General features: G+C 54.8%; 102 protein-coding genes and 1 pseudogene (1 of these 103 running past the window's edge). 31 read left to right on the top strand and 72 right to left on the bottom strand.

The window, feature by feature from the left end; all coding sequences use genetic code 11:
- Nucleotides 1-66 precede the first annotated feature (66 nt).
- From JXO50_04285 to JXO50_04145, 29 genes are all read right to left on the bottom strand, one after another.
- A complete protein-coding gene (locus tag JXO50_04285) occupies nt 67-672 on the bottom strand; it encodes an ATP-binding cassette domain-containing protein (GenBank protein MBN2332308.1) in 606 nt (201 codons plus the stop codon).
- A gap of 2 nt (nt 673-674) precedes the next feature.
- The gene (locus tag JXO50_04280; protein MBN2332307.1) at nt 675-1,499 is read right to left on the bottom strand and encodes a M48 family metallopeptidase; all 825 of its coding nucleotides are present in this window, start codon (nt 1,497-1,499) and stop codon (nt 675-677) included.
- The gene (locus tag JXO50_04275; protein ID MBN2332306.1) at nt 1,500-1,949 is read right to left on the bottom strand and encodes a heavy metal-binding domain-containing protein; all 450 of its coding nucleotides are present in this window, start codon (nt 1,947-1,949) and stop codon (nt 1,500-1,502) included.
- A 12-nt stretch (nt 1,950-1,961) separates the two neighbouring features.
- Nucleotides 1,962-2,276 carry a YbjQ family protein gene (locus JXO50_04270; GenBank protein MBN2332305.1) on the bottom strand — a complete coding sequence of 105 codons (315 nt, stop codon included), beginning with the start codon at nt 2,274-2,276 and terminating at the stop codon, nt 1,962-1,964.
- Nucleotides 2,277-2,585: 309 nt separating this feature from the next.
- The gene (locus tag JXO50_04265) at nt 2,586-3,398 is read right to left on the bottom strand and encodes a mechanosensitive ion channel (GenBank protein MBN2332304.1); all 813 of its coding nucleotides are present in this window, start codon (nt 3,396-3,398) and stop codon (nt 2,586-2,588) included.
- Nucleotides 3,399-3,600: 202 nt separating this feature from the next.
- Complete coding sequence (locus tag JXO50_04260) at nt 3,601-4,170, bottom strand: LemA family protein (GenBank protein MBN2332303.1); 570 nt, start codon at nt 4,168-4,170, stop codon at nt 3,601-3,603.
- Nucleotides 4,171-4,273: 103 nt separating this feature from the next.
- Complete coding sequence (locus JXO50_04255) at nt 4,274-5,059, bottom strand: TPM domain-containing protein (GenBank protein ID MBN2332302.1); 786 nt, start codon at nt 5,057-5,059, stop codon at nt 4,274-4,276.
- Entirely contained in the window at nt 5,043-5,780 is a 738-nt protein-coding gene (locus JXO50_04250; GenBank protein ID MBN2332301.1) for a hypothetical protein, read from the bottom strand. The genes JXO50_04255 and JXO50_04250 overlap by 17 nt, the downstream gene beginning before the upstream one ends.
- 117 nt (nt 5,781-5,897) lie before the next feature.
- Nucleotides 5,898-6,485, bottom strand: coding sequence for a peptidyl-prolyl cis-trans isomerase (locus JXO50_04245; GenBank protein ID MBN2332300.1), 588 nt, complete (start codon nt 6,483-6,485; stop codon nt 5,898-5,900).
- Nucleotides 6,486-6,648: 163 nt separating this feature from the next.
- On the bottom strand, nt 6,649-8,382 hold the full coding sequence (locus JXO50_04240; GenBank protein MBN2332299.1) for a YgiQ family radical SAM protein: 1,734 nt from the start codon (nt 8,380-8,382) through the stop codon (nt 6,649-6,651).
- 22 nt (nt 8,383-8,404) lie between these two features.
- The gene (locus JXO50_04235) at nt 8,405-8,695 is read right to left on the bottom strand and encodes a Dabb family protein (protein MBN2332298.1); all 291 of its coding nucleotides are present in this window, start codon (nt 8,693-8,695) and stop codon (nt 8,405-8,407) included.
- Nucleotides 8,692-9,582 carry a 4Fe-4S ferredoxin gene (locus JXO50_04230; GenBank protein MBN2332297.1) on the bottom strand — a complete coding sequence of 297 codons (891 nt, stop codon included), beginning with the start codon at nt 9,580-9,582 and terminating at the stop codon, nt 8,692-8,694. The genes JXO50_04235 and JXO50_04230 overlap by 4 nt, the downstream gene beginning before the upstream one ends.
- The gene (locus tag JXO50_04225; GenBank protein MBN2332296.1) at nt 9,579-9,965 is read right to left on the bottom strand and encodes a hypothetical protein; all 387 of its coding nucleotides are present in this window, start codon (nt 9,963-9,965) and stop codon (nt 9,579-9,581) included. Before JXO50_04225 ends, JXO50_04230 begins: the two co-directional genes overlap by 4 nt.
- A 250-nt stretch (nt 9,966-10,215) precedes the next feature.
- Nucleotides 10,216-10,542, bottom strand: coding sequence for a cupin domain-containing protein (locus tag JXO50_04220; protein ID MBN2332295.1), 327 nt, complete (start codon nt 10,540-10,542; stop codon nt 10,216-10,218).
- The gene (galE, locus tag JXO50_04215) at nt 10,535-11,545 is read right to left on the bottom strand and encodes a UDP-glucose 4-epimerase GalE (GenBank protein MBN2332294.1); all 1,011 of its coding nucleotides are present in this window, start codon (nt 11,543-11,545) and stop codon (nt 10,535-10,537) included. Before galE ends, JXO50_04220 begins: the two co-directional genes overlap by 8 nt.
- Nucleotides 11,546-11,567: 22 nt before the next feature.
- Nucleotides 11,568-12,758 carry a TraB/GumN family protein gene (locus tag JXO50_04210; protein ID MBN2332293.1) on the bottom strand — a complete coding sequence of 397 codons (1,191 nt, stop codon included), beginning with the start codon at nt 12,756-12,758 and terminating at the stop codon, nt 11,568-11,570.
- A 109-nt stretch (nt 12,759-12,867) separates the two neighbouring features.
- Nucleotides 12,868-14,103 (bottom strand): GGDEF domain-containing protein, encoded by a 1,236-nt coding sequence (locus tag JXO50_04205; GenBank protein ID MBN2332292.1) that lies wholly within the window; start codon nt 14,101-14,103, stop codon nt 12,868-12,870.
- Nucleotides 14,090-14,707 carry a DUF2238 domain-containing protein gene (locus tag JXO50_04200; GenBank protein MBN2332291.1) on the bottom strand — a complete coding sequence of 206 codons (618 nt, stop codon included), beginning with the start codon at nt 14,705-14,707 and terminating at the stop codon, nt 14,090-14,092. The genes JXO50_04205 and JXO50_04200 overlap by 14 nt, the downstream gene beginning before the upstream one ends.
- 115 nt (nt 14,708-14,822) lie before the next feature.
- The gene (locus tag JXO50_04195) at nt 14,823-15,113 is read right to left on the bottom strand and encodes a DUF2288 domain-containing protein (GenBank protein ID MBN2332290.1); all 291 of its coding nucleotides are present in this window, start codon (nt 15,111-15,113) and stop codon (nt 14,823-14,825) included.
- A gap of 114 nt (nt 15,114-15,227) precedes the next feature.
- Nucleotides 15,228-15,503: a TMEM165/GDT1 family protein gene (locus JXO50_04190; GenBank protein MBN2332289.1), complete on the bottom strand. Its 276-nt coding sequence runs from the start codon at nt 15,501-15,503 to the stop codon at nt 15,228-15,230.
- A 17-nt stretch (nt 15,504-15,520) separates the two neighbouring features.
- Nucleotides 15,521-16,309, bottom strand: coding sequence for a TIGR00266 family protein (locus JXO50_04185; protein MBN2332288.1), 789 nt, complete (start codon nt 16,307-16,309; stop codon nt 15,521-15,523).
- 69 nt (nt 16,310-16,378) lie between these two features.
- Nucleotides 16,379-16,738: a PilZ domain-containing protein gene (locus JXO50_04180; protein ID MBN2332287.1), complete on the bottom strand. Its 360-nt coding sequence runs from the start codon at nt 16,736-16,738 to the stop codon at nt 16,379-16,381.
- A 30-nt stretch (nt 16,739-16,768) separates the two neighbouring features.
- Complete coding sequence (locus tag JXO50_04175) at nt 16,769-17,158, bottom strand: hypothetical protein (protein ID MBN2332286.1); 390 nt, start codon at nt 17,156-17,158, stop codon at nt 16,769-16,771.
- Between the two features lie 61 nt (nt 17,159-17,219).
- Nucleotides 17,220-19,376 carry an HD domain-containing protein gene (locus tag JXO50_04170; protein MBN2332285.1) on the bottom strand — a complete coding sequence of 719 codons (2,157 nt, stop codon included), beginning with the start codon at nt 19,374-19,376 and terminating at the stop codon, nt 17,220-17,222.
- 69 nt (nt 19,377-19,445) lie between these two features.
- A complete protein-coding gene (locus JXO50_04165) occupies nt 19,446-19,985 on the bottom strand; it encodes a prepilin-type N-terminal cleavage/methylation domain-containing protein (protein MBN2332284.1) in 540 nt (179 codons plus the stop codon).
- A 277-nt stretch (nt 19,986-20,262) separates the two neighbouring features.
- Nucleotides 20,263-20,679, bottom strand: coding sequence for a YjbQ family protein (locus JXO50_04160; protein MBN2332283.1), 417 nt, complete (start codon nt 20,677-20,679; stop codon nt 20,263-20,265).
- Between the two features lie 12 nt (nt 20,680-20,691).
- A complete protein-coding gene (gene trmH / locus JXO50_04155; GenBank protein MBN2332282.1) occupies nt 20,692-21,378 on the bottom strand; it encodes a tRNA (guanosine(18)-2'-O)-methyltransferase TrmH in 687 nt (228 codons plus the stop codon).
- Nucleotides 21,375-21,749 (bottom strand): DUF2628 domain-containing protein, encoded by a 375-nt coding sequence (locus JXO50_04150; protein MBN2332281.1) that lies wholly within the window; start codon nt 21,747-21,749, stop codon nt 21,375-21,377. The genes trmH and JXO50_04150 overlap by 4 nt, the downstream gene beginning before the upstream one ends.
- A 22-nt stretch (nt 21,750-21,771) precedes the next feature.
- Nucleotides 21,772-22,584 (bottom strand): hypothetical protein, encoded by an 813-nt coding sequence (locus JXO50_04145; protein ID MBN2332280.1) that lies wholly within the window; start codon nt 22,582-22,584, stop codon nt 21,772-21,774.
- Between the two features lie 244 nt (nt 22,585-22,828).
- Between JXO50_04145 and JXO50_04140 the strand changes: the two genes are divergently transcribed.
- From JXO50_04140 to JXO50_04015, 26 genes are all read left to right on the top strand, one after another.
- Nucleotides 22,829-24,145 (top strand): TIGR04283 family arsenosugar biosynthesis glycosyltransferase, encoded by a 1,317-nt coding sequence (locus tag JXO50_04140; protein MBN2332279.1) that lies wholly within the window; start codon nt 22,829-22,831, stop codon nt 24,143-24,145.
- A gap of 140 nt (nt 24,146-24,285) precedes the next feature.
- On the top strand, nt 24,286-24,798 hold the full coding sequence (locus JXO50_04135; GenBank protein ID MBN2332278.1) for a ferritin: 513 nt from the start codon (nt 24,286-24,288) through the stop codon (nt 24,796-24,798).
- Between the two features lie 27 nt (nt 24,799-24,825).
- Nucleotides 24,826-26,529: a 2-oxoacid:acceptor oxidoreductase subunit alpha gene (locus JXO50_04130; protein ID MBN2332277.1), complete on the top strand. Its 1,704-nt coding sequence runs from the start codon at nt 24,826-24,828 to the stop codon at nt 26,527-26,529.
- The gene (locus tag JXO50_04125; GenBank protein ID MBN2332276.1) at nt 26,529-27,383 is read left to right on the top strand and encodes a 2-oxoacid:ferredoxin oxidoreductase subunit beta; all 855 of its coding nucleotides are present in this window, start codon (nt 26,529-26,531) and stop codon (nt 27,381-27,383) included. Before JXO50_04130 ends, JXO50_04125 begins: the two co-directional genes overlap by 1 nt.
- Before the next feature lie 22 nt (nt 27,384-27,405).
- Nucleotides 27,406-27,588, top strand: coding sequence for a hypothetical protein (locus JXO50_04120; protein ID MBN2332275.1), 183 nt, complete (start codon nt 27,406-27,408; stop codon nt 27,586-27,588).
- A gap of 112 nt (nt 27,589-27,700) precedes the next feature.
- Complete coding sequence (locus JXO50_04115) at nt 27,701-27,862, top strand: glutaredoxin family protein (protein ID MBN2332274.1); 162 nt, start codon at nt 27,701-27,703, stop codon at nt 27,860-27,862.
- Nucleotides 27,863-28,099: 237 nt separating this feature from the next.
- Nucleotides 28,100-30,169 (top strand): thioredoxin domain-containing protein, encoded by a 2,070-nt coding sequence (locus tag JXO50_04110; GenBank protein MBN2332273.1) that lies wholly within the window; start codon nt 28,100-28,102, stop codon nt 30,167-30,169.
- Between the two features lie 196 nt (nt 30,170-30,365).
- Entirely contained in the window at nt 30,366-30,563 is a 198-nt protein-coding gene (locus JXO50_04105; GenBank protein ID MBN2332272.1) for a heavy-metal-associated domain-containing protein, read from the top strand.
- A gap of 19 nt (nt 30,564-30,582) precedes the next feature.
- Nucleotides 30,583-32,793: a copper-translocating P-type ATPase gene (locus JXO50_04100; GenBank protein ID MBN2332271.1), complete on the top strand. Its 2,211-nt coding sequence runs from the start codon at nt 30,583-30,585 to the stop codon at nt 32,791-32,793.
- Between the two features lie 12 nt (nt 32,794-32,805).
- Entirely contained in the window at nt 32,806-33,627 is an 822-nt protein-coding gene (locus JXO50_04095; protein ID MBN2332270.1) for a DUF3786 domain-containing protein, read from the top strand.
- Between the two features lie 45 nt (nt 33,628-33,672).
- On the top strand, nt 33,673-34,101 hold the full coding sequence (locus JXO50_04090) for a DUF4079 family protein (GenBank protein ID MBN2332269.1): 429 nt from the start codon (nt 33,673-33,675) through the stop codon (nt 34,099-34,101).
- Nucleotides 34,102-34,105: 4 nt separating this feature from the next.
- On the top strand, nt 34,106-35,023 hold the full coding sequence (locus tag JXO50_04085; protein MBN2332268.1) for a hypothetical protein: 918 nt from the start codon (nt 34,106-34,108) through the stop codon (nt 35,021-35,023).
- Between the two features lie 18 nt (nt 35,024-35,041).
- Nucleotides 35,042-36,520: a SagB/ThcOx family dehydrogenase gene (locus tag JXO50_04080; protein MBN2332267.1), complete on the top strand. Its 1,479-nt coding sequence runs from the start codon at nt 35,042-35,044 to the stop codon at nt 36,518-36,520.
- Nucleotides 36,521-36,681: 161 nt separating this feature from the next.
- On the top strand, nt 36,682-37,752 hold the full coding sequence (locus JXO50_04075; protein MBN2332266.1) for an alanine--glyoxylate aminotransferase family protein: 1,071 nt from the start codon (nt 36,682-36,684) through the stop codon (nt 37,750-37,752).
- 56 nt (nt 37,753-37,808) lie between these two features.
- On the top strand, nt 37,809-38,714 hold the full coding sequence (locus JXO50_04070) for a dihydrodipicolinate synthase family protein (protein MBN2332265.1): 906 nt from the start codon (nt 37,809-37,811) through the stop codon (nt 38,712-38,714).
- A 108-nt stretch (nt 38,715-38,822) separates the two neighbouring features.
- Nucleotides 38,823-40,313: a cytochrome c3 family protein gene (locus tag JXO50_04065; GenBank protein ID MBN2332264.1), complete on the top strand. Its 1,491-nt coding sequence runs from the start codon at nt 38,823-38,825 to the stop codon at nt 40,311-40,313.
- Nucleotides 40,314-40,568: 255 nt separating this feature from the next.
- Nucleotides 40,569-41,057 carry a ferritin family protein gene (locus JXO50_04060; GenBank protein ID MBN2332263.1) on the top strand — a complete coding sequence of 163 codons (489 nt, stop codon included), beginning with the start codon at nt 40,569-40,571 and terminating at the stop codon, nt 41,055-41,057.
- A gap of 38 nt (nt 41,058-41,095) precedes the next feature.
- On the top strand, nt 41,096-41,572 hold the full coding sequence (locus tag JXO50_04055; GenBank protein ID MBN2332262.1) for an FprA family A-type flavoprotein: 477 nt from the start codon (nt 41,096-41,098) through the stop codon (nt 41,570-41,572).
- A 6-nt stretch (nt 41,573-41,578) separates the two neighbouring features.
- Entirely contained in the window at nt 41,579-41,854 is a 276-nt protein-coding gene (locus tag JXO50_04050; GenBank protein ID MBN2332261.1) for a hypothetical protein, read from the top strand.
- A 223-nt stretch (nt 41,855-42,077) separates the two neighbouring features.
- Nucleotides 42,078-42,239 carry a rubredoxin gene (locus JXO50_04045; protein ID MBN2332260.1) on the top strand — a complete coding sequence of 54 codons (162 nt, stop codon included), beginning with the start codon at nt 42,078-42,080 and terminating at the stop codon, nt 42,237-42,239.
- 28 nt (nt 42,240-42,267) lie between these two features.
- Nucleotides 42,268-42,699: an NAD(P)H-dependent oxidoreductase gene (locus JXO50_04040; protein MBN2332259.1), complete on the top strand. Its 432-nt coding sequence runs from the start codon at nt 42,268-42,270 to the stop codon at nt 42,697-42,699.
- Between the two features lie 135 nt (nt 42,700-42,834).
- The gene (locus JXO50_04035) at nt 42,835-43,236 is read left to right on the top strand and encodes a YjbQ family protein (GenBank protein MBN2332258.1); all 402 of its coding nucleotides are present in this window, start codon (nt 42,835-42,837) and stop codon (nt 43,234-43,236) included.
- 15 nt (nt 43,237-43,251) lie between these two features.
- Entirely contained in the window at nt 43,252-44,544 is a 1,293-nt protein-coding gene (locus JXO50_04030) for an MFS transporter (protein MBN2332257.1), read from the top strand.
- Between the two features lie 719 nt (nt 44,545-45,263).
- Nucleotides 45,264-50,456, top strand: coding sequence for an autotransporter outer membrane beta-barrel domain-containing protein (locus JXO50_04025; GenBank protein MBN2332256.1), 5,193 nt, complete (start codon nt 45,264-45,266; stop codon nt 50,454-50,456).
- Nucleotides 50,457-50,597: 141 nt separating this feature from the next.
- A complete protein-coding gene (locus tag JXO50_04020; GenBank protein MBN2332255.1) occupies nt 50,598-51,716 on the top strand; it encodes a TIGR03032 family protein in 1,119 nt (372 codons plus the stop codon).
- 44 nt (nt 51,717-51,760) lie between these two features.
- Nucleotides 51,761-53,344: a phenylacetate--CoA ligase family protein gene (locus tag JXO50_04015; GenBank protein MBN2332254.1), complete on the top strand. Its 1,584-nt coding sequence runs from the start codon at nt 51,761-51,763 to the stop codon at nt 53,342-53,344.
- Between the two features lie 157 nt (nt 53,345-53,501).
- Here JXO50_04015 and JXO50_04010 read toward each other — a convergent pair whose 3' ends face one another.
- Complete coding sequence (locus tag JXO50_04010; GenBank protein ID MBN2332253.1) at nt 53,502-53,744, bottom strand: hypothetical protein; 243 nt, start codon at nt 53,742-53,744, stop codon at nt 53,502-53,504.
- A 168-nt stretch (nt 53,745-53,912) separates the two neighbouring features.
- Here JXO50_04010 and JXO50_04005 point away from each other — a divergent pair.
- Nucleotides 53,913-54,845, top strand: a pseudogene (locus tag JXO50_04005) (3-keto-5-aminohexanoate cleavage protein).
- Nucleotides 54,846-54,879: 34 nt separating this feature from the next.
- Here JXO50_04005 and JXO50_04000 read toward each other — a convergent pair.
- The 4 genes from JXO50_04000 to JXO50_03985 form a co-directional block, all read right to left on the bottom strand.
- Entirely contained in the window at nt 54,880-55,434 is a 555-nt protein-coding gene (locus JXO50_04000; protein ID MBN2332252.1) for an ATP-binding protein, read from the bottom strand.
- A gap of 54 nt (nt 55,435-55,488) precedes the next feature.
- Entirely contained in the window at nt 55,489-56,955 is a 1,467-nt protein-coding gene (locus JXO50_03995) for a glutamine synthetase (GenBank protein ID MBN2332251.1), read from the bottom strand.
- A 67-nt stretch (nt 56,956-57,022) separates the two neighbouring features.
- Nucleotides 57,023-58,402, bottom strand: coding sequence for a phenylacetate--CoA ligase family protein (locus JXO50_03990; GenBank protein ID MBN2332250.1), 1,380 nt, complete (start codon nt 58,400-58,402; stop codon nt 57,023-57,025).
- Entirely contained in the window at nt 58,392-59,774 is a 1,383-nt protein-coding gene (locus JXO50_03985) for a phenylacetate--CoA ligase family protein (protein ID MBN2332249.1), read from the bottom strand. Before JXO50_03985 ends, JXO50_03990 begins: the two co-directional genes overlap by 11 nt.
- Before the next feature lie 244 nt (nt 59,775-60,018).
- Between JXO50_03985 and JXO50_03980 the strand changes: the two genes are divergently transcribed.
- A complete protein-coding gene (locus tag JXO50_03980) occupies nt 60,019-60,912 on the top strand; it encodes a radical SAM protein (GenBank protein MBN2332248.1) in 894 nt (297 codons plus the stop codon).
- A 39-nt stretch (nt 60,913-60,951) separates the two neighbouring features.
- Nucleotides 60,952-61,911: a D-2-hydroxyacid dehydrogenase gene (locus JXO50_03975; protein MBN2332247.1), complete on the top strand. Its 960-nt coding sequence runs from the start codon at nt 60,952-60,954 to the stop codon at nt 61,909-61,911.
- Here JXO50_03975 and JXO50_03970 read toward each other — a convergent pair.
- The 3 genes from JXO50_03970 to JXO50_03960 all read right to left on the bottom strand — a co-directional run bounded on the left by JXO50_03970 (nt 61,893) and on the right by JXO50_03960 (nt 63,705).
- Entirely contained in the window at nt 61,893-62,144 is a 252-nt protein-coding gene (locus JXO50_03970) for a hypothetical protein (protein ID MBN2332246.1), read from the bottom strand. The genes JXO50_03975 and JXO50_03970 overlap by 19 nt on opposite strands.
- Nucleotides 62,145-62,233: 89 nt before the next feature.
- Nucleotides 62,234-63,058, bottom strand: coding sequence for an alpha/beta hydrolase (locus JXO50_03965; GenBank protein MBN2332245.1), 825 nt, complete (start codon nt 63,056-63,058; stop codon nt 62,234-62,236).
- Nucleotides 63,059-63,177: 119 nt separating this feature from the next.
- Nucleotides 63,178-63,705 (bottom strand): SEC-C domain-containing protein, encoded by a 528-nt coding sequence (locus tag JXO50_03960; protein MBN2332244.1) that lies wholly within the window; start codon nt 63,703-63,705, stop codon nt 63,178-63,180.
- Nucleotides 63,706-63,993: 288 nt separating this feature from the next.
- Between JXO50_03960 and secB the strand changes: the two genes are divergently transcribed.
- The gene (secB, locus tag JXO50_03955) at nt 63,994-64,461 is read left to right on the top strand and encodes a protein-export chaperone SecB (GenBank protein ID MBN2332243.1); all 468 of its coding nucleotides are present in this window, start codon (nt 63,994-63,996) and stop codon (nt 64,459-64,461) included.
- A gap of 24 nt (nt 64,462-64,485) precedes the next feature.
- On the opposite strand, the gene JXO50_03950 is transcribed toward secB, so the two are convergent.
- The 35 genes from JXO50_03950 to JXO50_03780 form a co-directional block, all read right to left on the bottom strand.
- Nucleotides 64,486-65,418: a HipA domain-containing protein gene (locus JXO50_03950; protein ID MBN2332242.1), complete on the bottom strand. Its 933-nt coding sequence runs from the start codon at nt 65,416-65,418 to the stop codon at nt 64,486-64,488.
- On the bottom strand, nt 65,415-65,726 hold the full coding sequence (locus JXO50_03945) for a HipA N-terminal domain-containing protein (protein MBN2332241.1): 312 nt from the start codon (nt 65,724-65,726) through the stop codon (nt 65,415-65,417). The genes JXO50_03950 and JXO50_03945 overlap by 4 nt, the downstream gene beginning before the upstream one ends.
- A complete protein-coding gene (locus tag JXO50_03940) occupies nt 65,713-65,952 on the bottom strand; it encodes a helix-turn-helix transcriptional regulator (GenBank protein MBN2332240.1) in 240 nt (79 codons plus the stop codon). Before JXO50_03940 ends, JXO50_03945 begins: the two co-directional genes overlap by 14 nt.
- A 192-nt stretch (nt 65,953-66,144) precedes the next feature.
- Entirely contained in the window at nt 66,145-67,026 is an 882-nt protein-coding gene (locus tag JXO50_03935; GenBank protein ID MBN2332239.1) for a phosphate ABC transporter ATP-binding protein, read from the bottom strand.
- Nucleotides 67,027-67,102: 76 nt separating this feature from the next.
- Nucleotides 67,103-68,167 carry a substrate-binding domain-containing protein gene (locus JXO50_03930; GenBank protein MBN2332238.1) on the bottom strand — a complete coding sequence of 355 codons (1,065 nt, stop codon included), beginning with the start codon at nt 68,165-68,167 and terminating at the stop codon, nt 67,103-67,105.
- Nucleotides 68,168-68,252: 85 nt separating this feature from the next.
- Nucleotides 68,253-69,527, bottom strand: coding sequence for a phosphate ABC transporter permease PstA (gene pstA / locus JXO50_03925; protein ID MBN2332237.1), 1,275 nt, complete (start codon nt 69,525-69,527; stop codon nt 68,253-68,255).
- Nucleotides 69,520-70,905, bottom strand: a complete 1,386-nt coding sequence (pstC, locus tag JXO50_03920; protein ID MBN2332236.1) for a phosphate ABC transporter permease subunit PstC — start codon at nt 70,903-70,905, stop codon at nt 69,520-69,522. Before pstC ends, pstA begins: the two co-directional genes overlap by 8 nt.
- 213 nt (nt 70,906-71,118) lie before the next feature.
- Nucleotides 71,119-71,802 (bottom strand): phosphate signaling complex protein PhoU, encoded by a 684-nt coding sequence (gene phoU / locus JXO50_03915; protein MBN2332235.1) that lies wholly within the window; start codon nt 71,800-71,802, stop codon nt 71,119-71,121.
- A 37-nt stretch (nt 71,803-71,839) separates the two neighbouring features.
- A complete protein-coding gene (locus tag JXO50_03910) occupies nt 71,840-73,639 on the bottom strand; it encodes a HAMP domain-containing protein (GenBank protein ID MBN2332234.1) in 1,800 nt (599 codons plus the stop codon).
- Between the two features lie 11 nt (nt 73,640-73,650).
- The gene (locus JXO50_03905; GenBank protein MBN2332233.1) at nt 73,651-74,349 is read right to left on the bottom strand and encodes a response regulator; all 699 of its coding nucleotides are present in this window, start codon (nt 74,347-74,349) and stop codon (nt 73,651-73,653) included.
- A gap of 160 nt (nt 74,350-74,509) precedes the next feature.
- Nucleotides 74,510-75,811 (bottom strand): TRAP transporter large permease, encoded by a 1,302-nt coding sequence (locus tag JXO50_03900; GenBank protein ID MBN2332232.1) that lies wholly within the window; start codon nt 75,809-75,811, stop codon nt 74,510-74,512.
- On the bottom strand, nt 75,808-76,284 hold the full coding sequence (locus JXO50_03895) for a TRAP transporter small permease (protein MBN2332231.1): 477 nt from the start codon (nt 76,282-76,284) through the stop codon (nt 75,808-75,810). The genes JXO50_03900 and JXO50_03895 overlap by 4 nt, the downstream gene beginning before the upstream one ends.
- Before the next feature lie 131 nt (nt 76,285-76,415).
- A complete protein-coding gene (locus JXO50_03890; GenBank protein MBN2332230.1) occupies nt 76,416-77,438 on the bottom strand; it encodes a TRAP transporter substrate-binding protein in 1,023 nt (340 codons plus the stop codon).
- Between the two features lie 199 nt (nt 77,439-77,637).
- Nucleotides 77,638-78,078, bottom strand: a complete 441-nt coding sequence (locus JXO50_03885; protein ID MBN2332229.1) for an arsenate reductase ArsC — start codon at nt 78,076-78,078, stop codon at nt 77,638-77,640.
- A 414-nt stretch (nt 78,079-78,492) separates the two neighbouring features.
- Nucleotides 78,493-79,776 carry a cytochrome C gene (locus JXO50_03880; GenBank protein ID MBN2332228.1) on the bottom strand — a complete coding sequence of 428 codons (1,284 nt, stop codon included), beginning with the start codon at nt 79,774-79,776 and terminating at the stop codon, nt 78,493-78,495.
- Between the two features lie 109 nt (nt 79,777-79,885).
- Complete coding sequence (locus tag JXO50_03875; protein ID MBN2332227.1) at nt 79,886-80,911, bottom strand: hypothetical protein; 1,026 nt, start codon at nt 80,909-80,911, stop codon at nt 79,886-79,888.
- A gap of 210 nt (nt 80,912-81,121) precedes the next feature.
- Entirely contained in the window at nt 81,122-82,078 is a 957-nt protein-coding gene (locus JXO50_03870) for a serine acetyltransferase (GenBank protein MBN2332226.1), read from the bottom strand.
- Between the two features lie 44 nt (nt 82,079-82,122).
- Nucleotides 82,123-83,304 (bottom strand): cysteine desulfurase NifS, encoded by a 1,182-nt coding sequence (nifS, locus tag JXO50_03865; GenBank protein ID MBN2332225.1) that lies wholly within the window; start codon nt 83,302-83,304, stop codon nt 82,123-82,125.
- On the bottom strand, nt 83,301-84,125 hold the full coding sequence (gene nifU, locus JXO50_03860; protein ID MBN2332224.1) for a Fe-S cluster assembly protein NifU: 825 nt from the start codon (nt 84,123-84,125) through the stop codon (nt 83,301-83,303). Before nifU ends, nifS begins: the two co-directional genes overlap by 4 nt.
- A gap of 88 nt (nt 84,126-84,213) precedes the next feature.
- The gene (gene cysK / locus JXO50_03855) at nt 84,214-85,140 is read right to left on the bottom strand and encodes a cysteine synthase A (protein MBN2332223.1); all 927 of its coding nucleotides are present in this window, start codon (nt 85,138-85,140) and stop codon (nt 84,214-84,216) included.
- Nucleotides 85,141-85,362: 222 nt separating this feature from the next.
- Nucleotides 85,363-86,040, bottom strand: a complete 678-nt coding sequence (locus JXO50_03850) for an MgtC/SapB family protein (GenBank protein MBN2332222.1) — start codon at nt 86,038-86,040, stop codon at nt 85,363-85,365.
- Nucleotides 86,041-86,101: 61 nt separating this feature from the next.
- Nucleotides 86,102-89,341 (bottom strand): cache domain-containing protein, encoded by a 3,240-nt coding sequence (locus tag JXO50_03845; protein MBN2332221.1) that lies wholly within the window; start codon nt 89,339-89,341, stop codon nt 86,102-86,104.
- 136 nt (nt 89,342-89,477) lie between these two features.
- On the bottom strand, nt 89,478-90,227 hold the full coding sequence (locus JXO50_03840) for a 4Fe-4S binding protein (GenBank protein ID MBN2332220.1): 750 nt from the start codon (nt 90,225-90,227) through the stop codon (nt 89,478-89,480).
- 24 nt (nt 90,228-90,251) lie between these two features.
- Nucleotides 90,252-90,989 carry a phosphohydrolase gene (locus tag JXO50_03835; protein MBN2332219.1) on the bottom strand — a complete coding sequence of 246 codons (738 nt, stop codon included), beginning with the start codon at nt 90,987-90,989 and terminating at the stop codon, nt 90,252-90,254.
- Between the two features lie 124 nt (nt 90,990-91,113).
- Complete coding sequence (gene hcp / locus JXO50_03830) at nt 91,114-92,778, bottom strand: hydroxylamine reductase (protein MBN2332218.1); 1,665 nt, start codon at nt 92,776-92,778, stop codon at nt 91,114-91,116.
- Nucleotides 92,779-93,047: 269 nt separating this feature from the next.
- Nucleotides 93,048-93,671: a molecular chaperone TorD family protein gene (locus JXO50_03825; protein MBN2332217.1), complete on the bottom strand. Its 624-nt coding sequence runs from the start codon at nt 93,669-93,671 to the stop codon at nt 93,048-93,050.
- A gap of 70 nt (nt 93,672-93,741) precedes the next feature.
- Complete coding sequence (locus JXO50_03820; GenBank protein ID MBN2332216.1) at nt 93,742-94,656, bottom strand: 4Fe-4S dicluster domain-containing protein; 915 nt, start codon at nt 94,654-94,656, stop codon at nt 93,742-93,744.
- Between the two features lie 49 nt (nt 94,657-94,705).
- Nucleotides 94,706-97,765 carry a molybdopterin-dependent oxidoreductase gene (locus tag JXO50_03815; GenBank protein MBN2332215.1) on the bottom strand — a complete coding sequence of 1,020 codons (3,060 nt, stop codon included), beginning with the start codon at nt 97,763-97,765 and terminating at the stop codon, nt 94,706-94,708.
- Nucleotides 97,766-97,936: 171 nt separating this feature from the next.
- Nucleotides 97,937-98,482 carry a hypothetical protein gene (locus JXO50_03810; GenBank protein ID MBN2332214.1) on the bottom strand — a complete coding sequence of 182 codons (546 nt, stop codon included), beginning with the start codon at nt 98,480-98,482 and terminating at the stop codon, nt 97,937-97,939.
- 81 nt (nt 98,483-98,563) lie between these two features.
- Nucleotides 98,564-98,851, bottom strand: coding sequence for a photosystem P840 reaction-center cytochrome c-551 (locus tag JXO50_03805; protein ID MBN2332213.1), 288 nt, complete (start codon nt 98,849-98,851; stop codon nt 98,564-98,566).
- Between the two features lie 57 nt (nt 98,852-98,908).
- Nucleotides 98,909-100,525, bottom strand: a complete 1,617-nt coding sequence (locus JXO50_03800) for a cytochrome C (protein MBN2332212.1) — start codon at nt 100,523-100,525, stop codon at nt 98,909-98,911.
- A 52-nt stretch (nt 100,526-100,577) separates the two neighbouring features.
- Nucleotides 100,578-101,006 carry a hypothetical protein gene (locus JXO50_03795; protein ID MBN2332211.1) on the bottom strand — a complete coding sequence of 143 codons (429 nt, stop codon included), beginning with the start codon at nt 101,004-101,006 and terminating at the stop codon, nt 100,578-100,580.
- A complete protein-coding gene (locus tag JXO50_03790) occupies nt 100,999-101,715 on the bottom strand; it encodes a cytochrome b N-terminal domain-containing protein (GenBank protein ID MBN2332210.1) in 717 nt (238 codons plus the stop codon). Before JXO50_03790 ends, JXO50_03795 begins: the two co-directional genes overlap by 8 nt.
- Nucleotides 101,715-102,110, bottom strand: coding sequence for a Rieske (2Fe-2S) protein (locus JXO50_03785; GenBank protein ID MBN2332209.1), 396 nt, complete (start codon nt 102,108-102,110; stop codon nt 101,715-101,717). The genes JXO50_03790 and JXO50_03785 overlap by 1 nt, the downstream gene beginning before the upstream one ends.
- 119 nt (nt 102,111-102,229) lie before the next feature.
- A complete protein-coding gene (locus tag JXO50_03780) occupies nt 102,230-102,541 on the bottom strand; it encodes a hypothetical protein (protein ID MBN2332208.1) in 312 nt (103 codons plus the stop codon).
- Between the two features lie 44 nt (nt 102,542-102,585).
- On the opposite strand from JXO50_03780, the gene JXO50_03775 reads away from it, so the two are divergent.
- Nucleotides 102,586-103,399: the start of a DUF3365 domain-containing protein gene (locus JXO50_03775; GenBank protein MBN2332207.1), read on the top strand. Its footprint extends 827 nt past the window's final position; the window shows 814 of its 1,641 coding nt (coding positions 1-814); the start codon lies at nt 102,586-102,588; its stop codon lies beyond the right edge, outside the window.

Below are 103,399 nucleotides of genomic sequence, written 5' to 3'. Positions count from 1 at the left end.
CTTTCACCTTTCACCTTTCACCTTTCACCTTTCACCTTTCACCTTTCACCTTTCACCTTTCACCTTTCACCTTTCACCTTTCACTCTGGTTAATTCCCCGGCCTCCAAACGGTAATGCATGGTGGTTATACGGCTGATCTGTCTGTGGTCATGGGCGACCCAGAAGATGGATGCTCCCGTCTGCTGCTGGTAGAGGGAGAGAAGCTTTTCCACCAGCCGGGTATTTTCGCCATCGAGATTGGCGGTAGGCTCGTCAAGCAGCAAGGCGTCAGGATTGTTGGTCAGCAGCCGCAGCAGTGCCAGCCGCTGCCTTTCACCACTGGACAGTCGGGTGATCGGCCAGCTGACGACTGATGAATTGAACCCCAGAAAGGAAAAATACTCCTCATTCACCGCAGTGAAGTGTTCGCCCACCGAATCATACCACCAGCTGCTTTCTGCCGGCAGCAGAGCTACCCTGGTACGCCATTGGGGCGCGCTGATGGACTGGCAATCGCAATCGTCGAGGGTAACGTTGCCGCCGTGGGGGTCGAGATCGGCGATAGCGCGGAGCATCAGTGTTTTACCGGCCCCGGACGGTCCCGAGATTGCCAGGCATTCTCCTGCCGGGATCTGGAAACTGAACGGTCCCAGATGATGGAACCTGAGGTTAGAAATTGTCAGGGTGGCCATGGTTATGGCCGGGAAAGAGTCCCGGGAAGTGGGGTGAGAGGGCCTTGCTGAAAACCCTGTTGAAAGCAGTAATCCTGGAGGTCATTAATCCTTTGGGAGTGCTGGGGGTGGGTGGAAAAATAATGACCAGTATAACGGGTTCTGTCTCCTAGTGCAAGTTTTTCAAAAAAGGCCAGGGCACCGCCGGTGTGACCATAGGTGGATTGCACTACCTCCAGAGCAAAAAGATCGGCTGAACTTTCCTGCCGGCGGGAAAAACGCATTTCGGTCAAGTTCAGAGCGCTGGCAAGCAATTGATTGATTTGACTGTCAGTCCCGAGCAGTAGGGTGCCGAGAGTCATGACCACCAATCCCCGGCCCATGCCACGCAAATGATCCCGATGACTGAAGTGCCCCAGCTCGTGAGCCAAGACGAAAGCCAGTTCATTTTCCGAAGTGACAGTGTCCAGCAGGCCGGCAAAGATGACAATAGTGCCGCCGGGCAGGGCAATGGCGTTGACCTTTTGTGTGCTGGCCAGCCGGATCGTACAGTGGTATGGCAGGCCTGGACAATGCTGCTGCAGCCGGTCGAGAAGTTCTTGCAGGGCTTTATTCTTTTCCGGAGCGTCATTTTCGCTGATATGCAGTTTGCGGAGCAGGTTGTTGGCCAGCGCCTGTTCAATCTTGGGTGAAAGGCGGGGAACGAGCAACTCGACAGCGAAACCAAGAACCAGATATAAGACCACCGCTATTCCCAACAGCCCTCCAGCCAGGAGCAGAAACTCCTTCCAAGGTGAGGTAGGGGAAATATTGACATTGCTGGAGAGGATTTTGGGGCGGTATTTCATTCAGGGTTTCATTGTGATGGCCGTCCCATATGCGAGAGCCTCAACGCTGCCGACCTTGCCCTTGACGGCATTTTTACCGATGGTTGAGGTTTCGATGCGGACATTGACAATCATGGACGCCCCATGAGCATTTTCCTTCATCCGCAGGATGGCTTCACGCCGGGCGCGGTCAATCAGGCTTTCATAGGATTTGACCGTACCGCCGAAGATATTCCGCAGGCCGGCCAGCAGGCGTTTGAAATAGTCGATGGAAATAACCGCGCTGCCGCTTACCAGGATTGCCCGTTCAACAAGTTGTTCATCCATCACCAGCTTTTTAGCGGTGAGTGCCGGCAGATTCAAAAACTGCTTTTCCCGCTTCCCGATCAATTGGTAGTGGCGTTTTTCCGCCCAGCTGCCAGCTCCGTAGCCCAGCCCCAGTAGAAGAAGAAAAATAATCAGGTCAGCCATATCATGCTCCAGTTATTCATAGCGAATCGCGGTCCCGTAGACATAGAGCTCTGCGGCTCCCTGGGCTACCGATGAGGTGGAAAAGCGCACATTGATGACCGCGTTGGCTCCCAGCTGTTCAGCCTCCGCCCGCATCCTCTGCAGTGCTTGATTACGTGATTCCTGGAGCAGCTCTGTATAGCCTTTCAGTTCGCCGCCGACAATATTTTTCAGACCGGCCATGAAGTCCCGGCCGATATGTTTAGCCCGGATGGTGCTGCCGGATACCAGACCGTAATGTTCGATGATCTTTTTCCCAGGGATGGCTTCTATGTTGGTGATAATCATAACTGCTCCTTGCTGGCTGCAATGTTGCAATATCATTCATCACAAAGGGTATCGGCAATTTCCTGTCATTCTTAAATGATTGTCAGCGCTCTGTTGGTGCAGGAAGAGAAAAACGCAGTCGTCAACCGCTTGGCAGGGAGAGAACAGCCTGAATAACTGCTGAGGAAAATTGCTGCGCGGCAGGTGGGTGGAGGAGTTGCCCCCAACGTGAAAGATGATGAGCCCTGTTGTTGACGGCAAGGTGGTTTCAAGGTGGAAATTGATGAAAAAAGCTCGGCTGAATTGCTTCAGCCGAGCTTGGCTTGGCGGTTATGCTTGATGCTGATACATGTGGACGTCCTGCTGCGGGTAGGGGATGGAAATACCCTCTTCATCGAAGCGTAGCTTGACTGCTTCAGTAGTATCAAAATAAACTCCCCAGTAGTCAGCGCTTTCAACCCACAGGCGGACAGTGAAATTAACACTGCTGTCGGCCAGTTCTCCCACCGCGATCATAGGTGCCGGATCTTTCAATATCCGACTGTCCTTGCTGATCAGATCTTCCAATACCCGCCGTACTTTTTTCAGATCATCATTGTAGCTGACCCCGATGTTCAGGTCCACCCGCCTGGTCGGCATCGTGGAATAGTTGGTGATGGTATTTCCCATAATAGCTGAGTTAGGGATGATAATGACCTTGTTGTCCGGAGTGGTGAGAATAGTGGTGAAAATACTGATCTCTTTTACCGCTCCAGTTTTGCCGGCACCTTCGATGAGGTCTCCGGCTTTGAAGGGGCGGAAAATAATCAGCAGAACGCCGGCGGCAAAGTTGGACAGAGACCCCTGCAGGGCCAGGCCGACGGCCAGGCCGGCGGCGCCAAGGACAGCAACAAAGGAGGTGGTCTGGACCCCAAGTTTGGAAATGGCGGCAATGACCACAAAGGCAACGATGGCCGTATAAACCAGATTGCAGGTGAACGAGATTATGGTTGGTTCCAGAGCCTTTTTGGTCATCAGCGTTTCAAGGATGTTTCTGATGATTTTTGCCGCCCAGCGGCCAATAATGAAAATCGCCAGGGCGGCGATCAGATTGAGCCCGTAGACGGTGAGCAGTTCCTGTAACGTGGTCAGGATGTTTTCCATAAGAAAGTCTCCTTGTGCTGGTCGGGATGGAAAAACTTTATGGTAGAGGTTAATCTGTGTTCCTGTTTTTGTCAAAAAACATTTTATATGCCAATAAGCTTCACGGGAAACCGGGCGGGGGGACATGGTGGTGATAAAAAAACCGGAACCGCGGCAAGGCGGCTCCGGTTCCGGTTTTTATTCCTGCTCTTTACTCTAACCTTCAGCTGTCAAATTTTACCTTCGGGATGGCTTGCTCTCCCTCCGGCAATTCATAGTAGGTTGCCTTGTCAATCCCGGCCAGGCCGGCAAAAAAGCGACCGAAGACAGTGCGGATATAGGTGTTCAATCCCTGCACAGCTTCATTGTAGCGTTTGCGCTCAACGGCAATACGGTTTTCGGTGCCTTCAAGACTGTCCTGCAGTTTGAGAAAGGACTGGTTGGCTTTTAGCTCCGGATAGCGCTCCTGGAGCAGCAGCAGTCGGGAGAGGGTGCCCTCCAGCTGGTTGGCGGCGGCTACCTTATCCTTGATCGGGCCTGCCTGAAAATACTTGGTCCGTGCCTGGGCAATGTTTTCAAACAGCTCCTTCTCATGGGTGGCATAGCCTTTAACCGTTTCCACCAGATTGGGAATAAGATCATAGCGTCGTTTCAGCTGGTTTTCCACTTGGGCCCAGCGGCCTTTGATGTTTTCATCCAGGGCAATAGCTCGGTTGTAGCCTTTGATCACCCAGCCGAAAGCCATGAAGCCGATGACAATAAGAATTGCCAGCAAAATCAGAATGGTTTTAATTTGTTTGGACATGGGACTCTCCTTGTAGCATGTGTACGATCAATGGGTTTGTTTTTCCTTCTCTTTTTGGGCAATCTGTTTGCCGAAGACTCTCTCTTTCTTGCTACCAGCTGCCGGAAGCACCGCCACCGCCGAAACCGCCGCCGCCCCCTCCGAAGCCGCCACCACCGAAACTTCCGCCGCCGCCCCAGGAGCCGCGCCGGCCGCCCATGGAGGAGAAAAGGAGCAGCATCAGAAAAAGCCGGGGGTTTCTGATGAACAGGATCCCCATCATTACGAAGAAGAACAGCGAGATGATCTTGCTGAACAGGCTTTGTTTCCGCCGGGCTGGTGCCTGTTGGCCGGGATGATGCCTAAGCTTGGGCATGCCGGTGATCGTGACCCCGGCGTCGGTGGCAATTTCCCGGGCGGTGGCCAGTACCGCGGCATAAATTCCCTTGCCGAACTCCCCCTGCCGGAAGAGGGGGACCAGGTAGGTGCGGCCGAGGGAGCCGACAAAGCTGTCGGGCAGCACCCCTTCCAGACCGTAACCGATCTCAAAGCGGTATTGATGATCTCCCGCTGACACCAGCAGCAGGACACCGTTGTCCTTCCCTTGCTGGCCAAGTTTCCATTGATCATGGGCAATAGAGAGGGAGATATCCTCCAGATTTTCACCTTCGAGGCTGGGGACGGTCAGCACCACCATCTGGGCAGTGGTTTTCTGCTCCAGCTCCCGGAGATAACCGTTGATCTGCTGTTCAATGGCTCCATCAATGAGGTTTGCCTGGTCAACAACGTAGTTTGTTGGCCTGGGAGGAACCACCAGGGCCTGGACCGTTGCCGGCAGCCAGAAACAGCAGATCAGCAGAGCCGGTAAGAGGCGGCGAAGGTTAGATCTGATGTTCATCGACCAGGGTTCCCAGCTGTTCCAGAGCGTGATAGTAATCTTCAAAGAGGGTGTTCAGCTGATCCAAAGAAAGTTTGCGCTGCTCCTTTTTTGCCTGAAAAACATTCCTGAATACCGTGGTATCAACCCCGCTTACCTCTTGAAGGGTGGCCAGCAGTTCGGAGGTTGAACGTGGTGGCATGATCCGGTGCAGGGTGACAATGCCCCGGAAAAGAGCCAGGTAGTCACCAAAGGAGCTGGTGAATCCCTGGTTCAGCATTGTCCGGTCGCCGGCGGCCGACAGATATCTTTGCCGCAGGCCGATGAGCTTGACTTTCAACTCCCTTTCACACTGACGTCGCAGGTCGTCCAGGTTGATTTCAAGGCCGGCAAACAGGCCATCTCCATGGAGGGGATGATGCAAAAGTTTCAGGTTGAGAAATTCGAGGGGAAAGACATCCAGTGAGCTGGTGATGTAGGCGGGGGTCATGATCAGCGGAGCAGCGACTCCTTTTTTGCCGTATTTTTTCCCCAACGGGGCCAACTGCTCAAGGAAATTCAGCTCCATTCGGTGGAGGACAATGACCGAGGTGATATCGGACCATTTCATGTCAAAATCGTCTTCCAGAACACTGCCGGTGAGATAGACGGAATGTATCAGGTGACCGTGGGCAGCCATCACCTGGTGGAAAAAGGGCAGGTAGCGGCTGGTAATTTCCGGTCTCAGGGTTGCTTCAGTCATCGTTATTCTCTCCTCAAACAAACGATTTCTTTTGCCGCAGACGCACACAGACAGACACGGACGATTATCCTCAGGCAGTTTTTCTGTCGGGGTGTGTCTGTGGCTCAAAAAAAAGAATCATTTTTTGGTGGCCATCAAAATCCGCACTGGGTGACGGGGGACGTCCTGGTAATGGCCATGGTTGCCCGTCGGAACGGCGGCGATGGCATCCACCACATCCATTCCCTGACTTACCCTGCCAAATACTGCATAGCCGAAATTGCCTGGCCGATGGTCAAGCATCTTGTTATCCTTCAGGTTGATGAAAAACTGTGAGGTAGCACTGTGAAGGTCCTGGGTGCGGGCCATGGAAAGGGTGCCGCGCAGGTTGCGCAACCCGTTGTCGGCTTCATTCTTGATCGGTGTTCTGGTTGGTTTTTGTACCATGTCAGCAGTAAAGCCGCCGCCTTGGATGACAAAGCCGGGAATGACCCGATGAAAGATGGTGCCGTCGAAAAAACCGGCATCAACGTAGGCGAGAAAATTGCTTACTGTCAGCGGTGCCTGCTGAGGATCAAGCTCAATGGTGATTTCACCCATGTCGGTGGTGAAGACCACCTGGGGTTTATCGGCAGCGTCGGCACGGTGGAGCGGAGGTGAAAAAAAGAAACCCAGGGCAATAACGATGAAAACTGTTAGGGGTAGAAAGATTTTGCTGTTTTTCATGGACGATCCTCTTTTGTTGCCACAGAGACCCAGAGGACTCAGAGCAAAGACAGGAAGAATATTGTTACTATGTCGCCTTACTCTCTGAGTCTCTGTGGTGCAAAGGTAATATGATGCGGATTCCTATCTTGGTTGGTCAATCTTACAGATATTGGCGAAACAATCAATGCCTTTTTTGTGCTGCCGCCGACCGGCTCTTTTGCTGTTGCTGTCGATTGCCAGTGATAATCTCTTTTTGCCCTATTTTGCCCGCCTGGTTTTTTTCCACAAAAATGTTGCTGCCGGTAAAAGGATTTTTCTCCGTATGGTACATCAGACTTGCGTAGGTTGATGGTGTTGGGGTGAATATCTGCACCTGTTCCGGCCTGATGTGCAGGTGCCTGGTGGTGAAAGTGTGGAGCTGGTGCATATGGTCAGTGGTGCAGCCCGGATAGGCGGCGATCAGGTAATAGGAGAGAAATTGTTTTTTCCCCGCCTTGCGGGTCAACCGGTCAAAATGATCTTTAAAGGTCAGCAATTGGCCAATTTCCGGTTTGCCCATCAGTGCCAGCACCTCCGGTTCTGAATGCTCCGGCGCAACCTTCAGCTGACCGGAGACATGGTGCTTGACCAGTTCTTCCAGATACAGGATGCCGGTTTGTTGGTCAGCCAGGACCAGATCGTGCCTGACCCCCGAGGCGACAAACACATGTTTGATTCCCGGCAGTTGCCGCAGTTTTTTCAGCAGCCTGATCTGGCTCTGGTGCTGTACCGGTAGGTGGCCGCAGACTGATGGGTAGAGGCACCGTTTGTCAGTACAGACGCCTTTGGTGGTCTTTTTGCCGCATTCAAAACCGTACATGTTGGCCGTCGGGCCACCCACATCGAGAATAATGCCTTTGAACCGGGGATGCTTGGTCAGCTGTTGTGCTTCCGCCACCAGCGAAGCTTCGCTGCGCCAGTGGACGGTTTGTCCCTGGTGGACGGCTATAGCACAAAAATCGCAGGCACCATAACATCCCCGATGAGTGGTGAGGGAAAACTGGATGGTCTCCAGGGCTCTGACCTTCCCCTGCTGTCGGTAAAAGGGATGGATATCCCGTTCAAAATCCAGGCTGTAGACCTGGTCCAATTCCTGCTGGGTGAGGGGCGGCGCCGGCGGATTGTGGACCAGATAGCGGTCGTCCTGGCGCTGTACGAGGCCACGGGCGGTGAGATGATCCTGGTTGCGGTAGAAGAGATGAAACATGTCGATGAATGCCTGGTGATTGTCTGTTATCTCATCATAGGCCGGCAGTTCCAGATAGGCCGGCGGCGGCATGTTGGTCCGGTAGCACAGACCCGGCAGATCCTCTGCCGGCTGCCCTGCTTGCAGTCTTTTTGCCAGCGCCACCATAGTTGCCTCCCCCATGCCGTAGGCCAGCAGATCAGCCTTGGCGTTGAAAAGGATCGATTTTCTGATCCGGTTGGACCAGAAATCATAGTGGACTAGCCGCCGCAGGCTGGCTTCTATTCCCCCCAGCACAATGGGCCTGGTATTTTTGTAATGGCGGCGGATGAGATTGGTGTAGACAATGACCGCCCGATCAGGACGGCGCGTGTTTTCACCTCCGGGAGTCAGGTCATCCTGATGTCGGCGTCTGCCGTTGGCGGTATAATTGGCCACCATGGAATCGACACTGCCGCCGGACACCCCCCAGAACAGTACCGGTTCTCCCAGCCGGCAGATATCCCGGTTGGAATCAATATCCGGCTGGGCGATGATGCCAACCCGGAATCCGGCATTCACCAGCACTTTGCCGATAACGGCGGCACCGATAAATGGGCTGTCGATATAGGTGTCACCGGTAATCAGGATGACATCGAGGGAAGACCAGCCGAGACGTTCTACCTCAGCTGAGGTGGTGGGCAAGAACATTCGATAGTGCCGCTAAGGAAAATCAGTATTCATAATCAACCGCCTGAATCTGACTGCAGGCGGCTTTCACCTTGGCAAGGACGGCCTGATGGTCGGGGTGAACCTGGTAGCGTTTCAACGCTTCCAGGTCAGCAAAGGAGGAAACCAGGGCAAAATCACAGGAGCGCTCGGATCGAACAATATCGCGGCCGAACTCAAAGCTGGAAATATCCTGGATTTTTGCCGGCAGTGCTGCCAGTCCCCGTTCAATGGCGGCAATATCAGCGTCCTGAATCTCCGGTTTAAAGGTCAGGAAGATAAGGTGTCTGATCATGGCTGACTCCTGACAAAAGGGGTTTGGCCGCTGGCGGCCGGAATTTTTGACTCGCAGGGAATCTTCACCTGGCACAGACCGCAGCTGCTGACCGGTTCCCCCAGCTGGTTTTCTGCATAGGGTGCGGTTGTTTCCTTGATATAGGCCAGGCAGCGTTCCTTGTCATGGCCGTTTTTGCTGATGGCCCCTGCCGGGCAGCGGTCAATGCAGGCGCCGCAGGTTCCCTTGGTATAATAGAGACAGTAATCGACATGGCTGGCATAGGGTCTTGTGGCCGGTTCAACCGGCAGCAGGGCAACCACCGAGCCGCAGCGCATGGCTTTGCCAACCGGAGTAATCAGACCATCGCTGAGACCGAAGGTTCCCAAACCGGCAACATGGGCGGCGTGGCGTTCCGACCAATTCGATGCCAGACCGTAGCGGGGCGACCGCTGCCACTGCCATTGGGGGGCGTGAAGCGGAGCGATGGCTGAAATGACGCTTTCCTGGAGCCAGAGAACCACCTGGCGGCGCAGCAGGTCATTAAACTGTTCGCCATAGAGGCGCGAACGGCTCCAGCGTTCAGCAGGCAGGGAGGTGGCCTGGCGGTGCTCCTCTTTGGTTGCCGCCGTCTGGGGAAGAATCCAGCAGACAACCGCCAGGTCGGCGGCCGAGACCTGTAAATCAGGAAAGGTGAGCTGGAAAATATCTTCCGGAGTCCAGTAAAAGGGGCCAATATCGGTTTTCAAGTGAGCAAACAGCTGATCATCACCCCGGGCAAAACCCACCAGCGGCGCTCCCCAAGCCGGTTCGCCGGATTCGTTGTGGAGTGAATTGTCGGACGACATGCGGACGAAGCGGATTATTTTTTCTGCCAGCCGGCTGGCTGTGATTATTTCGATGGTCATGGCAATTCCTCTGCCTGCAAAGGTCTGGCCAGGGGATGGCGGGGTGGTTCATAGCGTTCGTAATAGCCCAGCAGACGTCCCTGGTTGTCCCTGACCGCCCGCATGTAAAGCCGGTTTCTGTCGTTGTCACTGATCAGCCGCTCCTCTTCATCGCCTGCTGCAAAAGCCGCCATGGTGGCCAGAATGATGCTTCGTGAACGTTCGTTGTGACAGTTGAGCAGCGACTGGTTCAAGAGCCCGGCACCATCCCTGAAATGTACCAAGGCGGCCTTATTCATATAACGGATGATATGCCCGGTATCGACAAACAGAAAAGGGTCTTTCAGACTGTCGATCAGGGCGGCCAACAGCTCATGACTGGGTGTTTGTTGTGGTGCGGCCATCTGTGGTAATCCTGAAAAGAGATAAAAAATACAGATTAGCACATATTTCCTTTTTCTTCAAACCTGAACAAAACAATGAGATTAATGGTTGCCTGCGAGGTGTTGGTCACCAAGGAGCATCCAGGCGCACAAAGTCGGGGTTAATCCTCTCAGCTGGTTGCCATCAGTAACCGTGGAAATGTCACCATGAGAATGCGTGATCGCGTGTGGCATTGCAAGGGCAGGATGTCGTTGGGACGGGATTTTCTGCTCATTCATAGTGGATCGCCAGCCAGATAGTGGGTTGTCCGGGGTCGGTCCAGGCTACCCGGTGGCGCTGGTGGGCGGAAATGAGCAGGTAGTCTCCAGGATTAAGTTCGATTTCCCCATGTTGGTCGGCGAGCTGCAGCCGGGCTTTGCCGGCCAGCAGGAGAACCCACTCCTGATGATCCTGGTCATACCAGAAATCTTTGGGTGACGCCTGGCCATGGGATATGATGCGCTCAATACGAAAGTTTTTAGTTGTCAGGAGATTTTCAAAAAACTCAGTTTTCACTGCTCCCGGCAGATCGGCGAAAATATTCCGGCTGCTAGACATAACCATCCGGATTCTGCTGCTGCCAGCGCCAGGCATCGGCAGTCATTGTGGCAATGTCCCGCTCAGCGGTCCAGTGAAGTTTCCTCTCTGCCAGGGAAGGGTCGGCGTAGCAGGAGGCAATGTCTCCCGGTCGCCGGCCGGTGATTTGGTAGGGGATCCGTCGTCCCGATGACTGTTCAAAGGCGGCAACCATCTCCAGAACACTGTACCCCCGGCCGGTGCCAAGGTTATAGGTAGCCACGCCAGGTGTTGTGGTCATTGCTTCCAGGGCCCGGAGGTGGCCGACTGCCAGATCCACCACATGGATGTAATCACGGATACCGGTGCCGTCAGGGGTGGGATAGTCGCTGCCGAAGACTGAAAGTTTTTGCAGTTTCCCCACGGCAACCTGGGAAATATAGGGCAGCAGATTGTTGGGGATGCCATTAGGATCTTCGCCGATGCGGCCGCTTTCGTGAGCGCCCACCGGATTGAAATAGCGCAGCAGGGATATGTGCCAGGCGTCGTTCGCCCGCTGCAGATCCCGCAGGATCTCTTCGATCATCAGTTTCGTCCGCCCATAGGGGTTCGTGGCACCGACGGGGAAGTCTTCCCTGATCGGCACCGTATGGGGATCGCCATAGACGGTGGCCGAAGAGCTGAAAACCAGCTTGTTGACCCGATGTCTGGTCATCACCTCGCACAGGTTGATGGTGCCGGTGATATTGTTGTGGTAGTAGCGCAAGGGCATGGCCACCGATTCGCCCACCGCTTTCAGTCCGGCAAAATGGATGACCGCCTCAATGGGTTGGCTGGCAAAGACCGCGTCCAAGGACTTTTGGTCAAGCAGGTCAACCTGGTGGAAGTGCAGCTTTTTGCCGGTTAGCTCCTGCACCCGGAGAAGCGAGGCTTCCTTGCTGTTGCACAGGTTGTCAACCACCATGACTTGATGGCCGGCGTTCAGCAGTTCGAGGCAGGTGTGACTGCCGATGTATCCGGCGCCGCCGGTAACCAGAATGTTCATCTCATTTCTCCAGGGACTGTGGTTAAAACAGCCGGGCGGCAATCCAGCTGCCGGAAATGAAGGTTCCCAGGGAACTGCCCAGATTGGCCAGGACAACCACCAGCAGGACGCGGCAGGCGGGGTTGAACCAGAAACCTTTGACCGTGGAGATGGCGTTCGGCAGATCTTCCAGGTCGGCCACCGTTGGTTTTTTCACGTACGCCTGGACGAGACCTGAAACCCAGCCGGCGGCAATCATGGGGTTCAGGCTGGTGATGGGGGCGGCCACCACGGAAGAGAGGATGGTGAGGGGGTGTCCCAGGGCCAGGGCTGCGCCGATCCCGGCCAGCACGCCGTTAACCATCACCCAGATATAGATTGACTGTAGTGAATGTTCGCTGCCGCTTTTGAAAAAGCCGCCGATCAGCATGGCCATGACGGTCACCGGGATGGCCCATTTGATCAGCGGCAGCAGAGGTGACGTGGGCGGCATGGTCATCAGTGGCTCAAGGGAGTGCTCGGTGGTAATGTACTTTTTGATGCCGGGGACGTGACCGGCGCCGACCACCGCCACCACCACCTGGCCGGGTGCTTCCCTGATCTTTTGTGCCAGGTAGATATCCCGCTCGTCAATGAGCCGCTTCTTGACTTCGGGAAACGAGTTACTCAGTTCTTCCAGCACATGTTCCAACTGGTCCTGTTCTTTCATCTCCTCGATAAGGTCAGAGCCAATCTCCTCAGTGGCCAGCAGGCTGAAAAGCAGATGGCCGATCATTTTCATTCTGTTCCAGAGGTTGAGGTAACCCCAGACTCTTTTCAGGGTGATCTCGATGTTGCGGTCGGCAAGAACCAGTATCGCTCCGGTCTGTTTCGCCAGTTCCATGCCGGCAATCATTTCAGCTCCCGGCTGAACCCCGAGCTGTTCGCCGATTTTCCGGTAGAAAGAGGTCAAAATCAGCTGGGCGAGGAGGAAGAGTGATTTTTTTTCCCTGACTACCTTGATAATATCCATCTGCTGCCAGGCATCTCTGCGGGTTATGGCCTGTCTGCGGGATTCGCACAGCTCAATGCAGATAGCCTCCGGTTTGACCGCGCTGACGGTATCATGGACGTCCTGAACACTCTCCTTGGAGACGTGGGCAGTGCCCACCAGGTAGATGGTTTTGCCGTTGACCTCAAGCCGGTGGACGCGAGATGGCAGGGGTCGGGTATCGATGGTAGTGCTGTTGCTCATGGATGGTGTTGTCCTGTTTTTTACTCCAGGGAAAGAATTGTTGCCGCCATAATACAATATGGGATGCTTTTAGTAAAGGAGTGATAATCGTCCATGTCTGTACCGCACCTTACTTGATGATTCGGTTGCGGCCGGCTTTTTTGGCACGGTACAGTGCTTGGTCGGCCCGCTTCAAGGCCTGACCAGGGGTCGGGTGACGGTCGTCAGGTTCGCCGATCCCGATGCTGACGGTCAGGGACACCTTTTTTACTGCTTTTTCCCGTTGCCGGGGTTTGGGCGGTTTTTTCCTGGGGCGCGGACGATTGCGGACACTGAATCCGGTATCGGCAATCTCCTGCCGCAGCTGTTCGAGAAACGGCATGGCCTCATCAGCGGTGCGGCCGGGAAAAAGGATGGTAAACTCTTCGCCGCCGTAGCGAAAAGCCTTGCCGCCGCCCCCTGTTCGGGAGAGCCGGGTGGCAACCATCCGCAAGACTTGATCGCCCACGTCATGGCCGTAGCGGTCGTTGAATTTTTTGAAAAAGTCGATATCCACCATGGCCAGGGCATAACGGCTGCCCAGTTGCAGTAGGTGCTCATTGAGAGCCCGGCGGGCCGGCAGCTTGGTCAGCTCATCACGATAGGCCATGAAGTGCGATGATTCGATGACTGCAATGGTCAGTGTCAGGCCGGCGATGGCAAAGAAAAAAGTGGTTTCCGGCCCCGGTTGAACCATGGTCAGGGCAGTTATACTTATGGGTAGGACCCAGAAAAAGCCGCTTTCCATAGCTCCCCGTCGCCACCACCAGCGGCCGAAAAGAATCGTGAAGCTTAGCACAATAGTAACTGTGGCAGGTTGTGGCAACGGCAGCCGCAGCAGGAGGGGCTGGTTACTGAAAGAGAAGTGGTAGATATCCAGCAGGAGGGCGGGCCGATGGTGAACGATGCCGGCAAGCAGCAGTGGCTGGACAAGAATCAGCAGTATTCTGGTGATGCCCCGCCAGTTGAACAGTCCCCGTTCCTCCATCAGGGCAATCAAAGCCAGGTTCAGGGGCAGAAAGAGGGCGATGCTTTGGTAGACTACCTGCCCCGGCCCTGAAGAGATGCTGGAACTACCGCCGTAATGACGGAGCAGACGGTCGGCCAGCGCCAGGAGCAGAAGGGCAAAAACCACCCGGCTGCGGTTGAAACGCCAGCCAAGCAGGACGCCAACGGCCAGGACCGCCACCGGCAGCAGGGGATCGGTCAGCGGGATTCTGGTTGCCAGAAATTTGATCCGCAGGCTGCCCAAGGCGGCCACCCACAAGAGACTTCCCGGCAGGAAGAATGATCGCCAGCTGCGGAAAAGAGAATCAGCGGTAGTCATGTTTTTGCAACTGATGATCGTGGTAGCGGCTCAGGGTTAGCAGGGCGATGGCGGCGCCCACCAGGGCAAGAAACATATCCCACTGGGTATCCCATACATCTCCCTGGGTGGCGAGAAACTCTTCGGCCTGGTAGCCGCCAAGCAGGGCAACCCACCACTCAATAAACTCATAGCTGGCGCTGATGGCCAGACAGATGGCCAGCACAATGCCACTCAGCCATTTTCCGGCAACCAGCGGCGACCGGCGCAGGAGTATCTCCCTGGTCACCATTGCCGGGATAAATCCCTGGGCCAGATGGCCGAGGCGGTCAAAATGGTTGCGGCTTAGATGAAAAAGATCCTGGAACCAAAGGCCGGCCGGGACCCGGGCATAGGAATAATGGCCGCCAATCATGAGAATGATTGCATGAATCAATAACAGGAGGTAAACCAGATTGGTAAAGCGAAAATGGCCATAGGTGCACAGGAGAACCGGCAGGCCGATGAGAATGGGAAAGACCTCCAACAGCCAGACCATCCGATCATAGGGTGCCAGGCCGGAAACCAGCAGGCTGCAGACGGCGATCATTGCCAATGCCGATGGTTGTTGTAAAAGCTTTTTCATGAAGAGGTTGAGGTATCCCCATGATGTCTGGGGGGTGTCCCCGCTGGTGGCCGGGGGCGTGAATTTACAAAGGCTGGCCTCCGGGGATGTAAGGCTGAGTCATGCATGGTGCTTCCTAAGATGGGAGTTGTATGAGGACAAAAGGTTTGACAATAAGGCAGGAAAACATGGTGTTTGCCGTTTCCCAGGCGTCCATCTGTTTGGTGTCCGGCCGGATTATTTTGCCGGTTTCCAGCCAGTGACGAACCTGCTCAACCCGATCTTCGGCAATATGTACGGCAACATCAAGCAAATCCATCTGCGGGTCAATGAGAAACAGGGCGTCCCGTTCACCATGGGGTTTCAGCCAGGGCCAGCTGACCGTGCCAATTTCGTCCTGCAGTTTTTCAACTAATGAGTTTTCCATAATCAAGCTGTCAATGTGAGTTGGTGTCGTGAAGTTGTTGATAGAAGCATGCTAGCGCAGTATGGCTGCCGGGAAAAGCGTTGTTCCCCAAGGGTGTGCCCCCTGCCTGCTGTGTCAAAAAGCTTTCCGCAGAGTCCAGATGCCGATGATGATAAATCCACAGCCGGCCAGGATGGCCAGCTGTTTTTCGGCCACATGGCGGGAGATCAGGCCGCCGGCGGCGACGCCAAGGGCGGAGGTGCAGATCAAGGCCAGGGAAGCGCTGAAAAAAACGAGCCATTTGTTGACCTGCTGATCAGCAGCAAACAGCAGGGTTGCCAACTGCGTTTTATCGCCCAACTCCGCCAGAAAGACAGTGCCGAAAACGGTGAGAAAGAGGTTGCTGTCCATGCTAGTTCCTTTTTTTACTATCGGCCGTCAATGAGATTTCCCAGGCTGCCCAGTACCGATCCTTCGCCTTTCCGGCTGCCGCCAGCCGCCGGGGCATGGGCGATAATCCGATCGGCGAGACGCGAGAAGGGCAGGCTCTGGAGCAGGACGGTGCCGGTACCGCTCAGGGTGGCGAGGAACATGCCCTCGCCGCCGAAAAACATCGATTTGAGGCTGCCGGCCCGCTGGACATCATAATCGATATTGCCGGTAAAGGCAACGATGCAGCCGGTATCCACCATGATCTTCTGGTTGTCAAGTTGCTTGGTGATCACCGTGCCGCCGGCATGAATAAAAGCCATGCCGTCGCCACGCAGACGCTGGAGAATGAATCCTTCCCCGCCGAAAAAGCCGGTTCCCAGCCGTTTGGTAAACGCAATACCCACTTCGGTTCCCAGGGCGGCACACAAAAAGGCATCTTTCTGGCAGAAAAGTTCCCCGTTGATGTTTGCCATATTGATCGGAATGATTTTCCCCGGATAGGGCGCCGAAAAGGCCACCTGTTTTTTACCGCTGCCGTTGTTGGTGAAATGGGTGAGGAACACTGTTTCCCCGGTTACCGCCCGGATGCCGGCACCCATCAGTTTGCCGAAAAAACCGGCGTCAGGTTTGGAGCCGTCCCCCATTTTGGCGCTGAAGGAGATGCCGTCATCCATGTAGTTCATGGCTCCCGCTTCCGCAATGACCGTTTCGCCGGGGTCCAGCTCGATCTCCACCAGTTGGATATCATTGCCTATTATCTGGTAATCAACTTCATGGCACTTCATGATGGTAGTGTTCCTTTCATCCTCTTCATCAAGCAGGAGTGAAGAAGGTTGCCGGATGGTTGACGGCGGCTATTTTTTAAGCAAAAAGGGCAGTTCACTGGTTATCTCTTCGCTGTTGCCGGTGTTCAATTCCATCAGCCGCCGCAGGTGTCCCATGGCTTCGGCATCAATGCCGGTGAAGGTAAAGCCGAAATCGTTTTCCCGACGGTGGACCACCTGGGCTTCAGCGCGGATGGTGATGTCGGAAGGGGGAAGGTAGATGCAGACGGTTGCCAATGTGCCAATGGCCAGTGGTCCAGGAGTTGTGATCCTTAGCAGAGCCCCTTTAAGGGAGATATCCAGCAACTCACCTGGTAGTGTCTGATCATCACACAATACCTGAACTTCAGTGAGAAAAGTTACCCGTTTGAAATAACGTTTTTCATTCATAAGGATCTCCGAGGTGGATCGGACTGCACATCAGTCATGTTCCCGCAGACTGGGAGCGTCCGGCACTCTTGTCCAGATGCCCGGTTGATTTCTTATTATGAGATTGCCATGATGGGCTGTATCGTAGGTGAACGCAAAGATAAAACCATCGTTATCTTCATTTTTGTAGTGAATGATATAATCGGTTACGTGGTTTCCCTGTTCCTTCGCTTTGACTTGGGTAATGGCATACCGGTTAACTTCACCACCGCCAATGCCAAAACTGATCACATCCGTTTCCAGTGTGAGAAAACGGTCGGCGTATTTCGGGCTCTCAGTTCCCCAGGTTCCCAGCAGGTCCGGGGGCAGGTCAACCGAACCACCAAACTGGCAGCCGCAAAAGCAGAGTATCATTAGCAAGCTGGCAATTATTTTTTTCATCGCTATTTGCTCTATCCAATGGTTTGTTTTTCTAGCAGAATTTTATTACCAGTTTAGCCGCTCAAGAAGCAAGTCGATTTTGGTAGTTGCTGAAAAGCCTTTCCGGCTCTGCACTGTTTTTTGCGAAACGATCGGGAGAGGAGGCCACTATCTGCAGGAAGGCGTCGACGACCTGGGGATCAAACTGGCTTCCTGAACCATTTGAGATAATATCGACTACCTGGGCAAAATCCATCCCCGGACGATAGGGTCGATCTGAAATGCAGGAATCAAAAACATCGGCAACGGCAATAATCCGCGCTCCCAAGACGATCTCTTCTCCTGAGAGACCGCCTGGATATCCTTTGCCGTCAAAGTGTTCATGGTGCTGCTCAATAATTGTTGCCGCCTGCCGGTAAAAGGATATTGGTTCGAGAATCATCTTACCCACTTGGGGATGCCTGCAGATGATTTTATATTCCTCGTAGGTCAATCTGCCTGGTTTGTCCAGGATAGTCAGCGGAATTCCTATTTTGCCGATATCGTGGAGCAGGGCGCTGCGGTGGATGGTTTCAATGTCTGTCGGGGGCAGATTCATGGCTTTGGCAGTGGTAACTGCCAGGCGGGTGACCCGCTCCGAATGACCTGCAGTCCAGGGTGATTTGGCGTCAACGGTTTTGGCCAGAGCAGTCAGCGTTCCCCAGTTCAACTGTTGTAGATCCTCTACCAGTCGGGCATTCTCAAGGCCTACCGCCAGCTGATCAGCAAATTGCTGAACCAGAAGCTGATCATCGGGATGGTGGATCAGGTATGTCCGGTAGGTAAGAAAAATGAGTCCGGCGAACTTTTCTTTGATCATGATTGGAGTAATCAAAAGGGAGATGACGCCGCGGGCAAAAAGAGGGTTGAAATAGTCCGGGCATTTACCGGCATGGACAAAAAGTCCATGGCGATGATTGCTGAACAGCAATTTGTCTGCCATGGGAATGGTAGCCGAGGCGATGGTCCTTTTACTTTGTTTGCCATGGCGTCCAAGATACGAGCTGATGATCTCCGGCTCAGGAAAATCCTGCAGCGCCAGGCCGACATATTCACCACTCCCCAGTCGGTCAAGGTGACTGATGACAATGGCGGCGATCTTGTCGGTATCCATGGTTGAAAGAATTTCCCGGTCGATCATATCCCTGGTTTTCATGGTGATAAAATGGTTGTCCAAGCGGGTTAGCATGTCATTGAACGAGTCGGCCAGTTCCTCAAATTCATCTCCGGTGTGGATCTCCACCCGCTGGTTGAAGCTCTGGGTGGTTATTTTTTTCATGCCCTCTTTGAGCTCAGCAAGCGGCCCCAGTTTCCTGCGAATCTGGGTAGTGCTGAACAGCAGCACCACCAGCATGGTTATGGCAATAGTCTGGGGGAAGGTGTTCTGGAAACTGCTGATTGTGTCAGCAAAGCTTGCTTTGCTTTCGCTTAAAACCAGCGTCCACTGTGAACCCTGGAAATTGCCCTGCAGAAAGAGTGGTCGGGCGCAGGCCAGATAGATTTTGCCGTCTACCTGCCATTCAAAAGGCTGCATTGTTGCGTGGCGAGTTGTATTGGCCGCCAGGTGAGGGAAGGGGTGTGACTCGTTGAAAGAGGTGAAGATCAGTTGTCGATTGGTCTGGTCGAAAACAGAGAGCTGAACGTCATTTAGCCATTGCTGTCGGTTTTCCTCCCAGAGACAATCGGGGTTGAGCTCTCCAGCCAGGAAGCCGCTGTCAGAAGAATCAGAACTCAGGGGGACCAAAAGATGGATGCCAGCTGGCAGAATGGTGGACTCAGCCATGGTTAGCAGCAGGGATTTGCCGCCTTGCAAGCTCTTCATTTGCTCACTGTCGGTTGACAGACTGATTTCCGCCATGGAACCAGAGAGGAGCCTGACCGCTTTGAAATGTTGGGATTTTGGGAGATGCTTTTCGATAAACGCACGAGACAGTGTCTGGTGGTGGCCCAATTCTTGGCTGGCCAGTCTTTGTAGTTCCTGTTCCATGGTAATGAGCCGTTCGAAGATGGTCATCACCGCTATCTTGCTGGCCAGATGGAGTTGTTTTTCGCTCTGCTGGACAAGTTGTTTGGAAACCGAAAAATAGGAAATGGTCGCCATAAGGACGATGGGAATCAAGGCGCACAGGATGAACTGCGCATAGACGCGCCGGGCAACTTTACTGTGGAGGAAGATTTTCTGAAACGTGACTTGGACCATGGTCGTTGTTTGCTGCTTTCCCGCTGATCAGGGGGACGAGTTTGTTATGGTGTTCCCGACGTTTTTGTCTCAATATTCCGCAACCAGGCCGATATAGGAACCGTTATTGGCCCTGACAATGTCATCCTGGCTTATCGCGGCGGTGAATGGCGAGGCACTTGTGCCATCCTTTCCCATGCTGTAGAGGTCGTAGTCACTGTTGACCGGGACCATGAAGTGGTCCTTGCGCATTTGGCCGACAGTGGCGGTTGCCATGTTGAGATAGCAGTAGGGCTTCCCCCAGGGGTCCTCAATCCCAGCCATGCCGATATCGTCGAGATTGTCCGGATACGTGTCATTCTCGGCGACAAACTTGCAGATTTCAAATTCCATAAGCTGGATGTCGATGATCGCTTTAGCCGTATCCTGATTGTCAAGGTGGCGGCGGTAGCTGGGGACGGCAACCGAAGCCAGGACAAAGAGGATGGCAAGGGTTAGCATCAATTCCACCAGGGTAAATCCATGGCGTGCCTTTGGGGCAGGAATAACGTCTTGTAGCGTAGACCAGATGCACGGTCGCCAGGCTGTTGTGAAACGCAGCTTTCCCCGCCGGTTGTTTCCTTGAGGCATTTAACGGACCATTATGTTCCTGTTGTTATTCTCACTGGTTGGCAGCGGATAAAGTCCATTGATTGCCTATCGGCAATAAATGGAAAAACTTAATGTTTTCAACTGCCAGCAAACAGCGATAAAGTTGTCGAGCAGCCGGTGGGGATTGGGTGATGAGCAAGACGGTTAAAAGGCGGTGCTGCCAGCATATGTTGTGGTTTTGGTTTCGTTGATGGATGGCTTTCATCTGTGCTGGGTAATGGGAGGGGTGCTTTTGTCCGGGAGCGGGCTTTAATAATCAGGATCCGATAACGGTTACCACGATCTGGCGCCGCCGGGGCTTGATATCGCATTCGAGGTGGAAAATCTGCTGCCAGGTTCCCAGGATCATCCTGCCGTCGTGGATGGGAACGGTAAGTGACGGCCCGAGGATGGTTGCCTGCAGGTGAGAGTGACCGTTGCCGTCGTGCCAGGTCTCTTCATGGCCATAGCCGTTGCTGGCCGGCATGAGGCGGTCAAGGATATCCGGCAGGTCCTGTTGCAATCCTGGTTCAAACTCGATCGTCCCCACGGCGGCAGTGCTGCCGACGGTGAAAATCGTGACAATGCCGGTGGTGACCAGTGTGCTCTTGATGTAATCGTTGACCTGACTGGTCAGGTCGTGCATGTCCCGGTGACCGTTGGTGACAATGGTCAGGGTTTCCTGGTGGACCATGTCATAAGCCTTTTATGATGCTCCTGTTGTGCTCAGGGGCCGGTCAGCCAGCGACTCCATGAGGTCGCCGTTTTCATTGATTGCTGGATAGGGAAGTCCCCGTCGCTGGCAGTAGGAGGCAATTTTGGGATGATACCATTCAAACAGCAACCTGTTGTAGGTGTTTTCTGGCAGGCGGGGGATATCGTAGAACCCGGCCGCCTGGCGCTGGCGCTGTGCTTCAAAAAGAATGAGCGCCGTGGCCACCGAAACGTTCAGCGACTGCACCAGCCCGGCCATCGGGATAATGATCGTGCGGTCGCTGTGGGCAACGGCTGCCGGCGAGATGCCGTCCAATTCGGCGCCGACCACGATGGCCGTAGGTCTGGTATAGTCAATGTCCCGGAAATCAACGGACCGCTCATCAAAATGGGTTGCCAGGATCTGGAAGTTCTGGCTGCGCAGGTGGTTATAGGCATCGATGATTGAATAATGGGCGTGGACGGCCACCCATTTGCTGCAGCCGCTGGCAGCTTTCTGCGTCAGTCGGATTGAGCTGTTTTTTGCGACGGCGTGGGCGGTGAGAATGCCCACCGCATCACAGGTGCGGGCGATGGCTGCCAGGTTGTGGGGTTTATGGACATTGTCCATGACCACGGTTAAGTCCGGTTGCCGCCGCTGCAGAACCGCGGCTAGTCGCTGAAAACGTCCGTTGTTCATGGCTGATTTTTTTCCCCAGCAACCCGGGCGATAGCTTCAGGAGGCGAGGTTGCCCGGATGGTGTCGATCAGGATATAGCCCCTGGTTTCCAGATTCTTGCTCCGCCATTCGTTGCCTTTAAGCGCGGCGGCCAGGCATAAGGCCAGATAGCAGCCGGCGGCTACCAGGCTCAGCAGCGTCGAGTGGATGGTGTCGGCAATGGAGTCAATGATGAGTATCACCGCAAAAGCCATAAACAAGCCGGCCGCGGTCCGCTGCAGTTTTTTTACCATGGCCCAGATAAAGCCGAAAAAAAAGCCCGGCCAGGAAACCCCCTGTTTAACCGCTTCATAGCCGTACCACTGATGGCTGTACACTTTGAACGTTTTCATCAGGGCAAGCATTGAGAAACCGTTAATATTTGAACAGCTTTTTTACTTTATCGGTGGTTTCGCCCAGCTGCTTGTCAATCTTTTCCTGAGCGTCCTTAACCGAGCTGTCTACCTCTTTCTGAATGAGGTCGACAGCCTCTTTCTTGATCTCATCGACGCTGCCCAGGAGTTGATCAAGGTTCAAGGTGCCCACTGCTGAACCGATGCCTTTGGTCAGGCTGGCCATAATCTGCTCGGCCACCTCGGCCGGTGAAGCGCCACCTTTGCTTTTGCCGATATCCCTCAGGTGGATGTCAGGCAGCTGAGCGCTCATTTTTTTGCCCTTGAGAGCTGCTGCACTGACATTGACTGCACCGTTGTTGATAATCAAGTTTTCGATGATCAGGCCGGGTCCCTTTTTCCCCCCGTCAGTTTGTTTGGCAGTTGTTTTCTGCGCTCCGGCATACGTCTGAACATTGCGTTTGATCGTGTCAATATTGCTGCCGCTGGCGGCCAGTTCATAGGTGACCTCCGGTTTATCGACGAGAATTTCCTTGATCACAATGGGATCCTTGGTGATGGTCCCCACATCCAGGTGAATTTTGATTTTGCCAAGCCGAAAGGCGGAATCGGTGGCAAACCCCCGAGGGTTGCCGATGTTGAGGGCCAGCAGGGCTCCCTGGCCGCTGGTGGGGCTGATTTCAACTCCGTCCAGGCTGACGGTTGTCTGGGTGATCTCCGAACCGTATTTTTCAATGGCTTTTTCAATAATAGTGTCAAGGGAGCGGTAGACAAAAAAGAGGGCGACGATAATGACGACTACGATGGCCCCTAATCCGATTGCTATCTTCTTCATGATAAGCTCTCCTTTTTTAGTGGATAATGTGAGAATGCTTTTATACTGACCCAGGCACAAAAACATTTGTTCAAAGCCCGGTGGACAACAGTGACTTTCGCCGGCAAATGCGCTATGGTTTACTATGCTAATTTAACAAACATTGTCCGGGAATGCAAAGCAGGAGTGAAAAAAAGGTTTTCTCCCTGTTTCCTGCTTGAAAAACAGGGGCTTACCGGCGGAGAGTAGCAAAGAGGAGCTGCCGATGTCCGATTGCCTGATTGTTTTCACCCGATTTCCGGAGCCGGGGAAAACCAAAACCCGGATGATTCCGGCTTTGGGGCCTGAAGGTGCTGCTGATCTGCAGCGACAGATGGCACGCCAGACGATCAACCGATGTCGCGATTTTTTGGCCCACCATCCATCAGCTTTGCAGATATTCCATGCCGGGGGCAGTCAGCAGCAGATGGCTTGCTGGCTGGGTGCTGACCTCCGGTTTTTTCTCCAGTCCGGCGGCTCCCTGGGGGAGCGGATGCACCAGTCGTTTGCAGCCGCTTTTGCTGCGGGGATGGACCGGGTGGTTGTTATCGGGACCGACTGTCCACATCTTGAAACCAGCCACCTGCAGGAGGCGTTCGCTCACTTGGCAACCCATGATCTTGTCCTTGGCCCGGCGGTTGACGGTGGCTATTATCTGATCGGTTTACGGCGCTTGCGGGCTGAACTTTTTGCCGATATTCCCTGGGGAACTGCCGATGTTCTGACACGGACACTACAGATTGCCGGACAACAGCAGCTGACCGTCCATCTGCTGCCTGAATTGGCCGATATTGATCGACCGGAAGATTTGCCCCTGTGGGAACCGGCAGCCGTTCTGGCTGATGAGCCCGGTCATGTGGTTCCTCTGTCGATCATTATTCCCACGTTGAACGAAGAAGGAACCATTGCTTCTGTGCTGGCAGCCCTCCAGGATATTCCCGGCCAGGAAGTTATTGTGGTTGACGGTGGCAGCAGTGATCGGACGGTGGAACTGGTTCGGGCCCGGGGGGGCAGGGTTTTGCCGTGTTCCAAAGGTCGGGCCCGGCAGCTGAATGCCGGTGCGGCGGCCGCCCGGGGAGAGATTTTACTGTTTCTCCATGCTGATACCCGGCTGCCGCAGAGTTACTGGGGCAAAATCAAAGAGACCCTGGCTCAGCCGCAGGTGGCAGCCGGTTGTTTTTCTTTGCATATTGATGCCCCCGGCATTGGCATGCGCTTTATCGAAACATTGGTCAACCTGCGGACCAGATGGTTGCAGCTGCCCTACGGTGATCAGGCGTTTTTCATTGCGGCCGACACGTTTGCCATGGTGGGCGGTTTTCCCCAAACGCCAATCATGGAGGATGTGGAGCTTATTCGCCGCCTGCGCCGTTATGGCAGCATTATTCAGCTTCCGGCTGCCGTCGTCACCTCGGGACGCCGCTGGCAGCGGCTGGGCATTATCAGGACAACCCTGATCAACCAGCTGGTTTTTGCCGGCTATTACCTCGGCATCGATCCACACCGGCTGGCAAGGTGGTACCGCCAGGAAGAAAAAAAGTAAAACAATACTTATTTTGTATTTTATCTTGACAAAACTAATATAGTCTATATGTTTTATCTCAGAGGGGTGCTATGCGGCATGCTTCATCTGCCCTATGGCCCATTAAACAACAAAAAAAGTGTTCACAAGGAGGATGTGTCATGTTGAGCCAAAAAATGGAAAAAGCCCTGAATGACCAGATCAATGCTGAAATGTACTCTGCCTATCTCTATCTGTCCATGTCTGCCCGTTTTTCGGAGTTGAACTTTGCCGGATTTGCCCAGTGGATGAAGGTGCAGGCCGCCGAGGAGATGACGCATGCCATGAAGCTGTATGATTTTGTCATTGAGCGGGGCGGCCGGGTGATCCTGACCAAGATTGACGGTCCGGAAACTAGCTGGGAAAGTCCGCTGGCAGCCTTTGAAGCGGTCTACAAACATGAACAGTATGTTACCGGGCGGATCCATGATCTGGTTGATATTGCCATCGAAGAAAAAGATCATGCCAGCAATATCTTCCTTCAGTGGTTTGTCACCGAGCAGGTGGAAGAAGAGGCGTCAGCCGATGAAATCGTCCAGCAGCTGAAGCTGGTCGGCGACAAGGGGAATGGCCTTTTCATGCTTAACCGTGAGCTGGGTGCCCGAACGTTTGTCATGCCCGTTGCAGGGAAATAATGGACAGGTCAGGGAGGTTGCGGTGACATGATCACTATTACGATTGGCGGCGAAGCAGGTCAGGGGCTGGTAACGGTGGGGCAGCTGCTAGCCAAAAGTCTGGTGCGCAGCGGTTATTACATCGTCGTTACCCAGAGTTATATGTCCCGTGTCCGTGGCGGCCATAACACCTATAGTATCAGGATCAGCGATCGGCCCATTGAAGCCCCCCGGGAAACCATCAACCTGCTGGTGGCCCTAACTGAGGAGACCATCGCCGTGCATCGTCATGAGGTTGCCGCTGCCGGTGTGATGGTTGCCGATCAGCAGTTTGTTGCTGCTGCCGATGATTCCCGGCTGATCGGCGTGCCTTTTGCTGAATTGGCAGCCAGCAAATATGAAAATATCGCCGCCTTGGGGGTTGTAGCGTCGCTGCTCGGCCTTGATGAACAACGGGTAGGCACGGCGTTGGAAAGTTTTTTCGGCAAGCAGAAAGCTGCCGTTACAACGGCCAATCGCGAAGTGTTGGCAAAGGCATGGCGATGGGCCGGACGGCATCGGGCCCCGGATTGCCGACTGCCGCCGGTTCAGTCGCCTGCCGGCCGACTGATGATCAACGGCAATGAAGCCATTGCTTTGGGGGCATTGTCGGCCGGTCTGAAGTTCTGTGCCTATTATCCCATGACGCCGGCCACCTCCATCTGTATCAACCTCATTGCCCGGGCGGATGCCATGGGGGTGTTGGTGGAGCAGGCGGAAGATGAAATTGCTGCGGTGAATATGGCGGTTGGGGCTTCTTTTGCTGGCGCACCCGCCATGGTTGCCACTTCCGGCGGCGGTTTTGCCCTGATGGAAGAGGGCGTCAGCCTGGCGGCGATGACCGAAACGCCGTTGGTCATCGCTGTTGCCATGCGTCCCGGGCCGGCCACCGGCTTGCCCACCAGAACGGCCCAGGAGGATCTCAACCTGGTGCTCTACGCCGGCCACGGCGAATTTCCCCGGGCCGTTTTTGCCCCCGGCTCGGTGGAGGAGTGTTTTTTCCTGACCCGGCAGGCTTATGCCATGGCTGAACAATCCCAGGGGCCGATTTTTCTGCTGACTGACCAGTTTTTGGCCGATTCCTATCGGTCGGTGACTCCTTTTCCGGTTGCCGAGCTGGAATCGGTAGCACCATTGCTGGAGAGGCCGCCGGCGGGAAAAGACTATAAGCGTTATCAGTTGATGGTTTCCGGAGTGTCTCCCCGGCTGGCTCCCGGGATGACTGACTGCCTGGTGGTGGCTGACAGTGATGCCCATACGGAAGATGGCCACTTGACCGAAGATTTGACCGCCGCCCGGGAACAGGCCGATAAACGGGCGCGAAAGATGAGTGTTTTGCGGGAACAGGTGGTTGCCCCCGAGTATGCCGGCCCGTCGCAGCCGAAGGTGCTGCTGGTGTGCTGGGGGTCCAGTAAGGCGGCGGTTTTTGAAGTGGTGGAGATGATGAATCATGCCGGGGAAACATGGGCGGCGCTGGCCTTCTCCCAGGTCTGGCCATTGGTGCCGGAACAGTTTTGCCACTGGCTTCAGGAGGCCGGGGAAGTGATCAGTGTTGAAGGCAATGCCGAGGGCCAGTTTGGCCGCCTGATTCAGCAGGAAGCCGGCCTGACCATTGACCGTCACCTGGGACGCTACGATGGTTTACCCATAACTCCGGATTTTATCATTCGCCAGTTTGACAAGCTGCAGGAAGCGGCAGGAAGGGGGAGATGATGGTTGCGATCAGCGATTATGGAAACCATCTGGAGCCGGCCTGGTGCCCTGGATGCGGGAACTTTGCCATTCTGGAAGCCGTGAAACAGGCTTTGGTGGCCGGGGGCCTGAAGCTGGCCGACGTGCTTTTTGTTGCCGGGATCGGCCAAGCGGCGAAAGCCCCCCATTATCTCGGGGCCAACCTTTTCAATGGCCTGCACGGCCGGGCGCTGCCGGCGGCCACCGGCGCGAAGCTGGCCAATCCTGCTCTGAAAGTGGTTGTGGAAAGTGGTGACGGCTGTTGCTACGGTGAGGGCGGCAATCATTTCCTGGCGGCGGTTCGGCGCAATATTGATCTTACGCTGGTGGTGCACAACAACCAGATCTATGGTCTGACCAAGGGCCAGGCCAGCCCCACAACAGCGACCGGGATGGTTACCAAGGCCCAGCCGCACGGAGTCTTTGCCGAAGCCTTTAATCCGCTGCTGGTGGCTATTGCCATGCGGGCCGGCATGGTGGCCCGGGGCTTCTCCGGCCGGCTTGAACAGCTGGCCGGCCTTATCCAGCAGGGCATGGCCCACCGTGGGCTGGCGCTCATCGATGTGCTGCAGCCTTGTGTTTCTTTCAACAAGGTCAACACCTTTGCCTGGTACCAGCAGCGCTGCTATGATATTCCCCCCGAGCATGATCCCACCGACTGGCAGCTGGCCATGGCATTGGCTGATGAAGGGGGTGATAAAATTCCGCTGGGAGTATTGTATCGCAATGACCGCCTCCCCTATGAGGATCATTTCCCTGTCATCGCCAAACAACCGTTGATGGCACAGCCTGTTGACCGGCAGCAGCTTGCCGATATGGTAAATAATTTTTTCTGAACCACCTATTGAGGAGGAGCCCATGTCTGAAAAACAGTCGGAAATGTCGAAAAACTACTGGAAGTGCCAGGCCTGTGGCTATGTTCTCCAGGAGCTTGAACCGCCGGAGGAATGTCCTTCGTGCCACAAAAAATGTGAGTTTACCAATGTGACCTGCTATGCGCCGGAATGCAACTTTACCGGTGTTGACCCTCGGCTGGGGTGATGAATAACCGTGATGAAAGGATATTTTAGCTATGGCTAAGGACGTGAAGATATTTTCATTGGCAACCTGACCCCACTGTAAGACAGCGAAAGAGTTTCTTTCGCAACAGGGGGTGGCTTTTATGGAATTCGACGTTGGCAAAGATAAGGAGGCACTGGAGGAGATGGTTGCCATTTCCGGCAAACGGATGGTGCCGGTCATCGTCGTGGGCAGTGAACATCGGGTTGGCTTCGATCCCCGGGAGATCAGCGCCTTACTGTCGGCGCAAGACTGATGGTTTCATAGCAGCTCCATCTTCCTTGTTGCGCTGTATCCTGCGCCACTGGGTTGTCCTTTTATGGCCGTCGGATTCTTCAGGCTTTGCGCGCCTTGAATGTGGAGCTGTTACGGTGCCATCCGCTTTTCGAGGCGTTTGCGGTTGTTGCGAATGCACCAAGAGTGATTGCTTCCCGTAACGTTCCAGGCCTTCTCTTTTTTCATCACCTGAGAATATTTGTAAAGCGAGGGTTGTATGCCCAATCATCTGATCAATGAGAAAAGTCCCTATCTGCTGCAGCATGCCGATAATCCGGTTCACTGGTATCCGTGGGGTGATGAGGCCCTGGAGAAGGCCAGAAAGGCGGAAAAGCCGATTTTCCTTTCGGTTGGCTATTCCACCTGCCACTGGTGCCATGTCATGGCCCACGAATCATTTGTGGACCAGGAAGTTGCCGAGCTGCTAAACCGCTGGTTTATAGCCATCAAGGTTGATCGGGAGGAGCGGCCGGATATTGACCAGATCTACATGATCGCCTGCCAGGCGCTTACCGGCCGGGGCGGCTGGCCCCTGTCGGTCTTCATGACCCCGGAAGGCAGACCGTTTTTTGCCGGCACCTACTTTCCCAAACGCAACCGGACGGGGATGCCGGGATTTGTCGAACTGCTCCATTATCTTGCCCGGCTCTGGCAGGAGGAGCGGGAAAAAGTAGTGCAGACCGGTGATGAACTGACGCGCCTGCTGCAGGACCCGGTGCGTCGGGTGGGGCGGGAGGTGGCGAATGACCGTCGGCTCATGGCAAAGGCCTACGCCAATCTGCGGGAAACCTATGACCAGCGGCATGGGGGATTCGGTTTTGCGCCTAAATTCCCTACCCCCCATAATCTGACCTTTCTGCTCCGCTGGTTCCACCGCAGCGGCGACCGGCAGGCATTGAAAATGGTCGAAAAATCCCTCGAAGGAATGCGTTTCGGCGGTCTGTTTGATCAGTTCGGTTTTGGTTTTCATCGCTATTCAGTGGATGAAAAATGGTTGGTGCCCCACTTTGAAAAGATGCTCTATGACCAGGCAATGCTGGTTGCCGCCTATACGGAGACCTACCAGGTAACCGGCAATGAGCTTTATGCCCGGGTTGTGGATGAGATCGCTGCCTATCTGGAGAGGATGATGACCGCTCCAGATGGGGGTTTTTATGCGGCTGAAGACGCTGACAGCGAAGGGGAAGAGGGGCTTTTTTATGTCTGGAAACCCCGGGAGATCAAGGAAATCCTGGGGGAGAAAACGGGTGATCTGGTCTGCCGATACTTTAATATCACCGAGGAGGGCACCTTTGAGGGGGAGACCAGCATCCCCCATCTGAGGGTATCTCTGGGTGCTTTTGCCGCGGCCGAAAAGCTGCCGGCAGGTGAGGTCAAGGCCAGCCTGGAGGCTGCCCGGGCAACATTGTACCAGGCGCGTGACCAGCGGGTTCATCCTTTTAAAGATGATAAAATCATCACCTCCTGGAACGGCCTGATGATTGCGGCGCTGGCCAAATCCGCCCGCGTCTTCGACCGGCCGGATTTCATCCATTTGGCCCGCCGGGCTGCCGATTTTGTCCTGACCTCCCTGAAACGGCCGGATGGCGGTTTATGGCGCCGCTTCCGCCAGGGTGAGGCGGAATATCCCGCTTATCTGGATGATTATGCGTTCCTGATCTGGGGATTTATTGAGTTGTTCACTACCACGTTCGAGACTTCCTGGCTTGAGGAGGCTCTGAAGCTGACCGGGAAAATGAATGATCTTTTCTGGGATGATGATGCCGAGCAGTTTTTCTTTACCGGCACAGACGGAGAGCAGCTGATTGTCCGGCCAACGGAACAGGTGGATGGTGCCATTCCGGCCGGCAATTCGGTGGCCGCGTTCATCCTGCTCTACCTGGGCCGCCTGACCGGTAATCCGGAGCTGGAAGCCCAGGGGGAAAAGGCGGTGAAAACCAGTTTGACGGTGGCCGGTGCGCAGCCGGAGGTTTTTACCCATCTCCTTGGCGCCCTGGACTTCCTCCTCGGACCCACCCGCGAGCTGGTGATTGCCGGGGCGGAAGATGATCCCGCTACCCAGAAACTGCTGGCGGTCGCCCGGCGGCTGTTTCTGCCCGATACGGTTGTCCTGTTTGCTCCGACGGGGGCAAAGCGGGAGGCGCTGGCGACCTTGATTCCCTTTGTGGCCTCCCTGGAGGATGGTGGTGGGCAGGCAAAAGCCTACGTGTGTGAACAGTTTGCCTGCCGGGCGGCGATCACTGATGCCGAGGAGTTGCGGCAGATGCTCGAAAAGAGTGATCTGTAGTTTCCCGATGACAAGTATCATCCTTCTGTAATTACAGGATTTTTTTTGTGTTGAGCAGCATGATTTCCGACTCATGGCATCCGGGTATTGGTTCCCGCCCAAAACCGCTAAGAACCAACATCCGGATGCCAGGCCACATAATGGCCATGTGAGTTAATAAGTCCATCGTGTTTCAACTGGTGTGGGAGGAGCGAAAATGACAACCATTAATGTCAACGGGATGTCCTGTCAGCACTGTGTTCGGGCGGTGGGTGAAATTCTGAGCGGTTTCCCTGGGGTCAGCGAGATTACGGTTGACCTTGAGACCGGGGACGTCAGTTTTATGGAGACCGAACCGGTGGACCGCCAGCTTCTGGCTGAAAAACTGGCCGCGGCAGGGTATTCCCTTGGCTGAAATTATTGCTGTCGGCGGGATGACCTGTGCCGCCTGCGTCAGGCGGGTGGAGCTGGCATTGCAGAAAGTTCCAGGAGTGGCCGAAGCCCGGGTGAATCTTGCAACCGGTCATGCGTCACTGGTTGCCCGACCGGGTGCGGCCATTGATTTGCGGGTGGTAGGTGAGACAGTCACCAATGCCGGTTATGACTACCTGGGAGAAGTGGATGCCGAGGCCGGCTCCAATGATCCTTTGGCAGTCGCCCGGCAGGAGGACCTGCGTGATCTGCAGCGCAAGGTGGTGGCCGGTGCCGGCCTGACGCTGGTCATCTTTGCCGGTTCCATGCAGTCCTGGTTTCCCTGGCTGCGGGACCTTCCCCGCCGGCTGGTGCTGCTGGTCCTCGGCGGGCTGACCTTTGTGGTTGTTTTCTGGGTTGGCAGCCGTTTCCTGGCGGGGGCCTGGAAAGCCCTCCAGCAGAAAACCGCCGACATGAACACCCTGGTGGCCATCGGTGCGCTGGCCGCCTATGGCTATTCCCTGCTGGCGACATTTTTCCCGGTGATGTTTGCCGGTGCCGGCCTTCGGGTTCAGGTTTATTTTGACGGCGCGGCGATGATCGTTACCCTGGTTCTCCTGGGCCGCCTGCTGGAAGCCCGGGCCCGTGGTAAAACGTCCCAGGCGGTTAAAAAGCTTTTGGACCTGAGACCTCTGACCGCCCGGGTTGTCCGGGATGGCGAGCCGCTGGTGCTGCCGGTTGACCAGCTGGAGGCGGGGGATGTGGTCCAGGTGCGTCCCGGGGAGAAGGTTCCTGTGGATGGTGAGGTGGTTTCCGGCGCCTCGGCGGTGGATGAATCCCTGCTTACCGGTGAAAGCCTGCCGGTGAGCAAAACCGTCGGCAGCCAGGTGTTCGCCGGCACCATGAACCAGCTGGGCAGCTTCACCTTTTTGGTGACCTCCCTTGGTCGGGAGACGATGCTGGCCCAGATTATCCGGCTGGTGGAGGAGGCCCAGGGATCGAAGGCGCCCATCCAGCGTTTTGCCGACCGGGTGGCGGCGGTCTTTGTTCCGGTGGTGCTGGTGATTGCCCTGCTGACCTTTGCGGTCTGGAACTTTCTGGTTCCCGAGCCGCTGTTTGGCCGTGCCCTGCTCAATGCCGTTTCGGTGCTGATCATTGCCTGTCCCTGTGCCATGGGCCTGGCGACCCCGACGGCAGTCATGGTGGGGACCGGACTTGGTGCCGAGCAAGGCATTTTGTTGAAAGGCGGCGAAGTTCTGGAAAAGGTCCACCGGCTGACAGTGGTAGTCTTTGATAAGACCGGTACCTTGACCGCCGGCAAGCTGCGGGTGGCGGGGATCTATCCTGCGGCGGGCAGCAGTGCCGATGACCTTCTCACCCAGGCGGCGGCCCTGGAGCACGCCTCAGAACATCCCCTGGCTGCAGCGATTATCGCCGAAGGCAAGAAAAAACAGCTGGAGCTGCCAGAGGTTGATGGTTTTATGGCGATCCCGGGGCTGGGAGTTAAAGGCAAACTGGCCGGGCACGAGGTCTTGCTGGGCAATGAACGGTTTTTGTCCGGAGAAAACATTACCATCCCTGATGAGCTGATCCAGCGGGCGGATTTCCTGGCTACAGAGGGTCACAGCTGTGTATTCGTTGCCCGTCAGGGTCGGCTTTCAGGTTTTCTTGCCTTGGCTGATCTGCCCCGGGATGCAGCCCTGCCGGCCATCGCAGAACTCAAAACCATGGGCCTTCGGGTACTCATGCTTACCGGCGACCAGCAGCAGACGGCCGAGGCGGTGGGCAAGGCGCTGGGTATTGACGACATTCTGGCCCAGGTCCTGCCTGGTGACAAATCAGGGGCAATCAAAAGACTCCAGGATTCAGGACAGGTGGTTGCCATGGTGGGCGACGGGATTAATGACGCTCCGGCCCTGGCGGCAGCCGATATCGGTATTGCCATCGGTGCCGGCAGTGATGTGGCAGTGGAGGCCAGCGATATTACCCTGGTGGGCGATAATCTCCAGAGTGTCGTCCGGGCCATCCGTTTGTCCAAGGCGACCATGAAGGTTATCCGCCAGAATCTCTTCTGGGCTTTTTTTTACAACAGTGTCGGCATTCCCCTGGCAGCCGGCGTTCTCTATCCTCTGTTTGGCATTCTGTTGAACCCCATGTTCGCGGCGGCGGCCATGGCCCTGAGTTCAGTGTCGGTGGTCAGCAACTCCCTGCGCCTGCGGCACCAGCATTTTTGAGAGGCAACCAACATGGCTTTACAGATTCTTGAATTATTGAAAATGCTGCCGCGGACCAATTGCGGCGCCTGCGGCTACTCCACCTGCATGGCGTTTGCCACCCATGTCTTGCGTGAAGGGGAAAAACCCTCCAAATGCTGCCACTTTGAAGCGGAAAAACTGGCCCGGGTGGAGGCAATTCTCAAAGCCCAGGAGGAAGGCGGGATAACCGCTTTCCCGGGACATTTTGTCAGTGCCAGAAAACATGTGATCAGTAAAATTCAGGACTATGACCTTGAGGAGTTGGCCCCGTTTCTGGGGGCTGAGTATGGAGAACGCGACGGCCGGCCGGGCCTGGTCATCAACCTGCTGCAGCGCCGCTATGAAGTCACCCTGGACGAAGTTGTCCCCGTGGACGGTCCGCAGGAGGATGTCTGGGAGCATGTGTTGCTGTATAATTACATTGCCGGGGCATGTCGGGAGCCGCTCAAGGGAAACTGGGTGGCCATGGGGGAACTGCCGGGAGCCTTGGCGAAGCAGAAAGGTTTTGGCGAGGGTTGTGAAGAAAAAATTGCCGCCGGCTTTGGCGGCCGCCTGCCGGCGTTGAAACAAGCCCTGGGCCACCTGGGCGCCGTATCGCCGCCCATGGATACCAATGCCGAGTTTCATGCCGTGTTCTACCCCCTGCCCAGGGTACCTTTTCTGCTCTATTTCTGGGATGAAGACCGGGATGATGGCTTTCCGGCCAAGGTGAAGATTCTTTTTGATGCTACGGTCCTGTGCTACCTGGATATTGAATCGCTGGTTTTTCTCGGCGAAAAAACCGCCCAGCGGCTGCTGGCAATCAAGGCGTAACCTCTACGGCAGGCTGGTCCGCATCTCATAGGAGGAAATCCCAACATGCTCTGGTTTCATCCGGCAATGCAGGTGCCGACTATTTTCTTGTCCTTGTACGTGCTCTATCTTGGATTTCAACGCTTTCAGGCCCAGCATCTGAAGCGCCGCCGGCCGTTTGCCTGGCAGCGGCATGTCCTCCTGGGGAAGGTGGTGATCTGTCTCTGGCTGTTGGGGATGATCGGTGGTTTTCTCATGGTCCACTACACCTGGCATGCTTTTTTTATTACCGGCGATCATGCCCGCAATGCCGTGCTGATGCTTCCTTTGATGCTTATCGGTTATGCCACCGGCTGGTATATGGACAGGCACAAAAAACGGCATCCCCGACTGGCTCTGGTTCACGGGATCAACAACCTGCTCCTGGTTATGCTGGCCTGCAGCCAGATTTTTGAGGGTGGGATCGTCTGCATGCGCTATATTTTAGGGAGATGATCCCGTGCGCCGGTTTGTAACCCTCCTGCACAACCAGAATTTTATTCTCCTTTTTGCTCTGGTTGCCGGTCTGCTGGCCGGCCGTGGGGCGGAGTATACCAAGACCCTGGTGCTACCTGTCCTGGGGGTGGTCATGACCCTTTCCAGCCTGGGGGTTTCCAGTGAGGTTTTTCGCTCTCCCCGGCAGATGCTGCAGCCCATGGTTGTCGGCGTCCTGATGAATTATCTGGTGCTCGGCGGCGGTATCCTGCTGTTGAACCATCTGCTGATCAGTGATCGGGAGATATGGGCCGGCTTTGTCCTGCTGGCGGCTGTACCGCCGGCGGTGGCGGTCATTCCTTTTACCGTCATGCTTGGCGGCAATCTCACGTTCACCATGCTGGCAACGATCGGTGGATACCTGAGCGGCCTGCTGCTCACCCCGGCCATCGCGGTTGCCTTTCTCGGAACCAGTTTTATCCATCCGGGAAGATTGCTGCTGGTCATGGTTGAACTCATCCTGCTGCCCCTGGTGGGTTCCCGGCTGCTTTTGCGCACCAGGATGGCCGTCGCTCTGCAGCGCTACCGCGGCGACCTGATCAACTGGTGCTTCTTCCTGGTGGTCTATACCATCGTGGGTCTCAACCGGTCGATATTTTTCCAGCAGCCGTTCACTCTGCTGCCCATTGCCTCCATCGCCCTGCTGACCACCTTCGGCTTCGGTTGGGTCATTGAACGGGGCGCCCGGATGGCCCGGCTGCCGGAAACGACAACCGTCAGTGTTGTTCTGCTGGGAACCCTGAAAAATTATGGCACGGCTGCCGGCCTGGGGCTCATCCTCTACGGCAAGCAGGCCGCTTTGCCGGCGACCGTGGCCACCATTGCCATGATTTTGTATGCCATCCGCCTGGGGATGCGGAAAAAGCCCATGAACCATGATTGATGGATCCGAGGAGATGCCATGCCTGATCCCGTTGCTGCCTATCACCAGCTGTCCAGTTATGATCGAATGCGGATGGAGCCCCATATCATGGACTGGGATAACGAACCATCTGTCTATAAACACTATTCCGGCAGGCACGTAGTGCCCCTTCCCCCGGAAGTGGATATTGGTCCTGTTTCCCTGACCGACCTGCTTCAACGGCAGCATGCCGACCAGGAGGCAGTGCTTTCAAGGTCCTCCCTGAGCAACATCCTGCTGCTGTCGGAGATGCTTACTGCCCGGGCCAGGCATGCCCAAGGTGAAATCTGGTTTCGCAGTGTGGCATCAGCCGGCGCCCTCTATCCCAACGAATTGTACGTTGCCTGCCCCGGCATTGCCGGATTGGCGGCCGGGCTTTATCATTATGATATCAGAAAACCCGCGTTGGCCCTGATCAGATCCGGTAATCCGCTGCCGGCGTTGGCCGGGGATGAGCGGGACGGTCGGCCGGCGTTGGTATTTCTGGTCAGCGCTATCTTTTTTCGCAGCTCCTGGAAATATCGCGACCGGGCTTACCGCTATCATTTGCTTGACAGCGGCCATCTGCTGGAAAATCTGTCTTTGGCGCTGAAAGCTTTTTCCTTGTCGTATGAGGTGATGACGGACTTCAATGATGACCGGGTGAATGGGGTGCTGGGGGTTGATCCCCGGCGGGAAGTGTGCCTGGTGATGGTGCGGGTTCCCCTTGCGGTGTCATCGGAATGCGCTGCTGATGCTGAAACATTGGAATCGGCCGGATCGCTGCCCCGGTACAGCCAGGTTGCCGGTAGGGAAAAGGCATGTCAGGCAGTCCTCGACATCCATCAGGCCTCGGCAGCAGGTCCTGCCAGGCCGGCATGTCGGCCTGGAAACCGTTCGGCTTTTGGCGGGCTGGCAAAAGATTTGTGGCAATCGTTGCCCTCCCCATCTCAGCCTGCAGCCTGTCCATATCCCGATGTGCTCCTCCACCGGCGTTCGAAACGGAACTTTGTTGTCCGGGAGCCTTTGCCGCCGGAGCACCTTTCAGCCCTGCTCGGCATGCTGGCCGCTGATGATGGCGAACAAAAAGGGCCTTCGCTGATTTCCACCGCCGTGGTCTTGGGGAACGTAGCCGGTTTTGAGCCGGGGTTATATGGTGTTGCTCCTGGTGCCGGTGCGGTGGTCCCGGTGGCGGCCGGCAACTTTTCCCGCCATCTGGCTCACGCCTGTCTCGATCAGCAATGGATGGCTGCCGCCGATCTTCATCTGCTCTTTTTTGCTGATCTGGATGAGATTGTTAGTGCTGCGGGCTTCCGGGGATACCGGCAAGCCCTGGTGGCGGCCGGGCGCATGGGTCAGCGCCTCTACCTGGGGGCCTCGTCCATGGGACTTGGCTGCTGTGCGGTGGGCGCCTTCTATGACCGTGAAGCGATTGAGCTGCTTGGTTTTGACGACCGGCTCAAGCTGCTCTATGTGGTGGCGGTCGGCCGGACCAAATAATGACCGCCCCTGCCGGCTGGGAAAAAGATCCGCCAATCGCATTTGACATTCTTTCAACTTGGGATTAAAAAAGAACACAGCGTTGAATTATCTGAAATGGCGATTGCCGGAGGAGTTTTGTGATGGTGAATCTGTTGGCTGGGATTGAAGAAGTGCTGCTTATGGGACCGGGGCCTTCCTGTGTCAGCGAGGAGGTCTACGAGGCGCTTGGCAGAAAAACCCTGGGCCATCTCGACCCATATTTTATCAAAATTATGGATGCGATCAAGACGCAGCTGCAAATCCTGCTGGAGACCGAAAACCCCCTTACTATTCCTCTTTCCGGTACCGGGTCGGCAGGAATGGAATGTGTTTTCGTCAATCTGGCGGAACCGGGTGATCCGGTACTGGTCCTGAAAAACGGCGTTTTTGGTGTACGGATGGAGGAAGTGGCAACCCGCCTGGGGGCTGCCGTTGACGTGCTTGAATTCGACTGGGGAACGCCGGTTGTGCCGGCGGCGGTAGAACAAAAGCTCAAAGCCAAAGACTATAAGCTGGTGGCCGTGGTTCATGCCGAGACCTCCACCGGGGTGGCCAACCCGGTGCGGGATATCGGTGCACTGCTGGCTGGCAGTGACACCCTTTTCCTGGTCGACGCGGTCACCAGCCTGGGTGGTATGGAGGTGCCCATGGATGCCTGGGGCATCGACGCCCTCTACAGCGGCAGCCAGAAGTGTCTCTCCTGCCCGCCGGGGCTGGCGCCCATCTCCTTTTCTCCGCGTGCGGTTGACGTCCTGATGAACCGCAAAAGCAAGGTTCCCAACTGGTATCTCGACCTCAGCCTGATTGTCAATTACTGGCAGGGAAGCAGCCGTGCATACCATCATACGGCACCGATCAATATGCTCTACGGCCTCTACCAGGCCCTCTATCTGATTCTCCAGGAAGGTCCTGAAGCCGTTTACCGTCGTCACCTGGACAATCATCACCGGCTGGTGGCCGGTCTGCAGTCACTGGGCCTGGAGATGCTGGTGGCCGAATCCTGTCGGCTGCCGATGCTCAATGCGGTGAAAGTTCCCGCCGGGGTTGATGAAGCTGCTGTTCGCCGTCGGCTGCTTACTGATTATAAGATTGAGATCGGTGCCGGCTTGGGACCGCTGGCCGGCCAGATCTGGCGCATCGGTCTGATGGGGCATACTGCCAGGCCCGGGAATGTTGACCGCCTGCTCCAGGCTTTGCGGGAAATCCTCTAGCCTGATAATTCTGGGCTTTTCGCCTGTAACCCCGTTCAACCTGGCAAGGTACAGCTATGACGGTTCTTAATTTCGACGGTATTATTCCCCCCATCCCCACCCCCTTCAAGGATGGTCGGTTGGCCTGTGATCACCTGGCGGCCAATGTGGAGCGCTGGTGCCAATCGGAGATTGTCGGCCTGTTGGCTCTGGGTTCCAATGGTGAGTATGTCTACCTTTCGCCGGAGGAAAAGTTGAAGCTGGTGGCAACGGTGGCCTCTGCAGCCCCTGGAGATCGAACCATTCTTGCCGGCACCGGCTGCGAATCCACCGGCGAAACAATCCGCCTCACCAGGGCCTGCGCCGACCGGGGCGCCCATGTAGCCTTGGTGGTAACCCCCTGCTATTATGGCGGCCAGATGGTTCCGGATGTCCTGATCCGACACTACGAAACATTGGCTGACCAGTCGCCCATCCCTATTCTTTTGTACAACGTTGAAAAATTTACCCATGTCAATCTGGACCCGCCCATTGTTGCCCGCCTTTCCCGGCATCAAAATATTATCGGCATCAAGGACAGCTCCGGTAATGTTGCCCAGTTGGGTGCCTATCTGAACCAGGTGGAGGCCGGTTTCAAGGTGCTGGTGGGGACCGCCTCGGCCCTCTACCCGGCGCTTGCCCTGGGGTGTGACGGCGGGATCCTGGCCCTGGCCAATGTGGCCCCCCATGCCTGTGTTGCTATCCACCGCCTGGTCCGCCGGGGGGATCATGAAGCCGCCCGCCAACTGCAGCTCACCTTTCTGGCGCTCAACCAGGCGGTGACCGCCAGATACGGGGTTCCCGGCTTGAAAGCCGCACTGGAGATGGTCGGTTACTATGGCGGCGAGCCGCGGCCGCCGCTCCTGCCGCTGGCGGCTGCCGATTGCCGGATTCTTTACCGGATCATGGCTGATGCGGGCCTGGAGCTTGAAGTTCCCGCATAAGCTGTTGGTAGCGGACCGTGCAGAAAAGGCCTTGCATAAGAACAGTAAATGGATTATGTTTGTAATTTCAAGGAATGGCTTACACGTGTTAGAAAAGAGGAGGAGGTCATGGATCGTAGGTTAAAGTCATTTTTTCTGGTTCTGGTTCTGGTATGCATGGTTCCCGGGGTTGGCAGGTCGGCGGCAATCGTCAGTGATGCGACTCAGGAATGCCTGGAATGCCATGTAACGGCCACCCCGGGGATTGTGGCTGACTGGCAACGCAGCCGAATGGCAAAAGTAAGCCCTGCGGAAGGCCTGCAGCGGGAAAAGCTGGCCCGCCGGATTTCGGTGGACAGGGTGCCGGAAGGCCTGGCCGGGACAGTCGTCGGCTGCTACGAATGCCATTCACTGAACGGAAAAGAGCACAAGGATACCTTTGAGCATAACGGTTTTACCATCCATACGGTGGTCAGCCCCAATGACTGTGCCGTTTGTCACACCGTTGAAGTAGAACAGTACGGCAAGAACGTTATGGCCGAGGCCTATGCCAACCTGATGCACAACCCGGTCCATAAGATGCTGGTTGATGATATCAACAACCTGCAGGATTTCGACGGCACCAGAACGATCCAAAGTCCCCATGACCCCGATCTGGACGCGGAGTCATGCCTCTACTGTCACGGCACTATTGTTGAGGTTAAGGGGATGGAGGTGAGGGAAACCGATCTTGGGGAGATGGAGTTTCCCATCCTCCACGGTTGGCCGAACCAGGGGGTGGGACGCATCAACCCCGACGGCAGCAAGGGATCCTGCACCTCCTGCCATGCCCGTCACCAGTTTTCCCTGGCCGTGGCCCGCAAACCCTATACCTGTTCCGAATGCCACAAGGGGCCCGACGTGCCGGCATCCAAAGTCTATTCGGTCAGCAAGCACGGCAACCTCTTTTCATCCCTGCATGCCAAATGGGATTTTGATGCGGTTCCCTGGACGGTGGGCAAGGATTTTACCGCCCCCACCTGCGCCACCTGTCACGCCAGCCTGCTCGTTGGAGCTGAAGGGGAGGTGGTTGCCGAACGTACTCACCAGATGAATGACCGCAGCCGCTGGCGTCTATTCGGCATCTACGCGACGGCCCATCCCAAGGCCGCGGATACCTCGATCATCAAAAACAAAGCCGGCCTGCCCCTGCCGGCCGAACTGACCGGCGAGCCGGCGGCGGAGTTCCTTATTGACAGCGAAGAGCAGCAGGTGCGGGAGCTGCGGATGAAAAAAATCTGCCTCAGCTGCCATAGCACCACCTGGGTCAACAACCAGTTTGAAAGGCACGAAAAAACCGTTGCCTATACCAATGCCATGACCCTGGCCGCCACCAAGATTCTGGTTACCGCCTGGGAGAAGGGTGCCGCCAGGGGGTTGGCCGCCAACGACAGCATTTTTAATGAAGCGATTGAAAAGAAATGGGTTGAACAGTGGCTTTTTTATGCCAACTCCACCCGTTTTGCTTCGGCGATGGCCGGGGCCGACTACGGGGTTTTTGCCGACGGCCGCTGGTATCTGACAAAAAATATCCAGGAGATGGCCGATTGGCTCGACTTTAAACTGAAGCTGGTGAAATGAAACCAGGGCACAAGTCGTGCCGGATGAGGTCAGCCTGGAAGATAACGTTTGATGGAGGAGAGTATGGCAGTATGGCAGTGTGGTACATGCGGGTATGAGAAAGAAGGTCGGTGCAAACCAAAGAAATGTCCTGGATGTGGTGAGTCGGGCAGCTTTGCCAAAAAGGAAGGTGAGCCTGCCGGCGGCTGCGGCTGCGCCAGCAAGTAAAGAATATACAGAACCTAGTTCGATCTGTGGTTGAAGGGAGAATATCTCATGGTGCAATGCAGTAAAACAGTCATGGAAGCGATTGATCTGGCAATGGCCGCCGAACAGAAAGCCAGTGACTTTTATACCACCGCGGCAGCCAGGGTAAGCAGCGCCAGGGGCCGTCAGCTTTTTTTGCAGCTGAGTGAATTTGAGCAGGGGCATTTTCATTCCCTGGCGAAGCTGAAAGATTCTCTGGCCGGTAAAGGGTGCTTCATCTCCTATGGGGGAACATCGTTTACCCCCATTTCGGTGGAGGGTGATGCCCTGGAAATCAGCGGCGAGGAAAAGAAAGATATCGCCGATATCCTGACGATGGCGATCAAAAATGAAAAAAGTGCCGGGGCGGCCTATACTAAACTTGCAGCTGAAGTTGACGATCCAGCCGGGGTTGAGATGTTCAAACGACTGGCGGAAGAGGAAGCCCAGCATGCCAGAATCCTTGAAGACCAGTTTTATGATATCAGTAATAAGGGGATGTGGACCTGGGATGCCTAGCGGCCGGTATCCGCACAGCGGCAGCCGGGAGGCAGGGTATGCCTGTGGTTGAAAAGGAAAAAATTCTTTTGGTTTATGGGTCCCGCAGCGGCCATACTCAAGAATTGGCGGCAGCGGTTGCCGATGGGGTCCGAGCTGTTGTCCCTGCCGGCCTGGAAGTGCGGCGGGTGGGTGAGACGACGGTGGCGGAGCTGTCATCCTGCGGCGCGTTGCTGCTTGGTTCGCCCACCTATTTCAGGGATATGATGGCGTCCATGAAGCAGTTTTTCTTCATGGCTGAACAGGCCAAGCTGGCCGGCAAGCCGGCAGCCGCCTTTGCCACCTATGGCTGGAGCGGCGAGTGCCTGCCGATGATGGTTGCAACCATGGAGCACATCCTGGGGTTGAGGATGTTTGGCGGGACGCTGGCGGTCAAGGGAAAGCCTTCGGTCAATGATCTTGAACGGGGCCGGGCATTCGGCCGGGCATTTGCCGAGTTTGTTTTGTCTTGCCAAAACAGTGGGAAGGATGTCTAGGTTTTTATGAAAATGATCGTAAAAATTGTCATGGCAGCAGTGGTGTTTTTCGGCTTTGCCGGTGCCGGCGTTCCCGGCTCGCTATCCTGGGCTCAGGAGACGGTGCTGGAACAGAAATGCACCTCCTGCCACGCGACGGATATTATTATGCAGCAGCCCCGTTCGGCAGCCGAGTGGCAGGTGGTGGTGGCCAGGATGGCCGGTCATGCCAACGGTGAACTGACCAGGGTTGATCAGCTCATGGTACTCAAGTACCTCAACGAACATTTGCTGAAACAATAATGGTGGTTGCATAACAACTCCATTGTTTCCATTGACCTGCAACTTTGGTCGCTGCAGCGTAGTGGTCTGTACGCCGCATTCCTCAGGTTGTGCTGACCTTGAACCTGGTGCTGCTGTGGTGTAAGCTGGTTTTTGCAAGGGGTTGCCGGTTGTTGCGAGTCCATTACCTAGTGGCTGTGAAGTGTCAAGTACCTAACCCGAACAATGAGAAGGAGAATTCAACATGGAAAAATATGCTTGTGAAGTATGCGGCTACATTTACGATCCGGAAGTTGGCGACCCCGACAACGGGATTGCTCCGGGCACTGCCTTTGCCGATCTGCCCGATGACTGGGCCTGCCCCCTGTGCGGTGCCGATAAGGACAGTTTCAGCCCGGCGGACTAATTGAACTCTCTTTAAGGAGTGCTATGCTATGGCTAATGTCCTGATTGTTTACGATTCCCTTCGCGGCGGTACCAAGCGGATCGCTGATCTTATCGCCGAGATGCTGGCGGCCAGCGGCCACCAGGTTACGGCGGTCAAGTCCGCCAAGGCGTCGGTGGCCGATCTTGAGGCGGCCGATGCGGTGCTGCTTGGCGGTCCCACCTACCACAAGGATTTGATCGGGCCGATGAAAACCTTCCTCTTCAAAATTGCCGAAGCCAAACTGGCCGGCAAGCCCGGGGCCGCCTTTGCGTCCTATGGCTGGAGCGGGGAGTCCCTGGGGATTTTGGAAGATACCATGAAGAACCTGCTGCAGATGAACCTCCTGGCCCCCGGGCTGGCGGTCAAACAGACCCCGGCGGTGGCCAAGGTGAAAGCCTCGGTGGAACCGTTTGTCAAGCAGCTCGACGCGGGACTGTAACGCATGTAAAGCATTGCCGAGCAATGATTGGGCCATTGATGGCCTTTTTTTGTCTGGCTGCTTGACATTTTGCCGGGAACCGCTTATGGCTTCATGGAAGATTGACCGTCCGGCAAGGTGCTGGGGGAGGGGAGTATGCCCTTATACAGGCACACGATCAAAAGCAGCAGTCGCTGCGAACTTCTTGACATTGCCGCCGTCATTGCCGGCGACCTGAAAAAGGCCGGGGTGCAGGACGGTACCTGCATTGTTTTTGTTCCCCATACGACCGCTGCGGTGACCATCAATGAGAATGCCGACCCCAGTGTCAAGCGTGATATCCTGACCAAACTTGCCGATCTGATTCCGCGCCGCGATGATTATCACCACCTGGAGGGTAATTCCGATGCCCATCTGAAAGCCGGCCTGTTGGGATTTTCCCAAACCCTGCTGGTTGCCGATGGCCGCCTGCTGCTGGGCACCTGGCAGGATGTCTATTTCGCCGAGTTTGACGGGCCGCGAACCAGAACGTATTACGTCAAGATAATTGCAGAATGAATGTGAGGTGAAAGAGTGACGACATCCCCGGCTGCCAAGGTGCTCCGTTTCCGCTGGTTTATCTTCCTGGTTCTGGCCCTGGCCTATTTCTTCGTCTACTTTCACCGCCTCTCCCTGTCGGTGGTTGCCAATGATCTGGTGCGGGATTTCCATGCCTCGGCCAGCGTCATGGGCCTCATGGGTTCGATCTATTTTTACTGCTATGCGGTGATGCAGTTTCCCGCCGGCCTGCTGTCGGATTCCCTTGGCCCCCGGAAGACGGTGACCTTCTTCCTGCTCATTGCCGCCGCCGGCAGCCTCCTGTTCGGTCTGGCGCCAACCATCAAGGTTGCCTTTGTCGGCCGGGTGCTGGTGGGTTTCGGGGTGTCGATGGTGTTTATCCCGACGATGAAAATCCTCTCCCAGTGGTTTCGGGTGCGCGAGTTCGCCCCGATGGCCGGGATTCTCAACGCGGTGGGCGGCATCGGCGTCATGGCCGCCACCTGGCTGCTGGCCCTGATGACGGCAAAGTTCGGCTGGCGGTTTTCCTTTGAAGCCATCGGCGTGCTGACCTTCTTTCTGGTTGTCCTGGTCTGGCTGCTGGTCCGTGACCGGCCTGAGGACCGCGGCTGGCCATCCCTGGCTGAGATTGACCACCAGGGGGAGGGCAATGCACCACCACCGGCCCGGATAGGGCTGCTGGAGGGCGCCCGCCGGGTGGTCAGCGATCGCTATTTCTGGCCGGTAGCCATCTGGTTTTTCTTTGACTGCGGCATCTTTTTCGGCTTCGGAGCCCTGTGGGGCGGTCCATACCTGATCCATGTCTACGGCATGACCCGGAGTGAAGCGGGAGCCATCCTCAGCATGATTGCCTGGGGGATGATCGTCGGCAGCCCGCTGCTTGGCTATCTGTCGGAACGAGTGCTGCACAGCCGCAAGAAAGTGCTCACCGGCTGCATGGTGGTCCTCAGTGCGGTGATGATCTTTCTTTACCTGAATCCCGCCAACCTCTCACGGCCGTATCTTTACGGGGTCTTTTTTCTCTTCTCTCTCTGTTCATCGGCCATTGTGGTCATCGGCTTTACCACCACCAAAGAGCTCTTTCCGGTGGAAATCGCCGGTACCTCGGTGGGCACCGTCAATCTGTTTCCCTTCCTTGGCGGCGCGGTGTTCATGCCGGTCCTGGGGAGGGTGCTGGACGCCTATCAAAAAACAGCCGCCGGCGGCTATGCCCTGGAAGCCTATACCAAACTGCTGCTCGTCCTTTGCTGCGCTTCCCTGATTGCGCTGTTCTGTACCTTCCTGATGAAGGAAACCTGCCGTCGCTAACCGGCTCACATACGAGGGGCTCTGCCTCCCCCCGCAGCAGGCCACCATTTACGGGTGTTTTTCCCGTCTGTTGTGCCGGCCATCCTGTCACCGGCAGGCTGACGGTTCTGCTGTGTGAAAAAAAATCCCCACCCTGTGGAAAAATATTCCATTCTTATCTCTTCTCAGCAGTAAACGGTGTGTTAAGGATTGTCAATCTGAACCCATCTTGCTGTTTTCATGAGCCTTTTTTCTGCTTCCGTTGCTTTTATCGCTGTGGAACGCTATTTGCTAGTAATTAAGGGTTTTTGCCTGAATAGTGGAAAAAAATGACATAGATTTATTCGGGTGCGGCAAATTTTTCGGTCGCAGTGGCGATCGCAAACGGCAAGATAAAACAGTGTTTTCTGCTTATACCCAAGAGAGAAGGTGCCACTATGCAGGACTTGAAGGCCTGTGCTGTTCGGGAGATTTCTTCTGGTGGATGAGAAGAGGAGGTGAAAAAAACTAAAAAAAAGCACATGTTGGACGTTAAAAGTGAAGATTGTGGCAAAATAATTCTTGACTTATTATTTTTTCTTAATGTAATGGGTAGTATTCGAGGTCTGTAATATGTGGGCGATGCCGGTTTGTCGGTAGTAGAACGGCATTATTAATCTATTACAATATCTTGATTTTTGAATAGAATCACTATTGAAAGATCTGTCATTCAATTTCCTACTTAAAGGGGGAGGAAACAGATGAAGAAAAGACGCTATAGTAAGAGGATGCTCAGTGCGCTCATGGTGCCGGTGGTTGCCGGGACGATGATGGCGGGTCCGGCTTTCGCGGATGTCAACGTCGGCGAGGGGGAAACCCTTACCATCACCGGAACCGCCAATACCGAACGTGTTATCGCAACCGGCGATAGTGCGACCGTCGTCCTGGATGCCGATGCGGAACTGACGGTGGATGGCGACTATCCAGCCATCGGCCTCTTTGATAATTCAACTGTGACCCTTGGGGCGGGCTCCTCGGTCACCAATACCAACACCGCCTATGATGCCGCCGGCATCATGATGATCGATTACGGCTATACGGAAGATGCGACTAGCACCGTCACCCTTGATGACGCGGCGATCACCGCGTCGGCCACCGGTGATGATGTTGTTGCCCAGGGTATCATGATTACCGCTTATCCCTACACCGGTGGTGACAGCGTCATCAGCCTGGATAACGGTTCGGCCATCGCCGCCAGTGCCACGGCGACCCCGGCTGCTTATGTCGCCGGATATGCCACCGCCTATGGCATCAATGTTGATAACGGCACTGCGGTAACCATCAGCCTGGACAACGGCTCGACGGTATCGGCCACCGCCGGCGTCGCCACCACCGGTGATGCTTTTGCTGAAGCCGCCGGCATTTTCGCCGAAGGGGAAGATAACGGCGCGGTGACCGTCAGCCTGGACAACGGTTCAGGGGTGACCGCTACGGTCTCCGCGGATGGCGGTGAATTTGGGTTCGTTGACTATGCTGTCGGGATCTACGCCGGCAACGGGGACACCGGCAATGTGATTGTTTCCCTGGACAACGCTTCAACCGTGACCGTCAACGCCACGGCCACCGCCGACGACAGCACCAGTATTGCCACCAGGGCCAACATTGACGAAGTCTACGGCATCTACGCCTATTCTTATGACGGTGATGTCTCCGTCAGCCTGGACAACGGTTCCAGCGTGGTGGTCACCGCCACGGCCACCAACGCCACCACCGGAGACTCCGACGCCAGCGCCGACACCAATTGGGTTGCCGGCATTTATGCCAATGCCGACTATGGTGCCGCCAGCGTTACCCTGGACAACGGTTCCAGCGTGTCGGTAACCACCACCAGCACCTCCCATGACTATGCCGGCGGCGAGGCTTTCGGCATCTTCTTGGAGGCTGATGAATACAGAGATGGTGCCGTCAGCCTGAGCAACGGCGCATCAGTTGTCGCTTCGGCAACCTCAACGGTGACCGAGGCGGCCTATGACGGTGCCCGGGCGGAGGCCTATGCCACCGGCATCGATGGCTACGCAGACTATGGCGACCTGACCATCAGTCTTGATGATGCTGAGGTTACGGCGACGGCGACCGGGTCGCTGACCAGCACCGGTGACGATGTGGATAATACGGATGCCCGTGCCGAAGCCTATGGGATCTATGCTGACGGCTATGCTGGCACGACGACGGTGACCTTGGATAACGCTACGGTGACCGCTGCCGCCACCGCCACCAACGATGCCAGTGCCACCACCACCGGCAATGATAATGATGCCGATGCTGAGGCCTATGGCATTTACGCCACCCACGATGATGATGGCAGCCTCTTCGTGACCCTGACTGACTCCAGTGTTGAGGCGACGGCAACGGCAACGGCCATCGGTGCCGCCGACAGCACGGACGGTGATGCCTGGGCGACTGTCTATGGCATTTACGCTGATGGTGATGATGATGGCTCGACAACGGTGAGCCTGACCAACTCCAGCGTCACCGCCACCAGTAGCGCCACCGCGCCGGAAGACGCCTATTCGGATGCCTACGGCATCTATGCCTACAGCTATTATAAGGATGTTACGGTTACCTTGGACAATTCCAGTGTGACCGTAAATGCCACGGCGACCTCGACGACGGCTGGTGCGGACGCGGCAACCAGAGCCGAAGCGGAAGCCACCGGTATTGATGCCTACAGTTATTATTACGGCAAAACCACAGTTGATCTCAGTGATTCCACGGTTGATGCCAATGCCACCGCCGATGCCATCGGTGATGGTGCTGAAGGGTCGGCCTGGGCGGATGCCGTTGGGATTACGGCGGAAGCGTATGAATATGCTGACGTTGAGGTAACGCTGGCCAACTCAACGGTGAGCGCCATCGCCACTGCTGACGGCTCGGTTGATGCCGATGCCTATGCCATCGGCATCTATGCCTATGACGAGTATTATGGTGATGCCCTGGTGAGCCTGGATGACTCCAGCGTTGTTGCGACCGCGACAGCCACCGCCAGCGGTGACGAGTACACCAGTGAAAGTGATGCTTTTGCTGATGCCTACGGTATCTGGGCCGATGTTGACTATTTTGGTTCCACGGTGACCCTGACCAACTCCAGCGTGGTCGCCACGGCCACCGCCGAAGCTCCCGATGACGCCTATGCCTATGCCTTAGGCGTCTATGCCTACGGCTATTACAAGCAGGCCACCATCACCCTGGATAATTCCACCGTTGAAGCCACCGCCACCGCCACCTCCACCGGGGCTGGCACCGATGCCTGGACCAGGGCCGATGCCGAAGCCTATGGCATCTATGCGGGAACTGATTACTATGATGATGCCACGGTAACCCTGACCAACTCGAGCGTTACGGCCTCCGCAATCGCCACCACCAATGATGAAGTGTATGGCCAGGCTTTTGCCAATGCCTACGGCATCTACGGCGAGGCCGACGATGCCGATTACTTGGTCACTCTTGACGGCAGCACGGTGACCGCCGCCGCCGCTGCCGATGGCGGCGAGTACGCCGATGCCTGGGCCTCTGGCATCTATGTCGAAGGTTATGACAATACGGTGGTAACCCTGACGGCCGGCAGCGCGGTGAACTCAATGGCGACTGCTACTGCCAGCACTGACGATCCACAGTCCGATGCTTATGCCGGAGCCGATGGCATCGACGCCGAAAGCGGTGATTACAATGTAACCGTCAGTCTTGACGACAGCTCCGTGACGGCAATGGCGGCCGCCAGCCACACCGGTGAGGTCTATGGTGACGCGTACGCGGTCGCCAACGCCATCGATGTTGATTCCGACCAGCATGCGATCATCAGCCTGACCGATTCGACGGCGACCGCGATGGCGGTAGCGACAACGGTTGGTGGGGAGTTCGGAGCCGAATCCTGGGGGATGGAAGTCTATGCCGGCGATCTGGTCGACATTAGCCTGGAGAATTCGACGGTTAGTGCTCTAGCCACCGGCTCCGGTGCCTATGGCTATGCCGTGGCTGTCGGCATCGGCATCGAGAGAGGATGCTGCGATGATGATATGTCCACGGTCACCCTTGACAATTCCGCCATTACCGCCTCGGCAATTGCCGACGGTACCTATGGCGACTATGCCGTTGCCGTCGGTATCGGAGTGCAAGGCAACGCGGTTATCACCCTGACCAACGGCTCCAGCATCAGTGCAACCACCAGCAATGACGGCGGCCAGGATGGGTTCGGCATCATTGCTCAAGGCGGTGGCTATTATGGCTATAGCAATGTTACGGTCAATGTCGACCTGACCTCGTCGGTGAGCGGTTCCGACTTCGCTGTCTACGGCGACGGCGGCGAAGGGGCTGCCCTGGTAACGGTCAACAATGCCGGCCTGGTTTCTGGCCGCCTGCAGATTGAAGAGCTCAACAACGCTGCCACCGGTATCGTCGAAGCGACCCTTGATCCCCGGGGTGTCGGCCTGCTTGAAGATGTCAATGCCGACGATGTGGTTGATGCGACCGATCTGGCAATGACTGAGCCATACAACATTGTTTCCTCCTGTGCCACCCTGGCTGACGGTTCCACCGTCGCCATTGCCATGGGTGATCCGGAAGAGATGACCCTTTACGAGGGGACGGCCGGCGAGCGGACCGTCATTAACTACGGTCTTGGTCTGACGGCGCCGGGAGAAACGGTGCTGGAGACCGGTGACGGGGTCGACACCTTTACCGTTGCCTCGTCGGTTGAATATTATGTCCTCTATTCAGGCACGGGAGACTGGAACCTGGAAAACATCAACCTTCAGCAGTCGACGGGCCTCTACTCCCCGATGCTGGAACTCACCTGGACCGATTTGACCGATGACAACAACCTGGTGATGAGTGCCACGTTCCTGACTCCGGCTGAAGCCGGCCTGTCGGCTAACGCCACCCGCGCCTTTACCGCCGCATTTGCGGACGATCTGTTCACCTTTGCCAGCAGTCCTGAAGACTGGACGCCGGATGTCAGCGGCGCTAATATCAGCGGCATTCTGCAGTTCAACGATCTGGTAACCAGGAGTATTAACTACCGGCAGAGTACCCAACAGAGCAGTCTGATCACCGGTGTCAATACTGGTGACGGGGTGGCCGACCAGGGTATGTGGGTTGATGTGCGCTATACCGATGTTGACCAGGATGAGCGGGATGATATTGAGGGATACGACTCCGACACCACCGCTCTAACTATCGGGTACGACCGTCAGCTCAATACCCAGACCACTCTCGGCTTAGCCCTCAGCTTTGCCACATCAGATGCTGATCTGGATGACAGCAACGAGTCCTTCGACTCGGATGACTACATGGTCACCCTCTACGGCGGCTATGATACCGGCAGCTGGTTTGTTGACGGTCAGCTATCCATTGCCTGGGGTGAGATCGACGGCAAGCGGATGCTTGGTACGACCCGGCTGAAGTCCAGCTATGACAGCAACACCTACTATGCCCGGGTGGTCGGTGGTCTTGAATACCTGGCCGGCGGCTGGCTGGTAACGCCGAAGGCATCGTTGGATTACACCCATATCGAGCTTGATGATTACACCGAGAAGGGCGGCGCGTTGGCCCTGGATGTGGATACCGATGATTATGATGCCTGCAACCTGGGAGCCGGCGTTCTGCTGACCCGAACCTGGAAGATGGGTGAAAAAATGCTGCTGACGCCGGAATTCGGTGCCATGGTCTACTACGATGTGGTGGGTGATGAAATTGAAACCACCTCGGTGTTTGTCGGCGGCACCACCCACTTTGCCACCAAGGGGGCTGATGCTGATGAATTTTCCTATGATCTGTCGGCAGGTCTTACCATCGGTGGCACGGATTCCCCGCTGAGTGTCAAGGTCGGCTATGAGTATCTCGGCCGCGAAGATTTCGGTGCCCATAGCGTCAATGGCAAACTGCGCTACGAGTTCTAACAACTGTTGTATCAACCAATAAAAAAATGCCCCGTGTTGACTGCCGGGGCATTTTTTTTATTGACAGCCGGGCGACAGCCTTTTACTTTCAGCATTAAATCTTTTAGCCAGTTGATGTTGTAAACATTTCAGGAGTACTCCATGGAAGAAAGACAAAAAAATCCCCCTCAGCCCCGCGTGGTCGGTGATGATGTTTCCACCGATGAACCGAAAAACCCTTTTCATCTCCATTTTTCACCGCAGTTGGTTCCTTGGCTGGCCAGCACCAACGCTGCCCTGGCCATCAGCACCTACACCGCCGGCAAAGTGGTGCTGGTCGGTCCCAATAAGGGCCGGCTGGCGGTGACCGAACGCAACTTTGACCGGGCGATGGCCATGCTGCCCCTGGAGGAGGGGCTGCTGCTCAGCACTGATTTCCAGATCTGGCGGTTCGAAAACGGTCTTGAGCAGGGGAAGGTCTATGATGACTGGGACAAGATTTTTTTGCCCCGCCACTGCCATGTGACCGGCAAGGTTGACACCCACGACTTCAACTATGACCGCAACGGCAAGCTGATTGCCGCGATTACCAAGTACAACTGCCTTGCCTATATCGAGGATCATGGCTGCTTCAGCCCCCTATGGAAGCCGTCTTTCGTTGAGGGGGATGATCTGGTGGGTGAGGATCGCTGCCATTTGAACGGCTTCTGTATGGAGGCGGGGGAGCCCGCCTATGTCACGGTGGTCGGTCCCAGCAATGTCAGCCAGGGCTGGCGGGAATACCGGGCCGACGGCGGCATGCTCATTGATGTGCGGACGGATAAAATAGTGGTTTCCGGCCTGTCCATGCCCCATTCGCCGCGTTTTTACCGCGGCCGCCTGTGGCTGCTGGAAGCCGGCCGTGGTTACCTGGGCTCGGTTGATCTGCAGAAAGGTGTGTTTGAACCGCTGGCCTGGTGCCCAGGTTTTGTCCGTGGCCTGCGCTTTTTCGGCGATTATGCCATCGTCGGGATTTCCAAGCCGCGACATTCGACATTTAAAGGTCTGCCCCTTGATGATGAGCTGCCGAAGCGCGGCGCGGAACCGGAATGCGGCGTCTATTTTATCCGCCTTACCGACGGTGAGATCGTTCACAAACTGACGATCAGCGGCTCGGTGGAGGAGATCTATGATGTTGCAATGCTGCCCAACACCCAGGCGCCCATGCTGGTGGGGATTGAAGGATCGGATGTGCGCAGATTCATCAAGTTCGGCCGCAACCTGATCGGCAAGAAAAGGTAGTACCTGGGGTGGTTCCGGTTGGAGAATGGTAACCAGATAGGTGTATGAATCCATCTGAAAAGACTACGCTTGCCCGTGAGCTGCAACAGCAGAGCCGCTGGCGGCTACGGCCCCAGTGCGCCGGTATGACCATCTTTGATACGCTGCTGAAAAATGAATTTCTGCTCCAAGAGGAGCAGGATCGGCGGCACTGGCAAGCGGTACAGCAAATCCTGCGCTACTGCAGCCGCAAGATACCCTATTACAAGCAGTTGTTCAAAGAAGCAGGGATGCGGCGTTTTGACGTTGATCGGCCAGACGATCTGCAGAAAATTCCGCCGCTGACCAAGTTGCTTTTGCAGGAATGCAAAGATTACCTGACTCCTGCCAGTCTACCCCGGGACGACGTTGTTCAGTGGCTGACAAAAACCTCCGGGAGCACCGGCCAGCCGGTGGAGGTTTTGCATACCAGAAAAAGCGGCCAGATGTTCGGGTTCCTGAGACAGCGGGAGGGTCCCTACTTTGAGACAGCGCCGTTCTATGGCTTTTACCGGGGCAACCCCATTGAAAAGCAGAAGCAGTGGCTCGCAAAAATCCGGCCCGCTTATCTCATTGCCCAGGCGGCGGATCTGGAGCAGTTGGCCCTGGCCTACCAGGGTGAAGAAATCCCGACGAGCTTGAAGGGGTTGCATGCCATTGCCCAGGAATTGACTTCGGAGATGCAGGAGCGGATTGAACGAACGTTCAACCTGTCGGTCCACCAGAGCTATGGCCTTAATGAGATCGGCTTGGTGGCAGCCTATTGTCCTGAAGGGGGCTGCTATCATGTGCATGTTGAACACTGCTATGTGGAGATCGTCGATGATGACGGCCGGCCTTGTGGACCGGGTCAGCGCGGCCGCATCCTGGTGACCGCCCTGAACAACGCGGCTATGCCCCTGCTGCGCTATGATACCGGTGACCTAGCCCAAGTAGTGGCTGGTCCCTGTCCCTGTGGCCGTACCCTGCCCTCGTTTGGCAGGATTCATGGTCGTTATCGCCGGCTTGCCTCTTTGCCGCCGGGCACCATGGAGCGTTTTGCCGCCCTTTCAAAAGCTTTGATTGCAATGTCCGAGGATATCTCCAAAAACCTGAGACAATATCAACTGCATCAAGATAAGGAAAAAAATTTCACCCTCAGGGTAGCTGCCGCAGCTCCGTTGCCCGGGGAGTTTTTTGCCCAGTTGATGGTCCGCTGGCAAGAGTTTGGCAGCGGGAATGTTCCTGCATTGAGGATAACGGTGATGGACCGCATACCACGACCGCCGGGGGGAAATATCAGAATTTTACCTCGGAGTTCATGCCGGTTCCCGGGCAATCATGACATCCTTATAGTCGGGAATCACCCATGGATGCTACGTTGCTATTTTGTGGTCTTTGATGATGGTGGCCGGTACGCCAACCGCAGTAACGTTATCGGGAATATCCTTGGTAACTACGGCACCGGCACCGATAATGGCATTGCGACCAATAGTTTTTTTTGGCAGGATGGTTGCGCCAGCGCCGATATCACAACCTTCTTTGAGATGTGCTCCTCCACAGATGGTTACTCCCGGGCTGATGTAGACATAGTTCTCAATGGTAACATCGTGACTGATGATGCTGCCTAAACGGCAGGTGAGATGGTTGCCGATGGTTGCCCCCGGACCGACAATGGTTCCCTCACAGAGCATGACATTTCGTCCGTAGGATGTATGTGCCATATCGATATCAGGGTGAATCAGGGAGACGGTTTGACAGCCGCAGGCATCCAGCAAGAGGTCAGATTCACGCATCCTGGCAGGAGTATAGTTGATGTTGGGGGAAAAAACAGGCGTCCAATTGCTGCTGTAGTGCCGGGATGTGCTCTTCGGTTCCGAGGATCGGGTACCCCAGCAGGCCAGAGGGCGGTTCATTGTCGTGACTTTGTATGAATCCCAGCAACTCATAGGTGCTGCGCTTCCTGTTGATTGCTTCCACCAGCTTGATGATCATGGTGTTGCTGGTGCCGTAGATGATAAGTTTTTTCATAGACGACTCCCCCAGATAAAATTATCAAGCATTATTTTGCTTATTATAGCCTAACGTATCGGGAAAGGGCAAAGCGTTTTGCGGCAGGATCTTTTTGTGTGTCAATGGAGCGCAGAATCTACGATGAATTAGGCGTGGGACCGCCAGGGAAAGAACGAGGATATTTTTATGGTTTACAATGATCCCCACCCTTTGTCACCATATCCGCCACTGGTAATCAATGTCTGTCTGTCCGGTTTGGTGCCCACTAAGAAAGTTACCCGGTTTGTCCCCATAGCTGAGGAAGAGATTGTTGCCGATGCGGTTAAGGTGTATGCTGCCGGGGCCAGGATTGTCCATGTCCACGCCTTTGATACAGATGGCTCCCCAACGTGAAAGGCGTCGGTCTATGAACGGATTCTCTCCGGCCTACGGAGAGAGTGTCCTGGCCTTATTGTGTGTGTCAGCTGCTCCGGTCGCCATTGGCGCGAGTTTGAAAAACGTACTGAGGTGCTGCACCTGACTGGCCAGGCAAAACCTGATATGGCCAGTCTTACTCTGGGTTCAATGAATTTTGCTGCCGGCACCAGTGTGAGTTCTGTTGAGCTGATTCTCCTCATGGCTGAAACCATGCAGAAGCTGAAGATAAAACCGGAATTGGAGGTTTTTGATCTGGGCATGATCGGTTTTGCTGGCTATCTTGAGCGGAAAGGCTGTCTTCAGGGGCGGAAATACTTCAACCTCATGCTTGGGAGTTTGGGACAGATTCCTGCGACGGTCGGCAATCTGGCGGTAATGATCAACGCTCTGCCTGGAAACTCATTTTGGGCGGCGGCAGGTCTAGGGCATTTTCAGCTGTCCATGAATATGGCTGCCCTGGTGGCCGGTGGTGGTGTTCGGGTGGGGATAGAGGACTATTTCTACATGGATTTTGCCCGCCGGACACTGGCAACCAATGAGGCGCTGGTCAAAAGGATTGTCCGGCTTGCCCATGAGATTGAGCGGCGAGTGGCTACTCCGGCAGAGGCACGAGAGCTGGTAGGCTTAGGTGGTGCGCGAAAATACCGGGAAGGGGACGATGTGTTTTTCCCCAGGCCGGATAAGAAGCAGCACAGCTGCTGAAGTATGGTCTTGCCAAGGAATATAGCCCCGGTGCTTATCTCTCCAGAGAGGAATCATACGTTCTTATTACGGCTACTGCTTTTGCAACCCTCTCTTGGATACTGCCCGCAATGGTAATCCACCTGATGGCAGCCTTTCTGGCAACCGTTTTAAGCATTTCATCTACCTGCTCGCGGTAGGTTTCACTGAGCGGCCGTCGGCCATCGGCCACCAGGGGAAATTCGATCGGCAGATAGAAAAACAGATCAATTGACCGGACATACCACTGCAGCATTTCCTCCAGCAATGAAGTAAAAGCGGGATTGTCCGGTTCCTCGAGCCGGTAATAGACGAGCAGGTCCATTAAACTCCGGTCATAGAGACAGCAGTCGCAATCAATTCCATTGAGTCTTTTGAAGTGTTCTTCCAAAAGCCTTATGTAGAAGGTGTTTGGATCGTTGACAATCCCAGGATGCTGGCGACGGACAACCTCAATGGGTTCCTCCGCGACCATGCTGCTCATATCCATAGCTGACAACTTCTTCATAAGTTTTTTGGCCAGGGTGGTTTTCCCCACTGAGTGGGATCCGGTGATGGCGATGCGTATCATTTGCTCCCTTCTACGGGTAACCAATTGTCCCCGCACAATGCCATGTGCTGCTAATCAGAAGATTTCAAAATACTCTTTCTGCTCCCACGCGCTTATCTCGGTCATAAACCGGTCAACTTCAGCATCTTTGATGGTTGTGATATAATTGATGAATTCCTCTCCCATGGCTTCAGTGATGACACGGTCAGCTCTTAGGGCTTGGAGTGCTTCGGACAGGCTGCGAGGCAGAAGCCGAGCTTCCGCTTCGTAGGGGGCATCGCTGGGCGGACCGGGAGCTGTTTTTGTCTGGATGCCATCCAGTCCGGCGTAGATCTGTGAGGCAAAGGCGAGATAGGGGTTCGCTGCCGGTTCAGCAATGCGGTTTTCAATCCGGGTGTCCGGATTCCCTGGGCCGCCAATGGTCCGGATCATGGCGCCGCGATTTTCCCTTCCCCAGACAGCCCGGTCGGGAGCCAGGGTGTAAGGCCGGTAGCGCTGGTAGCCGTTGACTGTCGGGGTGGTAAAGACGCAGCAGGCAGCGGCATGCCGAAGCAGACCGCCGACATAGTGACAACCGATGGGGGAAAGCCACTCTGTGGGGTTGTCAGGAACAAAGATGTTACGGCCGCTATGATGATCAGTCAGAGACTGGTGCAGGTGCCAGCCGCTGGAGAAGAGATTCGGCAGGGATGGGCGGCACATAAAGGTGGCGTGATAACCTTGTCGGCGGCATACCTGCTTCACCGCGTTGCGAAAGATCATCATGTTGTCCGCCTGCCCGATGCCCTCTTCCGGGTGAAAGGTAAATTCCACCTGGCTGGGACCGAATTCTACCTCCACGGAGCGGACGGGTAAACCAAGCTCCAGGGCGGTCCGGCGGAGAAGGTCCAGCACCGGTTCCAGTTCATCGGCTCTGAGTTCGGTCAGATACTGATAGCCATGGGCCAGGAGGTTGACCTCCGGCGGTTGTGGAGGATGGCCTGCCTGGTCACAGCGGAGGTGGGGGTCCACAAGTCTGAAAAGATGAAACTCCACTTCCAGACCGGCCCGGTAGCGATAGCCCGCCTGTGCCAGTGCTTCAACGGCCCGCCGTCCCTGGTGGCGGCTGGAAAAGGGGATGGCGATGCCATCGGTGAAATAGAGATCACACAATAGCCAGCCGGTTGCAGGCGACCAGGGAAGAATGCGAAACGTATGCGGGTCGGGAACCATCATGACATCAGCGCCGCCCATGAGTTGGGGACGGCCAAAGGGTCCTGGCGGCGTCCAGATGGGAAATACCGTGCGATGGGAGGTGTCTTTCAGCAGCAGGGTGCTGGTTATGGTGCAGCCATCCATCAGTGCCGCAGCAAGACCATCAACAGTGATCGTCTTGCCGCGAAAAATGCCATGCTGGTCGGCAAAAGAGAGGCGGATAGTTTCGAGGTTTTCTTTTTTAGCTCTGGCGATAACGGCTTCGACTGCCTGTTGCCGCTCATGGTCATCAAGTCCACAACGGTGAATGAATGCAGACTTTATTCTCTGTGCTTTCTGGCCGCGCATCTTTTTCAGTTCTCCTGTAAACAGGTTTAACGGTGCTGATGATGGAATATGGATGCTTAGAGGATGGTTATGAAACGAAGGAGATAAATTCCTCGAACTTTCCTCCCCTGGTCCTGGGGATCTCATCATGGTAACTGAAGGTCACCGCAAAAGGGAAGTGGAGCGCATCTTGAATAATCGTTTTCATCTGTTTTTCCTGATCATGACTGACCTTTTTCTCAACCACAAGCCGTACTTCCAGACTGTCTGGAGTATGCTGTAAAACCTGGATCTGGCGGAAGGGGACCACCGCTTCCAGACCCGGGTAATTGAACACCGGCCAATGTTTGATACCGCTTGGCAGGGTCAGGATGTTTCGTACGCGGCCCATAATCTTATTGATCACCGGCAAGCCCCGGCCACAGGCACAGGGCGTCCCGACTTCGGCATAATCACCGATATCATAGCGAATGATCGGTGACGCGTAGTTGTGCAGGGAAGTTATGACTACTTTGCCCACTTCGCCTGGCCGGCAGGGGGTGCCGTCCTCACGGAGAATTTCAACCAGGACATTTTCTGCCTGGACATGATATGTCCTCTGCTCGGGGCACTGGAGGGCTATATAGCCGACTTCTTTGGTGCTGTACATGTCGGTAACCTCTACTCCCCAGACTTCCTTGCAGAGGGCTACCGTTTCTGCGGTCAGGGTTTCTGCCAGGGTCCTCACCTCCTTAAGGTTGTGAAGTCTTTCAGAAGATTGCTTGAAATGGTGAGCCAGGGCGTGGGCGTTGGTGGGGTGGGTGAGGAGATAGTCAGGCTGCTCACGTACCAGCCAGGCCGCCTGCTCATCAAGAGGGGTTTTGATGTCGAGGATGCAGGATGGCCCCGCTTTAAACAGTATAGCAGTGGGTGCTCCCCAGCTTTTAAACTGCAGCCCCGAGGGAGGATCAGCATTGTTGCCGCCGGTGTAACGTATTGAGGCCCGCTTACCGGCAACGTCCCGCTGATGCCACATGTGTTCCCGCAGGGTAAAGGCAAGCCAGAAAAAGGTGATAATGTCATTATGCCAGACGGTGACCGGTTTGCCTGTTGAACCGGAGGTAGCAGTGGGAAAGGGTTTGCCATGCCCGGGTGGCAGGCTGGTGCTTACAATAGAGTCCCCTGCCTGCTGGAGGTCATTGCGGGTCAACAAGGGGATGGCCTGCCACTGCTCCCAGCTGATGGGTGCCAGCTGGTCACATGGCAGTGCATTAAGATGCTGTTGGTAAAAAGGAACATGTTGAGCGGCATGGGAGTAGAGAGGCCGTAGCTGCAACAGCTGCCGGCGGCGGATATCCTGTTCCTCCAGCCACTGGCTTTGCTCCAGCTGGTACTGCATGGCTAGGTGGGCGGCGGCCTGGGGGGAGGGTATCGTGGGCCATGCGATGCTCCGAAAGGATGATTGTAGAGGTGCGTTATCAGGCAACATGGGAGATGAACTCCTCGTATTTCCCCCCTTTTGTTCTGGGGATGGTGTCGGCATAGGTGAAAGCAATGGCAAAAGGGTAGTTGAGCGCTTTGTGGATGATTGCCGTCATCTCCTTTTCCTGATCAGTGGAAATCTGCCCATCGACCACCAGTCGAATTTCCAGCTCTGATGCGGTATGCTGGCAGATCTGAATCTGGCGGTAGGCCACGACCTTAGTGAGTCCCTTGTAGTTGAAGCTGGGCCAAAATCGCTGGCCGGTGGGTAGGGTAAGCATGTTGCGCACCCGGCCCATGATCTTGTTGATCACCGGCAGTCCCCGGCCGCAGGGACAGGGCTCGCCTAATACAGCGTAGTCGCCGATATCATAGCGGATGAGCGGCGAGGCAAAATTGTGCAGGGGGGTGATAACCACCTTGCCGACTTCACCCGGACTGCAGGACGTGCCGTCGTCACGCAGAATTTCAACCAGGACGTTTTCTGCCTGGACATGGTACTGGCGTTCTTCCGGGCACTGAAGGGCTATATAGCCGACTTCACGGGTGCTGTACATATCAGTGAGCTCGACACCCCACACCTCTTGGCACAATGTTCTGGTTTCGTCGGTTACCGTCTCGCCGAAGGTTCTCACTTCCTGAAGGTTGCTTAATGCTTTTCCGGAGTTTTTAAAATGATGTGCCAGTGCCAGGATGTTGGTTGGATAGGAGAGCAAAAATTGTGGCTGCTCACGGTCAAGCCAGGACGCCTGCTCTTCCAGGGGGGTTTTGATGTCAAGGAAGCAGGCCGGTCCGGTTTTAAGGACAATGTCCGTTGAAGTCCCCCAGCCTCCCAGCTGCAAACCATGGGGTGCCCTGGCATTTTTGTTGTTGATAAAGCGAATGGCCGCCAGCTTGCCGGAAAAATCACGCTGGTGCCAGAAGTGTTCCCGCAGGGTGAAGGCCCGCCAGAAAAAGGTGGTCAAACTGCTGTGCCAAACGGTCAGGGGTTTGGCGGTTGAACCGGAAGTTTGAGTTTTGAATGGTTTGCCATGTTTTGGCGGCACATTGCGGCTTAAGAGGGAGTCTTGTTCCATCTGGATGTTGTCTCTGGTTAACAGGGGAATCCGTTGCCAGTGATCCCAGGTCAATGGCTCTCGTTCGCTGAAGGGTAGCAGCGGCAGGCGTTGACGGTAATAGGGAACTTGGCGGCAGGCGTAGTGCCAGAGGAGATTAAGCTGCTGTAATTGGTGCTGTTGGATTTCTTCAGTTGTCAGCCGCTGGGTGTGTTCCAGCTGGTATTGCATGGCCAGGTGGGCTGCTGCCCGGGGATTGCTCATGGGGGGCCAGATGATACCCTCGACTGATGACTTCAGGGGAAGATGAAAAAATTTCTTCATATGGGGCGGATGCTTTTCCCAAGGTATGGTGAGAAGATGATTATCGTTCCTTCATACCGTGTACCATTGCCAAAAGCCAGATTTTTTTGACCTTGACATGGGGAAAGCGATCACATAGATTGCTCTCTGGCTTGCAATGCTACGTTATCACTTCCCCTGTGGTTGGCATAACGTTGCCGTTGGTTTGAGCGTTGCCTTCTTTCAATGATGCACCTTGCAGATAACCCTGTCATGAAAGATAATCATGCCCAATTTTACCAAGCTTGAGATCAAGGCAAACTACACCTGCAATTCACGCTGCGGCTACTGCTGCATCAGCAACAATCAGGGTAAGCGCACCATGAACTTCGAGGAGATTGCCGCCAATATCCTGTTTTTTAAGGAAACGTATAAGATCAGTGAGGTGTGTTTGTCCGGTGGTGAGCCGACCATTCATAGGGAGTTTCTTGCAACCCTGAAGTTCATTAAAGAGCAGGGATTAACCACCTATCTCCACACCAATGCCATCCGATTTCACGACCGGCAGTTCGTCAAAGAATGTGCACCGTTCCTTAACCGGGTGCTGGTGGGTTTCAGCTATCATGATGAGGCTGCCTGTGATCAGCTTACCGGTACTACCAAGACGTTTGCCAGACGCCTTGCTGGGATCAAGAATCTTCTGGATTGTCAGCTGCCGGTCAGAACCAACAGTGTGGTACTTAAATCAAACTTCCGCTGTCTGCCTGATATGGGTCGGCTTATTGGTGATCTAGGCACCTCCAAAGCACTTTTTACCCTGCCGTTTTTTTTTGAAGCAACTGCCCGGCAGGTTGACCAGTTTGTTCCGGAAGATTTTACCGAACTGAAAAGTTTTCTTGGCGAGGCAATTCGTCTGCTGGAGAAAAAAGGTGTTACGGTTTTTCTCCAGGGCCTGCCACCATGTAAACTTGATGAATTCAAAGATTACCGGGAAGTGGATCCTGACCGGGCTTTTGTTGACAGTGGACATCAGTTGGATGCCCATTGCATGCTTTTTAGTGATATGCTTGGTTACGCCAAGGTTGAAGCTTGCCGCGACTGCCTGTATGCTGTTGACTGCTGGGGTTTCCCGCAGACTCAGGCTTTGGGCAAGCTGGGTGACACGCTGTCCTTGTCCTGAGTGCATTATGGACAAGGTTAAGGCCTTCCACGTACGTTTATGAAAATTGCCGCTGCCAGATCATTCCACGATCAGTATGCCGAACAGGTCAAGTGTGTCGTGCCGCACTCCTCCTGGGCCCTTTTCGAGCCGGACGGGAGCTGGTCGTCATCGCCGGCCGACTGCGAACTTGCCGTTCTGATCGGCGATGCCTACTGTCCGCCATTCAAAGAAGCACTGCTCCAGATATCAGCCCTGAAATGGGTCCATACGGAAAATTCAGGTATCGACGGTGACTTTTACGAACGCATCATAGCAAAAGATATTATCCTGACCAACAGCCCCGGAGCCAACGCCAATGAGGTGGTGGAATTTGTCATTGGTCTGATGCTCTGGACGGCAAAGCGGTTTGGCAGCCTCTCTTTTCACCAAAGCCAGCATCGCTGGGAGCGGCTGCCCCTGCAGAGTCTGCAGGGAACAACCGTCCTGATTGTCGGTCTCGGGCATGTGGGGCAACCGTTGGCCAGGTTTTGCAAGGCCTTCGGCATGCATGTTCTGGGGATAAGGAAATCCCCTGGGCCGGTGGCGGATGTTGATCAGCAGGGAACCTTGGCTGATCTGCCAAGGTTTCTGCCCCGGGCGGATGTTGTTGTCCTCGCCTTGGAGCTTACCCCGCTGACCAGAGGAATTATGGCGCGGCGCGAATTTCAGCTGATGAAATCCACCGCGACCCTCATCAATGTTGCCCGCAGCCAGATCGTTGATCTGGGAGATTTGCGCGTGGCGCTGCAGGAACAGGCCATCGGTCAAGCATGCCTGGATGTCCTGCCGGCAGAGCCGTGGCCGCCGGATGATCCCTTCTGGGATCTGCCGAATGTTTTTATCACCCCCCACATTGCCTGGTCATCACCTTTTTTCCGCCAGCGGGCAAGCCAGATGTGGCTGGCGAACCTGAAACGCTATGTTAACCGGGAGCCCCTGGAGGATGTGATCGGCGAAGATCATTCTTTCATGTTGTGAACCTGCCCCAATTTCCTGGTGAACGATTCCTTTTCGTAGTTGATTTCCACCGTGAAAAAGCGGTTTTTTTCTGCCGGAATAAAGGTCTTCAATACTCCCGTTTCGCAGTTCAGTATCGCATACCCCTTGCCGGTGGCAAACGCTTCATAGCTCCCCTTTCCGCCGCTGAATCCGGTCGCTAGAAAGAAGATGGTGGCCAACAGGATGCCGATTACCAAGCTTTTTTTGTCCATACTGTCTCCTTTGCTCTTTGTTGGTTGTCTTCTGATATCTGCCATGCATAATCCCATCGAGGATGGTACTACAAAGCCATAAGCGGCGCTTACTCTCTGTCAGGTGTTGGTAGAGTGCAGGGCAAGGGCATCCTGAGCAGTGTCGGCCATTGTTCCTGCCACCCTTTATGATGATCAACGTTTCGTACCAGAACTATCTTCGAACATCTGGGTTCGGTTTGCCGGGCGATAAAACGTTTGACAATTGCTGGGGGTATGATCCGATCCCGGCTGCCGGAGAAATGAATTTGCGGAATATTCTTGATTACTTCTGCCGCATCGATGGCGTTTAATGAGCCGATCAAGGGCGAAATATGATGCTGGCGGCAGACTTCCTGGTGGTCAAGATTGCCGGCGATCGTGCGGATGCTGAGGATATCGTCTCTCCGGGCCGCGGTCAGCACTGCTACTGCACCGCCGCCGGAATAACCGACCAGATGAATTTCCCTCGCCCCGGCCTGCTTTTTCATGATTGAGCAGGCCTGATTTATGGCCTCGATCACCGGTGGTGAAAAAATTTTCGTGGACCAGTAGCCGGTACTGCAGTTGTTGCCTTTTCCAGCTTTGATGACATACTGGCAGGGGCGGGCAAGATAGACAACATTTTCTGCCGGATCTAGCAGTGCCAGTTTCAGTGCCACTGGGTTTTTCGGGGTGGGATCGGATGAGAGGCAGCGTCTGGTCCGCCAGGCACTACCATCCCCTTCGATGTAGATGGTCAGCGCTGCTCCCGGTGCGGTTGTCCGGCTGTAGGTCAACAGCTCAAAGTTCCCGGACTGAATAAACTGTTTTTGTAAGCCGGCATGTTCAGCCAGCTTGTCCGCGGTTGCAGAGGGGCAGGGAGAAAGGCCGGCACAGCCCCACAGGGACAGCAGGCAGGCAGCAAAGAGTGCCAGCGTGAGGGATGGCTGACGCAGAGGAACCACCATTGACTATCCTCTTTTCCGTTGCATTGGCTCTTTTGTCAAGGTCAAAGATCAGCTTGCATTACCATCTAGAGTTCATGGTCAATGTCCGGTTCATCCTCATCGTGATGGATACTCTGGAGCATCTCCGGGGTGAATTTTTTCTTTACTTTCTTCATGGCTGAGGCAATGCCGTGAGTAGGGTAGCCCTCCCATGTCCTGACCGTATTGTCGGCATAGGAGGTGGTGACAAAATTCCTCTCTTTAATGGCGAAACGATTGGTCCAGTTGATTTCAATGGTTTCAGGGCTTTCGTCAATGACAATATCCAGTATTGTTCCATTGCTGGCAACTTGTACTGCGTCCATTTCAGTAATGTCCAGTACCCAGCCATCTCCGGCTGTTGTCGTGAAGAGGATAAATGCCCCCAGCGTGTAAAGCGACTGCTGTCCGGCAACCGCCTTCTCCTGCAGGGTGGCAATCCTCTCCCCGAGGGACGCCTCCTTGTTTTTTTCCGCCGCCGCCAGGATATGGCTGCCCGCCTTGCCAAGACAGCATTTTTTGTATTTCAGGCCACTGCCGCAGGGACAGGGATCATTTCTGCCTATTCTTGCCATAACTGCACCTCGCAGGGGTTCAGGGGTCAGTCTGCCGGGATTGTTGCCACCATTGAGCGAATGTACGGGCTGAAAACAACCCTGAAAGCATAGCATATTTGTTTTCCATCCGGAAAGCCTAAATTTTTCCGTTGGTAATCAGGTTTCAGAGATCAGCATGCTGACCTTTTAGAGTTTTCAAATCATTCCATGCTATCTTCCTTGACATCAAGGCCATATTTGCCATAAGAAAACAGCATCATCACCTGTGGTGGTAACGTTGATCTTTAACAGGAAAGGGAAAAAACCATGTCTGCACAGCGCCTGAAGAAAACTGATGGTGAAACACCATATCTTCGATTACAGAAACTGTATGTCAAAGACCTGTCCTTTGAAAACCCCCATGCCCCTGATATTTTTCAGGAAACCGGCAAACCGGAAATGGAAGTCCATCTAGGGTTGAAAAATAAAAAACTTGAGGGTGATTACTGGGAAGTTTCGCTGACCATCACCGCCACGATGAAGGCAGGGGAAAATGATAAAACAATTTTTCTTGCTGAGATCGAGCACTGTGGCGTTTTTGTGGTGAAAAATATTCCTGAACAACAGCGAGAGGTGGTGCTGGCGGTTGATGCACCGACCATGATGTTCCCCTTTACCCGGCAGATTATCAGCCAGGCGACGGTGGACGGTGGTTTCGCGCCCTTTCTGCTCGAACCGGTCAACTTCGCCTATCTCTTCCAGAATGCCCGAAAGGAGGAGACCACCTCCGGCTGAGGCGGCGGATGGTGCGAGAATCTTTCAGCGTCGCTGGAAGATTCTCGCCCAGCGTTCGCTGAGAACCCGGAGGTATTGTTCTTTCATCACTGAAGAGAGGAAACTCTTATGGAGCAATGAATGCCACTCCGCCTCTGTAGCGGCAAATACGGACAGAACCTTGTTGATCACCTGGGTTGCCAGTTTCAAACGGTCCTTGGCAAAATAATTGATCAGGTCTTTGTAGGTGAGCTGATTTTTTTTGCCATTGAGCGGCAAAGCCAATTCATCTACCGGTCGCCGCAGAGCAATGGTGGTGTTCAGCAGGTCATAGGCTGGCGACAGGGAGATGATGTCATTATGGCGCAGGAGGGAGAAATTTTTCAGGTGCATATCTTCGTTGCCCACCAGAAAGCAGAACAGGGTCAGACGGAAAAGCTTCAATTTTTCGATGGCTGGAAAGGTGCAGTAGGTATCAATCAGCTGGGCTATCTGTTCCATGCTTGATCGGTATTTCGTGTCTCTGGTTCGCCCCGCCAGTTGGGCAAAATCTTCCACATGGTATTTTTTCCCCCGGCCGGTTCGGTCAAAACGTCTGATGAAATAGGTCATGGCTCTGTCTTTGCCATAGATCAAACCGTGCAGTGGGACCTCAATCCCGACTTTGGCCGCCAAGCGCATGGTGAGATCCTCATTCTCCGGTATTTCAGGATAGTCGGCGGTCTGGGGTTTGAGAATATACCTGCCACCAAGGTCAACCAAGTCAAATCGCTGTTCCTTAACCAGCAGCCGGGCTGAAAGCTTTGGCTGTATGCCTTGGATCGACATCTTCCCGGCCCGGGCGGCAGCTTCCTGCCGCAGCTCATGGGCCGCAAAAGGGAGCGCCTGCAGCCCCGTGAGCTGCCGTGAGAGAAGTTTCAGCCCTTTGTTGGAATACAGTCCTTCGCAGGGCTCATAGGTGATGGGGCAACGGTTCATGATGTCTCGGTTATGGTTACCGCGCCAACGGTATCGCCGCCAACGGTCACCAGTTGCCTGAACCGATCATCTCGGTCGATTTTTTTTTGCCGCAGCAGAGCATCCAGTTGCACCCCTTCCGGTAGCAGACCGTCAAAAAAAGGGGGGAAATCATTAAACATATAAGGTTCCGTTTGCACCGGCATGGTCAGGGAGATGGGGGGGCCGCCATATCCAGGCCTGTATGCGAAACTGTACCCCCGGCCATCCTCCTGCTCTTGGAGGTGGCCGGCAAGGATATCCTGGAAGAATATATCAGCAGTTCGCATGACGGTGTGCCTGCAAATAAGTTTCTCTGAGCGGACTTATGAAATCAAGTTCGATATTGAGTGCCTGCAGAACCTTTAAGAGGTTTTCCAGCCGGACCGTCTGTTTCCCTTTTTCCAGTTCATAGACTAAATTTTTTCCTACCCCTGCCAGCTCAGCAAGTTCCTGCTGGCTTAACCCACTTTGTTGTCGATGAAAATGAATAATGCTAGCTAGTTGGTATTGCATATATTCCCCATATAGAGTGATTTTTATTTGATTTATTATTTATTAGTATATGATGTCTGTTAAGTCAATTAATTTTACTGCTATAAGAGTAAAATTCATTGACTTAAGGTGGTGATAGCAAAAAATAGGGGGTATGTAGAGAAAAGTTCCTGTAAGACAGAAAAAAATGGTGCGTTTGAAAAAGTTGGTGCATCAGCCGAAGCGGCCGGTGATGTAGTCTTCGGTGAGCTGGTGCCGGGGGTTGGTGAACATCTGTCGGGTGGGGGCCACTTCAATCAGGTCGCCCAGGTGAAAAAATGCGGTTCTCTGGGAGACCCGGGAGGCCTGCTGCATGGAGTGGGTGACGATGGCGATGGTGAAATTTTCTTTCAGCTCGCCAATGAGGTCTTCAATCCGGGCGGTGGCGATGGGGTCAAGGGCTGAGCAGGGCTCATCCATCAAAATAATTTCCGGGCTGACGGCGATGGTACGGGCGATGCAGAGCCGCTGCTGTTGGCCACCGGAAAGTCCGGTCCCGGGCTGATCCAGCCGGTCGCTCACTTCATCCCAGAGCCCGGCTTTCTTTAACGATTCCTCTACGATATCATCAAGTTCACTCCGGCTAGCAGCCAGTCCGTGGATCCGCGGGCCGTATGCGACATTTTCCCAGATTGACTTGGGAAAGGGATTGGGTTTCTGGAATACCATGCCGACCTTGGCCCGCAGCAGCACGACATCCAAAGCCGGATCGTAAATATCTTCATTATCAAGGGTGATGGTCCCGCTGACTCGGCAGTTGTCAATGGTGTCATTCATTCGGTTGAGGCAGCGCAGGAATGTGGATTTACCACAGCCGGACGGACCGATCATGGCGATGACTTCGTTGCTGGCAAGATCCAGGGAAACATTGTTGATGGCCTGTTTGTCGCCGTAATGGACATGTACCTGCCGGCAGGCCATCCGCGGGTTTTCCACCAGCGCTGTGCCGACGGTTTTGCGTGATTCACGATTTACCGGAGCACGGCGGTTTCCTTTGACCGGCTCTTCTGAACGATCCAGTCCTTTGTCTGCGGGACATGTGCAGCTGCCTTCCATGATTAATCCTGTACGTAACATGATGGGTGCGGCTGTCAGAGGCGGATTTGCCGCCCCCAACAGCCGCCGGGAATAATTATTTGAAATCATCAGCTGAAAGAACCGGCAAGAGTTCGGTTGCCACGCGTCGGTAATGGTCACGTTCGGCCTTGGGCATGGGAATCAGGCCTCGTTCACTCAGATAGCCCTCTTCACCCCAAGCCTTTTCGCTGCTGAATTCTTCCAGGTAGCCCCGCATACCGGGAATGACATCAACATGCGCTTTTTTGACATAAAAGTAAAGCGCCCGTGAAACCGGATAAGAGCTGTCCGCAATGTTGGCAAAGGTCGGTTCGACGTTATCCACAAACGACCCCTGGACCCTGTCGGCATTCTGGTCAAGGAAGCTGAAACCGAAAATGCCCAGGGCATCATGGTCGGCCTCAAGTTTTTGGACAATCAGGTTGTCGTTTTCGCCTGCTTCGACGTAAACGCCGTCTTCTCGAATGGTGTGGGCAATAGCGGTAAAGCGTTTTTTGTCTTTTTTCCGTACATCGCTCAGCCAGGCAATTGATTTAGCGCCGCTTTCCATTGCCAGTTCAACAAAAGCATCACGAGTGCCGGAAGTCGGGGGTGGTCCAAGAACCCTGATCTTGATATTCGGCAGGTTGGCGTCAATCTGCTTCCAGGTGGTGTAGGGGTTGGCGATCAGTTGTTCGCCGCCAGCGGGATTCGGCACCTCTTTAGCCAAGGCCAGGAAAAGGTCCTTGCTGCTCAGGTGGAAAGTTGGCGCCGCTTTGGCATTGGCTACCACAATGCCGTCATAGCCGATCTTGATTTCAACAATGTCCTTGATGCCGTTCTTCTGGCAGAGTTCGTACTCGGATTTTTTAATCCGCCGCGAGGCATTGGTGATATCGGGGTGCTGGACGCCGATGCCGGCGGCAAAAAGCTTCAACCCGCCGCCGGAACCGGTTGATTCAATTTTTGGTGTTTTGAAATTGGTGGTTTTGCCGAACTGCTCGGCGACAACGGTAGCAAAGGGATACACTGTCGAGGAGCCGACAATCGAAATGTAATCCCTTGCCGAGCTTGCCATGGCCATGCCGGTAGGCATTGACAGGAGCAGAGCCGCAACAACGAGTAAAAGTTTCCTCTTCATTTTTTTCCTCCATAGTATGTTTATTTTTTTGTTCTTTATCCGCTGCCCGTCGGGTCCACTACCCTCAGGGTTCAGAAAAAGCTGTTTACCAGCGGCGCTCAAACTTCTTCCGTAAAAAAACCGCTGTGGCGTTCATGGTAATCAAGAACAGCAGCAGAACAATGATTGCCGCTGATGTCCGCTCAATAAAGGCCCGTTCCGGACTGTCGGCCCACAGGTAGATCTGGACCGGCAACGCGGTTGCCGGCGAGGTAAAACGTGTGGGAATGTCAACGATGAAAGCGACCATGCCGATCATCAATAAGGGCGCGGTCTCCCCCAGGGCCCGGGCCATGCCGATGATCGTGCCCGTGAGCATGCCGGGCATGGCCAGCGGCAGGACGTGATGCATGACCGTCTGCATATGTGATGCCCCGATGCCCAGGGCTGCTTCCCTGATCGACGGCGGAACCGACTTCAGGGCTGCCCGGCCGGCGATGATAATCGTGGGCAAGGTCATCAGCGTCAGGACGAACCCACCCACCAGTGGTGCCGAACGCGGCAAGCCAAAGAAATTGATGAAGACCGCCAGCCCCAGAAGACCAAAGATGATCGAGGGTACGGCCGCTAGGTTGTTGATGTTGACCTCAATAAATTCAGTCCAGCGATTTCTTGGGGCAAACTCCTCGAGGTAGATTGCTGCGGCAACCCCGATAGGAAATGAGAGCATCAGGGTAACCAGCAGGGTAAAACAGGAGCCGCAGAAGGCTCCCCAGACACCGGAAAGTTCCGGGTCCCGGGAATCGCCGTTGGTGAACAAGGCGACGTTGAACTGCCGCCGGAGGCGTCCCTTATCCTCCAGTTGACCTATCCAGCTCAACTGGGCTGGTGAAAAACGCCCACCATCAGTATTCCCTTGCAGCTGCCCTTTGGTCAGCATATCCACACCATCATCGGCCGCTACCCAGACCTCCCGGGTGGTGCCGATCATTGCCGGGTTGTCAAGCACCATCTGCCGCAGCTTAAATCCGGCACCGGAACTGACCAGTCCGTAAAGCGCCCGTTTTTGCCGTCGATCTTTCACGTCGGGGAAAAGGGTGCGGCAGGCCTGTTTTACCAGGCTTTGGTAATCGGCCTTTTCCAGTTGATTGGCCGGGAGCAGGGCGGCATCAAAATAAACCGGCAGCTTGATGTGTGTCTGCCTGAACGCCGGCAGGCCTTTCCCGCAGATGTCGGCAAAGAGGATGGCCAGAAACATGAGGCTGATGACAATGGCCGCTCCTCCGAGGAAACGGAACCGTCGTTCAGCCCGGTAGCGTTTCCTCAGCCCGGCCTGGACAATTTCATAGGCAGGTCTTCTCGTCGGCTGTGCGTTATTCATACTGTTCACGATATTTTTTGACCACCTGTAGAGCGATGATGTTGAGCACCAGGGTGATGATGAAGAGCACTAGACCAAGGGCAAAAGCCGCCAATGTTTTGGGGCTGTCAAATTCCTGGTCGCCCACCAGCAGGGTGACAATCTGAACGGTTACGGTGGTCACCGCCTGCATGGGATTGGCGGTCAGGTTGGCACTCAGGCCGGCGGCCATGACGACAATCATGGTTTCACCGATGGCCCGGGAAACAGCCAGCAGGACGCCGCTGACGATTCCCGGCAATGCAGCCGGAATCACCACTTGGCGGATGGTTTCCGATGTGGTGGCCCCCAGGGCATAAGCTCCGTCCCGCAGAGATTGAGGTACCGCATTGATGACGTCATCGGAAAGGGAGGAGATAAACGGAATAATCATGATTCCCATAACCAGCCCGGCAACCAGGGCACTTTCCGATGACACGTCAAGCCCGAGGCGGCTGCCGAAACCACGCACCAGGGGGGCAACGGTCAGGGCGGCAAAAAAGCCATAGACCACCGTTGGAATGCCGGCAAGGATTTCCAGAAGCGGTTTGACGACCGTACGTGCGGCAGGACGGGCATATTCCGACAGGTAGATGGCTGACATCAGTCCCAAGGGAACAGCTACCATCATGGCGATCCCGGCAATCATCAAAGTGCCGGTGAAAATCGGCACCGCTCCGAACGCTCCGGAAGAGCCTACCTGGTCGGTTCTGATAGCCATCTGCGGACTCCAGGTGAGTCCGAAAAGGAAATCACTGACAGGAATCGTTCTGAAGAAACGGATGGCTTCAAAAAGGACTGATAAAACAATGCCGATGGTAGTGAACACGGCCAGCGTTGATGAGGCGAGCAGCAGAAGGTTCATGACCTTTTCAACCTGATTGCGGGCTCTCATCGTCGGTTTGATGCAACGGGCAACAAGGAGCGTTGCGGTGATCGCCAGAACGAGCACCAGAACGGCAATGGTCGCATGGCTTATGGACAGCAGTGAGCGATAATGTTCGGCGGCAGCAAGCATTTCCTGGTTCATGTGCGATGAAACAATGTTGCCGGCGACCATATTCTTGACGTCATTCATCAGCAGGCCCAGCTCATTGGCCGGCAGTGAGCGGATGTGTTCCGGCAGGGAGGCGGTAACCAGGCGGGTGATGATGCTTGACTCGCCTGCCTGCCAGATGCCGTAGAGCAAAAAAGCCGGCAGGCCGCACCAGAGAGCGACCAAGGTTCCATAGTATGATGGCCGTGAATGCAGCTTGCTGATGCCGCCGGCCCGCTTAGCAGCCTTCAGCGAACGTTGGCGTCCGAGTACGTAAGCAGTGGCGGTCAGACACAGCAGAGCAAAAATCAAGAGTGAAGACATACTATCTCATGGTGGAGCGTGAAAAAATGGTTCTAGGAAACAATCTGCGAAACAATAACAGGAAAAGATAAAGGTATGATAAAGATGGGCAGGAAAAACGGCCCTGCCAAAAAAATCTGCAGGGCATCTGCTATGACAGCCGAAGCTGGGTAGCTTAGCATTGTGTTACTGCCCCTGCTATGGGGAGTAGAAGAAGGGGGACTGCAGATTGGGCTACTCTTTATCTTCGAGCTTGAGAAAATTTGCCGCTTTGTGGCGGACAACTTCGCCTTCAACCATGTAGATGACATCTTCGGCGATATTGGTGGCCAGATCGGCAATCCGCTCCAGGTGACGGGAGGCGGAAACCAGGTGCAGGGCTCTGTTGATGGTTGCCGGATTGTCCCGCATCAGGCGCCGCAAAGCCAGGTACATTTCCCGGTTGGCATCATCAATGGCATCATCCATGGCGATGACTCGCCGGGCAAGGTCGGTATCCCTGCTGGTCAGGGCATCAAGGCTGCCTTGCAGCATTTCCTTGACGCCGGCAGCCATTTTGGGGAAATTGAGGGTTACCGTCAGCATCTCTTTGGCGGCCAGATACACGGCTCGTTCGGCAATATTGACTGCCAGATCTCCGACCCGCTCCAGATCATTGTTGATTTTGAGGACGGTAATGACAAAACGAAGATCGACGGCCACCGGTTGGTGCAGGGCGAGAATTTTCAGGCATTCTTCCTCAATCTTTACCTCTTTGTCATTGATCAGATAATCTTCTTCAATGACCTCCCTGGCCAGTTCTTCACGACGTTCCACCAGTGCAGTCAGGGCCTTTTCCGTTGCGTTCTCAACCATGGCGGCAATGCTCATCAACTCTTTGTTGAGGTAATTCAGCTCCCGCTCTAGATGTTTGGACATTCCCTTGCTCCTGTAAAAAGGATTATGTAGCACAGTTTTACTTTTGACCCGTATTTTCGGGTGCCAGCGGCAGGATAAGGCGAAAGGTGCTCCCCCGGCCCGGGACACTTTCAACTTCAACCCGGCCGCGGTAGACCATAGCAATATGCCTGACAATGGCAAGGCCAAGCCCGGTGCCGCCGAGCTCACGCGAACGGGCTTTGTCGACCCGGTAGAAGCGTTCAAATATACGCTGTTGATCTTTTGGTTCAATGCCGATGCCGTTGTCTGCCACTTCGATTATTGCCTCATTGCCAAAGGTTCGCAAGCGTACCCAGACATGACCATGCGGGGGGGTGTATTTTATGGCGTTATCAAGTAGATTGGTGACTGCCTGGGTGATAGCGTCTTCATCGCCAATGAATTCCAGCGGTATTTCAGCCAACTCCAGATCAAGCTGCAGCTCCTTTTCCTCAGCCGAGGGGGTCAGACTTTTGATGGCCTGGGTAGCGATGTCTGCCAAGTCAAGGGGAATGGTGAGCATCAGATCATCCCGGGTTTCAAAGCGGGAAAGGGCCATGAGATCAACAACGATTGCTGACAGCCGAACTGACTGGTTGCGGATCTTCTGGAGAAAGAGAAGCTGCTGCTCCGGGGACATGTGATCGAAGTCATCAAGGATGGTTTCCACCAGTCCCCTGATGGCGGTAATGGGGGTTTTCAACTCGTGGGACGCATTAACGACAAAATCACGGCGGACAGTTTCCAGGTGGCGCAGCTCGGAGACGTCGTGCAGCACCGCCATAGCGCCCACCGGCTGTCCGGAACCATCCTTCAGGGGGGCTGCATGGATTTCAATTTCCTGATTTCTGGTTCCATAGGAGATCTTCATGGAGGTTTTTGTTTCTTGCAAAGTCGTGCTGTCACTGGCAAGGATGTCGCACAGCGGCTGTCGCCTGCTCACTTCCCAGATGGATCTGCCGAAACAGGTTGCCGGGTCAACTGCTAAAAGTCTGGCGGCGGCGTCATTTATGTGAATAATCTGTTTATCCTGGTTTACCGCCACCACCCCTTCCGTCATGCTGGCGAGGATGGCATTAAGTTTATGGCGATCGGTATTGATGGTTTCCAGGCGTTGGCGGGAATTGACTGCCATCCGGTTGAGGGACTGGGCAAGCCTGCCGACCTCATCCTTGCGCTGTATCTTCAGCTTGCCGTCAAAGTTCCCCTCTGCCATGGCTTCGGCCATCTCGGTCATCCTGGTTAATGGTCGAATAAAATGTCGGGCCAGAAAAAAGCCCAGCAGGAGGGCGGTCACGGTTATGAGACCGATGCTGGAGGCAACCAGCCACCTGATTCTGGCGAGCTGCTGGTTAATGGTTGCCAGGGGCAGCGAACTTCTCACATAACCAAGCAGTTCCTGGTTGGCATAGACAGCGCGGGCCAGATACATCATCTGGGTCTTCAGGGTGTCGCTGAGCCGCAGGGCGACGCCACAGGCATGGTAGCGGGATTCCATGATTTCCGGACGGCTCCCATGGTTGTCCATTGCCTGCGGATTTTTTTCCGAATCGGCCAGGACAATGCCATCGGGACTGATGACCGTCAGCCGGGTACCGATTTCCCCACCCAGGGCGTGGACTTTCTGCTGCAAAAGCCGCTTGTCGGAAAACTTTCCAAAGTAAGGGGTGGCCAGCTCGGCCAGTAAGGCGGCCTGGGCCTGGAGAGAGTTTTGAATGTCACTGTGGGTATCATGCTTCAGGTGCTTGATGACCAAGCTGCCAACGATGACGGCGGACAGCAGAATAGCGACGGCAAAAACGGTATAGATTTTCCATAACAGGCGTGAACGCAGCATGGTGTCTTCCATCAACCCTTTTGATCGCGGAACCGGTAGCCAACTCCGCGGATTGTCTCGATGTAATTGCGATGATCAGCCAGTTTTTTGCGAATCGACTGAATATGGACATCGATGTTCCGGTCGATGATAAATTCATTGCCGCCGGTTATATGGTTCAGCAGGTGATCCCGGGTGAATACCCGTCCCGGATGGCTGGCCAGAAAGTGGAGCAGTTTAAACTCCGTCGCTGTCAAGGTTGCCGGTAGATTGTCCACCAGTATTTCATGGCGGGCCAGATCGATGGTGAGACCCTGGTATTGGAGGCGTTCCGGCAGCTCTTTTCCCTCCCGCAGGACTCCCCGCCTAAGGACCGCTTCAACCCGGGCCAGCAGTTCCTTGGGGCTGAAAGGTTTGGCGATATAGTCATCGGCTCCCAGCTTCAGTCCGACAACAATATCGCTTTCCTCGCCGCGGGCGGAAACCATGATGATCGGAATGGCATTGGTTTCCTCGTTGGCTTGCAGCCTCCGGCAGATATCCAGGCCGCCAAGTCCGGGAAGCATCAGATCCAGAAGTACCAGGTCTGGCTGTTCGCTTAGCACCAGTTTGAGTCCATGAATCCCGTCGGCAGCACTGATCACCCGATAGCCTTCCCGCTCGAGGTTGTATTCCAGTACTTCGCGGATGTCGACTTCATCCTCAATGACAGCAATCAAAGCTTTTTTCATAGGTTGTCCAACATCAGTTATGCAGCTGGTTAAGAGTCCATCAACGTTTTTTTCTGTCTATAGATCACCTGTGTAAAGATAGTATAAAGGTGGTTCATACTATAACGGGTTTGTCTCAAGATTGCCAGTTTGGGATGAAAAAGGAAGGGGGATGCCGTGATCAGCGCATCAGGCCGGGGAGGAACAACGACAGCGGCGGCAGGCCAATCAGCAGAATGGTTCCCAGAACCAGGGCCACCAGAAACGGCAGGACGCCGCGGAAGATGGTGGTCAGGGGGATGTCGGGCGCCACTCCTTTGACCACATAGACATTAATGCCCACCGGCGGCGAGATCACCCCCATTTGGGTTACCAGGACAATAATGACGCCGAACCATATCGGGTCGTAGTTCAGTGAGAGGATCACCGGATAAAAGATCGGTACGGTCAGCAGGATAAGGGCCAAGGCGTCGATAAAACAGCCGCCGAGCAGGTAGACCAGGATAATGACCATCATGATCAGGAAGCGGGGCAGGGGCAGTCCGGCGACCCAGCCGGCCAGATCATAGGGAATTCTGGTGACTGCCAGAAAATGGCCAAAGACAACGGCGCCGGTGACAATAATCATCACCATGCAGGCGGTCCTGGTGGTTTCAAAAAGTGAGGTCAGCAGTTTCTTCCAAGTCAGTTTGCCGCCCATGGCCGCCACCAGCAGGCTGCACAGGGCACCGACAGCACCGGCTTCGGTGGGGGTGAAAAAGCCGACAAAGAGTCCACCCATGACCAGGGAAAAAAGCAGCAGGGTTTCCCCGGTACCCTTCAGGGAGCGGATCTTTTCCTGCAGGGTTGCCGGCGGCCCGGGCGGCCCCAGTTCCGGGTTGCGGCGGCAGGAAATCGCAATGGCAACACAGAAGAGCGCGGCGATAATCAATCCGGGGATGATGCCGGCCATAAACAGCTTGCCGATCGACTGCTCGGTCATGATGCCGTAGACAATAAAAACAACGCTGGGGGGGATCAGCATCCCCAGGCTGCCGCCGGAAGCGACCGCCCCGGTGGCCAGTTCCATGTCGTATTGGTAGCGCTTCATTTCCGGCAGGGCAACGGTGGCCATGGTGGCTGCGGTGGCCGGAGAAGAACCGCAGATGGCACCAAAGGCGGTGCAGGCACCAATGGTTGCCATGGCTAATCCGCCGCGAAAATGGCCGATGAAGGCATAGGCGGTATCATACAGGCGCCGGCTGATGCCGGCATGGAAAGAGACCTGACCCATAAAAATGAACAGGGGAATAACCGTCAGGCCATAGGAACTGAAAGTGGAAAAAACGTCCTTAGCCAGCAGGGAGAGGGCGGCATCCAGGTTGACCAATTTGACGAAGCCGCAAAAACCCACTACCGCCATGGCAAAGCCTACCGGGATGCCGGCAAACAGTAAAAGAATCAAGGCTCCCAGCCCGATGATGCCGATGACGCAGGGGCTCATGAAACGACACCCTGCCTGTCGGCATGGAACAGCTTGAGAAGCAAGATGCAGCAGACCAGCAGGCAGGCAGCTGCGATGGCGTAGACCACCGGATAGAACGGCAGCTGGAGGCTCAAAGTAACTTCACCGGTGCTTTGCAGATCACGGGCATAAATGTATGATTGCCAGGTGATCAGGCCGAAGAGAGCGATGCTCACCAAGTGGGTGCCGCCGGTTACCAGGTTCTGGAAGCGCCGGGGCAGTTTATCAACGACAAACTCCACCGCCACATGACCATTGGCCAGAGTGGTGGCGGGGATGGCAAAGGCAATGGTGAGTGCCCCCAGGAGGCCGACAAGTTCGTAGGTCCCCAGGATGGGGTGTTTGAACAGCCGCAGAACCACATCGGCTGACGTCAGCAGGGTCATAGCCATGACGCTGGCGGCCGCCAGATAGTTCATCAGCCGGACAATGGAATAAATTATTCTCTGCATAGGAGAAAACTCAGACAGCACTTTCAGTAAAAGTCATCCACGTGAGGTGCCGTAATGATTGTTTATTCAAAGGTGTTTGGAGATATTTCCATGTGCCCGGAGCAGCTGAGCGGCTGCTCCGGGCACACCGCTTACTGCAGCATGGTTTTGATTTCGGCTAGGACCTTGTCACCGGGCAAGCCGGCGGCAGTGGTTTTGGCCACATAGTCATCCAGAATCGGTTTGACTTTATCAACCCACCGTTTGCTTTCATCCGGGGTGAGGGCGTCGACCTGGTTGCCCCGTTCCAGGGTGTAGGCCCGGCCGGCGGCATCGGCTTCGTCCCAGGCAGCTCCCTGGATATCGACCCACTCAGCACTGACGTCGTCAAAAATCTGCTTAATATCATCAGGCAGCGCCTGCCATTTATTCAGATTCATAACCACAAACATAGAGGTTGTATAGCCGATCGCCGGGATATCGGTGCTGTACTTCACCACTTCACCCTGTTTCCAGCCTTTGAGTACTTCTATGGGGCCGATGGTGCCATCAACGGTTCCTTTCTGCAGGGCTTCGTAGGTGTCTCCCTGGGGCATGGCAACGGGAAGTCCGCCGAGGCTCTGGATTATTTTGGCGCTGAGTCCGGTTGAGCGGATTTTCATTCCTTTGAGATCATCCAGATTCTGTACCGGTTTTTTCTTCATGTGCAGGACGCCGGGACCATGGGCATGGACATAGAGGACTTTGGTGTCCTGGATTTCCTGGGGATTGAATTTTTTGGTGATTGCCGTGGCAATACGGGTGGCAGTCTTGCCGTCAGGGTATCCGACTGGCAGATCCAGACCTTCCAGAAGGGGGAATCTTCCCCGGGTGTAGGCAAAGCAGGACATGCCGATGTCAGAGATTCCCTTGACCACGCCATCGTAGACCTGGGGCGCTTTGGTCAGCGTGCCACCGGGATAAACAATGATCTCTACTTTGCCACCACTTCTTTTTTCGATTTCCTTGGCCCATGCTTCGCCGGCTTTACACTGGGCATGGGTGGGGGGAAAAAAGATGCTGTAAGAAAGGCGGATTTTCTTTTCTTTGGCCAGAGCATTGCCGGGTACCGCCACCATCATTCCCATGGCAAGCAGCAGGACTGTGCTGAACAATAGCGATCTTCTTCTGATCATGATCTACCTCCCTTTCTATGGTTGTTTTTCCCACACGTCTTTTCTGTCATAAAAGTATGGTATCTGATTGCTACATAGTACTTTTTTGCACAAAATTCAAGCCGGAATTGACATGATGTGTAAAAAAAAAGCACAAAAAGAAATTCCATGCCTGGAGTGCTTGGGGGTGATTTCCGGGCGGCAGTGGCACGGGGATTACTCAGGTTGTGCTGAGGGCTGGGGGAAGTGTCAGGATGAAGGCCTTTATCTCATCCCTTACCCGCCGGTAGGGTGCCAGACGCTCTTCTGTTGTCGCGGCACCACGGGCAAGCTGTGGCGGATCATCGAAGCCGCGGTGCATGACGGCGGTTTCCGCCGGGAAAAACGGACAGGTTTCAGCCGCATTGTCGCACAGGGTTATAACATAGTGGAAGGTGAGATCGGCGGGAAGCTCGCTGACGGTCTTGCTCCGGTAGCCGGAGATGTCGATGCCTGCTTCCCTCATGACGGTGACCGCGTCGGGGTTGAGGCCATGTTTCAGGATGCCGGCGGAATAAGGATTGATAAGAGCCCCCTTCAGCTGCCGAGTCCAGGCTTCCGCCATCTGACTGCGACAGGAGTTGCCGGTGCACAGGAAAAGAATGCGGATTTTTTCGGCCATCGATAGTTTCCCTGCTAAAAAAAGTGTCCGCAGACCGCTTGCGTGGCCCGATCTAAGGAAAAAATGGTTGTCCTTGATGTTGGAGCATAGCTCACGCTCATTCTCCCCGGCCATCCTTGGCCGGCTACGAGGCGTCCGCCGTGAATCACCATCCGGGTGATTTACCAGGCGCCCGAAACCGCTTTGAACCACGCTCCAACCTCAAGAATGGTAGCTTCATAAAAGGTAGCAATAACGACAATTGTTTTCTCGGAAGTAGAGACGGTATCATTTTATCAGAAGAGGATTGTTTGGGGAACGTTTTTTCATCCATCAGGTCTCCACTACCGGGATTATGGCCTGCGGATAAAGAGAGGGCGCCCCTTGGGCGGGGGCGCCCTCTTGGGCGGGGGCGCCCTCTTGGATAAGGTGGCCTTATTTATGGGTGGCGCGCATGGTATGGGCCAGTTCCTTGATTTCCACCAGATCCTTGGTCATCATTGCCCAGCCGTACCAGTAGGCATAGTCGGGATTGACGTGGAAATGAGCCTGGTAGGTGCGCATCCGGTGTTTCATGTACATCTGAAACAACACCTGCTCAATGAAGGTTGCTTGGTCCAGGTTGCCGCCGCCGGTCCGCATGAAATAGAGGAAGTCAGGGTAGGCAAAGGCATAGTTGTCATGTTTCTTGATAGTGCCGTCCTTGTAGAGCCCGGCAACGACTTCAATGGCTTCAGCCAACAGCCGGTCGGCTTTCATCAGCATGGTGTCACCCATCTCCAATTGCCGGCGGGCATACTGCTCTGCATGGCACTGGGTGCAGGTTTTGATCATCTTTTCCCGCTCGGTTTCCCAGGCTTCCTGGGTCAGACGGGCCAGGTCAACCGCTTTAACCGCTTCGAGTCGAACGGTGGGTTCGCCGGTTTCGGGGTTCAAGACCCCCAAGGCTTTGAGGATAGTTACCTGGTCTGCGGCCCACTGTCTATCTTTGGGCAGCGGCAGGCGGACGCCAAGAAAACCCCAGGCGGTATGGTTATTGTGGTTGCCATCCGGCATGTGGCAGTTTTGGCAGGTGGGCGCCGGGGCGTTTTTATCCAAGCGGCCTGCTTCTTTGGCAAACCAGCGGGAACCATGTTTTGAGCTGCTCCACATCTCCCACTGGGGATGGTCGTAGCCCATGTGACATTGCTGACAAGCCCGGGGATCCTGGGCTTCCTTTTTTGAGAAGCTGTGGCGGGTGTGGCACTCGTCACAGGAGTTGTTCTGGTAACGGTAGCCTTTGTCCAGCTGCTCCTGCTTCTGGGCGTCGCTCTTGATGCCCATGTTGTGGCAGCCGCCGCAGCCTCGGCCGCCTTCCATCAGTTCATCCGGCTCCACGTGGGTAATGGGCATGGCATTCAGGGATGTCCAGCCAAAATTGTGCTTGCCATGGGAAAACTGCCCGAACTGTTCTTCATGACATTCGGCACAGACCTGTTCACTGGGCAGTTGGGCAAGATGACCGTCATCGGCATTCTGATGCTTGTCACCGTGACAGGTTGAACAGGTGACATCTTCCCCCGCATGTCTGCTGGTCCGCCAGTCGGCCACCTGCCCCGGAGAAACTTTTTCATGGCAGGCAATGCATATCTCTTCCGCGGCCATGACCGGGCTGCTGAGAATCAAGACCAGACCCAGGGCAGCGGCAACCGTGAGACATAAATTTTTTTTGTAGTTCATACCTCTTCTCCTTTTTCCTCCCTACACTATTGTTGTTCCTCTACCTGATCTATTGGTTGCTCCTCCTTTTTTGCCCTCCTTTCTTGCCATCGAATATACCTGAAGTTATTTATGACAGCTTGTAGGCCGTGCGCAGGTGATCGGAAAGCTCTCTGGTCAGCATAAACGCTTTTTCCACCGTTTTTTCTTTGTCCGGATTTACCAGGCAGCAGGTCGCCGGTGATATGAGGCTTCTGGAAAGTAGGAATTCCCGGTCAAGGCCCTGGTCATAGAGTCCCTGCCAGGTGCTTTCCAGCAGGTTGACCAGGCTGGCAAGGGTTTCTTTCTTAAAAGGTTCGATGTTGGTGGGCACGATTCCCCAGACGATGAGGCCGCCCCGCTTGAGGAAATTGATAATCGCGTTGGTGTAGAGGGGCAGCACCTTGGCGTTGGTATAGAGATCGATGGAAACGATATCCATGTCAAAGCCGAGGAGAAAATCCCAGTCGGGGTTGCCGCATAAGTGGATGCCCCGGGGCCGTTCGATCATGGCAAACAGGTTGTCGATATCTTCCCGGGCAAGCACGTCGCTGTAGCCGGAGAGGGCGCTGAAGAGAAACTGGAGCCCCGGTTCATCAATGAACATGAAGGCGTTGGGGTTTTTCTGCTGCAGGCGGTTCAGCTGGACATTGACCCGTTTGGACATGAATTCAAAGAGAAAAGGGCGGACGGTATCGTTGAACAGAATCGGCCGGTCGTTTTCATCCTTGACAAAAAAACCGAAACTTACCGGCCCTTCCAGCTGGCCGCGGATGGCCGGGTAGCCGGCAAGGTCAAGGGAAAGAAATTTGTTGTAAACGGCGGAATACTGTTTGCTGACATCAAAATAGTCCGGTTCATCAAAGTGGTTTAACGTTTCTTCCAGTTCGTTGATGAACTTCTCGGTCGAGAATCTGAGGGTATGCTTTTCCAAGTCAAGAATGATGCCGGGAAAATGTTCCGCCGCCTGGACATACATGTCTTCATAGTAGTTATAGAGCGGCAGCTGGGGCCAGAAGGGAATGTCCAGCGAGAGGGCCAGCTTGAGCGCCTGATCGATATCGGTGTGGGGCATAACGGCCATCGCCGTGGTCAGCAGATTTCCGGGCAACGGCATAGTAAATCTCCGGGTGAATGAGGTTGGGGGGGGCCTTCCGACTCCTGCTACAGTTGACACAGTAGCCAAACTAAAACATTGATCTAAGTCAAGGTTTTGAAAAAATCAGCACCATGACGGTATAGAAGGTAGTATAGCCCGGCTGGTGTGGATGTCAAACAGGGGCGAAGAAGCAGTCAGTGATGGTTGGAGAGGGTTGGCGGCCGCTGCTCAGCTGTCATTGGTACAGTGAACCAACTCAGGATTTTTCAGCAGCACCTTGGTGTCCGGAGGGACGGACTGGGTGATCCAGACGTTGCCGCCAATGACCGAGCGGGCACCAATGACCGTCTCCCCTCCCAGGATGGTGGCGCCTGAATAGATGATGACATCGTCTTCAATGGTGGGGTGGCGCTTCTGATTGCGCAGGCTGATGCCGGCATCTTTTGGCAGTGACAGGGCTCCCAGGGTGACCCCCTGGTAGATTCTTACCCGGCTGCCGATTGTCGTGGTTTCGCCGATGACGATGCCGGTACCGTGGTCGATGAAAAAATAGTCGCCGATATGGGCACCAGGATTGATGTCGATGCCGGTTTTGCTGTGGGCATATTCAGTCATCATCCGCGGCAGCAGGGGAACGTCAAGATGGCGCAGCAGGTGGGCCAGACGATAGATGGTGATCGCAAACAGTCCCGGATAGCTGAAAATCACTTCATCGATGCTCTGGGCCGCCGGGTCGCCTTCCATGGACGCCCGCACATCTTCAGCCAGCATGGTCCGCAGCTGGGGAAGCTCCCGGACAAAGGCCAGGGCAGCTTCGTGGCCGCGGACCTCGCATTGACTGCACGATTCATGGTAGCGGAGGCAGTTGTGCCGTACCGCCAGGATAATCTGCTCGGTGAGCATCTCGTGGAGGGTGGATACTTCCTGGCCAAGGTAATACTCGATATTGACCGGGTCGATCCGCAAGCGGGTAAAATAGCCGGGGAAGAGGATTTTTCTGGTTTGGTGGATGATGGCGATGGTCGCCTCGCGGGAAGGAATCGGTTCCGGAGCCAGGTGTTCATAGCACTCCCCGCTTTTGCAGGTTTCCACCAGCTGCTCGACAACCGCCGGGATCTCCTGACGGTACTGGCCGGAGATCTCCAGCCGGTTGATGCACTGCTCCGGAGTGGAAACGTCGTTCATACTCTTTACCCCTTCCCAGATCGTGGGGATCTGTCATCCGGTGTTTATTGACAGGTGCAGGCTTTTACCCCGGAATTGCCGAAAGGTGACATGAGGCGTAACCGTTCAATAATCGGCGGCAGCTTGTCAATGATGAAATCAATTTCTTCCCGGGTATTGTAGACGCTGAGGCTAAAACGGATGGAGCCGTGGGCCATGGTAAAAGGAACCCCCATGGCGCGGATGACATGGGATGGTTCCAGCGAGCCGGAGGTGCAGGCTGATCCTGAAGAGGCGCAGATATTGAACTCATTAAGCATCAGCAGGATGCTCTCTCCCTCGACAAACTCGAAGCTGATATTGCTGGTGTTCGGCAGCCGCTGATCGTGGTCGCCATTGACGACCGCGTTGGGAACCAGGCGCAGGAGCTCATGCTCCAGGTGATCACGCAGTTCCCTGACGAAGGTGTTTTCCCGCTCAAGGTTATCAGCCGCCAGCTGACATCCCCTGCCCAGGCCGATAATGCCTGGAACATTTTCGGTTCCGGCCCGCCGGCCCCGTTCCTGGTGGCCGCCAATCAGGAAGGGGGAGAACTTTGTCCCCTTGCGAACGTAGAGGGCCCCGGTTCCCTTGGGAGCATGGAGCTTGTGTCCGGAAAGGGAAAGCATGTCAATGGGAGTCTGGCGCAGGTTGATGGGGATTTTACCCACCGCCTGGACGGCATCGGTATGGAACATGATCCCCTGGCGATGAACCAGCTCGGCAATCTCTTCGATGGGAAAGATCACTCCGGTTTCATTATTGGCCCACATGATGGAAACAATGGCTGTATCAGGGGTCAGGCTTTCCTGCAGTCGCGCCATATCCAGGTGCCCGCGGCTGTCAACCGGTATTTCAGTGACTCGGTAGCCCTGCTTGGCCAGGGTGGTACCCAATGATCTGATAGCCGGGTGTTCCACCCGGCTGATGACGATGTGGCGCCGTTCAGGATAGCAGGAGAGGGCCGATCGAATGGCGGTGTTGTCACTTTCGGAGCCGCAGCTGGTAAAGATGATTTCGTCGGCTGCAGCGCCGATGAGCTCGGCCACCTGCTGTCGGGCCTGGCGAACCTTTGGCCCAACCTGGCCGCCAAAATTATGCATGCTGGAAGGGTTGCCGTAGTATTCACGAAAATAGGGCAGCATGGTTGCCAAAACTTCCGGGGCGACCTGGGTGGTGGCGTTGTTGTCGACATAGACCGGAGTCATGAGGAAACCTCCTCAACCACCAGATCCGGAGAGACAAACTCACGCAATTTAGCTTCCACCAGATTTTTCATGGTGATTGGTGCTGAAGGGCAGGAGGCGCAGGCCCCCCGAGTGGCCACCTGAACCCGGTTGCCGATGACATCCACCAGCTCGATGTTGCCGCCATCCTGCCGGAGAGAAGGGCGGATCTCCCGTTCAATGGTTTCTTCAATCAATTTGATTTTCTGGATATTGGTGAGCGGCTTTGGCGCTTCAGGAACCGTCTCCCCCTGGATTTTGGCAATCAGCTCCAGAATTGCCCCATGGCAGCGTTCACAGCCGCCGCCGGCCTTGGTGTAGTTGGTGACATCCTCAACGGATTTCAGGCTGTTTTCCCGCACCGCCCGCTCAATTTCCAGGTCGGTTACCCCGAAGCACTCACAGACAACCGTACCTTCAACCTCCTTAGTGGGGGTTCCACGATAAGAAGCAATCGCCTGTTCCAGGGCTTCCTGGCCCATGACCGAGCAGTGCATTTTTTCCTTTGGCAGGCCGCCCAGGTAGTTGGCAATTTCCTGGTTGGTGATCTTTTCCGCTTCTTCCAGGGTCTTCCCCTTGATCAACTCGGTGAGCGCCGAGGCGGAAGCGATGGCACTGGCACAGCCAAAGGTTTTGAATTTGGCATCAGCTATCCGACCCTGATCATCCAGTTTAAAGGTCAGATGCAGGGCATCACCGCAGGCAATGGAACCCACGTCGCCGACGCCATCCGGATGTTCAATCTCCCCGACATTCTTAGGGTTGAGGAAGTGTTCTCTCACTTTATCGGTGTATTCCCACATAGTTTTGCTCTCCAAAAAATAAGTGATGGTTCTGGGGAAAAACTATCATATCTTGTAAATCTTGTCCAAAAAAGATTTAGCAATGTCCCTATGATTCGGTGAAAATCCAGGTGGACAGGTAGCGTTCACCGGTATCAGGAAAGATGGTGACAATCATTTTTCCCCGGTTTTCCGGCCGCTTGCCAATCCGTAAGGCAGCCAGGGCAGCGGCACCGGACGAAATCCCCGCCAGGATTCCCTCGGTGCGGGCCAGTTTCCTGGTCATGCCGGCCGCCTCATCGGAGGAAATCTGGACGATCTCATCGAGAAGCTCGCGGTTTAATACCTGGGGTACGAAACCGGCACCAATTCCCTGGATTCGGTGAGCTCCCGGGGGGTTGCCGGACAGGACCGCAGATTCTTCCGGTTCAACGGCAATGATCTGGATGGCTGGATTTTTTTCCTTCAGCACTTCACCGCAGCCGGTGATCGTACCCCCGGTGCCGACGCCGGCCACCAGGATATCAAGCTGGCCTTCCGTATCACGCCAGATTTCCAGCGCTGTTGTCTGACGGTGAATTTCCGGGTTGGCCGGGTTGAGAAATTGTTGCGGCATGATGCTGCCCGGCTGCTGCCGGTGGATTTCTTCAGCCCTGGTTACCGCTCCCTGCATCCCCTGGGCTCCCGGGGTGAGGATGACTTCAGCCCCAAGGGTGACCAGCAGCTGACGTCGTTCAATACTCATGGTATCCGGCATGGTCAGGATGAGCCGGTAACCCCGGGCGGCGGCGACAAAAGCCAGGCCGATGCCGGTGTTGCCACTGGTGGGTTCAACTATCAGCCCGCCGGGTTGCAAACCGCCGCTCTGTTCGGCGGCATCGATCATGGCCACCGCGATGCGGTCTTTGACGCAGGAAAGGGGATTGAAGGACTCCAGTTTGGCAATGATCTGAGCACCGCATTCCCCGGACAGGGTCCCCAGCCGGACCAAGGGGGTGTTGCCGGTCAGTTCCGTGAGCGTGTTGGCAATCTTCATGGTGATTTTCTCCCTTATCGCCTGTGGGCGGGCAGGGCGGACACAACCCCGCACCTTTGATCTTTCTATTGTAATAAACATAATAAACTTGATGTTTTTTGTCAAATATTTTTCCGCAGTGTGCCGAGGAGAGCTTGCGATGAGGAAAGGGCGCTGACAACGTCAGCTGATCATTACCTTTGATGATGGGAAGAACCGCGAAGGGACGGCTGTCGTCGTTTCCTACTGCCAGACAACTTTCAGGATATGGTTGTCTTCGTGCAGCTGGTCCAGGAGTCCCTGTGGCAACCGGGTCTGGGTGAGGCGGATTTCAATGGTGACCACCAGCAGATTGTTTTCCATGTCATGGCTGTAGCCGAAAGAGATGATTTTAATCTGGTGGGCGGCCATCATGTTTTCGATGACTTCAAGCAGCTGCGGGTGGTAGTGGCAGGTGAGCTCAATGGTATGGTAGCGGTCCTTGGGGATGAGGTGCTCAAACCCCTTCAGCAGGTAAAGGCTGAACAGGCTTAAAACAGTTGCCATGCCGGCGAGGAAAAAGTGTCCCATGCCTGCCGCCAGACCAATGCTGGCTGCCACCCAGAGACATGCGGCCGTCGTCAAGCCGCTGATCAGGCGTTTGGTGTGGATGATTGCCCCGGCGCCGAGAAAGCCGATGCCGGTGATGACCTGGGCGGCAATCCGGCCGGGGTCGATACGGAGAATGCTGCTGTTGGCAGAAGCCTTGTGCAGGTCCAGAATCATCAGTGACATGATCATAATGGTTGCGGAACCTAATGCGACCATGAAATGGGTTCTCAGGCCGGCAGCCCGGCCATGTCGCTCCCGTTCAATGCCGATGAGGGCACCGCAGAGGCAGGCAACCAGCAGTCGGTAGGTGATGGTCTCATAGGTAAACATGCTTATTCCTGTAGATATGGTTACTACATGTGTAAAAAACAGCTGATTAGGCTGTCATTGTTCATGTCAGCCCCGGTTGGTTAGGGCTATTGCCTTTGCCATCGTTGATGACCGCCTGGACCACCTTGGCCAGTTCACTGATGATATAGGGCTTTGCCACAACCCCTTGAAAACCATAATCCTTGAAGTTTGCCATCACATCATCCTGCGAATAGCCGCTGCTGACGATCGCCTTGGCATGGGGATCAATGTCCAGCAGGGCAGCAATGGCTTCTTTGCCGCCCATGCCTCCGGGAATTGTCAGGTCCATGATCACCAGATCAAAGGGTGAACCATCTGCCAATGACTGCCGGTACTTTCCCACTGCCTGCTGACCGTCGTCAGCATAATCGACGCTATATCCCAGGAGTTGAAGCATTTCACCGCCGACTTCCTGGATTATCTGGTCATCATCCATAATCAGGATTCTGCCGGAGGCTGGCTGGAGGATGGCATCCTGTGATTCCCTAATTCCTTCTGGTTGTTGGTTTGCGGCCGGCACAAAGAGGGTGAAGGTTGACCCCTCGCCAATTTTTGAGTCCACGGTTATATGGCCGTAATGGTTTTTGATAATCGAATAGATGGTTGCCAGTCCCAAACCGCTGCCTTCCTGTTTGGTGGTGAAGTAGGGCGTAAAAATTTTCCCCAGGTGCTCTTTGGGGATGCCGATTCCCTGATCGGCAACCCGCACCTGGATGTACTTGCCGGCCGCCAGACCGTAGATGTTGGCGGCCTCGATGATGAGGTTGGCAGCACTGATGGTTAAGCGACCTCCTTCGGGCATTGACTGGTTGGCATTGAAAACCAGGTTGTTGATAATCTGACTGAACTGGTCAGGATCCACCTCCGTAGGCCAGAGATTATCGGGCAATTCCAGTTGCAACCTGCTGCGCGACCCTCGCAGGCAGAATTCAGCGGTTTCTTTTATCAGTGATCTGACATCAACAATCTGTTTGACCGGTGCACCGCCCCTGGCAAAGGTCAGCAGCTGCTTCGTTAAGGCTGTTGCCCGGGAGAGCGACCGTTCGGTCTTTTCGAGAAAAATGGTCGCCTTGTTTTCGGCCGGACACGACATTTTAGCCAGCGAGATATTGCCATAAATGGAGGTGAGCAGATTGTTGAAATCATGGGCGATGCCGCCAGCCAGCAGACCGACGGATTCAAGGTTTTTTGCCGTTTGCAGGGTTTGCCAGCTTTGAATTTTTTCGGTGATATCCCTGAAAACGATGACGATGCCAATGATGGTACTGGTTTGATCACGCAGTGGGGCGGCACTTGAATCAATAATTTTTTCCTGGCCGTTCCGGGAGATGAGCATCCCCTGGATTTTCTGTTGACTGACGATGCCGGTTTCCTGCAGCTGGCTTGCCGGGTCAGGGAGTGGTATGCCGGTTTTTTCATTGACCAGGGAAAAAATGTCTGCCAGCGGCCGATTCACTGCCATTGCCTGGGGCCAACCGGTGAGGTGTTCAGCCACCTGATTGATCATCGTAATGCGGCCTTCAAGGTCAGTGACAATGAGGCCGTCATTGATGCTGCGCAAAATGACCGAAAGGCGTTCCTTTTCGGCCTGCAGGGCATCTTTGACCTTCACCCTTTCAGTGATATCGGCAGCGTTGCCGATGACCGCCGGATTGCCCTGGTAGATAAGGGGAGCAGCGGTATAGTCGATCCACTTTATTTGACCGTCTTTGGTCAGCAGCTTCATCGGATAGCGCGTGATAACATCTTCGCCCACCAGCCGATTTTGGGCGCGTTCCCGAACCATATCGAGCATGTCAGGATGGGCAACCTCCCACGGTTTCATCTGCATCAATTCATCATGGGGATAGCCGGTAAGCTGTGAAGTGGCAGGATTTACATAGGTGAAGTGCTCCCCTTGGTAGATGAAGATGGGCGATGGACTGGTGTCGGCAAGGGCGCGGAATTTTTCTTCGCTATCTTTGAGTGAAGCAAAAATCTGCCGGCGTTCATCGACCATCTGGTTAGCCGCTGTTGCCAGGGTTTCGAACTCCAGCAGGGACAGATTCTGGTTGGCAATTTTCTCATCCTTGCTGGCCGCCCTGGAGAAGAAAGAGGTGAACACGGCAAATTCCTGGCGGATTTTGCGGGTGATCAGGTGGGCAATAGTCATCAGGGTAAGGAAAATTGCTGTCAGGATCAACGATATCCGCACAATATCCTGTTTTACCATGGCTGCCAGCTCCTGCCTTTTACCGGCAATGATCTTTTCCATATCCGGATGGTAGGCGCCGGCGGCAACAATCAGGTTGGCCTTTTGATCAAGTTTGAAGAAGGAGGTTTTCGGCAGGGGTTTTTCACTATCGATGGTCTTATACCAGTAGGTGACATAACATTCACCCTTATCTCTCAGCCCCTGCAGAAACTCTTGGCGAAAAAGTTTTCCTTTCGCATCGGGGTAGTCATCGGAGATGGGTTTACCCACCAGGTCCGGCCGGCTGGCGTTGGCGTACATGATGCCGAAATTTTTGCCGCCGGCAATAGTGAGCAGTTTGATAACGAAAACATAATTCTGGTTGTCAACCCCGAAACGGTGGATGTTGAGATAGTCGGCAACCTGCTTCTGGATCGATTCCTCCAGGTGGTCAAGGTATTCACCGCTGCCCAAGTACCAGCCATAAGGGGAGAAATATTTGATGAACGATATCTTATGACATTGTTTCTTAGGGTTGTGCCCCGGTTGATGAAAGTGGTAGGTGCCGAAGCCTTCGCTGTCAGTGCCGACAATCCGGGAGAATGCCGCCATGAAATCCTCATTGCCGTAGGCGCCTAGGTCAGCAAGTTTCTTCCCTTCCACCTCCGGCAAGTTGGGATCTGATAGGAAAACCCCCTGGTCATTAAGAATGAAATAGTATCCCCGGCCGTCGTTAAATCGAATCGGCCGCAAGGCGGTAATAATCATCTCTTGGATCTGGGGGGCACTATAGCGAGTTTTGTAGGTTTCGTAAATGGCGGTGGCGATCTGGTGGGCTTCATAGACCCGTTCTTTAATGAGCTGACGGCCTCTTGACTGCGTTTGTGAAAGGTTGTAGTCGATGAATTCAATCGCCTGCTCAACCTGATTTTTTAATTCGGTTTTCTGTTGAGCGGCAAACTCATGCTGAAAGGTGACAATCTCCCGGTTAAAACGGTCATATTTCCCCTTGATCAGCAGGTAACCGAGGCTGCCGATTGCCAGGCTGATAAGAAGAACCATGGCCGCTGACACCAGGCCGACAATGCTTTTGCGCTTGATAAGCAAACGTCTCCCCCATCTTCTGCTTTGCCTTATTCATCTTACTATATCGGCAACTATAGCGCAAACTGAAGGGTAAATAAAGCGAAAGCAGGTGCTTGGCTTTGCCAGACTGGGGAAGCAGCCTCAATGCCTTGTTGGGTTACAAGACTTCCTTCTTCATCAGGGTGCCGTTGGTGCCGATGACCAGCATCGTGACCGGCAGTTTTTTGCCGGCAGCTGCCATGCCGTTTTTGACCATCATCGGCAGGCCCGAACAGCAGGGAACTTCCATGGTGACCGCGGTAACACTGTTAATGTCGTTTTTCCGGAAAATCTCAGTGAATTTTTCCACGTATTCGGGAACGTCATCAAATTTGGGGCAGCCCATCATTACCACCCGGCCTTTGAGCAGCTCCTGGTGCAGGGCGGCATAGGCAACGGCGGCGCAATCGGCCAATACCAGCAGATCGGCTTGTTGCAAAAAAGGTGCGTGGGGCGGGATCAGTTTGATCTGTATCGGCCAGTGGCCGAGGGCTGAGTGGCCGGCTGTCTGACTTTGCGGCTGGTTGGCGGCCTGGCAGCTGGTTTTTGGTTCAAAGGTCTGCAGATGGGTCGAGGGGCAGCCACAGGCTAACGTTTGCCTCACCGGCTGCGGATGCTGATCCAGGGTTTCCAGATAAGCTTCCACCGCTTCGGGGTCAAAATCTTCGGCAACCCGTTCGACAATGGAAATCGCCCCCTGGGGACATTCCCCGAGGCAGGCCCCCAAGCCGTCGCAGTATTTTTCCGCCACCACTCTTGCTTTGCCGTCAATAATCTGGATGGCCCCTTCTTCGCAGGCCGGCACACACTGGCCGCAGCCGTCGCATAATGTTTCATCTATTTCAATAATCTTGCGTAATACTTTCATTTCTTTCTCCCACAGGTATGAGCGTCAGTCTTTTGCTTCTGTCAGCAGCAGAGTGCGGGCCAATTGGCGGCCGCTTGCCGTCAGGAAAGTTTCGTCGATGAGTCCAATCATGGCCTCTGGCGCATGGGGTTTGTCTTTCTGCTGTTCCATCAGGGTGACCAACCGTTCGGCATCATGGACGCACCGGTAATTGACGGTTTCCTGCGGCCGCGGCTGCCGGTGGGCGATGATATCGCATACTTCGTTGATTATTGGTTCCTTGGCACTCAGGGTGGCGAGCAGTTTGCGGGCCACTGCCGGGCCCTCCTTTTCCAACGCTGCCGGATCAGCCTGGCCATGCTTTTCCAGCGCCTCCCGGGCGCCGATATCCATCAGGTAGGCGGCACAGAGCACAACTGCCGGTATACCGCCTTCCTGCTGGACGATTTTTTCTGCATAGCGGGCGACCCGGGTGGCGTGGCCGATGCGCTTGAAATCCTTTTTCAGATAATGTTTTATCTGGACGGCCACCCGATCCTTCAGCAGATCATCCCGTTTGGCCAGCAGCTCCGGCGGAAGTTCCCCCAGACACTGTTCAGCATACTGGCAATAGGAAGCACAGCCGAAATCCATCTTCGGATTGATAATCTGCTCGCCGCAGCCTTTGCAGCGGGTAGTTGTCTGGTCCTTGAAGAACTCCAGCATCTGGCCGCACTTGGGGCAGGGGCTGTCGAAAATAGCATCATGCTTCCAGTAGCGGGTGTCCTGACCGGGACATTTCATGGTTTTCTCCCTTGTGATTCCCGGCGGCGGTTGGTGCCCGCCGCCGGGGGAATTCAGCGTGTTTGTTGCAAAGTGGTTCTGTAGGCCATCTCAAGCTCACAAAACCTGTGCTTCGCCGGGGTGATTATGCACCCTTCATCATTGCGGCAATATCGTTTTCCACCGTGTCGATGGGTTTGATGTTGAACTTTTCCACCAGAACATTGGCAACGGCCGGGGAAAGAAACGCCGGCAAGGTTGGTCCCAAGCGGATGCCCTTGACACCGAGGAACAGGAGGGCCAGCAGGACGGCGACCGCTTTCTGCTCATACCAGGCGATGTCATAGGAGATGGGCAGTTCGTTGATGTCCTCCAGGCCGAAAACCTCTTTCAGCTTCAGGGCGATGACCGCCAGGGAATAGGAATCGTTGCATTGCCCCGCGTCAAGGATCCTCGGGATGCCGCCGATATCGCCGAGCTGGAGTTTGTTGTAACGATATTTGGCGCAGCCGGCGGTCAGAATGATGGTGTCGCCGGGCAGCTGTTCCGCAACTTCCGTGTAGTAGCTGCGTGATTTCTGGCGGCCGTCGCAGCCGGCCATAACCACAAAGCGTTTAACTGCACCTGACTTGACCGCCTCGACAACTTTATCGGCCAACGCCAGTACCTGGTTATGGCCGAAGCCGCCGACCAGGGAGCCGGTCTCGATTTCAGTGGGCGCGCTGCATTGTTTGGCCCGGGCAATGAGCGCGGAAAAATCTTTGGCACCGCCGGCGGTTCGGTCTGCAATATGGCTGGCCCCCACGTAGCTGACGACGCCGGTGGTGAACAGGCGGTCAAGATAGGTGTTTTCTTTTTTCAGGGGAACCAGGCAGTTGGTGGTCAGCAGGATCGGCCCGTTGAATGACTCGAATTCCTGATTCTGGTGCCACCAGGAGCTGCCATAGTTGCCGACGAAATGGTCATATTTTTTGAAAGCAGGGTAGTAATTGGCCGGCAGCATCTCCCCGTGGGTGTAGACATCGATCCCCGTACCTTCGGTTTGTTTGAGCAGTTCGTCCATATCTTTAAGATCATGACCACTGATCAGGATCCCGGGATTATTGCGGACGCCGAGATTCACTTCGGTGATTTCCGGGTTGCCGTAGGTGGTGGTATTGGCCTTGTCCAGCAGGGCCATGGTCTTGACTGCCGTTTCACCGGCTTTCATCACCAGACCGACCATCTCGTCCACCGACAGGTCCTTGGTGGTGGAGGCCAGGGACTCCATCAGGAACTCGTAGATGTCATCCTGCTCAAAACCGAGGATGGCGGCATGATCGGCGTAGGCGGCTATCCCTTTGACGCCAATAATCAGCAGTTCCCGCAGCGACCGGACATCCTCATTGTCGGTTGCCAGTACGCCGACCGATGTTGCTTTTTCCTCAAACTCGGCAACCGTATCGGCCTGCCAGGTGGCGGCATCGGGCAGCGCTTCGGTAAAATCTCTGCCATTCTTTTTCCGATAGGTGGTCAAAAAGCTGTCCCGCAATTGATTCCGGTGCCGCAGACCTTCTCTGATCATGGCCACGAACCGGTCATTGTCCCAGCCGACGTTGGTAATCGTGGCGAACAGGGTTTTGGCGACAAAGAGACCGCTCTCCTTATCCAGCATGCCGAACGCTTTGAGTTTTTCACCGTACACCGCGATTCCTTTGAGGACATGAATAAGCAAATCCTGCAGGTTGGCAGTTTCCTCCGGTTTGCCGCAGACACCCTTGATGGTACATCCCTGGTTTTTAGCGGTTTCCTGACATTGAAAACAAAACATGATGATCTCCTTTCCCGTAGTGTATTGTGGTAATATTGATTAATTTAATCATGATTTATCAGGTCGTCAACTTTTTCCCTTTGACTTAAGTCAACCGGGGAGATTTTTTTAAAAAAAATTGTCGGACAATGTGGGGGGGTGAAACCATTCAGGGTTTGGGCCTGATCGGATGCGGGCGTTTAAGGCAATATCTTGAGGTATTGCCTTAAACGTCCGGGAAAAGGAAGCAGCACCTGCAGCATCATGCAGTTGCAGGTGTTCAGTGTGGATTAATGCAAACAGCCCGGCTGAGAAAGATAGTAGCGGTCGATTTCCACAAACCGAGCGGTCACCATGAGCAACCGGGCATAAAAGGGGATGGTAGCCTGCGCAAAGATTGATTGTGCCAGTTTCGGGGTCCAGTTGGCTACATGCTCAAAGAGAAAAGCCGCCTGCTGTTCAGTTTTGTGGTTGGTGCAGAGAAAATGCATGAATTCCAGCTCAGTGGCCAGATGATCAGGCATATCCCGATCGCTGAGCACGATTCCCTGCCGACTGTACAATGCTTCGAGGTCGGCAAGAAAAGCAGCAATTTTTTTTGCGTCTGCAGTTGGCATGATGTTGGCGGACTCATAGAGTGAAAATGACAGTGTGTTGACCGCCAGGTCAAAATGGGTGGTATAGGTGACCTGCAGGTCGACCAATTGCGCAAAAGCAGCCAATTCTTCTTCCAGGATTAGCAACTCTTCGGCCAAAGGCTGGTAAACCGCCGGCAGTTCCTGTAGATAGCGCTCGGTTTCTTTGAATAAAGACCTGTTGCCGAGGATCTCGGCAGTCATCCCGGAAGGATAGTCGGTGGCCAGGGAAAGATATTTGTAGATAGCACTTCTGGCGATATCCTGACGGTTGATCATTGCCCTGCCTCCTTAGCCGGGTTCCAAGAAAGGATGACCTCAAAGGCTGTCCCTCCCTTTTTTATGGAGTTTATATCTTCCAGGTCGGGTACGTGCACAAAAGGTCCATCAGTGCCGATTCTTTTTTGCTGCATTCCCTTTCCAGGGTTGTCTTTACCTGGTCGATTCCGGGGCCGAACTGTTTTTTCAGGTAAGCACTGTCCTCCCGTTGGCCGCTGCTGTTTCCCTGACTGTCGATGGCGGTCGGGCCGAAGATTGGCGGAATATAAAAGATCTGCGGTTTGGTGCCGAATTCAGGATGCAGGGGCAGGGCTACCTTGAATGTTTTCACCAGTTGGTACACCGGGCTATCGGGGTCGTCGAGGTCGCCGAAAAAGCGAGCCTTGCCGGGGCAGTTCTGGACGCAGATGGGCGGCATGCCCTTTTCTACCCGCGGGTAGCAGAGGATGCATTTTTCCGCTTTATCAGTGTTCTTGTTGATGAAGATGCGTTTGTATGGGCAGGCGTCAACACAGTCCGTTGCTCCCTGGCAGAGTTCCGCATCGATAAGCACCGTGCCGTCAGCCCGCTTATAGATTGCTTGTTCCGGGCATGCGGGAATACATGGGGGCTCCTGGCAGTGCATGCAGTTGATCGGCAGGTAGTAAAACCAGGCATCATTGACAGTTGTTCCCTGGCCGATGTCTTCATCCCAGTTGGGGCCGCTTTTCAGGTCGGCAAGAACTTTGGGCATCCCTTTGCCGGGGTTGTTCTGCAGTTTCTGGTAGTCGAAGGTGGGTACTGTTTCATAATCACTGTTGGCCATGGGTAGTCTTTTGATGGATTTTTCTTCCCAGTTGCTTGGATAGCCGCTGCCCGGTCTGGTTTCAACGATGGTAAACCACATGTGATCGGCGCCGCTCCGGTCACTCCACAACATTTTGCAGGCGACGGTGCAGGACTGGCAGCCCAGACATTTATTGAGATCAATAACCATTCCCCACATGGCATCCTCCTTGTCAGATAGTTGGCTGAAGGTTGAAGATGATTCGTTTTCAAATCTTTGTCACTTCAACCGAGGTGTCACATTCGTTGCCGGTAACGCCCCAGAGGTTCCAGCCGTATTTCAAATGATGGTATGGGGCATCGGGTTCTTCTGGATACTTGGCCGCCTGGGTCGGTTTGGGGCGGATCGGAGTAAGGAGGTTGAACCATCCTGCCCGGCAGTTGAACATCTCACCGCCGTTTTCGACCCGGACCTCCCCGCTGCGAATGCCCGGAGAAACCTTCACCTTACAGACCATTTCACCGTACTGGTTGAAAACCTTGACCACATCACCATCCGTAATGCGGCGCTGCCGGGCATCGGTGGCGGCCATCATGATGATCACCTCGCCACGCTGCAGGCGGAGCAGCACGTCAATATCCCTGAAGGTGGAGTGGGTTCCCCAGCGGCCGTGCGGGGAATTGAATTTCAGTGGTGCCCGAGTCTTGCCGTCCGGCAGCAGATCATACTCAGGTTCCTGATAGATGGGCAGTTCATTATTTGAGGTTAGGAACGTGGAGTGGTCGATGTAGAACTGCTGGCGGCCGGTGAGGGTTTTGGGGGCAATCATGCCGAGGAATTTTTTTGCGTAGAGCTTGGGCATGGTAATGCCGGGGGCGATGGCGACCTTTTCCGCAGCCAGTGTGCCGCCGCCCGGCCAGGGCAGTTTCTGTGCGACATTTTCGGCGAACGGCACCAGCGGCCGTTTGTATTGGGCCGCCGGAAAGGGTACGGGGGCCTCTTTGATCAGCTCGATGATGCCGTCAAGGTAGCCGGAAATATTACCGGCAAAGAGTTTTTCTTCAATCAGTTTTTGCATCTCGGGGGCGAAAGCAGCCTTGTTTTGTCGATATTCATCCGGGTTGGGATAGATCATCGGGCTTTTTTCGAGGATGAATTTTGCCGCTTGGACATCGCTGTCCAGCGTGCCGCCAGCGGTGAAGGTATCATACAGGGTGGTGAAATCGATGATCTGTTTTTTCTCCCGGTCATCCCAGGTGCCGTTCCACTGACCGCCTGCCACCAGTTCTTTCGCCTCATCCTGGAGTCGTTTGGCCAAGTCTTTGAAAATGTCAAAATCGGTCCGGGCTTCATACAGGGGTTTGATACAGGCACTCTGGGCCTGGAGATAAGGGTGCATGGGGGTGGTTTCAATATCGAATTTTTCATACCAAGTGGCCGCCGGCAGGATAACATCGGCATACATGCCGGTGGAGGTGACGCGAAAATCAATGGTGACCACCAATTCCAGCAGCTGCTCGTCGGCAAACCACTCTTTGGTGCGGTGCCCGCTTTTGCCCTGGTTGAGAAAATTGGCCCGCCAGATGACCATCGCCTTGGGTCTTTTGGGCGGCTTGGGATAAACCGGCATCCATTTGTTGGCCAGGGATTGAATCAGCAGGTAGTAATTATAGGCCCAGCCGGCTTGCGGGTCGGCGCTGACCGGAACGCCGTTGGGCAGTGTGGTGAGGCTGCCTTTTTCGATGGCGGCAACCAGCTCCGGAAAGGTTTTTCCCAACTGCCAGAGTTGGGCGTCGTAGTGGGACCAGACGAAAAGGGTGCCGTTCTGCGGCCGGGCTTTGGCGATCATGCCGTAGGCACCCAAGCCGCTGAGCCAGACCTTATACTGACCGGTGTACTGGTTGAAACCGCTGCCGCTTTTGCCAATATTACCGGTCAGGGCCATCAGGAGAATCATGGCGCGATTGTTGATGTCGTTGTGGAACCAGTGGTTTGTGCCGCCTCCTTCAACAATCATCGCCGGTTTCATGGTATGCAGGTCATAAGCCAGCTTTTTCAGAGTTTGGCCCCCGACGCTGGTGATCGCCGTTACTTTTTGCGGCGTGTAGCTTTTAACTTCCTCGCGCAGACGGTTGAATACGGTCTGGATTGCAATCCCCTGACCATTGTTCAGCGTCACCCGGCCGGAAAAGTCAAGGAGGGGATCAAGATTGCAGGCCGCCAGGTCAAGGGTGTCCCGCTGGTCGCCCATGGTGCCCGGCGCCAAGGCCGGCCAGTTGCTTTTCCGGTCCCAGAGATAGAGTTTGAAAGGGCTGCCGCCGGGCACCATGTCGGTTTCCCGGAGGAACTTTTTGTTGTCGCTTCTGATCAGCAAAGGGAGGTCGGTGAAGGTCTTGGTATACTCCTCATCATACCACTGGTTATCCAGTAAAATCTTGATCAGGCCCATGATCATGGCGGCATCAGTACCTGGTTTTGGCGAGATGAATTGATCCGCCATCCGGGCAGTGGCATTATAATCGGTGAAAATGCCCACCACTTTAGCGCCCCGGTAGCGGGATTCAGGCAGCAGGTGGGCGGCTGCCAGCCGCGACTCAGCGACATTGGCACCCCAAAAAATCAAGAGTTTAGCATTGATCCAGTCGGCTTCTTCACACTCGTCGGTCTGGAAAGCCCAGGTCATGGGCTCACCGGGGGGCAAATCACAATACCAGTCATAGAAACTTAATGGTCCGGCAGCTCCCATCAGTTTGCAGAGCCGGTAACCGGCTCCGGCTGACACATAGTTGAACGAGGGGATCGGGCAGAAAAAGGCGATGGCGTCGGAGCCATCCCGGCGGACGATGTTGGTCATCCTGGTGGTGATCAGGTTCATGGCCTCGTCCCACGTGGCCCGGCGGAATTTTCCTTCACCCCGTCTGCCGACCCGGATCAGCGGGTGTTTCAGGCGTACCGGGCTGTTGATATATTTCAGGTAGCTGGCTCCCCGCATGCAACCCCGGGGATTGTACTGGGTGCCCAGAACCGGGTCGAAGCGGTCGTAATCGCCGGCCGGTTCGCTGGCAACGATATACTTATCACCCTTGACAAAAGCGTTCCAGCCACAGGCTTGGGTACAGTTGCCGGCGCAGCTTGTTCTGACTGTTTTATCGAAAACGAAGGCTTGACGGTAGGCTTCTTCGCCGGCGGTGTGGAGTCGCCTGCCGACGAATTCTCCTCTTTTCAGCCTGCTGTTGCAGGCAACCAGGGAAGGGAGAAGGGTGGTGGCTGCAGCGCCGGCGGCCATGGTGCCTAAAAACGTTCTTCTGGTGATGGTTTTCCTAGCCATGGTGGGTTCCTCCCTTTTTGTAGTGGTCATGAGGTGAAGGAGGTGTACGCTCGACAGTGGGTTTCCATCGACTCTTTGCGTATTGCATAATGTATAATTGTCAAGTGCCTGCTATAAGACAGTCCGGAAAGCACTTTTTACGATAAAGGATTATTGCCAAAAAATTTTGTATTACAGGTTTTCCTGGTAGATGGTAATGGTGTGCTTCTTTTTCAGCTTGTTCATGAGTTGGTGAAAAATCTCCTGCTGTTTTTCAGCGGCTATATTTTCTTCAGCATGGGTGCGGGTGAGCTGTGGGTGGTTTTGCAGGTACCGGTCAATATCCGTCTGAGAGATGGCAACCTGGCTTGAAACCAGGTCGGTGAGCAGCCGCCGGAGGATGAGGGTTTCTTTTTCCTCCCTGCTCAGGTGCTGGTGTTTGCTGAGTTCCTCCAGGTCCGCATAACCGTTCTCTTCGGCATACTGCAACAGGATGGTGCGATTGATCAGGTGCTGCAGCAGTTTTTCCTTGGCTTCCCGGGTGCCTGGTTGGTATCGGGGATTGCCTTTGAAAAGCTCGAGGTATGCTTCAAAAGTGCTGCCGGTAATGATCTGGCTGTCAATGGTGGCCAGAGTTTGCTCATCTGCAGACAGGGATATGCCGGGAAGCATGAGTGCCACGGTTAAAACAACAACCAGGGTAAAGGGTATGATCAGGTTAAGCGGTTTTCTCATCATTGGTATACGATCCTGTTTGACAATCAAAGGTGCAAAGGCGGGAAGAAGCAGCTGCCATCTTCTTCCCGCCGCCATGCTATATCAGGAACCGGTATCAAGGTCCAGGGTTAGGATATACTCATCCAGCGCTTCAAGGTCTTCTGCTGAAATATCAGCGCCTTGCTTTTTCGCCATCCGCTTGATAGTTTCACTCAGCTGCGCTTTGGTCTGGTGGGCATTTTTGACCCGGTCAAGTGCATGACATTTGCTGCATTTGCTCTCGAAGAGCTGCTGATGTTGATTGTCGGCAGCCAGAACGCCGGTTTTTGGGTATGCCAGCAGAAACAACGTGGCCGTTCCGAGTGCCATGATGAAAAGCAATTTTTTCATGAGAACCTCCAGGGGATGATGCCCGGCCGGCGGCAACGGGCCGCCGGCCGGTAACGGTTATTGGACATCATTGAACGGGGCTGCCGCAGGCAGATCAAGCTTGATAACCTGCTCGTTCATTGTTTTCATGTCATACTGGAAGCGTTCCAGATATTCTTCGTGGATCGGATGAGGAGGATATTGGGTGCCCAGGTAATGGTCGCGATTGTTGTATCGTTCCAGCCAGATATCCCACTGCTCCTGGGAAAGCAGCCCCTGTTTTACCGCTGCTTCAACGTTGGCCTTGACCTTTTCCCAGTAATCCGGAATGATTTTATAGAGTACCGGCAGGCGGTTTTTCTCGGTACCGATGCCCCATTCGTTGCCGGGGATATCATAGATCTTATAGGTCATGAACTTGGTGGGACTGTTGCTGTCAGCAATTTTTTTAGCTTCTTCATCACCGTGTTCGGCGCCGTATTCGATCATCTCCATCAGGTTGTGCTGGAGTTCCCAGACACCGTGCCAGTTGGTATAGTCAGCACCCATCATTTCGGCGCCATGGCGGAACCGGCGGCCCTCATGATGCCAGGAATCGTACATGAGATGCTCGGGTTTTTCATCCCAGCCGTTGATAACCGGATTGGAATAGAATTTGTCACCTAGCTGGATGCGATCAACAATGCCGCTGGCGGTGTATTTTTTGTTCCAGTAGACAAAGGCCCGGCGAATCTCGTTGTATTGCAAATTGGTTAAATCAGCGTTGAGCATATACAGGTCGACAAAGCTTCTGCCATGGCAGTTGAGGCAGACAGCTGCCATCCGTTTGCGTTTTGCCTGCCAGTCGCCGAGTTTCTCCTCGAACCAGACGGTGCGGAAGCTCCAGGGGGCCTGGGATTCCCAGGCTAGGCGGGCGCTGACGTTGTGGCTTGCTTTAACGCCGGGAACCGCATCCATGTGGCAGGTGGTGCAGACCGGAACTTCATGGGGGATGGGTTTTTCATCGCTGCTGTGGTAGTCAAGGTTGATTTTCGCTTGATTGGCTTTGAAGATGTTGCCATGTTTTGATTCTAGATACAGCTCAATATGGGGATGGTCGGGACCAATGTGACATTCGCCGCAGGTTTCAGGCTGCCGGGCTACCGCCAGGCTGAAGCTGTGTTTTGGATGGCAGGCGTCGCATTCGCCGACGCTGCCGTCGGGCCACAGATTGGTAATCTGATGGCATTCTTCACAGCCGTGTTTGGTGCCGATGATCGGCTCGAAAACCGCCCGGTCGGCGTTGGCGTAGAGCCAGAAGGGAAAGGCGTGCTTGCTTTCGGTGAACTCCTGGACTTCCTCTTTGTGGCACTTGGCGCAGTCCTTGGGCGTCGGGAATGCTGCCACCAGGATATTGGAATCCGGACAGGTGAAGGCATCAAAATCGTCTTTTTCCGCCGTATGGCACTGGGTGCAGTCGATGCCCTTGGCGGCGTGCATGCTGCCTTCCCACTGTTCGATCATTTTGGGCGCAACCCCTTTTCGCTTGTGACATTCCAAACAGGGCTTGCTGGCATCGCTGACATGAACTTTATGGCTTTCCAGTCCCATCTTGCTGGCGAAGCGATCTGATTCATGCCGGGCCACCAGAAAAAGGGCGGCCAAAAAGAAGATGCACATGACAAAGACCAGCCATTTTTTTGCTTTTACATCCATGGTCTCATTCTCCTTTATAGAGGTAGTTACGGCAATTGCCGGTTCGTGTGTCTCAGGGTATAGCTTCGATGATCATCAGGGAGGTGACCATAACCATGCCGATAATGCCGATAATCACCGGCAGAATTTTGCTGTTGGTGATTTTGGCAATCCAGCTGTCGATAAAAGGCCAGAAGATGAAGATGCCGACGACCACCATGGGGAAAAAGATTCCCACTGCTTCCGGGGTTAGCTTGATCCACTTGTACATGGGAAAGAAATACCATTCCGGTTTGATGTGTTCCGGTGTGACCAGCGGATTGGCTTTTTCGGTCATCTCCGCCGGCAGAACAATGGCCAGGATCGTGCAGAGAAAAAGGATGAAGATGCCGATATTGATTTCGGTTAAAACATGATCGGGAAAAAATTTATATCCTTCCGGTTTCGTAGGTGTCTGGGGTGCATTCATGGGCTTGGTGACCTCCTTTTTCAATTTATTCATCGCCCCGGGAGAGTCCCCGAACGATTTCACGCTGCATACCAACCACATGTTCCGCCACCCCGTGCAGACGGATGACAATAATATGCACGATAATCAGCAGGAACAGCACCACTGGTAGAATTGCCGCATGGAGGACAAAAAAACGGTTCAGGGTGTGGGGGCCGATAGCTTCGCCACCGAGCATGAAGCGGGCAATGAAAGGGCCGATAACCGGAGTTTTGGCGGCAATGCTGGTGCCGATGGTCATCGCCCAGTAGGACTGCTGGGTGTAGACCAGAGAGTAGCCGGTGAACCCGAGGCCAAAGGTCAACAACAGGAGCAGGGTGCCGCTGATCCAGCAGACTTCCCGGGGGTGCCGGTAGGCGCCGGTGGCGAAGACCCGGATGGCATGGAGGGAAACGGTGACCACCATGATTTCGGCCCCCCAGCGATGCAGGGATCGTATCCACCAGCCATAGGGAATGTCATGGGTTATGTGGGCGACGCTTTCATAGGCCTTGTCCGGGTGGGGAACGTAGTGGAAGGCCAGCATGATGCCGGTGACCATCAGCAGGAGAAACATCAGGGCCGGGACGCCACCGAGGCAATACCACCACAGCTTCATGTGCTGGGGCAGAATTTCACCGATGGCTTCCTCCTTGACCTTTCCCCAGTCAACCGGCAGGGACTTGTCTATCCAACCGGTTTCTTTTTTCACTTCTTCCATCATTACACCTCTTTCAGGGCGACAAAAATGTTTTCGCCTTTAACGGTTACTTTATATTCGTCCAAGGGGCGTGGGGGTGGCCCGGCGAGCACGTTGCCGTTGGCGTCGAAAAACCCTTCGTGGCAGGGACAGTAGAATTGCTTTTTTTCCCCATGCCAGTCAACCTCACAGCCAAGGTGTGTGCAGATTTTGGAGAATGCCTTGATTTCCTGGCCGTTGTTGATCAGCAGTGCCTTTTTTCCCTGACCGTCAATGAACTCTTTGGCTGTTCCGGACGGCAGCTCTTTCAGATTGCCGATCAGTACATCGATAAAGGTGGCCTTCTTTTTTGCCGGCACCAGGTACTTGACGCTGTAGACTACGCCGGTACCAAGGCTGGCTGCCAATCCGAGAGTCATGGCCGTGTTTGCCAGAAAATCCCGGCGGCTCAGCTCGTCACCGGCCTTGTCTTTCTTGTCAACCATACATGTCACCTCCTTTATCTTAGTGGTTTTGGTTGTCAACTGTCAGCTTTGCCTTACGTTGCCATGAGCGTATTTGATGGTCCTCTATCGGCACTATAGTTGGCCGGGAGGTAAAAAGGGGGTAAAAGGGTGTAAACTTTTGGTAAAAATTGGCCGTGAACATGCTCTCCGGACTGTTTGTGCTGGTTTGCTTTCAGGAAGCATGATGGCTCCATGGCGGCGTAGCGGGTATTGATTTCTGTCATGGTGATGCCGGCAGCTTGACGGTGAAGAGGGAATTTGTTAGTACTTTGTTCAATGCTCATTTTCATCTTTCCTGCGGATGCCACCTTGTTTTTGTTCCTAGGAGCAAGGCGCTTCTCCATGAGGTCGTCTACCCTTGCAACGGTTAAAAAAGTTTGTTAGCCGGTTGAGTTTCAAGTATTTCTGCGGGATTGCCAGCTTGCTGACCGTGGTGATGGCCGGCATCTTTGTCTATTTTTACCAGTTGGAAAAAAACTTTATTGTCAGCCAGGTAGATAAGCAGGCCCGGATACTCTGCCAGCAGGTGCTGTTGACCCGCAGCTGGCTGGCGGATATGGGTGGTGTCTATGTGGAGAAAAAAGCCGGGTTGGAGGCAAACCCCTACCTTGAGGAGGGGGGTATTGCGGATTCCAAAACCCATAAAGAATACCTGCTCCGCAACCCGGCCATGGTTACCCGCGAGTTGTCCGAGTATGCCAGTCGCATGGGACTGTACAGCTTCCGTCTTACCAGCACCCAGCTGATCAACCCGGATAATGCTCCCGATGGTACGGAGCGTCTGGCCCTCGATCTTTTTCGCCAGCGGAAGGCCAGGGAATATATCGTGCGGCAGGAGCTGGATGGCCAGCAGGTGTTTCGCCTCATAGCACCCCTCTATATTGAATCAGCCTGTCTTTCCTGCCACCAGTATCGGGGCTATGAACTGGGCACCCTCAGGGGGTGTGTCAGCATCATCATTCCTGATCATGAGGTTGAAGCGCGGCTGGTAGCCCTGAAATATTCTTTTTTTGCCGCTGCCGGCGTTATTGTCATGGTAGCTGTCCTGGCGCTTTTTTCCATTAACCACCTGTTGGCCGTCAGGCCTCTCAAAATGCTGCGTCGCCGTATTCGTCGTTTTGAGGTTGATGTCGACTATCAGGTGCCGGTTTCAGCCAGGCAAGATGAAATCGGTGATCTGGAGCGCAGCTTTTCCCAGCTGA

This window comes from Candidatus Anaeroferrophillus wilburensis (assembly GCA_016934315.1).
Taxonomy (GTDB): domain Bacteria; phylum Desulfobacterota; class Anaeroferrophillalia; order Anaeroferrophillales; family Anaeroferrophillaceae; genus Anaeroferrophillus; species Anaeroferrophillus wilburensis.
Note: the sequence above shows the minus strand (reverse complement) of the source record. Positions and strands in the feature narration are given on the sequence as shown.

Bases quoted from the DNA above. Each gene is read 5' to 3' on its own strand.
- JXO50_04285 (MBN2332308.1), bottom strand. From the start codon at position 672: ATGGCCACCCTGACAATTTCTAACCTCAGGTTCCATCATCTGGGACCG.
- JXO50_04280 (MBN2332307.1), bottom strand. From the start codon at position 1,499: ATGAAATACCGCCCCAAAATCCTCTCCAGCAATGTCAATATTTCCCCT.
- JXO50_04275 (MBN2332306.1), bottom strand. From the start codon at position 1,949: ATGGCTGACCTGATTATTTTTCTTCTTCTACTGGGGCTGGGCTACGGA.
- JXO50_04270 (MBN2332305.1), bottom strand. From the start codon at position 2,276: ATGATTATCACCAACATAGAAGCCATCCCTGGGAAAAAGATCATCGAA.
- JXO50_04265 (MBN2332304.1), bottom strand. From the start codon at position 3,398: ATGGAAAACATCCTGACCACGTTACAGGAACTGCTCACCGTCTACGGG.
- JXO50_04255 (MBN2332302.1), bottom strand. From the start codon at position 5,059: ATGAACATCAGATCTAACCTTCGCCGCCTCTTACCGGCTCTGCTGATC.
- JXO50_04250 (MBN2332301.1), bottom strand. From the start codon at position 5,780: ATGACTGAAGCAACCCTGAGACCGGAAATTACCAGCCGCTACCTGCCC.
- JXO50_04245 (MBN2332300.1), bottom strand. From the start codon at position 6,485: ATGAAAAACAGCAAAATCTTTCTACCCCTAACAGTTTTCATCGTTATT.
- JXO50_04240 (MBN2332299.1), bottom strand. From the start codon at position 8,382: ATGTTCTTGCCCACCACCTCAGCTGAGGTAGAACGTCTCGGCTGGTCT.
- JXO50_04235 (MBN2332298.1), bottom strand. From the start codon at position 8,695: ATGATCAGACACCTTATCTTCCTGACCTTTAAACCGGAGATTCAGGAC.
- JXO50_04230 (MBN2332297.1), bottom strand. From the start codon at position 9,582: ATGACCATCGAAATAATCACAGCCAGCCGGCTGGCAGAAAAAATAATC.
- JXO50_04225 (MBN2332296.1), bottom strand. From the start codon at position 9,965: ATGGCCGCACCACAACAAACACCCAGTCATGAGCTGTTGGCCGCCCTG.
- JXO50_04220 (MBN2332295.1), bottom strand. From the start codon at position 10,542: ATGTCTAGCAGCCGGAATATTTTCGCCGATCTGCCGGGAGCAGTGAAA.
- galE (MBN2332294.1), bottom strand. From the start codon at position 11,545: ATGAACATTCTGGTTACCGGCGGCGCCGGATACATCGGCAGTCACACC.
- JXO50_04210 (MBN2332293.1), bottom strand. From the start codon at position 12,758: ATGAGCAACAGCACTACCATCGATACCCGACCCCTGCCATCTCGCGTC.
- JXO50_04205 (MBN2332292.1), bottom strand. From the start codon at position 14,103: ATGACTACCGCTGATTCTCTTTTCCGCAGCTGGCGATCATTCTTCCTG.
- JXO50_04200 (MBN2332291.1), bottom strand. From the start codon at position 14,707: ATGAAAAAGCTTTTACAACAACCATCGGCATTGGCAATGATCGCCGTC.
- JXO50_04195 (MBN2332290.1), bottom strand. From the start codon at position 15,113: ATGGAAAACTCATTAGTTGAAAAACTGCAGGACGAAATTGGCACGGTC.
- JXO50_04190 (MBN2332289.1), bottom strand. From the start codon at position 15,503: ATGGACAGCAACCTCTTTCTCACCGTTTTCGGCACTGTCTTTCTGGCG.
- JXO50_04185 (MBN2332288.1), bottom strand. From the start codon at position 16,309: ATGAAGTGCCATGAAGTTGATTACCAGATAATAGGCAATGATATCCAA.
- JXO50_04180 (MBN2332287.1), bottom strand. From the start codon at position 16,738: ATGAATGAAAAACGTTATTTCAAACGGGTAACTTTTCTCACTGAAGTT.
- JXO50_04175 (MBN2332286.1), bottom strand. From the start codon at position 17,158: ATGAAAAAAATAATTGCCAGCTTGCTAATGATACTCTGCTTTTGCGGC.
- JXO50_04170 (MBN2332285.1), bottom strand. From the start codon at position 19,376: ATGGTCCAAGTCACGTTTCAGAAAATCTTCCTCCACAGTAAAGTTGCC.
- JXO50_04165 (MBN2332284.1), bottom strand. From the start codon at position 19,985: ATGCCTCAAGGAAACAACCGGCGGGGAAAGCTGCGTTTCACAACAGCC.
- JXO50_04160 (MBN2332283.1), bottom strand. From the start codon at position 20,679: ATGGTCCACCAGGAAACCCTGACCATTGTCACCAACGGTCACCGGGAC.
- trmH (MBN2332282.1), bottom strand. From the start codon at position 21,378: ATGAACAACGGACGTTTTCAGCGACTAGCCGCGGTTCTGCAGCGGCGG.
- JXO50_04150 (MBN2332281.1), bottom strand. From the start codon at position 21,749: ATGAAAACGTTCAAAGTGTACAGCCATCAGTGGTACGGCTATGAAGCG.
- JXO50_04145 (MBN2332280.1), bottom strand. From the start codon at position 22,584: ATGAAGAAGATAGCAATCGGATTAGGGGCCATCGTAGTCGTCATTATC.
- JXO50_04140 (MBN2332279.1), top strand. From the start codon at position 22,829: ATGTCCGATTGCCTGATTGTTTTCACCCGATTTCCGGAGCCGGGGAAA.
- JXO50_04135 (MBN2332278.1), top strand. From the start codon at position 24,286: ATGTTGAGCCAAAAAATGGAAAAAGCCCTGAATGACCAGATCAATGCT.
- JXO50_04130 (MBN2332277.1), top strand. From the start codon at position 24,826: ATGATCACTATTACGATTGGCGGCGAAGCAGGTCAGGGGCTGGTAACG.
- JXO50_04125 (MBN2332276.1), top strand. From the start codon at position 26,529: ATGGTTGCGATCAGCGATTATGGAAACCATCTGGAGCCGGCCTGGTGC.
- JXO50_04120 (MBN2332275.1), top strand. From the start codon at position 27,406: ATGTCTGAAAAACAGTCGGAAATGTCGAAAAACTACTGGAAGTGCCAG.
- JXO50_04110 (MBN2332273.1), top strand. From the start codon at position 28,100: ATGCCCAATCATCTGATCAATGAGAAAAGTCCCTATCTGCTGCAGCAT.
- JXO50_04105 (MBN2332272.1), top strand. From the start codon at position 30,366: ATGACAACCATTAATGTCAACGGGATGTCCTGTCAGCACTGTGTTCGG.
- JXO50_04100 (MBN2332271.1), top strand. From the start codon at position 30,583: ATGACCTGTGCCGCCTGCGTCAGGCGGGTGGAGCTGGCATTGCAGAAA.
- JXO50_04095 (MBN2332270.1), top strand. From the start codon at position 32,806: ATGGCTTTACAGATTCTTGAATTATTGAAAATGCTGCCGCGGACCAAT.
- JXO50_04090 (MBN2332269.1), top strand. From the start codon at position 33,673: ATGCTCTGGTTTCATCCGGCAATGCAGGTGCCGACTATTTTCTTGTCC.
- JXO50_04080 (MBN2332267.1), top strand. From the start codon at position 35,042: ATGCCTGATCCCGTTGCTGCCTATCACCAGCTGTCCAGTTATGATCGA.
- JXO50_04075 (MBN2332266.1), top strand. From the start codon at position 36,682: ATGGGACCGGGGCCTTCCTGTGTCAGCGAGGAGGTCTACGAGGCGCTT.
- JXO50_04070 (MBN2332265.1), top strand. From the start codon at position 37,809: ATGACGGTTCTTAATTTCGACGGTATTATTCCCCCCATCCCCACCCCC.
- JXO50_04065 (MBN2332264.1), top strand. From the start codon at position 38,823: ATGGATCGTAGGTTAAAGTCATTTTTTCTGGTTCTGGTTCTGGTATGC.
- JXO50_04060 (MBN2332263.1), top strand. From the start codon at position 40,569: ATGGTGCAATGCAGTAAAACAGTCATGGAAGCGATTGATCTGGCAATG.
- JXO50_04055 (MBN2332262.1), top strand. From the start codon at position 41,096: ATGCCTGTGGTTGAAAAGGAAAAAATTCTTTTGGTTTATGGGTCCCGC.
- JXO50_04050 (MBN2332261.1), top strand. From the start codon at position 41,579: ATGAAAATGATCGTAAAAATTGTCATGGCAGCAGTGGTGTTTTTCGGC.
- JXO50_04045 (MBN2332260.1), top strand. From the start codon at position 42,078: ATGGAAAAATATGCTTGTGAAGTATGCGGCTACATTTACGATCCGGAA.
- JXO50_04040 (MBN2332259.1), top strand. From the start codon at position 42,268: ATGGCTAATGTCCTGATTGTTTACGATTCCCTTCGCGGCGGTACCAAG.
- JXO50_04035 (MBN2332258.1), top strand. From the start codon at position 42,835: ATGCCCTTATACAGGCACACGATCAAAAGCAGCAGTCGCTGCGAACTT.
- JXO50_04025 (MBN2332256.1), top strand. From the start codon at position 45,264: ATGAAGAAAAGACGCTATAGTAAGAGGATGCTCAGTGCGCTCATGGTG.
- JXO50_04020 (MBN2332255.1), top strand. From the start codon at position 50,598: ATGGAAGAAAGACAAAAAAATCCCCCTCAGCCCCGCGTGGTCGGTGAT.
- JXO50_04015 (MBN2332254.1), top strand. From the start codon at position 51,761: ATGAATCCATCTGAAAAGACTACGCTTGCCCGTGAGCTGCAACAGCAG.
- JXO50_04010 (MBN2332253.1), bottom strand. From the start codon at position 53,744: ATGAAAAAACTTATCATCTACGGCACCAGCAACACCATGATCATCAAG.
- JXO50_04000 (MBN2332252.1), bottom strand. From the start codon at position 55,434: ATGATACGCATCGCCATCACCGGATCCCACTCAGTGGGGAAAACCACC.
- JXO50_03995 (MBN2332251.1), bottom strand. From the start codon at position 56,955: ATGCGCGGCCAGAAAGCACAGAGAATAAAGTCTGCATTCATTCACCGT.
- JXO50_03990 (MBN2332250.1), bottom strand. From the start codon at position 58,402: ATGTTGCCTGATAACGCACCTCTACAATCATCCTTTCGGAGCATCGCA.
- JXO50_03985 (MBN2332249.1), bottom strand. From the start codon at position 59,774: ATGAAGAAATTTTTTCATCTTCCCCTGAAGTCATCAGTCGAGGGTATC.
- JXO50_03980 (MBN2332248.1), top strand. From the start codon at position 60,019: ATGCCCAATTTTACCAAGCTTGAGATCAAGGCAAACTACACCTGCAAT.
- JXO50_03975 (MBN2332247.1), top strand. From the start codon at position 60,952: ATGAAAATTGCCGCTGCCAGATCATTCCACGATCAGTATGCCGAACAG.
- JXO50_03970 (MBN2332246.1), bottom strand. From the start codon at position 62,144: ATGGACAAAAAAAGCTTGGTAATCGGCATCCTGTTGGCCACCATCTTC.
- JXO50_03960 (MBN2332244.1), bottom strand. From the start codon at position 63,705: ATGGCAAGAATAGGCAGAAATGATCCCTGTCCCTGCGGCAGTGGCCTG.
- secB (MBN2332243.1), top strand. From the start codon at position 63,994: ATGTCTGCACAGCGCCTGAAGAAAACTGATGGTGAAACACCATATCTT.
- JXO50_03950 (MBN2332242.1), bottom strand. From the start codon at position 65,418: ATGAACCGTTGCCCCATCACCTATGAGCCCTGCGAAGGACTGTATTCC.
- JXO50_03945 (MBN2332241.1), bottom strand. From the start codon at position 65,726: ATGCGAACTGCTGATATATTCTTCCAGGATATCCTTGCCGGCCACCTC.
- JXO50_03940 (MBN2332240.1), bottom strand. From the start codon at position 65,952: ATGCAATACCAACTAGCTAGCATTATTCATTTTCATCGACAACAAAGT.
- JXO50_03935 (MBN2332239.1), bottom strand. From the start codon at position 67,026: ATGGAAGGCAGCTGCACATGTCCCGCAGACAAAGGACTGGATCGTTCA.
- JXO50_03930 (MBN2332238.1), bottom strand. From the start codon at position 68,167: ATGAAGAGGAAACTTTTACTCGTTGTTGCGGCTCTGCTCCTGTCAATG.
- pstA (MBN2332237.1), bottom strand. From the start codon at position 69,527: ATGAATAACGCACAGCCGACGAGAAGACCTGCCTATGAAATTGTCCAG.
- pstC (MBN2332236.1), bottom strand. From the start codon at position 70,905: ATGTCTTCACTCTTGATTTTTGCTCTGCTGTGTCTGACCGCCACTGCT.
- phoU (MBN2332235.1), bottom strand. From the start codon at position 71,802: ATGTCCAAACATCTAGAGCGGGAGCTGAATTACCTCAACAAAGAGTTG.
- JXO50_03910 (MBN2332234.1), bottom strand. From the start codon at position 73,639: ATGCTGCGTTCACGCCTGTTATGGAAAATCTATACCGTTTTTGCCGTC.
- JXO50_03905 (MBN2332233.1), bottom strand. From the start codon at position 74,349: ATGAAAAAAGCTTTGATTGCTGTCATTGAGGATGAAGTCGACATCCGC.
- JXO50_03900 (MBN2332232.1), bottom strand. From the start codon at position 75,811: ATGAGCCCCTGCGTCATCGGCATCATCGGGCTGGGAGCCTTGATTCTT.
- JXO50_03895 (MBN2332231.1), bottom strand. From the start codon at position 76,284: ATGCAGAGAATAATTTATTCCATTGTCCGGCTGATGAACTATCTGGCG.
- JXO50_03890 (MBN2332230.1), bottom strand. From the start codon at position 77,438: ATGATCAGAAGAAGATCGCTATTGTTCAGCACAGTCCTGCTGCTTGCC.
- JXO50_03885 (MBN2332229.1), bottom strand. From the start codon at position 78,078: ATGGCCGAAAAAATCCGCATTCTTTTCCTGTGCACCGGCAACTCCTGT.
- JXO50_03880 (MBN2332228.1), bottom strand. From the start codon at position 79,776: ATGAACTACAAAAAAAATTTATGTCTCACGGTTGCCGCTGCCCTGGGT.
- JXO50_03875 (MBN2332227.1), bottom strand. From the start codon at position 80,911: ATGCCGTTGCCCGGAAATCTGCTGACCACGGCGATGGCCGTTATGCCC.
- JXO50_03870 (MBN2332226.1), bottom strand. From the start codon at position 82,078: ATGAACGACGTTTCCACTCCGGAGCAGTGCATCAACCGGCTGGAGATC.
- nifS (MBN2332225.1), bottom strand. From the start codon at position 83,304: ATGACTCCGGTCTATGTCGACAACAACGCCACCACCCAGGTCGCCCCG.
- nifU (MBN2332224.1), bottom strand. From the start codon at position 84,125: ATGTGGGAATACACCGATAAAGTGAGAGAACACTTCCTCAACCCTAAG.
- cysK (MBN2332223.1), bottom strand. From the start codon at position 85,140: ATGAAGATTGCCAACACGCTCACGGAACTGACCGGCAACACCCCCTTG.
- JXO50_03850 (MBN2332222.1), bottom strand. From the start codon at position 86,040: ATGTTTACCTATGAGACCATCACCTACCGACTGCTGGTTGCCTGCCTC.
- JXO50_03840 (MBN2332220.1), bottom strand. From the start codon at position 90,227: ATGAAAGTATTACGCAAGATTATTGAAATAGATGAAACATTATGCGAC.
- JXO50_03835 (MBN2332219.1), bottom strand. From the start codon at position 90,989: ATGAAATGTCCCGGTCAGGACACCCGCTACTGGAAGCATGATGCTATT.
- hcp (MBN2332218.1), bottom strand. From the start codon at position 92,778: ATGTTTTGTTTTCAATGTCAGGAAACCGCTAAAAACCAGGGATGTACC.
- JXO50_03825 (MBN2332217.1), bottom strand. From the start codon at position 93,671: ATGATCAACCGTCAGGATATCGCCAGAAGTGCTATCTACAAATATCTT.
- JXO50_03820 (MBN2332216.1), bottom strand. From the start codon at position 94,656: ATGTGGGGAATGGTTATTGATCTCAATAAATGTCTGGGCTGCCAGTCC.
- JXO50_03815 (MBN2332215.1), bottom strand. From the start codon at position 97,765: ATGGCTAGGAAAACCATCACCAGAAGAACGTTTTTAGGCACCATGGCC.
- JXO50_03810 (MBN2332214.1), bottom strand. From the start codon at position 98,482: ATGATGAGAAAACCGCTTAACCTGATCATACCCTTTACCCTGGTTGTT.
- JXO50_03805 (MBN2332213.1), bottom strand. From the start codon at position 98,851: ATGAAAAAATTGCTTTTCATCATGGCACTCGGAACGGCCACGTTGTTT.
- JXO50_03800 (MBN2332212.1), bottom strand. From the start codon at position 100,525: ATGGATGTAAAAGCAAAAAAATGGCTGGTCTTTGTCATGTGCATCTTC.
- JXO50_03795 (MBN2332211.1), bottom strand. From the start codon at position 101,006: ATGAATAAATTGAAAAAGGAGGTCACCAAGCCCATGAATGCACCCCAG.
- JXO50_03790 (MBN2332210.1), bottom strand. From the start codon at position 101,715: ATGATGGAAGAAGTGAAAAAAGAAACCGGTTGGATAGACAAGTCCCTG.
- JXO50_03785 (MBN2332209.1), bottom strand. From the start codon at position 102,110: ATGACTCTCGGATTGGCAGCCAGCCTTGGTACCGGCGTAGTCTACAGC.
- JXO50_03780 (MBN2332208.1), bottom strand. From the start codon at position 102,541: ATGGAGAAGCGCCTTGCTCCTAGGAACAAAAACAAGGTGGCATCCGCA.